A 115,343-nucleotide genomic window follows, 5' to 3' on the forward strand; every position below is an offset into this window, starting at 1 on the left:
TAGATAAATGGGTCGAACTCCGCCCCGGAGAGGTGCATCACACACAGTATAAACAGCACCACCGCACACACATACGACCCGACGTGCAGTACCGCAGCCCCGGTGTTTTCGTCCTCTGCCAGCGCTTTTATCCTGGGCAGCAGCGGCAGCGAAAAGACGCATCCAGCGGTCACAGCCAGCAGGTTCATCGGGGTGAGCATGGCCCGCAGAAGGCTTGCGCCCTCTAGGGTAAAGTGAAATCCTGCCGCCATATTTATGAAAATATCCCCCGCCTGGGCAAGGGTTTCCGCCCGGAAAAGCACAAATCCCAGCAGTACCACCAGCAAGGTCAGCGGCCTCCAGAGGGTCCGACGAAGCTTTCCGGGAGGCGGCAGCAGACCCTCCAGGATGATAAACGCCCCATGCCAGAGGCCCCAGAGCACGAAGTTCCAGCTTGCCCCGTGCCATAGGCCAGTGCAGAAAAATACCAGGCACTTGTTTAGCTGTGTGCGCGCCTTCCCTTTACGGTTGCCGCCAAGAGGGATATAGAGATAGTCCCGAAACCAGGTGGACAGTGAGATATGCCACCGCCGCCAGAACTCCTGGATGGAGCCGCTGGCGAATGGGTAATTGAAATTCTCCTGAAAGCTGAAGCCGAACATCTTCCCCAGGCCGATAGCCATGTCACTATAGCCGGAGAAATCAAAATAGATTTGTAGGCAGTAGCAGAGAGCGCCAAGCCATGCGGAGCGGATGTCAAGGGCGCTGCCCGCCCCGAAAGCCAAGTCAGCCATGCGTCCCACAGTGTTGGCAATGAGCAGCTTTTTCGAGAGGCCCACAATAAACCGCCGTATGCCCTGAGCCGTAAGAGTTAGATTTGTCTCGCGGCTGTCAATTTGCAGGCTAACGTCATGGTACTTCACAATGGGCCCGGCTATGAGCTGTGGAAAAAAAGATATGTACAGCGCCAGCTTTAGCAGGCTGCAGCTTATGAGCGTGCGGTCGCGGTAGCAGTCTATTACATATGAGAGCCCCTGGAAGGTAAAGAACGAGATTCCCACAGGCAGCGCTATCTCCGGCACCGGAAGCGACATACCAAGGCCGTTTAGTGTTGTAACCGCGAAGCCAGCGTATTTGAACACGCATAAGAGACCCAAGTTTACCGCCACAGTCCCCGCTAGCACTGCCTTCTGCCAGGCCCTGCCTTCCCTTTGCAGCAGCAGTCCGCATAGGTAGTTCACCACCACAGAGGCCAAAAGCAGCAGTACATAGACCGGCTCGCCAAAGGCATAAAACACCAGGCTCAGTAGGGTCAGGAGTGCGTTTTTTGCCGTATTGGAGGCTTTCCCCCGGCCTGGAATAATGCGGTATATTAGAAATGTTACAGGCAAAAACGCAAAGAGAAACGCGGGAGAGCTGAATACCATGGCTTAGCCCACGTCCTGAACAGTTTCCACGCCGTCTGCACGGTAGGTGTATACGGTGAAGCTGCCGTAGTATAGTATACCATCCTCACCGTCACCCAGGCAGCTGGAGCCGTATTCACTGCTGTTGGGGTAGCCGAAAACGGCATAGAAGGCGTTGATGTCCCTGCCGATATAGGCATAGGGGTCAGGGGCCGGCTCGGGGGTGGGCTCCGGAGTTGGTTCCGGGGTTGGAGCCTGGGTAGGCGCGGGAGGCTGTGTTGGGTCGGGAGCTTTGGTTGGGTCTGGAGCCTCCTCCTGAGTGGCCTGTGGCTCCGGCGTATCAGCAGGAGCTGCAGTCGGGGCCGTGGTAGGCGTTGGAGCCGCCGTCGCCTTAGGGCTGGGATTGGCCTTCTTAGGCGTGGGAGAGGCCTCTGGTGTGGCAGTTGGGGCCGCACTGGGCGATGGCGACGGAGACGGTCCGGCAGCCGAGCCCTCCCCGCCGCAGGCGGCAAGGCTCAGGGCCAGGGTAAGAGTAACGGCCCCCAAAACGATGGATCCAAGTTTATTCATTTGTCTATACCTCTTTCAAGATTATTTCTTTATAATATTCTTCACCCGATAACGCCTTGCAGCTGTAAACTCGCTGTATTTTCTCATAAACAGGTTTTCCCTGGGCCAAACTTTCTGCTGCTGTGGGTCGCATATGTAAATTTGACCGTCCAGATTTATTTCCACCCAGCCATGGAGCACAAAGCCCCGGCCCTGGACATTCACCTGACCGGAGATACCTGTGGCCTGGAAGCCCATCTTCCTGGCAAGGTAGGTGCATAACCCTGCGTAGCGGTAGCAGTTGCCCTTGCGGTTCCTCAGCATTTCCAGAGCCATAGTGTCCTCCCAGCCGGTCTGACCGTCCTGGGCACCAACGCCAAGGTAGCTGCCCGCCCGGTAGGGCCATTTCGACAGCTCGTTATAGAGGCGCTTAAAGTTGTTGAGGTTGCTGTCGCCATCCTTGGTGTAGGTCTTCACCATAGCTGTGAGCTGTTTATCTAAAGTGGCATTGCCGGTGGTGTAGCGTCCGTTATTGTCAAATTTTAACACGCCGTCTGTCTTATTGCGAACCCAGTGCCCGGAGCTGTCCACCTGATAGAGCTCACCGCCGATAAGGTAATTGCCCGGCTTGTGCTCGGCTTTAGGAACAGTGTAGTCCATCCAGCCGCCGTCCTCATGGTGGATATGCTCCAAAGCGGCCTCCATTATCTGCCCGTAGGCCCAGTGGGAGTAGGACAGGTCCAGAAATACCAGGGCATAGCCGTCGGACTTTAGCTTTTCAATGTCCGGCTCACGGCCAAGAGCCTTGTTCACCACAGTGATGGCCTCTGCTCTGGTGATATAACTATTGGGACGGAAGGTACCGTCGGGGGAGCCGGATATCCAGCCCTTAGCGGCGGCATAGTTTATAGCGGGCGCGTCCCAGCCGTTTTGATTCACGTCCGGGAAGTTGGCGGCAGGTATCTCCTCCCCTTTCGTATCAAAGAACTGTGTAAGTATCTGCACAAACTCATTGCGCTTAATGGGCTTATCCGGGCGGAATGTGCCGTCCCCGGAGCCGTTTATTACGCCCATCTCCGCAAGGGCCAGCACCTGCTTACCGTACCAGGCGGTCTCCTTCACATCGGGGAAGGTCTTGGAGCCTGTGAGCTCCGGCTCGTATTCAAGAAGGCTGTACATTATCTGGGCAGCCTCGGCGCGGGTCAGCTGACCGCCCGGACGGACAAGGTCGCCCTTGCCTTTAATATAGACACGGTGCTCTGTCATCTCGAGGCCGGGGAATTCGGGTTTCTCCGGGTCATCGGGGTCTTCTGTATCATCAGGGGTCTCTGTGTCGTCCGGATTCTCTATATCATCAGGATTTTCCGTGTCATCTGGAGTCTCTGTGCCATCAGGATTTTCTGTATCGTCAGGGATTTCCGTGTCGCCAGGGGTCTCTGTACCGTCTGGATTTTCTGTGTCATCAGGTGTATCCGCATCGTCCGGATTTTCCATATTGTCAGAGTTTTCTGTGTCGTCAGGAACGTCTTGATTATCATTATTATCCTGTACCTGAGTGTAGTCTGTAGAAGGCGTACTGCTGTCAGCAGCCTGGGCCGCGACCGGGATTACTGTGGACAAAATACCGGCCGCAAGCAGAGCGGCAAGAAACTTTTTCATGTTTTCATCTTTCCTTCCTGGATAGTTTTGGGTGTTCTATCATAATACAAACATTTCATAAAGTGTACCTTTTGATAGGACTTATGGTTACAGGAAAAATATGGAAAAAATCTCGCAGAAATCTTTATGAAGTATTGAATTTCGAGCCGGTTTGTGCTAAAATAATTAAATATGTGGGGGCTATCAAAAGGTACAGTTTTTGATAGCCCCCACTTTGGCTTTAGTTTATATTTGTAGTAAAGAGAAGAGAGTGGGAATAATTCCCACTCTCTTCTCTTTACATCAATCCTGCCAGGTCAAACTCACTGATTCCCAAATCATCCTCCGCTTCCCTTGGCACTTGACTCAGCCTCGCCTGGGCAGAGTTCAGCAGGGCCTGTACCTTGGCAATCTCTGCTTCGTCGCACCATCCCTTTTCCAGTCCTGCCTTACAGTCGGACATATCCTTCTGCAGCATGGCGATTACCTGCCTTACATCGTTCTGGCACTTAGCCGCTGCAATCTGCCGGGCACGCTTATGTTCATTGACCGCCACCTTGCCCCCACGGCTCTCAGAAACCTCATCGTCTTCCTCCTCAGCGGGCTCGGCCTGCGCTGCCTTCTCCCGCTCTGCCGCCAGGCGGCCTTCCTCGGATATTTCAATACTGTCGACTTTGGAAATAGGCTTCCACGCTTCGGGCAGTCCCACATTTTTAATCAATTTTTCTGTCGCAAGCTGTATAGATTTTCCCTTTGCCCTGATTGAATTATTTCTGCGGTCAATCAGCCGCTCTTTCGCCGCCTGCTGCTCTTTGGCCTTCTTTTCAGCGTTCTCTTTCGCAATTTTTCCATCCGGGTCATTTGTACCGGACATAATGACTGTGATTTCGCCGTTGCCGTCAAACTGATAGCTGATATTTGTCACTGTTCCAAGGCAATTTGTTTTTACTGAAGAAACACATTCCGGGATAGCCGCCAGGTTTTCCTCTAAAAAGGTGGCTTTCTCCGGGTCATGGGCGCATTTCTCCAGGAAAGACGGTGATACCGAAACTGATGTTGGAATGCCGCTAATTGAAGCAGAAGAATTAAAGTAACTGAATTTTTCCTTCAGTGCCTGCGCATGGTCTGCTCCCATACTTTTAGCAGCCATCCCCTGATACCCATAGCTGTTATTTACTGATGAAATTGCCATAATATTCCCTCCAAATTATTCAATATTTTGAAGTATCACCGTAACGGTAAATACCTGCTTCTCAAATCCGGCCTCCAGCCCGCCCATATACTTCTCTGCAACCCGCCGCACATTGGCAAGGCCAATTCCGTGCATAGCCGCGTCCTCTTTCGTTGTGACAGGCAGTCCGTCCGGTCCGAATATCACCTCTCCGGCAAAAGGATTTTTTACCTCTATCAAAAAGAACCTGCCCTTGCGCCTTACAGTCAGCGAAATAAAGCGCCCTCCTTTATCAACTTTTTCGCAGGCCTCCAAAGCGTTTCTCAGCAGATTCTGCAGGACAATCCCTATGTCAAAGGCGTCGTAGCCAGCCGCAGGATAGTAAAACTCCGTCTGAAAGCGAACCCCCAAGTCCTGGCTCTGCCGCCGGGCATCGCTGATAATCACGTCAGTGACCGGGTTGCCTGTTTGAAGCGGCACCTCAAAGTCCCGGATACTGCCGTCGACTTTTGCGATGTAATCTGCAAGGCTGTCGTATGCCCCTGTGCTTGCCAGCCCTTTGAGATTGGTCAGATGTCCGCGCATTTCGTGCTTCAAGCCGCGCACCTGGGCGTAAAACCGCTCCATTTCCCTTATGCGTTCCCGGATGGCCTCTGTCTGCCGGCGCTCCACAAATAAGGTTTCTCTCTCCTCCCGCAAAGTGTCCATGCGCTGCTGGATAGAAACGGTCAGGCAGGCTCCACAATAGAACAGCAGGGCCAGCGCCGGTACCACCCCAAGGAATGCTGGGTGCCGCTCGTAGAGCTCCAGTAAAATTCCGTCCTTGACCTCAATCAGCAGGTTGGAAATCACCTGACCGAACAGGACGCCTGCCGCCGGGATGACACTGAGATAGCACAGCTCACGCCAGTTTAGGGCAGGCCTGCGCTTTTTTATCAGGCCCTGAAGGAAGTTAAGCATTGCTGCCAGCACAATCCCATGGGATAAAATCAGTATGGTAAGTAAAAGTGCTGAGCGGAGATAAACAGCCTCCGGAGGCTCAATAGGTTGGGGAAAGAGTCGTTCCGCCACAAAATACAAGCTCTCCACCGTCAGGGCGCTGGCGATTTTGGTATTCCAGAACAGCAGACCCAACAAAAAGGATATGGCTCTTTTTAGCTCCAAAAACCGTGAGGCGGCAACCATCAGCGTTAGCACAATTAGTGAAAATGTCCCCTGTGGCGCGGGCAGGCAGTCCCATAGCAATGATATGAGCAGGTGACCTGCAAACACCCCTGCTGCCTTCCATTTCCGGCGCTCCCCTAAAAATGGGTGCAGAAACAGGGCCAGGCAGACGGCATAAAGCAGCTCCACGCCGATGGGAAAGAGCATGTTAAACACCTGGAACCCAGCCTCGCTCATAGCCCTACCCCCTTTTTCAGAAAGCGCAGGTATGCCTTGACGAATTCCTGGTACTTATATTTGGAAATTAAAAGTTTTGCCCCATTTGTCAGCGCTACTTCCGTTTTGGTGTAGCCCGCAACATAGGAGAGATTTACCAGATACCCCTTGTGTACGCGGAAAAAATGTCCCTGGAGCTCCAGCTCCAAATCGCCGATTTTTACGTAGCTGGCAAACTCGCCGTCTGTCAAGTGGAGTATAACCTTGTGGTTGCTGCTCTCGATATAATAGATATCGTCCAAAGAAATTGTTTTGGTTGTGTTTGCAAATTGAAGTGTGAGGGCCGGTTTCTCTTTGGCAGATTCAATCCGCGCGACAGCCCGCGCAAAAACCTTGGCAAACTTCTCCTCGTCCACCGGCTTCAGCAGGTACTGGAACGCGTCCACATCAAAGGCGTCGAAAACATAGTGCTCGTAGCCGGTCACAAAGATTATGATTGGCTGCTGCCCTGTCCATTTTTCCCTGATTCTTTCTGCAAGGTCCATACCGTCTGGGCTGCCGGGAGCCAGCTCTATATCTAAAAGCAGCAGGTCGGTTTCCCGGGGGTCCGCTAAAAAAGCCGTAGCAGAGCTATGCTCCACGACTTCGCACAAATAAGGCTGTGCCTGTATTAAGGACAAAAGATATGCGCGGGTTTCGGATTCGTCATCACAAATTACAATTCTTATCATACTTAGCCTTCCTCTATTTTCTTATCGGTTTCAACTGCATATAAATGAAGCCGCCCGGCGCAACCGGACGGTTTGACAGCGCAAGTGGGATATCTGCACCAGCAACAAGTCTTGTATACACTCGGCGCTCTGGCTGAACATCCAGCTCATTAGAGCGGCTATAATTTCTGCTCTAAAATTCATTTCTCCTCAACCGCCGAAAGGCCCGATATAAAATTCAAACAATATAATCAAAAAAACAGTAAGATATTGCTAGCTTCTCCCGCAGGCTCTTTGCTATAATCTTTAAAAGGCCAGCGCCAAAAAAATATAAGGAAAACCGCCGTCGCGCTTAAAATGCGGCAGGCTGTCGAATCATGAAAGGAAAGTGAAAAGCCATGGAGCATCAGGAATTATTGCAGGAAATCAGCACGTTTTTGCAGAAGGGCACAGCCCAAAGGTCAAGGAGCTTGTGCAGGAGGCCATCGACAGCGGCCTGCCGCCCAAGAGCATCCTGGAGGAGGGCCTTTTAGCCGGTATGGGCATTATCGGTGAAAAGTTCAAGAATAATGAGGTCTTTGTCCCGGAGGTGCTTATTGCTGCCCGGGCCATGAACGGCGGGGTCGAAGTGCTCAAGCCCCACCTAATGGAAGCAGGAGTTGAGACCAAGGGTGTGGTGGTTATAGGCACTGTCAAGGGCGACCTCCATGATATCGGCAAAAATCTTGCGAAGCTGATGATGGAGGGCAAGGGCTGGAGGTAATAGACCTTGGCATTGACATGGCACCAGAACAGTTTGTCGCTGCCGCAAAAGAGCATAACTCCGATATTATCTCCTGCTCTGCCCTGCTTACCACCACCATGGGCGAGATGAAAAATGTGGTGGATCTGGTGAAAGCAAATTCGGAGCTCTCGGGAAGGGTAAAGGTCATGATAGGCGGTGCGCCGGTAACAGAGGCCTTCTGCAGGAAGTAAAGAAGCGTATAGCGGCCCTCTTATGAAATAGCAATGCCAGGCATACTGAAACTCCGCTGCCTGCCAAGGCCATGGGAATCAGGGCCTCTACTTTGCTGTCAGGAAAAGTGTGATTCCCGCTTCTCCTTCCGATACGCCGCAGGCGGCACATTATAATACCTCTTAAACAGCCTGCAAAAATAATTGTAGTCGCTGTAGCTCACCTGAGCCGCCACGTCCGCAAGGGAGAGCTCTGTCTCCAGGAGGAGTTCGCTTGCCTTTTCCATTCGCAGCTTCAGAAGGTAGCCTGTTATGGTGCAGCCGGTGAATTTTTAAAAACCTCACAGAGATATGAGGGCGTCAGGTAAAACTCCCGGGCGATACGGTTTAAAGTGACCGGCTCTGAGTAGTGCTGGTACAGGTACTCCTTTATATCCGAGACCGTGGTGGGTATCTGCCCGAAGTCCTCCCCCTCAGGCTGGTCTGTGCTGAGAAGCTGGGTGAGATAGTCGAAAAGCTCCGCAATATTTGAGAATTTTGAGGAGATGTCGTCGTACAGGAACTTCTCCAGGTTCAGGCCCTGTACCTTTGAGTCCAGCTTCTTGCTGGGGATGACCGAATAGGTGAGCTGTGAAATGAGCATCAGCACCGAGGCCGGATTCCCTTGTGCCTTCCACTGGTCGGCAAGGCGGGATATCTCCCAGCGGAGCTTTTCGCTGTCCTTCTCTTCATAGAGCTTTTGCAGCGTGCCCAACCACCGGGCGACTTCCGTGAGGTTTGGGGGTGTATATAGGTAGCAGTCAGAGCGCTTTTGGAGCCTTGCGCAGCACAGCGCGCAGTTTGCCTGCCGGAACATGTTGTGGTACTCCCTGAGGGAATCCCCCACAAGGCTCACCCCCGACGGGATGCCCTCTCTTTGGCAGTATTTTTTCAGCGCCTCAAGATTGCACGGCTCGCTGCCGTCCCGCGAGACCACCATATAGAGTACCCTCCCGCCGTAGACGCTCACCGCCCGCGAGGTCACGGCCCCCTCGAAGGCCGGTAAGGGGCCGGGTGCGCCGTCGTCAGAGAGTATAAGCTGGTACGCCTTCCCTGCCTCAGCCGCCGTCTCCCTGCCCCGCCAGGCGTGCTGGAAGAATGCCTCATAGTTCATGGGGTCGATGGGAATGGCTATCTCCCTTTGCTCCCGCTCCTCAAGGGTGTGCTTTACCTGCCTGAGTGCCGCCACCAGCTCCTGGGTCTTCAATGGCTTTAGCAGATAACCGTAGGCCCCGTGGTTTATGGCCTTCTGGGACACGGAGAAGTCGCTGTAGCCGCTGAGGATTATAAATTCCGTAGGTATACCCTCTTCCCTAATCATATCCATCAGTACCCCGCCGCTTAGCTTCGGCATATGGATGTCCAAAAGGAGCAAATCCGGCTCCAGGGCGCGGATGTTCTGCAGGGCCAGCTCAGGGTCCGTGAACTGCCCTGCAACGGTAAAACCCTGCTCCTCCCAGTCCAGCATTTCGGCAAGGCCGCGTACTATCCACTCCTCGTCGTCCAGTATCATAACGGTGTGAAGCTTCATTCTGTCGTCTCCTTTCCCTCTGGCGGCAGCCAGATTTTTACGCAGGTATAGTATCCGTACCGCGACTGCAGCTCCATGCGGCTCCTGCCCTTATACTCCAGCTTCAGCCTCTGGCTGATGTTTATAAGCCCCACTCCAGCATAGGCCTCGGCGTGCTGCGCGGGCTCGTCCAGGTATTCTTGGAGCTGCTGGTTCAGCTCCGCCGCCTTTGCCGGAGGAATGCCCAGCCCGTTGTCGGCTACCAGGATACAGGTCTCGCCGTTATCCTCTGCGGACGCGCGTATAAGCAGCCTGCATGGCCCGTCCTTCTCCTCAAATCCATGCTTGATGGAGTTTTCCAGAAGGGGCTGCAGGACCATCTTCTGCATACGCAGCTCCCGGCATTCGCCGGGTACGGAAACCTTCAGGGAGTACCTGTTGGAGGCCCGCTGGGAGATGATGTTAAAGTAGTTCTCGGCGTGGGCCAGCTCCTGGCTCAGGCTCACTACAGAGGCGTCGCTGATGGAATAGCGGAATAAATCAGCCATGGAGGTGCAGATGCTCTCGATATACGGCACCTTATAGACCCGGGCCATGGAGGATATGCACTCCAGGGTGTTATACAGGAAATGGGGGTTTATCTGGCTGCGGTAATATTGGAGCTGGGCCTGGTTTTTCAGCAGCGACGTCTGGTACAATGCCCGCTGGGTCTCCTTTTGATTTTGCTCCATTTCCTCGATTTTGTCAAGCATATCGTTAATGCTGTCTGCCAGCAGCCCCATCTCCTCCACCTGCACAGGCCCAATGCGGGTATTGCTCTCCCGGGTCAGGTCGATTTCCTGAATCCGTCCGAGAAGCTGCTTTAAGGGTGAAGTAAGCTGCCTTGTGCCTGCAACCAGCATAAGGGTCTGCACCAGTATACAGGTTAAAAGAAAAAGAAATATCACTTTCTTAATGGGTATAAGGTCCCTTGAGAAGACCGCCTCCGGCGCGATAATGTCCACGCTCCAGAGGGTGCCCTCCAGCTTGCGGCGGTAGGTGAGGGAGGTTACGCCGTTAAATTTAATTGAGCTCCCGCCGTAGGGTATCTCCGAAAGGGCCGCTTCGTCCTCCAAGGGGCTGCTGGTAAACACCATATCGTCCCCCTCGGTGAGAATAATCCTGGCGTTCTGCACACTTAAGCCCTCCATCAGGAGGTTTGTCAGATTTTCAAGCTTCAGAAGCATAAGACATGTAGCTGCAGGATATGCCGAGAAGTCCCCCTCTATGAGAGAGTATACCGGGGACACATAGAGAAAATAGGGCGTGTGCCTGTCCGTAGGAGAGGAGGTGTTATAGATTACCTTTGAGAAAAAGCTCTCCTTGCCCAGCTCCTGAGGGCTGAAGCCCTGCTCCTTTACAACTGCCTGCAAAAAGGCAGCGTGCTCGCCGGTGCTTTGGATTAAGTTGCCCTTCAGGTTTACAAAGGCAATCTCGCAAAGACCTGGGGAGAAAGAGATTATGCTGGACAGAAGGTCCGTAGCAGCGCGCTGGGCCTCGGCCCGGGAATAGGTGTTGCTCTCAAAGAGAAAAACCTGCACGCTGCGGGAATAGGCTGCAAGGGAGGCGGTGCGCTGTAGCTCGTTGAGGTATGCCGATACGCTCTGCTCGGCCTTCGCGGAGAGGCCCTCAAAGTATTCAAGGGACCTGTTCTGGCTGAGCATGTCCGTGAGCCGGTAAAAGACTATGCCGAAAAGGATTATCATTATCATTGAGATAAGCGTCAGCCGGTTTAGAATCGTCCGCAGGGTCCTTTTTTTCATTCTCATCCCTCCAAAATCACAGAGCCGCATACAGCAGAAACAGCCGTCCGGTAAAACCGGGCAGCCATTTCCGCGCTATTTACTTTTTTTACTTTCCGAACTCGGCATTTATCTCGTCCAGCACCACGTTTACCTGGGGCATTTTCTCCTCAACCCAGGCTCTCCAGTTGGCCTCGATGTCGCCGTCCATGACGATGAGCTTTGCGAACTCCTCGCCGTACTTATACTTGGTCTTCTCGTAGTTGGGGGATGTGAAGAAGTTCAAATCCCAGTCGATGGGCACCACTGTACCCTGGTCACAGCCGTCCCTCTGCTTGCCTGCAAAGCGCTCGTCCACTATCTCCATAATGTCCTTGTCAAGGCCCGGGTCAACCAGGCCGAAGCCATCGGGGAGGATGGAGAGGTTATTGTACAGCGGGTTAAGAGAGGGATAGATGGTGTCGAGGTTTACAAAGTTGCCGTCCTCGCCCTTTTCGCGGAGGATGGTGATGTCGCCGTTATCATCCCTGGACCAGTCCTTGCCCTCAAAGCCCATGCGGATAAGGTTCTGCCCCTCGTCGGAAGCGGAGTACTCCAGCAAATCCATCAGGCGCTCAAACTTCTTGTCGTCCATAGTGGGTGAGAATATAGAGGCTGTCCAGTAGTTGGAGATTTCCTTTGCGTGGAATTTGCCGTCGTCGCCCACGATGTACGCCATGTGCAGGTCGGTCTTGGGGTCACCGCCGGCGTTCTCGGCGTAGCGCTCAGAGGTGAGCTTCAGGCTGCGGCCAAAGCCCTGGTAGTAGGTGGCGCCTGCAATGCCGGAATAGTAGTGGGTGACCTCCTCCTGATTCTTCAGAGCGAAGAAGTCGGCATTGATAAGGCCCTCGCGGTATGCCTCGGAGTAGAGCTTCAGACCCTCAAGGGTGCTCTCCTCGGCAGCGCCCCAGATATACTTGCCGCTCTCATCCTTGTGGAAGTCGGCGTACTCTGCATTATAGGGGCTAATAAAGAGGGCCGCCAAGTTGTCCGGGCTCATGTCTATGGGCAGGGTCTTGCCGTTGCCCACAGGGTCGGCCTCTTTAATAAGGCGGGCATACTCCATAATCTCCTTGGGGGAATACTTCTCCTTCACCTCGAAGCCCACGTCCCTTGCCCAGTCCTGGCGTATCCAGAGGTTGGTATGGGAGACCAGTGGGTCGGTGGGCATGTCAAGGTAGATTACCCTTGGAATCATGTAGGCGCCGCCCACCTTCTCCTCTAGGGAGTCGGCAATGCCGGTGTTCTTATAGACCTTTGCCATGTTGGGCCAGCGCTCCTTCCAGCCGTCGGGAAGCTTGCGGATAAGACCCTGATCGGTGTAGTTCATGTAGTCGCCGTAGTTGAAGTCCCACATTACAAAGTCGGGCATGTCGCCGGAGTTTATCCAAATGCGGTTTTTCTCGCCCCAGTTGTCCCAGGTGAGGGCTATGGGCTCCCACTCGATGTTGAACTTCTCCTGGAAATGCTTTGAGAGCTCGTCGGCGTTGTAGTCAACGCCCTCCACCATTGCGACGGCGGCACAGGAGATAGTCAGCTTCTCGCTGTAATCCGGGGTATCGCCGGTTTCGGGCTCAGAGCTCTCAGTGGTCTCAGAGGCTTCTGAAGACTCCGGCTTGGACTCGGTCTTGGATTCGCCCGGCGTGGAGCTGCTGCCGCCAGAGCCGCCGCAGGCCCCAAGGCTTAGCACCAGAGCCAACACTAATATGGCTGCGGTTAGTTTTCGTGCCAGTTTCATAGTTCTTTCCTCCTGAATAGAATTTGTATTGGGCCAACGGAATTATCCGTTTGCTCCGAAGCTTATTGTGCCCGGATAACCGGGACTTAGGTTTTAATGGCTCCCACAAGCACTCCCTTGACGAAATATTTCTGCAGAAATGGGTATACCACCATTATGGGGGCCATTGTCACTACCACCGCCGCCATCTTCATGCCGGTGGCAAACCGGGTCATGCTCTCGCTTGCCGCCGAGGAGCCCCCGAGAACCGAGGAGTCTATCATCTGGGCGTCTATCACTATGGAGCGCAGCACCAGCTGCAATGGGGTCTTCTCCATGTCCCGGATGAATATCATGGCGTTAAACCATTCGTTCCACCTGTCCACTGCGTAGAACAGCGTGATGGTGGCGAGAATCGGCGTTGAGAGGGGCAGTATTATACGGAAAAGTATGGCCCACTCATTGGCGCCGTCTATCTTCGCAGACTCTGTGAGCTCCTTTGGCAGGGACAAAAAGTAGTTCCTCATAATAATTAGATAGAAGGTGTTAATGCCCGAGGCCATGACCACCGACCATATGGAGTTTGTCAGGGCCAGTGACTTTATCAGCAGATAGAGAGGTATAATGCCGCCGGAGAAGAACATAGTGAACAGCGCGTAGAGCATGAATATCTTCTTCCCGGGGAAGTCGGCCTTGGAGAGGGCATAGGCCGTGCAGACCGTCAGGAGCATATTCACCGGCAGGCCCAGCAGCAGGATTGTGAGGGTGGTGCGGTAGCCTATCCATATGCGGCCGTCCGCGAACAGGGCCCTGTACGAGTCAAAGGTGGGCTCTGCTGGAAAGAGCACGAAGGGCGAGCGGACGTACTCCCCTTCAGAGGTTATGCTGATGACTAGCACGTTGAAGAAGGGTACGATGATTATAATGGCGAACAGGGTCAGCAGCGTGTATGAGACGATAAGCGTACCGTCCACCTTCTTCTCCCCGACAATGGAGGAGACGGGTTCCTTTATCTTTTTCTTCATAATGGTGACCTCCTCAGGCAAACAGTCCGTTTTCACCGACCAGCTTTGAGACGCGGTCGCAGGAAATCAGGAAAATAAAGTTTATAACGGATTTGAACAGGGATATGGCTGTGGAGAAGGAGAAGTCAGCCGAGGACTGGAAGGTTATCCGGTAGATGTAGGTATCGAGAATGTCCGAGACGTCCCGCACGGCGGGGTTGCTGAGATTGAATATCTGGTCAAACCCGGCGTTCATGATACCTCCCACGGCGAGAATAAACATTACGACGATGGTTGGTTTTATACAGGGCAGGGTGATATACACCATCTTCATCAGCCGCCCGGCTCCATCTATGTCAGCGGCCTCATACTGCTCGGTGTCTATGCCCGATATAGCCGCCATATAGATAATGGCGCTCCACCCTGCCCCCTTCCAGTTTTCGGTAATATAGAGCATGGGCCGGAATATCTTCTCATCTCCCAGGAAGTTTATGGGCTCCATACCTAGTGCGCTTAACATGGCGTTTACTGTGCCGTTATTGCCAAGTAGGTTCAGCATAATGCTCGCCACGATTACCCACGAGAGGAAGTGCGGAAAGGTGTAGATAGTCTGCAGCACCTTCTTGTACCGCTGGCTCCGTATCTCGTTTATCAGCAGGGCAAGGATTATTGGTACCGGGAACTGGAACAGTATACGGCAAAAGCTGATTACCACCGTATTGCCCAGCGCCCGGAAGAAATCCGGGTCCCGAAATACAAACTCATAGTTCTGCAGGCCTATCCATGGGCTCATCCATATGCCAAGGTTTGCCTTATAGGTCTTGAAGGCCAGGCTCAGGCCGCCCATTGGCATATAACAGAATATAGTGTACCATATCAGGCCCGGAAGAAGCAGTACGTATACCTGCCAGTTCAGCAGTATCCTCTTCCAAAGGCTAGTTTTCTTTGGCACAGACGAGGCTGTGCGTTGTTTCTTCATTGTCATTAAAGTAACCCCTCCTTTTTACTATGCTTATATTTTACCAGACCCCACGACTAGATGTATAGCACATTTTTATTAAAAAGTTTCACTATTTTCAAGTGAGTTAAACAGTTATTATCATACAAACTTAAAATCGTGAAAGTAAAGCCTGAAAAAATGCTTTTCACTCCTGCCCGTCTACTATATAATGAAAGCGTATGGGGCCTGGGCCCCGATTACTGAAAGGAGCGGTAGTATGGATATGGAACAAAGACAACTGCCGGTATATCTGCTGACTTATGACCACGGAGGCTATATCCTCTGGGGTGAACACTTCAAGGAGAGGTTGGACAGCGCCATAGAGTGGCTGGAGAAGTATCCCTCCTTTAAGCTCGGCCTTGACAACGAGGCCTTTGCCTACGACCAGTACGCCGAGACCCAGCCGGAGATGGTGGAGTTTCTAAGGGAGAAGCTTAGGGAGTTTGCCGGTAGGCTTGCCATCGGCTCATCCACCTACGGGCAGCCGCTGTCTGTTTTCGTCAACGAGGAGTCCAACGTGCGGCAGCTCACCTATGCCATCCGCGCAAATCTCCGGCACTTCTCCCAGACCCCCAGTGTCTACGCCATCAGCGAGCACGCCCTGCACAGCCAGATTCCCCAGCTTATCCGGCTGTGCGGCTATGAGGGGGCAGTGATGCGCACCCACTTTATGATGTACGGCTATAACCCCACCTATCCGGCTGGCTACGGTACCTGGGTGGGCGTGGACGGCACAAGAGTGCCCACAGTGCCTACATATGACGGCCAGGGGGCCGAGTTCGGGATAACCACCTATGACAACTGGGTGCTCACCCGCTGGCCCGACCAGACAGACAGGTCTCTGGAGGATTTTGTAGAAAAGTTCCCGGACATTTATCCCCTGCTGGCCTCCCGGTACGACGACATTGTGCTGCGCTGTGAGGGGCTGACTAAACATGTAGAGGAGCGCAGGGAGCAGTATAAATGGATACTGCTGGAGGAGATACCCGAGCTCTTCGGCGAGCCACAGATGGACTTCGCCCCCGGAGCTAACGAGTTTGTGGTGCGTATGCCCTGGGGCTACTGCGGAAACCATATATTCAACCGCTGCCGCCAGGGGGAGCTGGGCGTGCTTACAGCGGAGAGGCTGAATACCTGGACAGTGCTTGCAGGGGGAGAGTCCCGGCAGGAGTTGCTTGAGGAGAGCTGGAAGAAGCTCCTTGTCACCCAGCACCACGACATACAGATATGCGGCCTGCTGGATGACGAGAGGAAATTCCTCACCCGCTCCCTGGAGGCCTCAAATGCTGTTACAGAGGAGTCCCTTGAGTATCTTTCAAGACAGTTTGCCACCGGGGACGGCAAATATGTAATGGTGTACAACCCCCTCTCCTATACTGTCTGTCATGAGGTGGAGTACCAGGTTTCCTACCCCAGAGGAAAGGGCGGGACAGGATTCTCGGTATGGTTTGGAGATAAGGAGGTCCAGTGTGAATACAACGCCCTGGACTATAAGGAGAACAGGATAAGCCGGGCACGGCTGCGGTTTGCCGCAGAGGTCCCGGGCCAGTCCATACGCTGCTATAGGATATCGGCTGAGCCCGGTGAGCTCTCGGAAGAAACCCGGCTCTCAGCCCTGACCGGCACGGTACTGGAGGCTTCACCCTACACCTTAGAACTGGATGAATACGGTATCCGCTCTCTTAAAAATGAAGATACCTATTATTTTAAGAATGGACAGGGCGCGCTCTTTGCCGGAGTGGTAGACGGAAAGGCTGAGGTCTCAAAAGGGATATGGAGTGCTGTCAGGCGCGGAAGCAGCGTTGAGGCCGAGTATATGGGGACAATAGGCACCGTTGGCATACACTTTACTATGTGCTTCTCCGGGGAGCTCATCAAGTGCCGGGTAAGGTTCAGCCACCATGGAGAGACGATAGGCTCCACAGAGCGTGCGGAGGAGTTTAAGGCCAATCTCAACGGCTTTGTCCATGAGGACAAGCTCCGCTTCCTAATACCCATGAAGATGAACGGCGCAAAGGGTGTTCGGGACCTGCCCTTCCTTATTGAGGAGACAGAGGACCGCTATATCCAGGGAAACTACTGGACGGCCTGCGGGGACGGCAGGCTTGGCGTGGCCTGCTTTAATAAGGGGGCCATGTGTATGGTAAAAGAGGAGGATGGGATTTCCATTCCTCTGGAATATGCCAACACCTATGTGTGGGGCTCCCGGATGCTGTACGGCGAGACGGAGCATGAGTTTGCCATCCTGCCCTATACCGGCAGCTGGGCTGAGCAGGATTTGCACCGGAAGGCGCTGGCCTATGAGTATCCCCTTGGTATACACCCGGTGGCCTCCGGCCAGAATGGGCCATGGAAGGATGAGGTTACCTTCCTAAAGGTAGACGGCAGGGAAAATATCCTGCTCAGTGCATTGTACCCGGAGGATGGGGCGGTTATTGCCAGGGTATATGAAGCCGGCGGTAAGGAGGGTACTGTATCCCTCTACTCAGACTTTGCGGAAATAGACGGAGAGGTTGACCTGCTGGGAGGAGATATTTGCACTTCCGATGGAACGCTCACTGTGGGCGCACACAAAATACACAGCTTAAGGCTGAAAAAAGGAGCTGATAAAAATGGCTGACCCCTTTCGTATGGACGGCAAGACCGCGCTGATTACCGGCGCTGGCCGGGGTATCGGAAAAGCGATTTCAAAGGCTTTTGCCGGGCAGGGTGCTGAGCTGCTTCTCACCTCACGCAATGAGGAGAAGCTGCGCCTTGCCGCACGGGAGTTGACCACAGAGGGAGCAAAGTGCCGGTACTTCCCGGCAGACCTTAGCTGCATGGAGGATATTGAGAAGCTGATAGGCTGGATAAACGGCATAGACAGGATAGACTGCTATGTGAACAACGCCGCCTTTACAGATTTTTCCTACCCCACCCAAACAGGCGCTGAGACAATAGCCTCCCTGTTCCATACCAACTACCGGGCCTCGGTGCTGCTGGCCCAGGCCGCGGCAAAGCATATGACTGCAAAGGATATAAAGGGCTGTATGCTCTTTGTCACCTCCATAAATGCCATATCTGCCCTACCCAGCCAGGCGTTCTATTCCAGCACAAAGGCCGCGCTTGAGTCCATCATGAAGTCCTTCGCGGCTGAGCTTGCGCCCTATGGAATCAGAGTAAATTCCATTGCCCCCGGCGCGATAATGACCGACATGAACTCCCACTTCACTCCTGAGAAGGTTACGGAGCTCAGCGCCAAAATACCACTTGGGTGCATAGGCGAGCCGGAGGATATAGGAGATGCGGCGGTGTTTCTCTGCTCCGACGCAGCAAGGTACGTCACCGGCACAACCCTTGTGGCCGACGGCGGTTATTTACTTAGAAGATAGGCGAGGTAGATGATATGAAATTAGCAATGGCGTATTTTTATCCCGGGCATGAGGAGAAAATACCGCTCTCCCAGCAGCTTGGAGTAGACAGGGCGGTTATAAATGTCTGCAGTCAAAAAACACCCCTGCCTGATGGCGGGGGATGGGATTTTGCTCCATTTAAGAGCAAGGTTGAGAGCTTTTTGCAGGCGGGTATCAAGCCTGAGGTGGTAGAGGGGCCTACACCCCTTGAGAGGACGAAGCTGGGACTCTCTGGCAGGGACGAAGAAATCAAAGTGTTCTGTAAGCTTTTAGAGGTCATGGACAGCCTGGACATCCGCACGGTATGCTATAACTGGATGCCTGTTATCGGATGGTTCCGCTCCCGGAAGAACATTCCCGCCCGTGGGGGCGCTACAGTTACCGGGTACTGCCATAAGGACGTGGAGGGGGAGCCTCTGACCGAGTTCGGGGAGGTGACTCAAAAGCAGCTTTGGGAAAACCTGGAGTATTTCCTGAAAGCCGTTGTGCCCGAGGCCGAGAGGCACGGCATACGTTTGGCCGTGCACCCCGACGACCCGCCGGTGCCGGCTATACGCGGGATATCCCGCATTCTGATTTCCCCGGAGGCCCTGAAAAAGGTCACGGAGCTGGTTCCAAGCGAGTATAACGGTATCACCTTCTGCCAGGGCTCCATTGGTGCTGAGGGGGCCGATGTGCCAAAGACGCTTTCTGAATTTGCACAGAAGAAAAAGATTTTCTTTGCCCACTTCCGGGATATCCGTGGCACAGCTGAGGACTTCCGGGAGACCTTTCACGAGGACGGGCAGACGGACATGTACAAATGTATGAAATTATACTATGGGTATGGGCTTGACTGCTGTATCCGCCCGGACCATGTGCCCACAATGCTTGGTGAGGAGTGCAGCCAGCCGGGGTACTCTGTACTGGGAAACCTGTTCGCCGTTGGATACATGAAGGGCCTGATGGAGGCCGCGCAAAAAGAGATTGGAGGATTTTAACATGACTAAAGAGGTAATGGACTCAATTCGTGAAAAACTTATGCAGGCGTATTCTGCCGACCTGTATGATGTGCTTGATAAGATGGGCTATCCCAACCAGTGCCTGGATTTGAGCATTTCTCCCCTAAGCCCGGACTGGAAAGCGGCGGGGCCCGCCTTCACCATCTGGGGCATAAGGGAGCCCCGGTTTGACGGAGATTTACCGAGGCCGGATTTTGACAATCACGCGCTATTTGACAGGATTTACCCCGGCTGTATCGTGGCAATAAACGCGGAGAAGGACCAGATTGTCGGGCACTGGGGCGAGATGATGAGCTACGGCGCGAGGGCCGCCGGAGCTGTGGGAGCGGTTATCGACGGCGGCACCCGGGATAAGCCCGGGATACTGGACATTGAGAATTGGAGCTGCTTTGCCCGTTACACCTCGCCCATCGAGTCAAAAAGCCGGTGGCGTCCCCGGGAGGTGGAAATCCCCATTTACATGACCGGCACCCTGACAAGCTCAGTGCTTGTACGCCCTGGAGACTGGCTTTTCGGAGACGTGGACGGCGTTATCGTCATCCCAATAGAGATACTTGAGGAGGCAGCGGAGAAGGTAAGCGAGCTTGCCCACCTTGAGAGGCTGTCAAGGGAGGCTTTCCGTGAGGGCAAGACCTTTAGGGAGGTCTATGACATGTACCGGCGCGCATAAGGGCGGCGTTTTGCGAAAGGAGAAGGCTATGAAAGGTATACAGGTACAGGACAGAGGCAGGGCCGCCCTGGTGGAGCTGCCCTGCCCGGAGCATAGAGAGGGGTATGCCATTGTCAGAGTGATGGCGGCAGGTATCTGCGGCACGGACGTCTCTACATTCCGGGGCACAAACGTAAACGTGTCCTCCTATCCTATTATCATAGGCCACGAGACCGCCGGGATAGTGGAAGAAGTTGGAGAGAACCCATACGGCATTAAGCCAGGGGACCACGTGGTGCTTGACCCATATTTATACTGCGGCAGGTGCTACCCCTGCTCTCAGGGAAAGACCAACTGCTGCGAGACCCTTCATTGCCTGGGCGTCCACTGCGACGGCTCAATGTGCGAGTATTTTTCCCATCCTGTAAATATGCTCCGCAAAATACCGGAGGATATGCCCTGGGAGCGGGCTCCCCTTGCAGAGCCCCTGGTAATTAGTATCCACGGACTGCATACCTGCGGGCTGAAAGCCGGAGAGCATATTGTTATTATTGGCGCAGGGGCCATTGGCCTTTTGGCGGCTATGGGGGCCCTGGCATACGGAGCCGTGCCCATCCTCACGGACGTGGTGGACGGCAGACTGGAAACCGCCAAATCGCTGGGGATTCCCTATACAGTGAATCCCCAGAAGGATGACGCGGTTGAGCGCATAATGGAGCTCACCAATGGGCGGGGCGCGGAGTGCTGTATGGAGGCCTCGGGCTCTGACGCAGGGGTGCAAAGCGCCATCAGCTATGCGGCATATACAGGACGTATAGCTCTTACAGGCTGGCCCAAGCACGAGATTTCCCTGCTCACAAACCTTATCACTAAAAAGGAGCTGCATATCAGGGGCTCCCGGAATGGGGCGGGGGAATTTGAGGAGGCCATACAGCTGATTTACTCCGGAAGAGTGCCGGCCGAAAGGATAATTTCCAAGGTCGTGCCGTATCCCCAGCTCCCCCATATGCTGGGTGAACTCAGCCAGCGCCCAGGAGATTATCTGAAGGTCGTGGGACTGTTTGACAGGGAGGAATGAATAATGACACACCAGCTATTTGATATTGATGGCAGAAAAGCGATAGTCACCGGCGCTACCAGGGGACTGGGCTGGGGCATGGCAGAGGGGTTGATGGAGTCCGGCGCAGAGGTCGTAATCTGGGGAAGCTCAGAGAAGGTACATGATGTAGCGGAGGAGTTCCGGGAAAGGGGCTTTACCTGTCATGGCGTGGCGGCAGACCTGAGCGACCGCAAGAGCCTGAACGCCGGATTTGTAAAGTCCATGGAACTTTTGGGAGGCAAAATCGACATCTTAGTAAACTGTGCGGGTATCCAGCGCCGCCACCCCAGCGAGGAGTTCCCCATGTCCGACTGGGACAAGGTGCTTGAGGTAAACCTGACAGCTCCCTTTGAATTGTGCCAGCTGGCAGGGCGGGAAATGCTGAAAGCCGGCTATGGGAAAATCATAAATATTGCCTCCATGCAGTCGTTTTTCGGGGGCTTCACCATCCCCGCCTACGCCTCGGCAAAGGGAGGTATCGCGCTGTTGACAAAGGCCCTGTGCAACGAGTGGGCAGGACGTGGAATAAACGTCAACGCAATCGCGCCGGGATATATGGCTACGGAGATGAATCGTGCCCTCTTGGACCCGGCAAACCCCCGGTACAAGGAAATTACTGACCGTATCCCCGCCCACCGCTGGGGGCGTGCACTGGGCGAGGACATGAAGGGTGCCTGTATCTTTCTTGCAAGCCATGCTTCCGATTATCTTAACGGAGCGGTTATTCCTGTAGACGGCGGCTATGCCAGTAAGTAGCGGACCTTAATAAACTCTCTGATGTCTTCGGCAGTAACATTAAAAGTCCGTATTCTTTGCGTTACATTTCTCCTGCCGCCGTTTTTTTAAGTATTTAGAAAGAGTCTAACCTGGTAAGCTTTATTAAAAACACATCATTCTCATTTTCCATAATATCCAGCAGCATACATTCGTCCCCCTCGCTGATATCCAGCAGGTTAACCTGTAGCGGGGAATCACCTGCAAACATATTAAGCAGCTCCGCCTGCCGCTTGCTCAGGCTGTTCGGACGGCCCATCCTCATGTACATAGTGTATGGGTCATTTTTCTGGCAGCCAGTGCAGTACACCTGCAAAAGGTACTGTCCAGGCTCCACTCCTGCCGCCGTTACCTGCAGCCTGCCCGCCGGACGGGCCGGGTGCTCCAGGCAGTAATACTTTTTATTTTCCATATCCTGCCGCACTATGTCGTTCCAGGTCAATATCTGTATTCCCTGGCTGTCCTTACAGGCAGTGCCATCCTGTCCGCCTACTTCAAGCCGTTTATCTCCCAGCTGCGACAGATAGCGGTAGGCAAAGTAGGCGGGCTTCCGTATGCCCTGAAGGTTGATTAGCCCGAACCCGCCGTGAAAGGCACCGGTCGGCGGGCCGTCCTCTTCAAATACGTCGGACACCTCACAGTATGAGATAGAGTTCACCATTCCCTCAACCGTATGCAGCCGCGACAGCAGATAGGACGCCGCGTGATAGGAATCCCGCAGAGGGTCCCAATAGTCGTATGCCAGCCCCCACTCCGTAAAATGTATCTCAAGCTCGGGCCGCGGCGAATTTTCTACCGCCGCCTTTACCGCCCTCACCGCCTGCTCCAGTCCACTCGGGTCATAGCATATGCCCAGGGGCCATGAAGGGCCTGGGTCCCAAACCGGTATACCCGGTATATTCCCGGGCTCTGGCTCCTCACGGAAGCTTTTGACCGAATAGTTATGGGCTGAAATGAAATCCAGAGGCACCTTTCTTTCTGTGCAGTGCTGTATCAGCCGCTCTATCCAGCTGATATCCCCGGCTACCGCAGGGCCACCAACGCGGTAGCCTTCCGACACCCTCTTGACCGCCCTGGCAGTCACCTCATAGAGCCTCAGGTAGTCCTCCATGGTCCCGGTGAAAAACGGCGGGTTATCCGGCTCGTTCCAGACTTCAAAATACCATCCCGCCACCTCTTCCCTGCCATAGCGCCCGGTAAAATGGCTGACCGTCTCATATATTAGGTCCCCGCTTTACTTTACTTAAGGATAATCCTTCGGGGAACTGCCGCAAATGACACATTCCCCATAGTTTCTATATTTCAATCAATCTTCCCGACAAAACGGTAATAAATCTCAATATCCCATACTTTCTTACCATTCTCGTCCTTCCTCCACTGATGGACTGCGATTTTCTCAATCAGTTCATTCAAAAGAGGAGCGGTAAGCTCGTCAATGGCACTGTATTTCTGGATTAAGTCTATCCACTGTTTTGCATCGTCCGTTTCCGCTTTGGCATCCTCAAGCCTTGCGGATACGGTCTTCATTGTTTCATCAAGCTGTTGCTGCTCCGTGCGGTATTTGACGGACAGCATGGAATAGTTTTCTTCGTCAAGAAGCCCTTTTACCCTGTCCTCGTACATCTTCGCAAAGAGGTTGTTTAATTCCTGCCTGCGTTTCTGCGCCCTTTTCAGCTCTTTTTCGTCACGGGCATTCTCTGTCCTCCGCTGTTTCTCACTGCTCTGCAGCAGCCGTTCCAGAATGGCGTCCTCATTCTCCTTTACCGCCATCAGCCAGTACTGTAACCTTCCGAGAACAAAAGCATAGAGCAGGTTGTAAGTGATGAAATGCAGGGAACACGCTTCTTTCCCATGTGCGGAATACTGCGTGCAGCGGTAATATAAATAAGGTTTAACGCCATTGGAATAAATGACAAACTGAACAAAGGCAATGCTTTAGATGCAGTCTGCACAAGTTCTGTATCGCTGTTGAAAATACAAATAACAAGTTTATCAAAGAAAAACAACGCACTGTAAATTAAGGCAGACAAAACTAAGTTGATGATAATTCCACAACGGAAAAGCCAATTTATTTCTCCAGTATCCTTTTTACCATAGCTGTTCCCCCAAAGTGGCTGTAAGCCTTGTGCAACACCCGAAAGAATTGCATTCGCAAGGGAATAAATAAAACTCAATACACTGAAAGTTGATACGCCAATATCTCCAACAAGGCTTGCTAACATAATGTTGTAGCATAATGCCGTTACGGGAGTTGTAAGTTGTGAAATTGCTTCAGGAACACCACGCTTACAAATTTTCTTAACAAGTGTTACCTCCAATTTTATTAAATTCAGTTTCAAGCGTCCTTTTTTGTTCCAAAAATGTGACAGCAGAACAAGTACAGAAAATACCTGTCCTAATCCCGATGCAACTGCTGCACCAATTATTCCCATTCCAAACGGGAAAATAAAAAGCCAATCTAAAAATATGTTTGCAATCGCACCAACACACATCCCAATGAAAGAGAGAGTCGGAGAACCGTCATTCCTCACAAATACAGATAGACAGGTACTCATGAGCATCGGAATAGAAAATGCTGAATAATAAAGCAGATAGTCCGCCGCCATTTTTCTCATTTCATCACTTAACTTGCTTGCTCCACTTATATCCACAATTTGTTGTGAGAACACCATACCAACAATCATTAATAAAACAGACATAGCAAGTGTTAATGTAATTGCTGTCATAAACGCTTGATTTGCCCCCTTTTTATCCTCTCTCCCCATTCGTATTGCAACTACAGTTGCACCACCCATTGGAAACATAGCGGCAATGGCTACAACAAAAGTGATAAACGGCACTGCAATATTTACTGCACCTAAAGCCGCCGAACCAACACCTTGACCGACAAAAATTCCATCAACAACATTGTAAAGATAGGTTACAAATAAGCCTCCCATAGCAGGGAAAATGTAACCGCATAAAGATTTTACTTTTGCATTCATAAAATACCTCCATACAGGAAATGGGACAAAGCACGTTTATGCTTCATCCCATCTAAATAAACAAAAAGTGGGATAAAGCCCAATAGGTCTTATCCCACTTCAACAATCTTATTTGATTGCAAGTCCTCTGACAAGCACATCTATTATAACATATTTTTATCAAAAGTCAAATCCCAAATCTGCTGTTTTCACTTAGAAAAAATAAGCTCCTCGTTCACAATCTCCCTCGCACAAGCCCTTATGTTATTGAGTCGCCCTGTCCATTCTAAGGCGTTTTCTTCCTTTAAGCGTTCCGTTATGCCCTGTGCCTGTTTCATACCCTCTATGAGCCTTTCAAAGCGTTCCTGAGCCTGCTTGTCGATGTTGGCAAGGTAAGCGTTCAGCCCGCCGCTTGTGAGAAGATTGGTGTATGTAGCCCTGCGGTACTGCTTCAGATAGTCCAGATGCCGCTGTCCCCATATGCCTATCGGCTGTTGTTCCTCAGCGAGTAATTTCAAGTCTGGAGTAAGATACCCGTTTTCTTCATGGTATGTGCCGCCTAACTGTTCAAATATTGATTTCATATGCAAAAACTCCTTTTCTGTGTGTTTTGGCTTCTGCGGGGTATCTGCAAGCAATGTATCAGCAGGCTGTATGTATATGTTATCTTTAAGTTAAGTAATCCCCCCATTTTTCATAGGAGGTCGGCGGGGTCACGTTGGCCCTCTCCCAATACACCGTTGTGCTGCCGCTGGCAAGGGCCTCCGGCATAAAATCAAACACCACAAACGGGCGGATATCGTTCTCAAGCAGGAAGTCATATACCTCGTCTAAATACTGCCAGCTGTACACTGCCCTGCCCTCAGCGTCCTCTCGGTACACCCCCATATCATCCTGAAAGATACCGTGAAAGCGCAGGTACTCAAATCCGCATTCCCTCACCGCCTGCACAAGATGCTTCTGGTGCCCGCTCCTCAGCAGCAGTCCTGCGCGCGCAGCGCTTATACAGCGCAGGGCAGTCCTGCTGTTTTCCCCTATAATTTTTTTCGCGTCTACTGTTATACGGCGAATCTTCTCCATGTTACACACCACCACTTGTTTTTCGTTTTCTTTTAAGATGAAAACCGGCCGCCCTGTGGCGGCCGGTTTCAAAACTCTACTTTAAGCCCAATGCCTCCCTGGTGTCGGAAATCACTCCAGACAGTTCCTCCTCCTGCTCCTTTCCAACCTTCAGCCAATATTCATATATCTCGTCTATATGGAACGCTTCAAGTCCTGCTATATACTCATCCTGCCGCCGCTCAAATTCCTCATCGCTTTCAGCCAGAATACAGCGGAACAGGTTTTTGAACTCATAGCTCTGTAAATTGGCGTCAAGAGTCTGCAATTCAGCGGGCAGGCTGCCCAGGTTATACACTGTCATATCAATATTGCCGCCTGGAGAAAGGGCGTCGTACATCTCAGGCATGGTGTCATAGCCATAGTGCTCCAGCATGTCCCGGTGGACGCCGCGCATCTTTTTCTCCAGAGCCTGGGGCGAGGAACTCCACAGGTCCAGTGCCACGCCTGTTGAGGGCTCTATAGTGCCATACCCATAGCCCACGAATTTATCCAGGATATTGATACCCTCTGTTTTCTGCAGCTCCGGGTCGCTGCGGTCCAACGCCAGATATTCCTCGGTAGGTGTGGGTACTCCGTCTTCAATAGTCCAGTGCTTCCCCTCTTTTCCGTCATAGATTACCCTGGCGTTCTCATAGGATGATACCCAGTCCAGCAGCGCCACCGCCTTTTCCGGGTACTTGCACCCGGCAGAGACTCCGTAGTTGAACTGGCCCGCGATATAATAGCGGTACAGTGTAAACTTGTCGGTGTCGTCCTTCATCGGCGGCAGGCAGGTGAAGCCCTTCCCGGTCTCCCCTATGCTGTCAAAATAATCGTGCGCGCTCTGGATATCCCAGCCGGTATTTATATACAGATACCGCCCCGTGCCCAGCTTGCTGCAATACTGGTCCTGCTTTTGGGTAAAGGAGTCCGGGTCCAGAATGCCCATCTGGTTTGCCTTGTTAAACCATCTGACTGCCCGCCAGAAGGGTCCCTCCTTATCTGTCTGCGCGTTGCTCTCAATAATCTTGCCTGTTGAAATGTCGGAATACAGTATTCTGTCCCCGGGTGTTAGGCAGGTATACCCCTCGGCATAGGGCAGGTTGTATGTGATATGCCAGTCCCCCCAGCCCTGTGAATCGCCAAACCAGCTGCCCACAGCGTAGACCTTCTCCCCGTCTGCGTTTACACTTTCCAGGTCCTGCATCTGCTTTAGAACCTCAAGAAGGTCTGTGTCGTAATCGTTGATTTCCGGATAGCCAAGCTCCGCGTACAGGTCCCAGCGTATAAACTGTCCGGCGATGGGCTGCAGGCCCGCGTCATAGGTGCCCCTCTGCATACCTATGGCGTATACTTTACCGTCAGGGCTCAGGGTGGTGCGCTTGAGCTCAAGGCTCACCTGAGCCAGCGGGTCCGCCGCCATGTTTGGAGCGTAGTCCGCAAGGTAATCATCCAGCGCCAGTATCTGCCCCCCCCTGGACCATCTGTCCGATGTACCGCAGGGTGTCCGTCTCAGGTATGAAGAATATGTCCGGCAGGTCGTTGCTGGCAATCATAGCCGGAAGCTGCTGCTGGGCATCCTGCTCGCTGGTGGGTATCAGGTCCACAATGACCCCCACCTCTTCCTCGATAATCCTCGCTATCTCGTTGTCCATCGGGCCGGTGCCGTATGGATTGACCGAGCAGGACATCACCTTCAGCGTCACAGGCTCCTCTCCGTCTGCGGCCCCCTGGTCCTCGGGCCCACTCTCTTTTGCTGTGCCCTCAGTCCCGCTGCCGGAGCTTCCGCCTGCGGATGAACTGCTCTCCCCATTGGGAGCGCCCGCACAGGCTGCCGCTGTAAGCAGGATAAGCAGACATAGGGCAATAGCCGCCAGCTTCTTATACTGTCTTTGACCGTTCATTTTCCTACCTCCTAAATTTTATTCATCCGCCCGCCCAGTTCCAGGGCCGCTCAGCCCTTCACCGACCCGAGCATGATTCCTTTGACAAAAAACCGCTGCATAAACGGATACACCAGCAGTATTGGCATAACGGTAATACAGGTCATGGTAAGGCGCACCGCCATTGGCTCTATGCGCACCTTCCCTGTAATCGCCTCAGACATGGAGCTGGACTGCATCATCCGATATAACAGGTATTGCAGTGTCTGCAAATTTGCGTCCGTCACCAGGAACATATTGTCCGACCAGGCGTTCCACTGCCATACGGCCCCGAACACTGCCACACACGCCAGGACCGGCTTGCACACCGGCAGGATGATTTTAAAGAATACCGTAAGAGTGCCCGCCCCGTCCAGAGCCGCCGACTCCTCCAGGGATGGCGGCAGCGACTCTACGTAGGTCTTTATCAGCACCACATAGAATGCGGAAACAGCCCCGGGCAGCACATACAGAAGGAAATTATTCTTCAGCTCCAGCCGCACCATCAGCACGTACCAGGGTATCAGCCCGCTGGTAAAATACATTGTAGCCACTATCATGCGGTATATCCACTTTCGCATGGGCAGGTCCTTTACCGTCACCATATAGCCGATAAATCCGCAAAACAGCAGGTTTAAGACCGTGCCCACCACCGTCCTCGCCACCGACACCCAAATACCCGTTAGAATAAGGGGTGTTTGAAACACGTATGCAAAGTTTTCCAGAGTTACGCCGGGCGGGAAAAAGTATACTCCCTTTGTCACCTCCTCCGCTGCGCTAAAGCTGTTGATTACCACAAAGTACAGCGGATATATCCATACCACCGCCAGCAAAAACAGGAACACATATATGATTCCCCTGGAAACCGCGCCCGTCTTGTTCCGAATCATTCACTCTCACTTCCTCTCAGAAAATACTCTCGCCGCGTACCTTTTTTGATACGGTATTGGCTGCCGTCAGCAAAGCAATACTGATAATGGACTTGAACATCCCCATCGCTGTGGCGTAGGAATACTGGGAATTGATTATACCCATGCGATAGATGTATGTATCAAATACCTCAAGCCTGTCAATAACCATCGGGTTTTGGAACACGTAATACTGCTCAAACCCATTGCTGAGGATGTTCGCCACCGCCATAAGGAACAGCACAAAGAAGGTAGGCAGTATCCCAGGTATGGTAACATGCATAACTTTTCTCAGCTCACCTGCGCCATCCACTGCGGCAGCGTCATAAAGGGCCTGGTCAATTCCTGCGATAGCCGCCATATAGATAATAGCGTCCCAGCCCGCCTGCTTCCATATGCTTATAGCCGTCTGCATTCCCCAGGCAATATCCTCGTTTCCCAGCAGGTTCACAGTCTCGCCGCCGCCGAAAAACGCCAGCGCACGGTTTAACATTCCCCCTTCAGAGGAGAAAAAGATAAAGAATATGGCGTAAATCAGCACCCATGAGATAAAGTTTGGGATAGAGGACGCTGTTTGAATGAACTTACCGTACCGGGCGCTGCGCACCTGTGAAATCAGGATAGCCAGAAGCACAGGCGCCGCCATCGACGCGATTTTCAGCAGGCTGAGCATCAAGGTATTGCGGATAACTATGGGAAAATCGCTTATGCCTGAAAATAGGTATTCAAAATATTTCAGGCCCGCGAAGTTCATCTGGCTCAGAGCAAGGCCCGGAGCATAGTCCACAAAGGCATATACCCAGCCCAAAAGCGGAACGTAATGAAACAGGAGCACCAGGCATACAAAGGGCAGTACCAGAAGCGTCAGTTTTATCTGCCGGGCTCTCCTGCCGCTCCACCTTCCGAGTGCAGGCGGTCCCGGGGCTTTTTTCATTATTTTCGTGAGCAATGCTATCTCCTCCCTCTAAACTGTCAGTTTTACTGTATTTATTATACATAAATCTAAACAAAGCTTCAAATACAATAAATTTAGAATCATATAAAAAATATATGGAACTTGGAAAAGCGCCGCGATTTCTCGCGGCGCCCTTTTTGGCCTTACTGGTACGGCTATTAGATTTTCCCTCCTACGCCTCGTCAGAGACGTGGAACATCATCCGGTATTCTGAGGGATATTGCCCGGTGATTTTTTTGAAGGTATTGGAAAAATAGTTTGCGCTTCCAAAGCCCACTTTTTTCGCTATCTCATGGGACCTTAGGGACGTAGTGCGCAGCAGCTCCTGCGCCCCTTCTATCCTCACCCGGCACAGGTACTCAGAGAACATCTCCCCCACCTCGCTTTTGAAAAGCTGTCCCAGATACGCCGCGTTCATCCTGTACTTCTGCGCCAGGGTCTTTAGTGATATTTCCTCGCTATAGTGCGTGCGGATATAGCTTACCACGGCTGCCACAACCGGGTTTTTGTCCCGGTAAAAGCTCTGCCGCCAGCCTGCCACCATCTCTACGCACTCCTCCAGCCGCGCAAGCAGCTGCTCCATATCCACCAAGCTGAATATCTCCTTCAGGTATCCGGCAAACAGCTGCTTGCGTCCGCCTTCAAAATCCTTTGACATCCGCAGCAGAATCTCACCTGCAAGTATATGAATTGTCTCCGGCGCCGCTGAGAGTGAAATGCCGCCGAATGTGTCTCTCAAAAACGCCTTTGCCCCAGATACATCCCCTGCCTGGATGAAATTGTCCAGCTGCTTAAAGTCTGTCTCCACAGCGGAGCCGTCCATCTCATGCCTGATATGCTCCTCAAAAACCACCGAGTCCGGCGGAAGCACCAGGCGGTACTCCAGAAGCTTCTCCGCCTCCCGGAACCCCTCAGCCGCCCCCTCCCAGCCGCGCCTTGGGGCTGCAACCGCCACAAAAACCTTCAGCCGTAGCGCCCGGCTCAAAGCCTCCTGGCACCTTTTTACCTGCCTGTCAAGCTGGGCCATATTACCTGCTTCTCCGTCCCAGCAGAAAAGCAGCACCCCCTGCCCCTGCCAATTCACAAAGGCAATAAGGTTTTCCATCCCGGCCTCCTGGAGCACACTATAAATCCCGGCTGAATCCCCTCTGTGTTTAGATGGCGCTGGCTGCAGTATCGCCGCCTGATACCATTCCATATCTATCGGGAAACCGAGAAACTCGGCCCTCGCTGCTAGCTCCTCCTCAGAAATTGTACCACTGACCCAGCGGGATAATATATTATTGCGCAGAAGCTGATAGCTCTCCTGTACTGAGGCTTGCTGTCTTCGCTCATTGTCCAGCTTCTGCGTCAGGTGCCGCAGCGTCTCTTCAAGCTCGCTCTCCTCAATGGGCTTCAGCAAATAGTTTTCAATGCCGTACTGGGAGGCCTCCTTAACGTACTGGAAGTCGTCATACCCGCTTAGTATAATTGTCTTTATGTGCATCCCCAGCTCCCGGAGATTCCGCAGAAGCTCAAGCCCGCTCATGCCCTGCATACGTATGTCAGTTATGAGAATATCGGTCTCCTTTTTCCTAAGCAGCTCCAGCGCCTGCTCGCCGCTTTCGGCCTTGTCTGTAATCTCTATTCCGAATTCTTCCCATGGTATGACCTTCTCAAACCCCTTTAATATCAGCGGTTCGTCATCAACTACCATCGCCGTATACATTCCTCTGCAGCTCCTCTCCCGACAGCCTCTGGATTCGCATATCCACTCTTGTACCGATACCCTCCCTGCTCTGTATCTCAAGCCCATAGGGTTCCTTATAAATCATCCGTATCCTGTTCTGCACGTTATGCAGCCCGATTTTCTCATACGCCGCCCTGTCCGACCGGTCCAGGCTCTCCCTTAGCTGTGCAAGCTCCTCTTTCGCCATGCCGTTTCCGTTGTCGGTAATCGAGACTATTATCGCCTCCCCTTCGCACCGGCCCTCTATCAGGATATGATTCTCCTTTCGGGACCAGTCAAACCCGTGCACAACCGAGTTCTCGATTATCGGCTGTATCAGGTGCCTCAGCACCGCGCAGTCCAGAATGTCCGGGTCTATCCGGTACTCCACCTTCATTCTCCCCTGATAGCGGATATTCAATAGGGACAGATAGGTTTTGCAGTAGTCAAGCTCCTCCCTGAGCGTAACCACCGAACTGCCCTTAAAGCCCTGGCGGAACAGCTTCGCCAGAATTTTAATCATCTCCGCAGTTTCCTTGTCCTGAAGGTCCACCGCGCTCATGCGGATAGTCTCAAGTGTATTGTACAGGAAGTGGGGATTTATTTGGGCCTGCAGGGCGTATATCTCCGCGGTCTTCTGCCTTAGCTCCGCATTAGTACGGTCCAAATGTGCCTGATACTCCCGCTGGATGTACTTCTGCAGCTGCTCGCTCATTAAGTTCAGGTTTACGGCAATCTGCTTTATCTCATCGTCCGCCCCCAGTACCTCTGCCCTTGCTGTCAGGTCTCCTTTTGAGATTTCAGCCAGGGTATTATTGATGGAAAGAATGCGCCCAAACAGCCGCCTGGTGCTTATATATCTCAAAAGCAGAATGAGGCATACGCACAGGCAGCATGCGGCACCCACCAACAGATTTAGGCTGTTGGCATAACGGCTGAGTTCCCTGTCTGAGATAAAGCTTACCACATGAAAGCCGAACTCCGAGTTTGAGACAATATTTACAATCTGGTTACCGGCCCTTTGTGTCCCGGTGCGAAACCGGTCTATCTTGTCCAGCTCCCCGCTGTAGGAACCGTCATACCTGTCGGTGGAATCAAAGATAATCTGTTCGTCCCTGCTTAAAATCAAAATGTCCCCCAGCAGATACGGACTAAACTGATTATATGCGCTTTTTATCATCCCCGGGTTGTACACCGCAGCCAAAATCCCGCTGTATCTGGAGGTATCTTCTGCCTTGCGTATATAGTCATAGATAACGTACATCTCCGGTGAGCTCCCGCCGCTTTCCAGCTCGCCTGCAGACAGGAACCTAACCCGGCGCTCATTGATATTTTCCGTCTTGTTTTCCGAAATTTCAGCCGCGATACGCCCATAATAGTCCGTCCCATACCCCCGGCGGGACACATTCAATATCTGCTCCGATGGACTTATCAGCAGTATATCGCTGATGTCAGTGTCAATAGGCAGGGCATTCTCCGTCAGGTAGGCGTCCAGTTCCCGGCGTATATCCAGCTCCTCAGAAAAGGCCAGTCCGTCGTCCGGACTGCGGCCGAAGAGCTCCTCTACGGCGCTGACCGCCGGTTCTCCCTCCGGCCCGCCTTTTACTGTACCCAGATACAGGCCGCTGAGTATCTTTTTGAAGTTCCTGTTCTGCTGGTTAAATCTGGCGTTGATGGTCTCAAGGACCTGCATATTGTGGTATATGGCCTGGTCCGTCAGCGAGTCCTTGACCGCCTTTGCTATAAGCGCCGCCATAACGCTAATCATTATTACAATAATGACCGAATATATAGTCATCAACCGCAAAAAGAACCTGTTTCCTATTTTCTCCCTGTACAAGGCAAATAGTCCCTTCATAGCCCCTCCTGACCGCCGGACGGCTCTGTGCGCCGGGCCAATGCTTACCCGAACACCACCTTCTCCAGCAAGCTCTCCCCTCCAGCTCCAACCAACCGTACCACTGTCTCCCCGGCGGCCTTCAGCTCCACCGGCCCGCTCCCGGCCCCAACCGTGCCAAGACTTCGCCCGTCCTGCAGAACCTCCACCTTCCCCAAGGCCCCTTCAGCAAACACTACCTCTACGGTGCTTCCCTGTACGGCGTTATAGAGAGTGTACTCCGCGTATTCTCCGGCTCTAAGGCTAAGTGTAAATGCGTCCCAGCAGCAGTCAAAGCCGAAGCGCTTTTCTGGCATTGTCTTTGGCTCTACTATCCTCATTCCCGAGCCCCTGCGGTACCCGCTGAGAGCGTCGGTCTTTTCAGTGCCAAGGCAGCCGCCCTCGTCAAAGTCCGTGGCCCTCACAGAGCAGCCCGGCTCCCTACGGACGCTGGCGCTGACTTCCGGGCGCTCGTCGCAATGCTCTATCTTCATATTCTCCAGGTATTCATTAAACATATCCACAGCTTCCCTATAAGCCGGGCGCTCCCCGCCGCTTGTATAGGCGGTAAATTTGTCCCAGCCCCCGGGCTTTCTCACCGAATAGGGGGAGTTCGTGCAGTCCATCTTCTTCCAGGGCCAAACATTGTACCCAACCCCCAGCTTTGCCCCCAGTGGATAGAGCGCGGCAAACCACTCCGGCGTGTTCTCCCCGCTCTCTCCGAGCCAGAGGGGTTTGTTCCAGCGCTCGGCAAGCTTCAGGAACTCCCTGTATGCGCCAATATCCGGCATCACGGCATATCGGTGGAAGTGTATCACCATATTGCTGTCATAATCCTCACAGAATACCGCCGGGTCAGTGGACCAGCTGCTGCCCTCGATGGAGAGCATATGCCGCCTGTCATGCCTGCGTATCTCTTTGATAGCCGCAATGTAAAACTCACGGAGCTTTGGCAGGAGATACTGGCAAGGCTTTCTGCCGTCGTCCGGGCGCAGGGGCTCGTTCAGGATGTCGTAGCCGCCCACTATCCAGCGGTCCTTATACTTCTCTGAGAGCTCTCCCCACAGGGCGATTGCCTTGTCCCAGCTGTCCCTATCGGTAAAGAGCCGTGGGAAGTCGTCCACGCAGTCGTCGATATTGGCACCGGTCTGGCCCCCGGGAGCGCCGTGCAAATCCAGAAAGGCGTATATCCTGGCCTCCTCGCACCAGTCCAGCAGGCGGTCAATGAGCCTAAACCCATCCTCCTTAAAGTGCACCCCCGGCTCGTCCTCCATGAGCACCCGCCAGCCGATGGGCACCCGCACGGAGTTATATCCAAGCTCCGCCATACGCAGAATATCCTCCCTGCGCACATAATTCTCCCGGAATTTAGGCCAGAACCCGGCAGCATACTCACTCCCCGCCAGCTCCCGCACAATCTCCTCAAGCCTTCTGGGGCGGTCGCCTCTTGGCCCTGCCTTCCACATGTACCCCTCCGGCAGCAGCCAGTTCCCCAGCCCCCAGCCGGACAGGATTATGGGCTCATCCTTCTCGTTGACTATTTCCCGGCCCCGCGCGCGCAAATAACCGCTGACCCGCTCTCTGGAAAGTTTTTCTCTGGTAGTCATGATTACTCCTCCTTTATAATTGCTTATGGTATAACTATAGCTCTTATTACTTGTTGTAGCAACTGGTAATTATTCACAAATATTTCGGTGTGTTTTTGAGCAGTTCATCAGGGCCCACAATATTGACAACCCTCTTTTTACCTGCTATAGTAAGTATAACTATAAACTTAAAAAGGAGATTCCCATGCAACTATCAAAAGACTGGATAAAGGACCTTATAATCTACCAGATATATCCCCGCAGCTTCTGTGATTCTAACGGCGACGGAATAGGCGACCTGCCGGGCATTCTCTCAAGGCTGGACCACCTGTCGGACCTTGGGGTGAACGCCCTGTGGCTCTCGCCGGTGTACCGCTCCCCAAACGACGATAACGGCTACGATATCTCCGGCTATCAGGAGATAATGGAGGAGTTCGGCTCCATGGAGGACTGGGACAGGCTGCGGGACGCCTGCCATGAGCGTGGTATCCGCATTATTATGGATATGGTCGTAAACCATTCCTCGGACGAACACCCATGGTTTACAGAGTCCCGCTCCTCAAGGGATAACCCAAAAAGCGAATACTATATCTGGCGTGACCCTGTGGACGGGCACGAGCCCAATAACTGGGCCTCCTGCTTCGGGGGCAGCGCCTGGGAGTTCGTGCCGGAGCGCGGCCAGTACTATTTCCACTATTTTTCTAAAAAGCAGCCTGACCTGAACTGGGCCTGCCCGGAACTCCGGGAGGAGATATACTCCATGATGAACTGGTGGGTGGCTAAGGGAGTTGAGGGCTTTAGGGTGGACGCTATCAGCTATCTGGACAAGCCCCAGGATTTCCCCGACTCAAAGCTTCCCCCGCGCCCGGACGGCTACTCCTTCCCTGACTGCCTGACCTGCCGCCCCGGCACCCATGGCCATATCCGGGAGATGAACAGGCGGGTATATTCCCCCGGGAACGTGATGACCGTGGGCGAGGTATCGGCCCCCACAGTGGAGGAGCTGGCAAACTATGTGCGCACAGAGCGGGAGGAGTTCGACATGGCTATCCCCTTTGTGCCGCCTATTGAGGAGATAAATACCTGGTCTCCGGAGAAGCTGAAGCATGATGCCTGGGAGAGCTATCGAATTATGCCGGAGGACGGCTGGTGGGCAAGGTTCCTCTCTAACCACGACAAGCCGCGGCAGGTGTCCCTCTACGGCGACGACGGTGAATACTGGGAGGCCTCCGCAAAGCTTCTGGCTATGTTTATCCACACCCTACCCGGCACTCCCTTCATATATCAGGGTGAGGAGATAGGCATGACAAATGTGAGCTTCCCCTCCATTGAGGACTACGACGACCCCAGCACCCGGGACCAGTACCATCAGTACATACTCTCCGGCATGGACCCCTCCAAAGCCCTATCCCTTGTCAGGCTTGAGAGCCGGGACAATGCTCGCACGCCAATGCAGTGGGATTCCTCCGAAAATGCCGGGTTTACCACTGGAAAGCCCTGGCTGAAGGTAAACCCCAACGCCTCAAAAATAAATGTGGAGGCCCAAAGACAGGACCCCCACTCAATATATAGCTTCTATAAAAATCTTATTGCCCTCCGCAAAACCTGCCCGGCTTTGTCCAGGGGCAACCTCTGCTTCCTTGACACCGGCTGCCCTGAGCTCATCGGCCTCACCCGCAGCTATGAGGGCAAGGGCCTTTTGGTCTTCCTGAACTTCTCTAAAGAGGGGCATACGATACCCTCTAGGCTGCTGGAGAATGCCGGAGCTGTCCTCATGTCCTCCTATGACAAGAAGGGCAGCTACCAGGGAGAGAACCTGCGGCCCTATGAGGCGGTCATTTTTAAGATGAAAGATTAGAGCTTCTGCTTTTTGGAGGTGCTGTCTGAGAGGGGGTAAACCGGCGTGACCGCCCCTTTCGGGCAGACCTCCTTGCATTTTCCGCAGCGTATGCACTCCACGCTGTTTATATCCTTCGTCACCTCCACCCCCATGGGGCAGCTCTCCTCGCACTTTTTGCAGCCTATACATTTGCTCTTATCCAGCTTCATCTGATAGAAGCCGAAGCGGTTAAAAAGGGAGTAGAACGCCCCCAGCGGGCAGAGGTACCGGCAGAATGCCCTTGGGATAAACACACACGCCGCAATAATCACCACCAGTACCAGGGCCTTCCAGCTAAACAGCGCTCCTACTAAAGCCCGCAGCGAAGGGTTTGTCAGCAGCAGCGGCACGCCTCCGCCCAGGGTGCCCGCCGGACAGATGTACTTGCAGAAGTACGGCGGGTTCACCCCGGTATCATTCACAGCGAAGGCCGGGAGCAGAATCACCGTCACCAGCAGGACTATGTATTTGAGCCATCGCAGCGGGCGGTCGATTTTCCTTGTCACCTTAAGCTTTGGCACTGGTACCTTATGGAGTAAATCCTGCAAAAGCCCAAAGGGGCACAGCAGCCCGCACGCGAGCCTGCCCAGCACCACCCCGAACAGCATTAAGAGGCCCAGCACATAAAACGGGAACCTATGTCCCGCGCTGCCCAGCGCCGCCTGTAATGAGCCGATTGGACAGGCACCAAGGGCCCCGGGGCAGGAGTAGCAGTTCAGCACCGGCACACATACGGCCTTGGTGCCGCCGGTGAATATCCTCCCCTTGGCAAAGCCTATGGCGTAGCCGTTGACCAGCACAGCCGAAACCAGCTGCACCCTGCGCTGGAAGCTGAGCCTATGCTTTTTCAGCCTATCCCTATACATTCCAGGCATATCATCACCGCCTTCTGTAACACATCTACATGCTCCCGCCGCAAGATGCCCACCGCTATAAAGAGTACCCCCAGGGCCAGCAGGCCATACCGCGCTGCCAGGACCCTTTTACTTTTCAAGGCTAATCTCCGCCTTTCCCAGCTTCTTCAGGGCGCTGTTAATAGCGGACAGGTACGCGCCCTCCAGGTCCTGCTGCATTCCAAGTATCCCTTCCCCTATCTGTTCGCCGTCCGGGCCGATAAAGATAGTTATAGGTATAGCCTGCGCCACCTTCAGCATTTCCTTAAAGCTGTCGTCGCCGTCTACCAGGGTGATTCCCTCGTAGCCTGCGTAGTTAAGAATCTCCTTTGCCGTCTCCTCGTTGCCCTCTGCGTCCACACAGACGGTGATAAGCTGTACATTGTCCGGCAGGGCCTTCTCGAAGGCCGCCAAGTCGGGCATTTCCGCAATACAGGGGGAGCAGAAGGTGCCCCAGAAGTTTATAACAGTCAAGTCCTTTTTCCCCATATCCTTGCCGCTGAAGCTGCCGCCGTCCAGGGTGCTGGCGGTAAATGAGCCAAACTCTCCGCTCCCGGAACAGCCGGTAAGCGCCACAATAAGCAGGACGCTTAAAATGGCTAAAAATATGCGCTTGTTTTTCATGCTAAGTACCTCTTTTCTAAGTTATCGGGGGCGTCCCCTGTCTATTATTATACACATTATCGTGAAAATAGCAAGCTGTATGTAAGCGAGAGGCCCCGGCTGCCCGGGGCTTCTCTTTTAGTTAAGGCCTTTTGGGGAGCTGGGCAGGTCGCCCAGGTTATTGCTCTCGTCACCGTCGGGCAGTGAGCGCAGGTACTCGCTGCCGTTGCGGCTGGCTATGGCTACCCCACGGATTCCCCCCTGCTTGGCGAGGGCCACTCCCTCCCGCTTTGAGAGCACCCTACCGTCGGATAGCTGATACCCGGCTATCTTGCCGTTTTTGCGCACCAGCTGGGTGATGGACTTGGCGTCCTTATTCGGCACAGGGTTCATGATGTTGATATTTGCCGGCAGGTTTCCAATTCTGCCGTCTGCTTTGAGTGGCATACTAATCCTTCCTTTCAGTTCTGTATGGATACACTCATATTTTGATGCTTTGTGCGGGCAAATATGCGAAATTAGACAAGTGAAAAAACCTTTTAAAATAATTCTTTATTGAAATTAAATATTGCAAAAGCATGTGGTATAGTATATAATATTGAATATCTTTGCATTTTTTGTAAGGTGGGGTCTCTATGGTCTCAAAAACATACAGCATGGGCGCCTTCGGCCTGGAGGCCTTTCCAGTGGAGGTGGAGACCGACCTTTCCCAGGGGCTCCCGGCCTTTGAGGTGGTGGGCCTGCCGGACGCCGCGGTGAAGGAGTCCAGGGACCGGGTGCGGGCCGCAATGAAAAACTGCGGCTTCGACTTCCCGATTGGGCGCATTATAATGAACCTGGCCCCCGCCGACAAGCGCAAGGAGGGCCCAATATATGACCTTCCCCTGCTGCTGTCCCTATTAAAAGCCTCGGGACAGCTGGCCTGCGACACTGACGGCGCGGTATTTTTAGGCGAGCTCTCCCTTTCCGGGGAGGTGCGGCGCATATATGGGGTACTGGCTATGGCTGTGAAGGCAAAGGAGGCCGGGTTTACCGAGCTCTTCGTGCCCGCCGCCAACGCCCGGGAGGGCTCGGTTATACAGGGCCTGCGGGTATACCCGGTGGAGAATGTGCGGCAGCTGGTGGACCATCTCACAGGCCGGAAGCCCATCTCCCCCACGGAGCCCGCCGCCCAGGAGCGCTCCACAGACGCCATGTTGGACTTTGCCGATGTGCGCGGACAGTACGAAGTAAAGCGCGCCCTGGAGATAGCTGCCAGCGGAGGCCACAGCGTCATTATGGTGGGCACCCCCGGCTCCGGCAAAAGCATGATGGCTAAGCGCATACCTTCTATCCTCCCGGAGATGACCTTTAGCGAGGCTCTTGAGTCCACCATGGTGCACTCCATAGCGGGCAAACTCCCCGAGGGCAGCGCGCTACTGGGCTCCAGGCCCTTCAGGGCCCCGCACCACACTATCTCGGCGGCAGGGCTCTCCGGCGGGGGCAGCTCTCCAAAGCCCGGTGAGATTTCCCTTGCCCATAACGGCGTGTTATTCCTGGACGAGCTGCCGGAGTTTACCCGACCCGCCATGGAGATACTCCGCCAACCCATGGAGGATGGGGAAGTCACCATCTCAAGGGTGGGCGGCAATGCCACCTTCCCCTGCAGGTTCATGCTGGTAGCCGCCATGAATCCCTGTCCCTGCGGCTACCACGGCCACCCCACCAGGCCCTGCACCTGCTCGCCAAGGGCTGTGGAACGGTATCAGTCCAGGATATCCGGTCCCCTTTTAGAGCGCATTGACCTGCATATACAGGTGCTGCCTGTGGAATTTCAGCAGCTCTCGGGGAAAAACACCGGGGAGTCCTCGGCTCAGATACGCCAGCGGGTAAACAGGGCCCGGCAGCTCCAGGTGGAGCGCTACGCGGACCTTGGGTACGCCTGTAACGCTGACATCCCCTCCTCCCAGCTGGAGGAAATCTGCATGGCTACCCATGATGCCTACAGCCTGCTGGAGTCGGCCTTCCAGCGCTTCGGCTTCTCAGCCAGGAGCTATACCCGGGTGCTTCGGGTCGCCAGGACCATTGCCGATTTGGAGGGCAGCGAGACCGTCCAGGACGACCACGTGGCGGAGGCCATACAGTATCGCACCCTGGATAGAAAGCCGTAGGTTTCCAATGACTTATGAAAAAGTAATCCCCGGCATATTCAAATCCCGGCCCAACCGGTTTATCGCCCATGTGGAGACGGCTGAGGGCCTGGAGGTCTGCCATGTGAAGAATACCGGCCGCTGCCGTGAGCTGCTGGTTGAAGGAGCCAGGGTGTATCTCTCTGAGAGCGGCAATCCGGCGCGAAAGACACGGTTCGACCTGGTCGCCGTCGAAAAGGGTCACCTGCTCATAAATATGGACAGCCAAGCCCCCAATAAAGTGGCTGCCGAGTACATGCCCGACCTCCTTCCCGGTCTCACTCTTCTGCGCCCGGAGACGAAGTTCGGCAGCTCACGGTTTGACTTTTACGCCGAGGCCGCCGGGGAAAAGTGGTTTGTAGAGGTAAAGGGCGTTACCCTGGAGCGCGGCGGGCTGACATTGTTCCCGGACGCCCCTACTTTAAGGGGTGCTAAGCACCTTCGGGAGCTCTGCGGCTGTATAAAGGAGGGGTACCGGGCCTGCGCGCTGTTTGTGGTGCAGATGTCCGGCGTGCGGGGCTTCACCCCTAACTTTGAGACGGACCCGGAGTTTGCAAAGGCCCTTATTGAGGCGGGAAACTCCGGCGTCAGACTGGAGGCTGTGGACTGCTTTGTAACCCCTGAAAGCCTCAGTATTCGGCATAAACTGCCAATATTACTGCATTTTGAAAAAAATCTTCAACAAAATTGAAATATATTTTCAAAAACCGTTTTTAATTCTCTAAACGTAATTGACTTTTCAAAGCATTGCATTTATACTACATATAAGCTACACAGAACATTGAGTTCGTATCATTTATTATTAATCTGGGAGGTTCCCACCATGAACACCGAACATCCGCGATATTTCAGGCTCACCAAGTCCGAAAACGAGATTATGGAGCTGATGTGGAAAGAGGGGCATCCGCTCTCGCGCTCGGAAATCATTGAGTTGACCCCCGAACGCACCTGGAAGCCGTCATCAATCCATATTCTTCTGAACTCCATGCTGGAGAAAAATGCCATCGAGGTGGCAGGCTTTGTCCAGAGCACCAAGAACTACGCGCGCACCTTCACCCCCTGCGTGTCCTCAGACACCTATGCCATAATGCAGATAAAGAACAGCCCTGCGTTCTCCCAGAACTCCGTGCCCTCCCTTGTGACGGCGCTGGTGGAGGACGTGACGGAGCTTGATATCCTTGGGCAGCTTGAGGACATAATCAAGGCCAGGCGGAAGGAATTGTAAGTCATGCAAGTACAATACGTGATATGAAAAAGCGGGTGGGGTTTTCCCTCCCGCTTTTCCGCTTTCGCAGAGCTCAGCGCCTGAGCATGAGCTCGTCTATGAGCCTGCGCATATCGGCCTCGCTGTGGATTTCCTTCTGGCGCTCCTCCAGGGCTGACCTAACCTCCTCGGGCAGGTCGTGATAGCCCGGATAATCCACAGGCAGGAGCCCTGCCATCATGCCGCTTCCGGGATAGCCTATAAACGAGCTGTTCCCCAACTGATACGGAAACATAAAATCACCCCCAGGCCTAGTATGCGCAGGCCGGAGGTGATTTTAACGCGGCAAATTCTGTATTGAAAAAGGCTTATTTTATTTTCCTGGCTATAATCCGCTCATAGGCGTGCTCATGGTGGATATCCCCTGGATGGGTGTCCTTAAAAGTCCCCTCCAGGTGGTGCACTATCTCCCAGCCCTCGTACTTTGCCGGGAGCTCGCCCACATCAAAAAGGCTGTGGGTAAATGGGGCGTTGTCAGGCGTGGCAGGCAGCCGGTTTGTGAAGACTCCCACGGCGTTATAGCCGCCGGGCTTCGTGTGCTCCTGCATTCTCCTTATAAAGCCGTCACGGACTTCCTTCTCTGGTAGGTGAAGCACGCCATGAGACAGTATCACGTCATAATCCTTTTCAAACTCAAAAGAGCCCAAATCCTGGCAGAAGAAATTGACTTGCACCCCAAGGCCCCGTGCAATCTCACGCGCCTTGGCTATACCGTTTTCCGATATATCAAAGGCGTCCACAGTATGCCCAAGCTTTGCCAGGAATACTGAGTTCCTGCCTTCACCGCAGCCCACGTCCAGAACCAGTGAATTCGGCGGGAAGATAGAGTAATACTCGTTCACGTCTACAGTGGGGCCTTTGGAAAAAGTAGCAACACCACTATCGCTGTAGGTCTTCTCCCAAAACGGTTTCTCCTGCATTCTTAGCCTCCTTAATTTTCAAAGAACTTAGAGTGTATAGCCTCCACCGCCCTGTCGCTGTCGGCCTTGTGCACCAGCACGGAAATCTTTATCTCGCTTGTGGAAATCATCTGTATGTTCACGTTGCGGCTGAAAAGCGCCTCGAACATCTCCGCCGCCACGCCGGGGTGGGTCTCCATGCCTGCGCCAACTATGGAGACCTTGGACACGTTGTCGTCGGCAACCAGGCTTGTTGCGCCCAGCTTCTCGGTATACTCCTTTAGGAGCTCTATGGTGTCCTCCATCCTATCCTTTTCAACGGTAAAGCTGATGTCCTTAGTACCGTTGCGGCCTATGGACTGGAGTATTATGTCCACGTTTGTACCCTTTGATGATAGCTTCGAGAAAATCTTATAGGCAAGGCCCGGCTTATCCGGCACGCCGATAATAGATATGCGGGCAATATTGTCGTCCTTCGCCACGCCGCTTAATAGCATTTGTTCCACGCTGTTATCCTCCTTCACGATAGTCCCCTTGGCCCCTGTCAGGCTTGAGAGGACCTCCAGCTCGATATTATATTTTTTCGCCATCTCAACTGAACGGTTATGGAGCACCTGGGCCCCAAGGGTCGCCAGCTCAAGCATCTCATCATAGGTGATGGAATTGAGCTTCTTTGCCCCGGGTATCTTCCTGGGGTCGGCAGTGTACACGCCGTCCACGTCGGTGTATATCTGGCAGAGGTCCGCGTGCATGGCGGCAGCCATAGCCACGGCACTGGTGTCCGAGCCGCCCCGCCCCAGGGTCGTCATGTCGCCGTAACGGTTCACCCCCTGGAAGCCTGTTATCACCACAATGCGGCGCTTGTCGAGCTCCTTCTTCACCCTTGAGGTGTCTATCTTTTTAATGCGTGCATTGCCATAATCCGAGGTGGTGTCAAAGCCGGCCTGCCAGCCCAGCAGGGACACTACCGGATAGCCCATACGCTCGATAGCCATGGCTAAAAGCGAAGCCGAAATCTGCTCGCCCGAGGAGAGCAGCATATCCATTTCCCGCTTGGAAGGCCGCTGGTTTACCTCAGCCGCCTTGGCGATAAGGTCGTCGGTGGTATCCCCCTGGGCCGAGACCACCACCAGCACATCGTTGCCGCCCTTATAAGCGGTGGTGACGATATTCGCCACATTGTCAATGCGCTTGGCGTCCCGTACAGAGGACCCGCCGAATTTCTGTACAATTAAAGCCATATACAACCCCTCATTGCTTTGGTTATTGTTTTAGCGTATTATAGCGCTAAAAGAAATATCTGTCAATACAGGCCGGATAATTCCGGCAATTTATACATTCGTATGCAAAAACCCTGGAAATCTTGCGTTCAGGTTTTACTCCGGGCTCACTCTATAACCACCTTGGCCCCCTCCTGGTCGGCCTGCAAAATCTCCACCCGCCAGCCGGTTATGCCCTTATCCTCCAGATGTGATATGCAGTTCCTGCCAAAATCAGCGGCATTCTCCGTCTCCACCATAGCGATTATGGTTGGTCCCGCGCCGCTGACATAGGTACCTAGACTCCCCAGCTCGTAGCTCATGCGGAACACATTGTCGTAATTCTCAATAAGCCCCGAGCGGTATGGCTGGTGTATCCTGTCCTGGACCGCCACTCTCAGGTTATGGAGCTCCCCTGAGAATAGTGATGCCGTCATGAGCCCAGAGCGGGACAGATTGTACACCGCGTCCTCACGGCTGTACTCCTTCGGGAGCGCGGCCCTTGCCTTCTCAGTTTTCAGCTCGAAGGGCGGTATCATCACCGCAAAGCGTATCTTTTCGCTCACGGGGACGCTGACGCTATAGACCCTCTCCCCCTCCATAGCCGAGGCCACCAGTCCTCCTGAGAGGGCGGGGCTGGTATTGTCCGGATGGCCCTCTATCTTTGCCGCAAGGTTTATAAGGTCGGTATGTGACAGTGGGTTGCCCATGAAACGGTTGGCCGCCAGAATCCCGGCAACTATACACGCCGAGCTGCTCCCAAGGCCCCTTGCCATAGGTATGTTGTTCTCCTGGATGATTTTCAGGCCCGGCAGCTTCTTGCCGCAGATATTGTAAAGATGGCTTGCCGCCCAGAAGATAAGGTTGCTCTCGTCCCTGGGCACGTCCAGGCCGTCGGTACAGCTTATGTCAAGGCCGTCATATTCCTCCACCCAGACCCGGTTTTTCATGGTGAGGGCAATACCCAGCGAGTCAAATCCGGAGCCAAGGTTGGCGCTGGTAGCCGGCACATCTATGCGTATCATCTAAATGCCCCCTTAAAAATCCGATATCCTGATGCGGTCCAGGACCCTGACTCCCCCGGCCTCAAGCTTGTCAATGCAGCCCTTAAGCTGTGCCTCGGTTATGTTCTCCACGGAAAGCCCCGCCTCACCGGGGGCCTCCTCCCTGCGCACTATCCTCGCCGCCCCGGGAAGGACCCAGGCGGCCATGGCAAAGGCTTCGTCGGAGGAGCCCTCCCCCTGGACGCGCAGGAAGAAGTCTCCGGTTATGCTCTCAAAGGGCTCGATATAGTCCGGCTTCGCGTCCTCCCAGAACAGGTATTTTCTCGCCTTCATATGCTTCACGCAGTCGATAACATCCGCAACCACCGCGCTTGCAGTGGGCAGCTTCCCCGCGCCCTTGCCGTAGAACACCACATCCCCGGTGGCGTCGCCTCTTACCAGAATGCCGTTGAACACATCGTCCACATTGGCGAGCTGGCTGTCCCGGCTGATGAACATCGGGGCCACCATTATGGCTATGCGCCCATTCTCCAGCATACTCACCTGGCCTATAAGCTTTATCACCCCGCCCCAGGCAGAGGCGTAGGCCACGTCTTCTAAAGTTATCCTGGTAATGCCCTCGGTGTGCACATCCTCCGGGTACACATGGGTGCCGAAGGCGAGGCTTGCCAGTATACATATCTTCCGGCAGGCGTCCGCACCCTCCACGTCCGCAGAGGGGTCCCGCTCGGCATAGCCCAGCTCCTGGGCCAGCTTCAGAGCCTCTTCAAAGCCCATATGCTCCCTTATCATCTTTGTGAGGATAAAGTTCGTGGTGCCGTTCAGAATACCTGCTATCTCGCTGACCTCGTTGGCGGCAAGGCACTGGCTGATGGGCCTTATAATAGGTATGCCGCCGCCCACACTTGCCTCAAAGAGGAAGTTCAGGTTATTCCTCTGGGCCAGGGCCAAAAGCTCCGCACCCTTAGCTGCCACCAGTTCCTTGTTTGACGTCACCACGGATTTTCCGTTCTCAAGACACTGGCGCACAAAGGTATACGCGGGCTCAAGGCCGCCCATGCACTCAACTACTATAGTGACCTCCGGGTCATTTAAAACCGTATTGAAATCTTTTGTAAATCTGCCGGCATAGGGCAGCTCCGGGAACTCCCTCAGGTCCAAAATATGCCTGACCCTTATCTCCTCCTTGGCCCGGCGCGTAATGCTGTCCGTATGGGTCAGAAGCACCTCCAGCACGCCGGAGCCGACAACTCCGTGGCCCAATACTGCAATATCTGCCATTTCATCACTTCCCTAAATATATTCTATAATAGAGCTGTTCCTGCCTTATCCCGGCACATCCGGCGTGTGGTCCTCCGGAGGCTGGTCTGTAGGCTCCTCAGTGGGCTCCTGGGTCGGCGTCTCTGTAGGCTCCTGGGTCGGCTCCTGGGTGGGCTCTGTTGTGGGCTCGTCACTGGGCGTGGGGTTAAAGCTCGGCGGAGGCTCCGGGGTGTCCGCCGGCCCTGTAGATGGGTCCGCACTGGGGTCTGCGCTGGGACTGGCACTCGGCGACACAGAGGGCACTACCGATGGCGCCGCCGACGGCGAGGCCGAAGGGGACGGAGACGGGCCGGTGATATGGTCCGAGCCGCCGTTGCAGGTGCCCGGTGCGTTGCCGGGCTCATACCAGCCTGTTGCCGTGTTGAAGCAGCTGGGCCCAGCCAGCTTGCCGCTGCTGCGGCAGAAGGCGGTGGAATACACGTTATCGCTTAGAATCCAGCTTTTATCTCCCCAGTCGTAGTTCTCATAGAGGTAGTTCATCACCGTCTTCCAGATACGCATGGACATATTTCCGTCCCCCAGCTCCCTGGAGTAGGTGTAGCCGTTCCAGACACCCGCCACACAGAAGGGGGTGCCCCCGACAAAGTACAAGTCGTAGTCGTCGTCGGTAGTGCCGGTCTTGCCAAACACCTTCATGGGCATGTCCGCAAGGTAGCCGCCGGTGGAGTTGGCGTAGTAAATGGGCTTTTCCAGGAGCTTGTTCATTATAGTCGCGCTCTCCTCACGCATTACCCGCTCTCCGTTCTCCATACCCTCCCTATTGTCCAGTATCACGTTGCCGCTGTGGTCCTGTACATAGTAATATGTGACCGGCCTATGGTACACGCCGCCGTTTGCAAATATCTGGTAGCCCGAGGTCATATCGGCTACGGTAACGCCCCAATACTGGGTGCCAAGGGCCATGGCTGAACGGCTGTGGGCGTCCACGTCTGCCGTCAATGTAGAGAAGTGCAGCTTCTCCGTCAGCCACTCGTAGCAGGCCTCAGCAGTGAGCGTAGTGCAGAGCTGGGCGGCGGGGGCGTTCATGGACATCTCAATGGCCTGGTCCACGCACATATAGTCGGTGTACCTGCCGTTCCAGTTGGCAGGCCCGGGCTCGCCGCCTATTCCGTTCCAGTCGGCTAGTGGCTGGTTTTTCAGCAGCGTGCCGTAGGTTATAGTGCCGTTCTCTATACCCAGCGGGTAGGGGCTCACAGTCTTCATGGATGAGCCGCAGGGACGCATGGCCTGGGTAGCGTTGCTGTAGAGCAGCGCGCCCGTGCGCTCATACCTGCTGCCGATAGTCACCAGCACCCGCCCGGTATATGGGTCCATGGCGTAAAAGCCCGTATCAATATCGTCGTCGGCCGGGAGCATATCTAAATTTGTGAGGAACAGGCGCTCTATATCGTTCTGCATTTTATAGTCCATGGCGCAGTAGATGGATAGGCCGCCGTTATACATGACCGTCTCGGCGTACTCCTCGGAGTAGCCGTACTTGTCCATCAGGTCCTCCTTTACCTGGTTGAAGCAGTCGTCAATGTACCAGTTCCACTTGTCCAGGTCCAGCTCGGCGTCGTCCTCCTCCTCGTCAATATCCGCGCCGATAAAGTCCATGCCTGCAAGCTCCTGTATGGCCTGGTTATACTCCGCCCTGGTGATAGGCTGCAGGTGCTCGGTGTCCATCTCCCCGGACTCTGAGAGCTCCAGCATACGGTCCAGCACCAGCTCGGCCTTTTCCTTGCTCTCCTCAGGGAAGATAAGGGGGTTATACTGATAGGGGTTCTGGGTAATGCCCGCTATAAGGGCACACTCAGCCAGGGAGCACTCTGTAATGCTCTTTTCAAAGTAGCACTGGGCGGCGGACTCAACCCCTTGGCAGATACCGCCGTAGTTTACTATATTAAGATAGGCCTCCAGTATCTGGGCCTTTGTGTACTTGTCCTTCTCCATGTTCAAGGCCGTGAATATCTCCGTAACCTTGCGCATAATGCTCACCTGGTTTTCACCGGTGATATTCTTTATCAGCTGCTGTGTCAGGGTGGAGCCGCCGCGCCCGGGTTGCCCGGTCATCAGGTGCAGGACAGCTCCCGCCGTGCCCTTCCAGTCCACGCCCTGGTGCTGGTAGAAGCGGTGGTCCTCTATGCACACCTGGGCCGTCTGCATCTGCAGTGGGATATCCTCAAGGGGCATCCAGACCCTGTTCTCGTTGCGGTACAGCGGCAGGTATTCAGTGGGGTTGCCCGCCTCGTCCATCAGGTATATCTCGCTGGAATAGTTCAGGTTGCCCGCGTTTATATCCGGTGGCTCGGCGTTGCGGAAGCTTAAAATATAGGAGGCCACAGACCAGAACACCAGCAGCCCCGTAATGGCGGCTATCCAGAACACAGTCTTGAATACCTTCCAGACCATGCCGCCCATAGTAGCCACAGTTGCCCCTGCTGATTTTGTGAACTCACCCTCTGTATGCTGGCTGGGCACGCGCATAGAGGTGGTGGTGTACTTGTTGATGTCTTCCTTTCTCATAGGCAGTCCCTCCGTGATAATTTTAGGATTAGTAAAATATGTTAATATTTTGATAGCTTGTCCAAATACTGGCATAAAATGCAGCTTTACGTGGCAGAATAGGCGTATATCAAGCTATTCATAGAAGGAAGGCGACGGATATGACCCACAAAAGCTATAAGACCCTAACGATACTTCTGCTGATAGTCACTGTAATCGCCCTGCTGCTTGCCGCCGTCATGCTCACTCTTGGGCGAAGCTCCGCGGCGGCCTCCGGCAAACCGGAAAGCCCGCCGGAAAAATCTGTTACGTCCTATTATACCCCAAAGCCCTCTCCAAGTCAAGAAAACAGCGAAATCGAAGAAAATACCACCGGCGGCGATTTTCTTGTCACTATTTACCGCGGCGGTATCGGCGTGTTCCAGCCGGGCAAGTCCGTGCCTGTGCTCACAAAGCACACGGAGGTATACCTGCTGCCACAGGAGGACATAGATCTGCTGCGCAAGGGTATCCGGGCAAGGGATTTGTCCCATGCCAAGGAAATCCTTGAGGACTTCGACTGAGCGGCGCTATAATATAGCAGAACAATTTTTTATAACACGGAAAGAACGCCCTGCCGGACCTGCCGGCGGGGCGTTCTCCCTTAGCTTTGGGCTAATCTTACTTCATGCCCTTCTCATAGCTCTCAATCATCTTTTTTACCATCTGGCCTCCCACGGAACCAGCCTGACGGGCGGTGATGTCGCCGTTATAGCCCTGCTTCAGGTTGACGCCAACCTCAGAGGCGGCCTGCATCTTAAACTGCTCCATAGCTTCCTTGGCCTCAGGGACCATTACAGAATTGCTCTTCATGATTCTCGTCTCCTTCAAAAGTGTTTTTTCGCGTTTGCATTAGCTATTGTGGCACAGCTGCCCGCTTTTATTATTGACAATTTTTGCATGGCTGCGAAGGCATTTTTCAAGCTTCCAGAGCCCCCTCAAGCCTCTCCCTCACCTTATCCTGAAAGTACCCGCTGAGCCCGGAGTCAGGCAGCAGCTCCCGCACCCGCGCCTTTGCCGCCTCCAGCTTCCCGCCGTCATACACGTCCATTACACATAAAAGGAAATCCATCTCCTCACCCTTGCCGCACACCTCCAGTACCGTCGGCAGATACCGTTCAATAAAATCCTCATTCCTGAGCCCGGCCGCGGCATTCATAATCTCCCGCCAGCTGGAGAGATTTCCCTCCCTTGGCGGGAACAGCAGCCCCGCTGCTTTATCCCAGTCCACCGCTTCCAAAATAGCCTCATATTCCTGCCGGTGGCCCAGCATGGCCAGATACCTCAGCAGTGAGGTATCGTCCGGACACTCCTCAAAGTCCTTACGGCGCTCAGCCAGTGTCTCCCGGCTCCTGCCGGTATTGTGACATAGCTGGTCCTGCTGAAGCCTCATTGGCAGATACCAGTTATGCTCCAAATCGCCCTCGGTCTTTTCCACAAACTCGTCCGCGATAGATAGGGCACGGTCAAAGGCCTCCCGGCCCTGCTGTATCCACATATGCACCTTTTCGGCCTCCAGCCGCTCCATGTCGCGCTCCAGTTCCCGATGGTCTTCCCCGCCGTTTTTCATTGCCGCCTCAATAGTCAGCAGCTGGGAGTTGATATAGCCCATGGCCTCCCTGAAGGACCTGTCGTCCCGGAGCACCGAGTATTTTAACACCAGGTCCTCTGTGCGCTCCAGGGAGGTCAGGCCAAAGAGCTCGTCAATGCTCACGCCGAAAAACGCGGCTATCCTAGGCAGCAGGCTTATCTCCGGAGAGCCGCTGCCCACCTCCCACCGGGACACGGTCTGCGGGGCCAGATACAGATACTCTGCCAGCTCCGTCTGGGTCACGTCCCTTTCCTTCCTTAATATTGCGATTTTTTCTCCAATAGTCAGCTTCATATACAATGCCCCTTAAAAAATATTTTAATCCCCCGGGTTTACTTAAAGTATAGCATGTGAAAATACCGGAGTCCAGCAAGGCCTCCTTGCATAAATCCCAATGCTCCCTTGATTTGCATTCCCACAGGAAATTTGATAAAATTATCTTATCTATTGAAATATCCCTGCGCAAATGGCGAGTTAATATACAGAGGGCCCTCTTAAACTCTTTTGAAAGGAGAATTGAAATGGACGACATGGAAATTGTCCGGCTGTTCTGGCAGCGGGACGAGGCCGCCATTGCCGAGACAGAGTGCAAGTACGGCAGCTTCTGCCTGGGCGTCGCCATGAGCCTGCTCTCCGACGGCGAGGACGCCAGGGAGTGCGTAAACGAGGCGCTCTATCAGGCCTGGAGCCGGATACCGCCGCAGCGCCCGGAGAAGCTAAGGCCCTGGCTGGGCCGGGTTGTGCGGAATATCGCCGTAAGCCTATGGCGCAAAAACCACCGGCAGAAGCGGTATAACGGGCTTGAGCAGGCCCTAAGCGAGCTGGAGGACTGCGTCCCGGCGGCGGTGGACCTTCAGCAGGATGTAGAGGGCGCGGAGCTGGGCGAGGCCATCAGCCGGTGGCTTGCGGCGCTTGGCAAGGAGGACCGGATATTATTCGTGCGGCGGTACTGGTACGATATCCCCCTTGGTGAGCTGGCAAACGAAATAGGCGTGCCGCCGAAGAAGCTTTCCCAAAGGATGTACCGTCTGAGACAGAATCTCAAGTCATTTCTAGAAAAGGAGGACAGGCCCTATGAAAACTGTGGACAGCTGCGCTCTGTTTGAGGGCATTGGCTATATCGACCCGGAATTTATCCAGGAGGCATACGAGCCTCTGGGCGCAAAGCCCGCTCCGATGGTGCACATAAGTAAGCTTGGCGCGCTGGCGGCTTCACTTGCGGTGGCTACGGCCCTGCTCTTTGGAGCCAACGCCCTATTCCCCGCCTTCGCCGAGAGCCTGCCCATTGTTGGCGAGGCCTTCCGGCAGCTGAACTCACTGGGGGCCAACGCCCCGGGCTATGAGGGTGTAGTGCAGAGCTTGGGAAAGAGCGCAAAAAACGGACAGTACCAGGTTACCGCTACAGAGGCCTACTGCGACGGCGAGTACATCTTCCTCGCCCTGCGGCTGGACCCCCTGGACAGCAAGCTGCTGCAAATGCAGTCCCTTGAGACTGTGGAGCTTGAGGACGCTCCCGGCTGGAGTATTGAAGTGGACGGCAATGCAGGAGGGTTGGTCTACGAGACCCCGGTGTTCACCCGGCGGGGCTATTACTATGAGTGCCCGCCCATGATGATACGCCTGCCCGAGCCTACAGCCAGCGGGACTGTCCGGGTCAGCGCAAGTATCACCTCCCTGTCAGGACGCACCCAGGAGTCCATTGACCAGGGCGGCGAAGGACAGATAGTCTCTCTGGAGCCCCTGGCCCTCAGCTTCGACCTGCCGGTGAGCTCCCAGCACAACATACACCGAGAGCAGGAGGGCGTCTCTGTTGACGGCATATCCCTCACCTCCTGGACCAGCTCGCCCAGCAAGTTTACCGTGACGCTCAGCTACCCCTACTCCACTCCTGATGGTCTGGATGCGGCGGCTGTCACCGACAGCGGCATAGACCTTGGCAGCGACCTGCGGGAAAACGGCGACTTCGGCGACGGACGCTATCAGCCCGGGGACACGGCGGTACAGACCTGCTCGTTCACCGGCGCCCCCGAGGGCACAGGGACCGTCACCGTGACAGTTTTCTCCAACTCGTCCGGCGAGGAGCGGAGGGAGCTTGCCAGGTTCAGGATAGACTTGGAGAACGGAGAGGCAACCGTAGTAGAATAATTTGCAACCACAAACGAAGCGCCCCCTTTTGGGGGCGCTTCTTGATGCAAATCAAAAGGCCGGCAGGTTTCCCCGCCGGCCCAACATATGGCAGATTTAGTTCAGAATAGTAACCTCGGTCTCCTTGTCGAAGACATGCATCTTGTTCAGGTCGAAGGCAATCTTGCACTTGTCGCCGGGCTTCGCAGTGGAGGTGGGCTCCACGCGGGCGGTAACAGCAGTGCCCTCGCAGTTCAGGTACAGGTAGGTCTCAGCGCCCATCAGCTCGGTGACCTCCACCTCACATGTGGTGTGGGCCCCGCCCACCTTCTCGATAAAGTCGGGCTCGTCGTGTACGTCCTCAGGACGGATACCGAAGACAACTTCCTTGCCAACATAGTTGCCGATATCGGTGCCCTCTGCCTTCTTTGCGGGGACGGTGATGGTGCAGGCCCCGAAGGTCAGGGTGTAGTCGCTGCCGTTCTTCGCTACCTTGGCGTCGATGAAGTTCATCTGGGGAGAGCCCATGAAGCCGGCCACGAACTCGTTGACAGGATACTCATACAGGTTCTGGGGCGTGTCCACCTGCTGGATGAAGCCGTCCTTCATAACCACTATGCGGTCGCCCATGGTCATAGCCTCGGTCTGGTCGTGGGTAACGTAGATAAAGGTGGTGCCCAGCTTGATGTGCAGCTTGGAAATCTCGGTCCTCATCTGAGCGCGGAGCTTAGCGTCCAGGTTGGACAGCGGCTCGTCGAGCAGGAAGACCTTGGGGTCACGGACGATGGCGCGGCCCAGGGCCACGCGCTGGCGCTGGCCGCCGGACAGAGCCTTGGGCTTGCGGTCCAGAAGGTGGGCAATGTCCAGGATACGGGCAGCCTCCTCAACGCGGCGCTTAATCTCATCCTTGGGAGTCTTGCGCAGCTTCAGGCCGAAGGCCATGTTGTCATACACGGTCATGTGTGGATACAGGGCGTAGTTCTGGAACACCATGGCTATGTCGCGGTCCTTGGGGGCTATGTCGTTGGAAAGGGTGTCGCCGATGTACAGCTCGCCCTTGCTTATCTCCTCAAGGCCGGCAATCATACGCAGGGTGGTGGACTTGCCGCAGCCGGAGGGTCCAACCAGGATGATAAACTCCTTGTCTTCAATCTCCAGGTTGAAGTCCGTAACAGCCGTTACGCCGCCGGAATAAATCTTATAGATATTTCTTAAACTCAAGCTTGCCATATGTTTTCCTCCTGTCAGGCTCGTGGAGCCCAATTGATTTATATGTATTATATCAGAAAAAAACCGATTTGAATAGTCGTGATATATCCAAAGATTTATCCCCACCTTTAGACGCTTTTACCAAAAAACAATATTCACAAATGAATTATGTGAAATTTGACGAATGGAAAATTCACATCATAATACTTGGGGTCAATCGTAATGGAGCGTACTCTATATTGCGAAATTTCTCCCAGGGAAAAACCCGCGCAGCCGGGTACAGCCCTGGCCTCGCGGGTTTACATTTACCGGCTTTTTCACATTTTCCACAGGGTATTCCACAGCAGACAGTGGAAAACTTCAGTCCGTGGGCCAGGCGTCCTCAGGTACAGCCCCGGCGTCCTCTGCCCCCTCCTCCTGCTGGACCTGGGACACGGCAGAGCTCTCCATTGAAGCGTCGGCGCTCTCCTCAGCGGAGCTCTCCACCTGGCTGCTTTCAACAGCGCTGGAGTTTACATAACTACTGGCACTCTCGGCAGACTGGCTATCCGGGGCCGGAGTTACCTCACCATACCTGGCGCTGTCCTTGGCAAAGCCGTGCATGAAGCCGTCAACCTTGCCGCAGGCCACGTCCCCGCCGATTATCACCTCGCCGTATACCAGCAGCGTGGCATAAACCTCGGTCTCGTCCGGGTAGTTGGTGATAAGGTACTTGTACTGGGTCACCACCTGGCCCGAGTAGGGGGCCAGGTCAAAGCCCTGGGCCTGCTGCATGGCGTTGTAGTTCTTGTACACGTCGTTGAACTCCCGGGGTATCATTACCTCCCGGGTCTCTGCAGGCTCAGGCTCCACCTGCCAGCCGAAGCCGGTGAGATAGGCAAGGCGCTCCTCGCTGGTCCCGCCCTTCACCTGCTGGGGCTCCTTTGTCTCGCCGTCCCCTCCCTGCCAGCGCAGGAAGAGGCAGGCCGCCACCACTGCCAGGGCAAGCACGGCAAAGGCGGCTGCGCGTTTTTTGTTTGCTTTCAAAGATACGAACATAAGCACCGTTCCTCTCTATGGGTTCCTGCTCCATTTGTATGCAGTAAGGAACGGCGGTATACTCAAAGGACGCTATAATCTGTCCATCTAATCTGAAAGTCTATGGGCCCTCTGGAGCAGAGGGTCAGCCAAAACCCCTGACCGGCGTGGGTAATTGGCATACTATAAAAACAGCACTCCCTATCCCCCGATAGCTCCGGGCGCTCCCCCAGAGAGGAAAACTCCGTCTCCAAAAGCCCCTGGGAGAAGCCCCGGCCCGTGAGCTTCATATGGCTCTCCTTGCAGGTCCAGAGCTGAGTCAGAAGGGAGTTATCCCCACCGGTAAGCCCGAGCTCACCGGCGGTGCATATCTTCCCCCTCAGCCCCGGGGAGAACTCCCTCACCCGCTCAAGGTCAAGGCCCACCGGCACGCTATATACAGCGCAGGCTATGAGCCCCCGGCTGTGGCTGATACTGAACTCCGGCCCTCCTTTAAAATAGGGCTTGCCGTGCTCCCCCTTCAGCGCCCGGTCCATCAAGGCGTCGGCGCTTACAGAGGCTTCACAGAGGTCCAGCTCCATGAGTCCAAGCCTAAGCAGGGCCCAGCCGGCGTAGTGCTCCCGGCGAAGGCTCTCCCCGGGGGGCATTGCGGTGATGTATACCATGCTCAGCTTTCAAAGAGATTGTCCCGGGTAATGTTCTTCAGCCACTTGCCCGAGCGGTATCTGTGTATGACCGCGGGCCACTTGACGAACTCGTCCAGGCACAGTATAAAGTACACCCAAAGCACCGGCAGCTTCAGCACAAAGGCCGCAAGGAAGCCCACCGGCACGGCATAAACCCACATAACTATGGCGTCGCAGATAAGCCCAAATCGGCTGTCGCCGCCGGCCCTGAACACCCCCGCTATAAGTGTGGTGTTCACCGCACAGCCCATTATATAGTAGCTGTTTATAAGCAGCATTACACCGAGATACTCTATTGCGGTCTCCGTAAAGTTACCGGCTCCCGCGTACATCATCACAAATGGCCTGGCTATGAGCACTATGACCCCGCCTATGGCCCCCGACAGCACAGTGAGCCAGAGCACCTTCCTGCCGTCGGAGCGTGTCTCCTCCAGCTTCCCCTCCCCCATCTTCTGGCCCAGGAGTATGCCTCCTGCGTTGGCAAGGCCGAAGCAGAGGATTGTGCCGAAGCTGCGCACCACAGCCGCCAGGGAGTTCGCCGCCACAGCGTCCGTGCCCAGGTGCCCGATTATCACCGAGTACATGGAGAAGGCCAGGCCCCACACCACGTCGTTGCCTATGGCGGGCAGCGAGAGCTTCATAAAGTCCGTAAAGAGCAGCTTATTGCGGATAAACATGGTCTTAAAGCGCAGCTTGATATGCTCGGACCTTGCGGAGACCACAAAGCACAGGGCAAGCTCCACAAGCCTCGAGATAGAGGTGGCCAGGGCCACGCCCATCACCCCAAGCTTTGGCGCTCCCAGCCAGCCGAAGATGAACACCGCGTTCAGTATCACGTTTAGCACCACGGCAATGGAGTTGAGCACAGTGCCGATGGTGACCTTGCCCACGCTGCGCAGTATGGCGATATAGACCTCTGTAACGCCCCAGCAGAGATAGCATATGCTGAGTATCCTTATGTACCCGGCCCCAAGGGTTATTAGCTCCTGGTCGTCTGTGAAGACCAGCATCATGTACTCGGGGATGGTAAGGGCCAGGGCCGCCACTATTATAGATACGCCCAGGGAGAAGCGCATGGCTATGCCCTGGACCACTTCTATGGCCCTGTAGTCCTTCTTGCCAAAATACTGGGCGCAGAGCATGGTGGCCCCGGTGCCAAGGCCATAGAACAGCATAAACAGCACATGGGCGTACTGGCTGGCAAGGCTCACCGCCGAGATTGCCGACTGCCCTACAAAGTTGAGCATCACTACGTCCGCCGAGCTCACAAGGGAGCTCAGAAGGTTTTGCAGGACTATTGGTATCACAAGCTTTGCAATCTGACCGTAGAAGGGGTCCTGAAGCCCTCTGAATCTTTTCATCATTATTTCCTCCTGACTTTAGCATGTCACCCAACTATATCACAGTTCAGCCGGGATATCAAGCCCAAGATGAAAAAGATTTTTTCTTGGGCTCTAAGGGTGATTCCTGTTGCAAAAGGGAGCGGCTTATGCTATTATATAGTATATTTTTCAGGGAGGTCGTGACATCATGCCAAAAGCGAACAGAGGCCATCAGGCGGTGGTCGTGCTGGACTTCGGCGGGCAGTATGCCCAGCTCATCGCCCGCCGCGTGCGGGACCGGAAAGTTTACTGCGAGATAAAGCCCTACTGGACCGACCCCGGGGAGCTCTCCGGGTATAAGGGTATCATTTTCACCGGCGGCCCCGGCAGCGTCTACGCCCCGGAAGCCCCCCTCTGCAAGCCGGAGCTCTTTGGCCTTGGGATACCTGTGCTGGGTATCTGCTACGGCGCGCAGGTCATGGCCCAGGTGCTTGGCGGCAGGGTTGGCCCTATGGAGGCCCCGGAGTTCGGGAAGACCCTCACGCGGTTCTCCGGGGAGTCCCCACTCTTTGAGGGCGTACCGGAGAGCGTAGTGTGGATGAGCCATAACGACGGCATTACAGAGGCTCCCCAGGGCTTCGCCCCCAGCGCCTGCTCCGCCCACTGCCCCATAGCCGCCATGGAGGACCGGCAGAGGAAGCTCTACGCCGTGCAGTTCCACCCGGAGGTGGCCCATACTGAGCACGGCGGTAGAATGCTCGAGAATTTCTTATATAATGTATGCGCCTGCTCCGGTGACTGGGAGATGGGCTCCTTTGCAAGGGACACTGTGGAGAGCCTTAGGGAGACTATCGGGGACCGGCGGGTACTCTGCGGGCTCTCCGGCGGCGTGGACTCCTCGGTGGCGGCAATGCTGGTGCACAAGGCTGTGGGCAAAAACCTCACCTGTATTTTTGTGGACCATGGGCTGCTGAGAAAGGACGAGGGGGACCTGGTGGAGCAGGTGTTCAAAAAGGAGTTTGACATGAACATCATAAGGGTCAACGCCGGGGAGCGCTTCCTTACAAAGCTCCAGGGGGTCACGGACCCTGAGCGCAAGCGGAAGATAATCGGCGAGGAGTTTATCCGCGTGTTCGAGGCCGAGGCCGCCAAGCTCGGCAAGGTCGAGCTCCTCTGCCAGGGCACCATCTACCCCGACGTGGTGGAGAGCGGCAGCGGACAGGCTGCAGTGATAAAATCCCACCACAACGTGGGTGGGCTCCCCGAGGATGTGGGCTTCGAGGGGATAGTCGAGCCCCTTAGGGACCTCTTTAAGGACGAGGTCCGCAGGCTAGGCACAGAGCTCGGCATACCGGAGGCCCTTGTCTGGCGGCAGCCCTTCCCCGGCCCCGGCCTTGCCGTGCGCATAATCGGGGAGATAACCCCGGAGCGCGTTGCCACCCTCCAGGAGGCCGACGCAATCTTCCGGGAGGAGGTAGCGAGGGCCGGGCTCGAGAGGGATATCGGGCAGTACTTCGCGGTGCTCACCGGCACCCGCAGCGTCGGGGTCATGGGCGACGGGCGCAGCTACGGCGAGACCGTGGCCCTGAGAGCCGTGAACACCACCGACTTTATGACCGCCGACTGGTATCAAATGCCCTACGAGGTCCTGGGCCGGGCGTCCAACAGGATAGTCAACGAGGTACCGGGAGTGACCAGGGTGGTCTATGATGTGACCAGCAAGCCGCCGGCGACGATTGAGTTCGAATAAGTTGAGAGGTCGAAGAAACCCAGTGTTTATGCGGGTTTGCGGCATTTCAAGAGGTCTTTTGATAACAATTTGATAACGGTTGTATAAGAGCCATTATTCTTGTAATCCAGTGGTTTTAGGGTTAGAGAATGAAAGAGAATGGTTTTTTACAATAACAATCCATATTAAAACGCCCTTAGCTGTGGGTAGCAACTCATAGCTAAGGGCGTTTTGTCGTTTGCCTATTTATTTCCTTCCTAAATATCTGTTTACCTTTTTCTTGTAATTCAGATATTCATCACCGAACGCCAATAACATTGCGTCCTCTTCGTTGTTTACAATCTGCAAATGGAGCGTGAGAATTGCAAAGGCTGAAAATATGAGAAGCACCCAATTAAAAAATACCATTAAAACGCCTAAATACATAAGATCAAAGCCAAGAAAGGCTGGGTTACGGCTTATCTTGAATACTCCTGATGTGACAAGTTCTGTTTTATCTTTCGATACGCCTGCACGCCAACTATCACGCATTGTAAGCATAGCTGTTATAAAAAGTGCGACTCCCAATGCAGAGATAGTTAGTCCTGCAATTCTAACCCACACAGGAGAAATAGACCAGTCTAACACAATGCTTATGACCTCTACGACTACAACGCAGAATGTTGCAATACCCATTGTAATTTCAATATATAGAGGAACGCCTTGCTTTCCCTTTCCGATTTGCGTGGTATGGATTCCTTTTTTCTTTTGCTCTATTTTCTTTGCATAGTAGCAAGCATAGAAAACAAGCAAAATGATAGCAGTCAATATTTGAAAAATAGTCATAGTATTTGTTCCTCGCTGTTTTTACATATCTTTTAGCTTGTCCTTGAATTGCTCGACTAATGTGTCGCTTAATTCCTGCGAGGGAACTTTCGCCCAGATTTGTGTGGTATCGAACTTCGGATAGTGATAACGCCAGTTGTCGTATTCTTCCCTGCTGATTTCCTCGGAAGATAGCTTGTCCGCCTGCTCTTTCCAAGCACAGAGCATTTTTGATAGCTCGGCAGCGTCCTTACCTTTGTCCTTGTTGACTTTCAGACAAACTTCTCCGTCTGCTTCGCTGACGGTAAGACCGTAAATATCTTCAAGGGTAAATAAGGTGTGCATAAGACCGATGTAGCTGTCAATGTCGGGAACATCAAGAGCCTGCGGGGAAACATCAAGCACCTGTGCTAATGCAGCCGTTAAGTCTGCTTTTGGTTTACGAGAGCCAGTTTCGTACTGTGCCAGACGCACATCTGCACTCCGTTCGGGAAAGCCGACAGCCGTGCCAAGATATTTTTGCGTCATACCACGCAAAAGCCTGAAAAAATGTATTCTTTCGCCAATAGCCATAGTATTTACACTCCTTGCTTATGTACTGCAACCAGTATAGCAGATATGTTTAGAAATTGTCAAGAGGAAACGAAACAAAAAAGTTTAATATTTTCTCTAAAACCTCTTGATACAAGCGTATTTGCTTAGTATAATAGAAAACACTAAGCTGATATGCTTAATTAAAACTGAATGACCGTCCGAGTAGGATACTTCGCCACGACCTTTTGATTTGTTCAAGAGTGAGCGAGATAACGCCGCTGAAATGGGGGCAGGAACGATATTCGGGGAGAACGGCAGCTTAAAAATCTAATGAAAGGACTGATGATATGGAAAACAAATTTATTCGTGCCGATGATGTGGCACAGGAACTAAGCGTATCAAAGCCCTATGCCTATAAGCTCATCAGAAAGCTGAATGAGGAACTGAAAGCACAGGGATTTATTACGATTGCGGGGCGTGTAAACCGCCAGTATTTTTATGAAAGGCTCTACGGAGCAGGAAATCCTGCCGCAAAGGTGGGAAATATGGGGAGTGAGGAACACAAGGAAATGCTGTTTTGGACAAAGGAAGAATATAAGAAATTTTCCTATGAAATGATGGACAAACCAGTTTCCTTTTACGCCTTTGAGATGCTCTACTGGTGCGGTATCCGAGAGGGCGAATTATTAGCCTTAACCGCCGCCGATTTCAACTTTGATAAAGAAACGGTCACGATTAACAAATCCTATCAGCGTTTACACGGCGAAGATGTGATTACCACACCGAAAACAAAGAAAAGCAACCGCACGATTAAAATGCCGCATTTTCTCTGTGAGGAAATGCAGGAGTATCTCGGTATGCTCTATGGCTTGAAAAAGAAAGACCGTATCTTTACGGTAACGAAAAGTTATCTTCATCACGAGATGGACAGAGGGGCGGAAGCCGCAGGCGTGAAGCGCATACGGATTCACGATTTACGTCACAGCCATATAAGTTTGCTGATTGATATGGGTTTTTCAGCGGTAGCGATTGCAGACCGTGTAGGACACGAAAGCATTGACATCACTTATCAGTACGCACACCTGTTTCCGTCTAAACAGACGGAAATGGCAAACAGATTGGACGATTTAGGGAAAGGGGATTTTGAAAATGTCGGCTAAGAACAGAGATAACAAAAACCGTTGGAGGAATATCACAGTAGGGCTTCGGGTATCGCCCGAAGAAAATGAACTCATTAACAAGGCAGTTGCTTTATCGGGATTGCCGAAACAGGAATACTGTTACCGCCGCTGTCTGAATCAGGATGTGGTGGTGCAGGGCAATCCGAGAGTATTTAAGGCACTGCACAAGGAACTTGCCGCCGTTCTTACGGAATTGCAAAGGATTGAAGCGGGAAACGACATAAACGATGAACTTCTGAATGTCATTGAACTGATTACTATTATCCTCGGCGGTCTGAAAGGAGAAGATGGGAATGGAGAATAAAAGAGAAATGACTGTTCCGAATGTATCTGTTGGCGCAGATACGGAACAGCCAATTCAAAAATGTACTGACCATAGTATATCCGACTGCGATGAAAATATCAAGAGTTTTGAAGAAATGCAAAGGGAAATGCTGCGGCAGTTATCCCCCTCGTATCTCAAGACAGTATCAATGGCAGCTTTGTATGACACGGTATTTGATATACAGACGCCGCTGATTGATGGTTTGCTCCAAAGGGGAACTTACCTTTTCGTAGGCTCTCCGAAAGTGGGGAAAAGTTTTATGATGGCACAGCTCGCTTACCATATCAGCACAGGAATACCATTGTGGGATTATAAGGTGCGAAAAGCAACGGTGCTTTACTTTGCTCTTGAAGATGATTACCCACGCTTGCAGAAACGATTGTTTCAGATGTTCGGCGCAGAAGAAACAGGCAATCTATATTTTGCAACGGAGTGTAAAACGGTCAATGGCGGTTTAGAAGAACAAATCAGAGGATTTATGCAGGAACATCCCGACACAGGTTTAATAATCATAGATACCTTAAAGCGTGTCCGTGAAGCTGGCGGGGCAGATTACAGTTACGCAAGCGACTATGACATTGTGGCAAGGCTCAAAGCGTTGGCGGACAGTTACAAAGTTACAATGCTTATCGTTCATCATACCCGAAAGCAGAAAGCAGAAGATATATTTGATATGATTTCGGGAACGAATGGACTGATGGGTGCGGCGGACGGCGCATTTGTCCTCAGCAAGGAAAAGAGAACTTCCAATAATGCTACGCTTGATGTGGCGGGCAGGGATCAGCAGGATGTGAAAATTCATCTTGTGAGAGATACCGAGTGTTTGGTGTGGAATTTTGAAAAATCGGAAACGGAGTTGTGGAAAGAACCGCCTGAGCCAATGCTTGAAAAAATTGCAGCTACTCTTTTTTCGGAAAGTAACAGATGGGAGGGAACAGCTTCAGAACTTTGTGAAAGGCTCGGCGTGGATATAAAACCGAATGTGCTTTCACTTAGGCTTAGTATCAACGCAAGCAGACTGTTTCGTGATTATGGTATCCGCTATCAGAACAGCCGCACGCACGATGGCAGAAAGGTTTCGCTTTGGAAAGAAGCCGATGGGGCGGCGTGACAAACGGTGTCAAAGGTGTCAATGTTTTGAGAGCAGTATCGCTGTCAAAAACATTGTCACTATCGTCACACATTGACACGGTTTGAAGTTTAGACGGGGTTGTAAGGGTGTCCTTTTCAAAGGACAGCCCTTACCCCTCGGAGAGCGCAAAACCTGCGTGCAGGTTGCATTTTTGTTGGCGTAGCTGACATAAGTGCTTTTGCGTTACTTTCGCAGAAAGTAACAAAGGCTCACCGCAAGCGGCGAAAAGATAAGAATGGAAAGGAAGTGATTTTATGCAGAGAACGATAAGCGCAATGGTCGGGAAAGGCTCGGTCAATCACAACAGCCGTAAATTCAAAGCGGAGAACATCTCTCTGTTTTGGACTATAAAAAGCAGGAGCGAGCAGAAGAAATTGAACAACTGGAAAGCAAAATCATAGACAAGCAGACCGAGTTTGAAACACTTTCCAAGCGTATTCAAAATTTTGATAAGGGTACAGCTTCGCTTTTGCAAATGCAGAATGTACTGGAGAATGCCCCCGAATATCAGTTACCCGAACCGCAAGGCTTTATGACTGCAAAAAGTTATAAGAGCAAGATTGTCGAGCCGTTAGTTAAGCGGTTGAAATCTCTCATTAAAACACTTATGGTGCGGTGCTTTCAAGCGATTGACGATTACCAAAGGCTCAATCAGACAAACGCCAGTCTATACCGTAGCAATGAACGGATTAAAAGTCAAAACGAGCAACTGACCGCTGATAATAACCGATTGAGGGAAGAAGCCAAAGACTATAAGCTGCTGCGAAAGGTGTTTGGTAGTAAGCAGATTGACAGTCTGTTGGAGCAGGCAAGGCAGTCTAAACAGCGTGGCACACGCTTTAGAAATAAAGAAAACGAAAGGTAGGAACAAACAATGGCAAAGACAATTTTTGAAGAAATGGGCGGCACTTATGTACGGCAAGGGGATTATTTTATCCCCTGCCTTACCTTACCAGCCGAAAAAGAAAACAAGCCTATCGGTGTATGGGGACAGCGGCACAAACGCTATCTACGAGAGCATAAAAGAGCAACCTATACTACCCTGTTCATAAGCGGCAAGCTGAACAGCTATCTTGCCAACATTGACGAACAAGCAGAAGAATTGTTTTCTCGGTTGGTAAAACAGATAGCAGAGCGTGAGGGCGTGACGGAACAGTTAAAAGCGGAAAACCAGATGAAATGGATCGGATTGATGAATAATATCCGAAGCAGGGTGATAGAGGTTGTGAATGCTGAGCTGATTTATGTCTAAGCATCTAAAGAATTGCTCGACGCATCTATATGAGTGTCGGGCAATTCTTACATGGGACTTGAAAAAATCACGATTTTGTGATATTATAAATAAAAATGAACATGCTTGTTGCTATATAGCTCTTTCAGGAGGTGTGGTATGGCTATTAACTATGATAAACTTTTTCATATGATGATCGATAGAAAAATAACCAACATTCAGCTAAAGGATATGGCTGGGGTTAGTGCCAATATTATTACTCGCCTTAAGCGTGATGAGTATATTTCAATAGAAAGTATAGAAAAAATCTGTAAGGCTCTACAATGCGGAGTGGATGATATTTTGGAGTTCGTCGACAAGGAGGGACAACATGAAAATCAATGATTATAACGCAACATTAGATGAAAAAATATCTGAGTTTGACATGTGGGTGACTCCTTCGCTTGGAGAAATAAGAGATACGCCACAATTCAGAATTAATCTTGAGCAGTTGAAAAAAGGATTTGACTACATAGCCGATATTACCGAGAATTTCGCAGATGTTTCACATTGCTCATCATCTGCCTTGGCAGCAAATGTACTGGGGTATTTATCTGGAAAAGATGATGACGCTGCCAAAGAAATACTTGATAATATATGTAATGTTCTTTTGTTGGCTACTGGAAAAACTGATAATAACCTAAAGTGCCAGTTCCCGCTTATGCTTAGAAATCAAATCGGAATAAGTACTTATCCTCAAAAATTGAGTGGAGAAAGATGGAGAGATAAAGATATTCCCCGAGCTTTTTCTATGACAGATGTTACCAAAACAATAGTACAACTTACCGGCAAAGATGATTATAGAATTGTATTTGTCGAAAGCTATTTTCATTTGATTATATCAGATGAAGATTACGCAAAGCAGCTCTGGAGTTTAGGAAATGCTTATGTATCACAAAAAGAATTGGGAAACGCAGATGCTCTTATCAGTTCGATAGTAATCTTTCAGTCTAGAGGATCTATCACTGCTACACAGGGGCATATTCCAGAAACTATATTAAGAAAGTATATGACTGAATGGGGTTTAAGTGCAGGAACAGACTTCAATACACAAGATGTTGAAGTTGGTGAAATTTTGGGTGATTTGCCTGTAGACAATAAACTAAAAAAGAGAAAGTATGATTTTATTGTTCCTTTCCAGTCAAGAAGATCAGGTGCAAAAGTCTTTATACAGAGCCAGTTTTATGCTGGAGATTCTGGAAGTGTATCGCACAAAGTTGTAGATCAAACCGACAGCACTCGAGAAGTGACTTTGCAGAAATACCCAGACGCTGTATTTATAGAGTATCTTGATGGAGCTGGCTATTTTTCCTCTCTGAATGGAGACTTGCGCAAGATGTTGGCGAAACCGACAACAAAGGATTTTATTCAAATCCGCACAGCACCACTTAAATTGCGCAGGGCATTGCAAGGAATTTTGTTCCTCACGCCACTTGAGATTGAGCATGCTGTAATTAGAACATCTGGAAAAGAGGATGAGATTTATCAGCTTTTAAGAGATGAAGGATATACTGATAAAGAAATCAACCGAGCATTTTCGGCTTCCGTAAGCGAGAAAAATATTGTGGCCTACGATGAACACAAGTATGCAATTAGTTCCGACCGGGTAGAAATTGTTCGTAAGTATTGCTTATTGGATATCATTGCAAATTACGGAGCACCTATTTCCGTCGGAAATGAATCAGGATGTCTCTTGGTTGCGGGGTTTGAAACCTCTTGGGGGCTACCACAAAACGAGGCGATTAGAATAGCCCAGGAAGTTTTTCCTGGGCTAGGTAAACTTTGGCATAATGTCCAAGATGCTTTTGATGACATTCAGTGGTTAATTAGTAAAGGGATTGTTATTACAAAATAGGAGGGGCATTATGACTATATCTGAAAAAATCAAACATGCCCTTGATACTGATGGAGTTGCTATTCTTCCGCCTATGGATGTGTTTGAATCTATTGCAATATTAAAAGAAACTGATATATGTGTCAATTGTACTATGCTTGACCCCTGGTACAATAAAGGATTTGGTGGAGAATTGCCTACGAGTGAATATGACGACTTTATCACAAGATTATTAAACCAAACTGGTGAAATAAGCGATTTAATGTATTTGTGGGGGTTCCCTGAAATCATTGGTCCTTATGTTAGATATGCACCAAGCGGGTTTTACATGGCTGCATGGTTGACATGGTATTACAAGAACTGCCCATCAGTTATTAGAGGATGGAGATCAAGTCAAAATGCCTGTTTACAGTTCATGCGTAAAGGCCACAAATTGCATCCTGAACATTTCTTGAACGATGAGCAGAAAGAAAAATTTGAATCTGGAAAAATGCGTTTTGTGCCTGGACCACCAAGCGTAATTGAAGCACCTCTTATTATCGGGTTTGTTGGTAAAAAAGAACGAACTGGTCATCCTTCTCAAAAGCCTGAAGCTGTATTCGATAAACTTCTTTTGATGGCCAATCAAAAAGGAGATATTGTTTTTGATCCTATGGCAGGCTCGGGAACAACTGCAGCTTGTGCCAAGAAGCATGGAATGAAAAGTATTGTCTGTGATATGAACGAAGACTATATTCAAATGATTGAAAAAAGAATGGGCGTTAATAGAATTGTGACTTGATTCGATGTTCGTATCAGAGCTTGGATAGATAACTATAACCACAGATTATCATTATTAAAATTTGAGAGCGGGGCGGGATATGATATGTCAACAGAAAATTTCACAATAACTATTCAGGGAGATAGCGAAGGATATGTAACCTTTGAATGTCCCTATTGTGACTCGGAATTTAAGCTGCAAGCTGGAGAATATCAGAATGACGATGAACCTTTTGAAGAACTGTTTTGCCCATACTGCGGTTTGGCAAAAGAGAAAAATGAATTTCTGTCATCAGATGTAATTGAGCAGGCACAAGCGATAGCTTATAACCATATGGTGGAGGAATTAAATAAGTCATTCAAGAAAATGCAGAGGTCGGTTAATCGCTCAAAGGGCTTGATAAAAATGGATTTTAAGCCATTGAAAAAGGTTGCAACAAAAGAATTGAAGGATAAGGATACCACGGAAACAGAGTTTACTTGTTCATGTTGTGGTCGCAGAGTTAAGGTGCTTTATTGTGCTGGAGCGGCAAAGATATTTTGTCCGTATTGCGGGGTGGATATATGAACAGATTAGAATTAAGAAAACTGAGTTTAGAATTTCGCAGGTTATCAAGTAATCTGCTCAATAGCACTGATGACACGGCAGATATAAATCTTTCTCGTTTCCTCAAATTTATAGATGGAAATGAGTTAATATCAGGATTTATTAAAGATAAAATCTCGGGTGTCGATTATGATTTTAAGAAATGCTACGCCATAGGCTGTTCAGGGTGGGCGGATTTTAATCCGCCTGAAGATGAAGCGTGTCATATTAAGGCACAGTATGATTATCTTTTGTTTATAAACAATGGGGATAAGATAAATGTGCGTGGACAGTCAATGCGATATTGTTGGTCAAGTAGAAAAATAAATGATAATATTCAAAGTTTCCTTGATATGGCGTTTAAACCTCTTATAGATTTCATAAATGACTGTCTTTCGATGGAAATGATTGTTTGTGATGAGGAGGAAAAAACTATGAGTGGAAATACATATATTCAAAATATTGAAACTGTTAATGGTTCGGCAAGCCAACAGAATAGTGGAGTAATAAATACTTACAACACTACAAATGATACAAGTTCTATGATTACTTTGATTGACAAATTGCTTGCATCACTTCCTGAGGTGCAGGGAGTTGACTCGGAAGAAATCGAGAATGTGAAAGATGATTTGGAAATGATTCAGGAGCAGTTGAAAAGCGATGTTCCGAAAAAAAACCGTATAGGAAAGGCTCTTGCAGGAATAAAAAAGTTTGCAGGCGATTTTTCTATGAAACTTGCAGTGACACTTGCCGCTGGAGCAGTTACGGGAACAGATTGGAATATGTTACTGCAACAGGTTGAAAATTTTATTAAATAAAAAAGTTTGAGAAATGCATTTATGATTTAACACGAAACATGTAGCTATTATCCGCAGTTTCAGAGTTAGTGTTATCAATGCCGATAACAAAATGATAACATTAGCTCATATAGGCAGGATAATATGGATACATCAAATAATCAAAAGAACTGAAAACACGACAGAGAATAGTACCTAAACAAAATGCGTTAGGCTTTGTCGAGTTCGAGTAATGATAAATGTCGTATGTCAATAAACAAATCGGAATTTGGAGGAGAGACAAATGGATATCAACTATAAGCAATGCGCTATCAATTGTGTTGGTGGAGACACATTGAAGCAATATAAGAAACAATTTGATGAGTGTAATCAAGATTTTGACTTGTTGTTTTCTAGGGATACAGGCGATAAAGATTTTTATAGAAGAATAATTGAACCAGGACATATTTACGAAACAGGATATCCCAGATGTATATGCTGGCAGAATGATGATAGCAAAGATAAATGTGAGTGTTCAAGACAAGCCATAATCTATTTGTATTCACAGTTACTCCCTAATAGTGAGCTTACAGTCGAAACAATCCAAACAGTTCGAATGGGTGGGGAAAGCTGTAGATTCAGAATTACATTAGGAAAGTAATTATAGATAAATTCCACTTTGTTGATTATAATAGTAGAGAGCAACGAATTGATATTTTCTTGTTTGTGCGTGGCAACATTTTGGCAACAGGAAATCAGTAAGCCAGAATAAATGATGTAATTGAAGTAAAAAGGGGGCGTATATTTGCATAAGGCTTAAACAAGCATAGTTAATAATAACAAAAAACACGCCGAGTTCAAATGATTTGCTGTCGTATGGCAATGTGATTTATTCTGTAAAGGGCATTAACACTTAGCCTACGCCATAGAAAAGTAAGACCTTGCGTCTAACGACGTAGGGTCTCTTATTTTTGTCCTCTATACTATCCTTTTACTGCCTAACACAAGGATTTTAGGAACATTCTGCACTATATCACCATGGAGTAGGGTCAGTCTGGCCTAGGGGCCGGGTGGATAAACTGCTTTGCCCCTTACAGGATAAATCACATTGCCCTACTACAAGCACCACCCTTATCATTCCATTTGTCTGGTGGTTTGCAGATAAAGTCCATATCATAAAAGCCTATACCGATGGCTGTCGGTATAGGCTTTTATATTATCTGATTTCTGGAATTGCTTTCACCCATGGGACACCGGCGTTTTCCAAGTAAATCCAGTTTCACTTGTCACATTCCTCCTTCATATAAAACTGCATACCAAACCACAGAATCTCCCCTCCCCATTGCTTTTATCACCCCGAATAGCTATAATAATATTGTACCACGACGCAAAAGGCAAGGAGGAAATACCAATGAAAAGGCTCCTGATAGTAGAAGACGACGATGCCATCCGCACCGGCCTATGCCGTTCGCTTTCATCTGATACATTAGAAACCGTAAGCGCCGGGAATCTGGCCTCTGCCGGGCGGCATTTAGCAGCAGAACGGTTTGACCTGCTGCTTCTCGACTGCAATCTGCCAGACGGGAACGGCATTGATTTCTGCCGGGAGATTATGCAGAAGACCTCGGTGCCGGTCATATTTCTCACAGTGCGGGACTCAGAGATTGACGAGGTAGCTGCCTTCCGTGCGGGGGCCTGCGATTATGTCAAAAAGCCCTTCTCTCTGATGGTACTCCGGGAGCGCATTGCCGCCCTGCTTGAGCGTACAGAAAAGCGCGCCGATTTATATTTAGACCGGCGGTACCGGTTTGACTTTGCCGCTATGGATTTTTTTGTGGACGGCGAGAGGGTGTATCTGGGCTCTACTGAGTGCAAGCTGCTGGCGGCGCTGGTGAAAAATGCAAGGCAGGTGCTCACCCGGGCGGCGCTGACGGATGCACTGTGGGATGGCGGCGAGGAGCTTAATGAAAATGCCCTGTCCGTTGCAGTAAGCCGGCTGCGGGGGCGACTGGGCGAGAAAAGCATCAGCACTATTTATGGGCTGGGTTATATGTGGGTAGGTGACAGAGAATGACCTTGCTTTTCGCAATGGTATGGCTTGTCCTGACGGCAGCGCTATGCCTTGTAAACAGTTTTTATGTGGGCAGTATTTGGCCCACTGCCTTCTATGGAACACTCGCCTGTCTTCTCGCGGCGGGCTTTGCGCTATATGAGAAAAATCAGCGCAAAAAACTGCTTGCTGATGTGCAAAAGGCATTGGAAGGCAAGGATGATTTTACTGTTACGGAAAAGGAAATCGCGCCCATTGCCCGGCAGCTCCGGCTGAAACGGAATGAGGAGGAGACCCGCGACCGGCGTGTTGCGGAAAGCTACCGCAATCTTGCCGCGCTTGTCTCCGATATTGCCCACCAATGCAAAACGCCTCTGACAGCCGCAAAGATGTACGCCGAGCTGCTGCCGCCGTCCTCTGAATCAGCTGCAATAGTTCAGCAGGCAAATAAGCTGCAGTTCCTTCTGGACGCTTTGGTAAAGCTCTCCCGGTGCGAGGGCGGGCTCATTGAGGAGAATGTGCACCCTGCCAAAGAATCTGTGGAAACTTTGGCGGCCCAGGCAATATCAGCCGTTGTGCCGGAAGCCTGTAGGAAAGGCATTGCTCTCTCCGCAGATATCCCCGACGGTCTCACCGCACTCTTTGACCTGCGCTGGACTTCCGAAGCGCTGGGTACGATTCTGGATAACGCCGTGAAATACTCGCCGGATGGCTCAAAAATCATGGTCGCGGCGCAGCAATACGATACTTACATCAGGCTGGACGTTCTGGACGAAGGCCCCGGAATCCCGGAGGAGGAGCTGCCAGAAATCTGGAAGCGGTTCTACCGCGGCAAAACTACCCGGAATGCTTCCGGCGTTGGAATCGGCCTTACTCTCTGCCGGATGATTGTGCAGGCCCAGAGCGGGCGGGTGCTGTGCCAGAACCGGGAAGGCACGGGGTGTAGGTTCAGCATTTTCCTGCCAGCGGAATAAATTTTGCGATTCTTTCAAAAGTGAAAGATTTCGTTGCGGTCTGGAAAGATTCGTCTGCTATAATGACGGCATTAAAAAGAAAGGAGCGCAATTATGCTCATACAGACGAATCAACTGATAAAAATTTACGGCAGCGGCGAAAACGCCCTCCGTGCCCTGGACGGAGTAAACCTTTCCGTAGAGCGCGGGGAGTTTGTCTCCGTAGTAGGCTCCAGCGGCAGCGGCAAGAGCACCCTTCTGCACCTGCTGGGGGGTATCGACGTCCCTACCGAGGGCACGGTAACTATTGATGGAACGGACCTCTACTCCCTATCCCCCGACCCCCTCACCATCTTCCGGCGGCGCTATATCGGCTTTGTGTTTCAAAGCTACAACCTTATTCCAGGCCTGAATGTCTGGGAAAACATCGTGCTGCCCATAGGCTTGGACAAGCTGAAAGCCGGCCGGGAGGAAATAGAGCAGCTGCTCTCCACCCTTGGAATTTATGAAAAGCGCTACTCCATGCCCTCCCAGCTCTCCGGCGGACAGCAGCAGAGGGTGGCGATAGCCCGGGCCCTTGCCACGAAGCCCCATATTATCCTTGCAGACGAGCCCACCGGGAACCTGGACAGCAAGACCAGCCTGGAGGTCATGCTCCTTTTGGAAAAGCTGAACCGGGAGTTCTCCCAGACGATTTTGATGATTACACATAATGAGGAACTAGCACAGATGACCTCCAGGCGCATACGCATTGAGGACGGGCGTATCGTTTCCGACAGCGGGGAGGTGGCGGGATGATTTTCCGGCTTGCACGCTTGCAGATAAGCTCCCACCGGATGCGCACCGGGTTCGTTGCCGTGGCGGTGGTGCTCACGGCGGTGCTGTACATGACAGTTATCAGCTTCGCCTACTGCGCTCTGGATTCCATACAGCTCTCCAAAATGCTGGCGTCCGGCTCCGATATTCACGCGTTCATTTTTGATATGGGATATTCTATCTCCGGTGAAGCCTTGCGGGAGGAAATTCAAAGCGCCCCCGAGGTTTCGGAGACATTTCTCATGTCCTTTGAGCCTATGCATTGGGTGGAACCGGCGGAGGCGAACAGCGTAGAGCAAGGGTTTGGAATGCTCTTTGTGGACCGGGAGAAGGTACTCCCCCACCTGTTCATGACACTGACCGAGGGCCGGTTCCCCAAAAGGACGGATGAGATTTTGCTCTGCCGGGAGACGTTCCCCACGCTTTCCATTGGCGACCAGGTCAGGTTTTTCATTAAGAGCGTGAAGGTCGAGGAGCCGCTGGAGAGGACCTACACCGTCTCCGGCTTCTACCACAGCGAGGCGGACGTGCCGCCCCCGGCGGTAGCGCTGTATGGAGAGCACGTGGCGGAGGAATTGGAGCTGGGCGTCGTGGTGCAGTTTCACAGCAGCTTCGGAATAGACCGGCGGCTGGACGCAGTCGTGGAGCGGCTGTCCCAGTGGGAGACCCCCGGTGGGGAGCAGCGCACCCAAATCAACTACGCCTTTGTCGCCGCGGATCTGGGCAGCCTCCTCCAGCCGGATATTGTCCTGATGATACTCTTGGTGATAGGGGTGCTGTTCCTTGCGGCGTTTTTGCTCATCTACAACGTCTATTCCATCGCGCTGACCCAGGATATGCGCGCCTTCGGGCTCTTGAAGGTCATCGGCATGACCCATCGGCAGATGAAAAAGCTGACGCTGATGCAGACCGGGCTCATTGCCTGCGGGGCGCTTCCAGTGGGGCTGGCAGCTGGGTATTTTATCGGGTTCAAGCTCCTCTCCCCTATATTTATGAGCATGAGCGGGGAGGTGCTGCCTAACCGGTTCAGCCCGATTATCTCTCTGATCAGCGCCGGACTGACACTGTTTACCCTGTTCTTCTCGGCCCTGCGGCCCCTTGTACGTATCAAGAAAATGACGCCCATACAGTCGATCTCTCCCGAGCCGGATGGCAAAGCTCCCAAAAAGGAAAAGCGCCGGGAGGCTCCCGCCTCTCCCAGAAGCCTGGCTATGGCTGGGCTTCGCCGGAGCTGGGGGCGGATGCTGGTCACTTCCCTTTCGGCGATGGTGTCCGTGCTGCTGTTTATATTAGTGGGTGCGTTCACGGAAATTGACACGATGATTGGCGGAAAACAGTTGGGGATGTTTGACGTGGAGCTGGGGCTGTGGGACGGGGGCCGCAATGGCCTTATCCCCGAAGAGCTGACAGAAATCTCACAATTCGCGGCGGTGGAGCCGGATATCATCGAGAGCCTTGCCAGCTCCGGCAACGTGGAGGAAACCTGGCTTTTGCGCTTCCAGCAGATTGAAGCGGACATCACCCCCGGGCTTGCGGAGGAAATCAGGGACTTTATGGCGGGGTCGGAATATGACTTTGTGCGGAAGGAATACCAGGACATCCTGGACAGCGGCAGCGTAAAAGCCGCCGTGCTCTCCATCCCCGACGCGCTCTGCCGGGAGATTGTGGTGTCCCAGGAGGACAGGCTCAAGCCAGCTTACTATGACGGAGAGGAACTGTACGACGGCAAGCACGTATTGTGCGTTTCCTTGGAAAGGGACGAGCAGGCGGTAGATATGAATCTGCGCCTTTCCTCCGGGGACGCGCTCAGCCTTAGCAGGAATTACAGTGTCATTCACCTGGAACTGCCTTCCGGCATCTGGACGGCGCTGGGGAAAATTATCGGGGGCAGGCTCATGGCGAACCCCGTCGGCGTGGAGGAAATGTTTTTCCTGCTGCCCGAGAGCGTCTTTGAGAGGGAATTCCCGGACGCCCCGGTGTTCAAGGTGCTTGTGAACGCGAAAGATGGCAGGTCAGACGCGCTTCTTAAAGAGACGCAAACCCTGATTGAGGGGCGCGGCGTGGGCTCCGGGGACACAAGGTTCGAGTATCTTGTGGGAGGCAGACTCACCGACATGATAGAATTGCAGGAAAGGCTCGGGGCCATCCAGCTTACCGGCTACAGCCTTTGCGGCATCATCTTCCTTATCGGGCTGATGAACATGGTGAACAGCGCCCTCACCTCCACGGTGCTGCGGCGGCGTGAGTTCGCTATGCTGGAGACGGTGGGCATGACCCGCTCACAGCTCCGTTTGATGCTGATATATGAAAACAGCGTGGGCGGCGTTTTCGGGCTGGCGGCTTTTGTGGCAGGGTCAGCGCTGACAAGCGGGTTGCTGACCAAAGTATCCGGCGTGAAAATCTCCGCAATTTCTTTGCCGGCGGCAGGGAGCCTGCTCCTGCTGTTTGTAGTAGGCGCTGTGGCGGCGGAGCTTTCCTATCGCATTGTGACAAAGGCGTCGCTGTCGGAGCGGGTGAAGTGGGAGGAATAGGGGGTATCAAAAGCCTCCCCAGCGGCAGTCACTGGATATAGTGCCTTTTAGGAAAATTTATTGACAATAAAACACATATATGCTAAAATATTCATGCTATCAGCAGCGTATTGACCGCATTTTTCAAGAGAGAAGGTGAATTTATTGGCAGGGCAGGTTTACAACATGATTCAGCAGGTCATTACCCAGAAGGGTAAGGGCAATCTTGTCATTGAAAACTCTGTGCGCACAAAGATGTATCTCAAGGGAATCGCCGTGGATAAATACACTGCGGCCTCTCCTGACGACCCGGCAATCATACTGAAGGTACGCGAGGTTGCCAAAGAGTTTGGAATTTCGGTTTAAGCAATATAAAATACTTTTGAAAGGCGGGAAGAAATTTGGCAGTTAAGACAGTTTTAATTAAAGGAACAGACAGCCAGGATATGGCTCGTCAGGCTTCTGAAGCTCTGGCGGGCTTTCAGCCGAAGCTGCTGCTATTTTTTGCGTCCAGCATATACGTACATCCCGAGGCGGCGCTGAAGGAGGCTTTCCCCGGCGCTGAGATTATCGGCTCCACCTCCCACAGCGAATACTGCAATTCGGACTTCACCGACGGCGCTGTGAGCATTATGGCTATGGACAGCGGGAGCGTTGAGGACGTCTGTGTACGCGTTGTGGAGAACATAAGCTCCGACCCGGACCTGAGAGGCGTTCTTGAAGAAATGCACGGCTTTTTCGGCGGCGTGGACCAGGTCCTTGCCAACTACGAGAGCTATGTGGGCCTTGTGATGTTTGAATCCAGCGCAAAGTCCGAGGAGATATTCATGGACCGCCTGGGCACTGTAACCGACCTGCTCTTTGTGGGCGGCTCCTCCTCTGCTGCGGACAGCGGCGAATCCCTGGTCTATGCCAACGGCAAGAGCTACAGCGGCGCGGCTGTGCTGGCGGTGCTCAAGACCGTGAACGGTTACGACGTACTCAAGACCCAGAGCGCCCATATCCTGTCCGAGCGCAAGCTACTGGTTACCAAGTCCGATATGCGCAACCGCATACTCTACGAGTTTGACGGACGTCCCTGCGGCGAGGTCTACGCCGAGGTCCTTGGCGTGCCCCTGGAGAAGATTCAGGATTACTTTGTGAGCAACCCCCTGGGCGTTGTGGCGGACACCGAGATTTTCGTGCGCACCTTCAACCAGATACAGGACGGCGGCATTACCCTGCACTGCGGCCTGCCTGAGGGTACTGAAATTAACGTCCTGGAAATCGGCAACATTGTTGAGGACACCAAGAAGGCCCTGGACGACGCTATCACCTACGAACCTGCCGGCCTCATCAACTTCAACTGCCTGTACCGCACCCTGGAGATGCAGAAGGAGAATCTTGTCGGCCCCTACTGCGAACTCTTCGGGCGTTACCCCAGTATCGGCTTCTCCACCAACGGAGAGGCGTTCTTCGGGCATATCAACGAGACGTCTACTGTTTTGGTTATAAAGTAAGCAGCTTTAAGACAACAAAAAACAGAGGGTAGCTTTTTGGCTTCCCTCTGTTTTTGTGTGTGAATCCCCCCTAAAAGCGGGAAGTATGGACTTCTTCCCTAAAGTGACATTGGATGTTTGACACTACATTGCAATCACGGACCCTATGATTATAAAGATAGATATAAGAAAGTATATCCATGTAAAAAACCTGAAATATTTTGACACTCTGTGGCAGTATTATAAGTGAACCGCGCGGAGGACTTCTTTACCTCATGAAGAAAGGAGAATCCCATATGGATATAAGTCAGACGGCTGGGAAAGAGCTGAGCGGCCAACAGTACGAACCCCATGCCGCCCCCCTTACTATGGATGAAGTGGTAACTGTGTATTCCCGCACAGTGTACGCCATTGCCTTGGCTAAAACCGGCACCCGGGAGGATGCTGAAGATGTCTTCCAGGAGATCTTTTTGAGCTATGTGCGCAAGCGCCCCAAATTTGAGGATGAGCGGCAGGGCCGGGTGTGGTTTTCCCGGGCGACGGTCTACTGCTGCAAGATGCTGTGGCGTACCAAAAAACGTCACGAGACTCTCCCCATGGAAGCTGCCGAAGGGATAGAATTCACATCTGGTGAGGACAGAGAGCTCCTGATGGAATTAAGGAACCTGCCGAAAAAACATCGGGAGGTCTTGGAACTCATCTACTTCGGCGGACTTTCCACTGGAGAAGCTGCTAAAGTGCTGGGGTGCTCACCGAATGCCGTGCGCATCCGTCTGAGCCGGGCCAGAACTGCTCTGGAAAAACGACTGAAATAGAAAGGAGTACAGTATGAATATAGAAAATTCTGCTCAAAGGATACTAAGCGCCAATTCGCCCAGCCCCGAACTGCTGGAAAGCACATTGGAGCTAATGCGGGAAACCAGCTGGGCTGAGCTGGAGCAGGCCCCCCTTTGCCAAAAGAAAAAGCATGTCGGCCTGAGAAGGCTCTCCTTCTCCGTCAGCGCCGTGGCAGTTGTTATGGTCTTGCTTATCGGCACCAACGCCCTCTTCCCCGCCTTTGCCGAGAGCCTGCCCTTTATCGGCGGGGTGTTTGAAGCCTTCAAACGCGGTGCGGTCTCGGACAACATGAGGGACGCCCAGAACAGCCTGAACAATTACGCCGTGCCCGCCGGAGAGAACACCGTCCAAGTACCTGCCGGCGGACTGGGGCAGAGCCCTGTCAACATAAGTGTTGACCAGGTCTACTACGACGGCGTGTTCGTCTACGCGGGGCTCATCATGGAAGTGGACGGATGCTCGGATACCGTGTACAGCAATAATTGGGGCAAATACTATAATGTTCTTTTGAATGGCGACCCCCAGGTGCAGTGGGACGAGGAAACTGGTGACCATGCGTCGGCCGAGGGCTTTGCCGAGACCACCGCCAGCGGCTGGTGGCAGAAGGTGGAAGACGGAAAGTACATCTCCCAGCGGGGCTTTCGGGTGCCAGAAAAATATCAGAATTTAGATTGCCTGGACGTTACACTTTGCAGCCAGGGCATTGAGGACGGCGCCGCCGGCCCGACCCGCATGATAAATAACACACCCTTCCAGCTCAGCTTTGCGGTGGAGAAAAACGAAGCTGTCGTGCAAAATATTAGTGGGCCGTTGGAGATAAACGGCGTCACATTCTTGTCCGCAGAGGCAAGCCCCGCAGGTTCCATCTTTTCCTTTGAGGTGTCCGGCCGGTACAACAACCCTCTCCGTGTTATCCGCTTCGACGACGGCAGGGGCCTTGGGGATGCAGGCGCCGGTAAGACGGCAGAATTAGCCGGTGGCGGCGAGCGTCAGACCTGGTTCATGGGCGGCCTGCAGCCGGACGAGGACCGTAAGGTGGTGCTGGGCCTGCTGGACAAGAATGATACCGGGGAGTATATATCGGTGTTCGTTCTGGACTTCCAGAAGGGCACAGTGGAAGCCGGTACGCCTGAGGATATCAAGGAGCCGCCCTATGCCAGATATGTCTGCGGCGCTGAAAATGTCGAGAGCCTGACCGATGGTCTGCTGGTATCCGACTTTGAATACGGCGAGGCGAAAAACTGCCTTTGGCTGCTGACCGGCTCTGACTATCAGGAGCTGACTGTTGAGCTCTGGCAGGACGGCCAATGGGTAGGCAGCGCCGTTACCCAAAATGACAAACTTCACTGGAGCCATGAGCCGCACTATATGGAATATGTCCATCAGAATGACGGCAGCTGGACGGTAGAGTGGGTGACTGATATTCCTTTGAACCAGTATATGCTAAGCTTTGACCGGCTGCAGGGCCTTGACACGGAGCGTCCCGCTTTGATAAAGGTTATTGACCGGGATATCGGTGAGGTGCTTTTGGAACAGGATATAGAATGGAACCAGCCGCGGCATAATGACCCGGGAATCATCCATCCGGAGGTTGAGGACGACATCACTAAAGAGAGCTCGTATGATGCGGTGAGCTCTCAGGCTGGGTGAGATATGCAGAAAGATGAAATTTAGGCATTAAACGAAAGCAAAGGGCGGTTATCGGCGATTTTTAGCTGATAATCGTTCTTTTTCCATAAGAATATACACACTATCACCCGGCGGAGCAGACTAGGTTTAGGTCTGCCAAAAGCTACGCTGCAGGACAAAAAGGGTTATAGGACAATAAGCCTAACTTCAATCTCCCATATGCCGGAATACACTCCGCAGTCACACCATTTGCGGGAACCACAGGATACTTGCTGATAACTTTTTTGCCATTCTATAGCTCTCCTGAATGTTTGATATATTACTTGATTACCTGATAAAAATTTGTTTCGCGGTTATCCCTCCTTTCCTTTGGCGGGCTCGCTCCTGCGGGCCAGCAGTCCCAGGGCTGTCCAGAAGAACGGCGCGGTGATGCACATGCTGAGCCCAAAGAAGGCCTGCGCGCAGTAGCCTATAATACCAGCGCCAAGGGCCAATGTAGTGCCGTCTACCGGGGCGGAGGCAGTCCACCGCCTGGCCAGCAGTACCAGCAGCCATATGTAAGCTCCCAGCGCGAGTATACCCTGGTGATACCAGATATTGAGATATTCGTTATGGGCAGTGTCTATCCTTGCCACTAACATAATGCCCAGCTCCGCGTTATAGCGCCTGAACGGTTCCAGCCCGCCGCTTATCATGGTATCGGGGCCAAAGCCCAGCAGCGGACGGGTAACGGCCTTGGCAGCCGTTTCTTTCCATATATGTATACGTCCGCTGCCAAAGGAACTGTCCAGGTCTCCGTGCAGTATATTGTGGACTTCGTGCAGCATTCCCGCGGGCGGGTCGACAATATATACTGTCAGCAGCGCCGCCAGCAGCAGGACTGTCATGACCCCTGCGCATATAAGCCGCGCCCGCTTCTTCTTAAAGGTCATTGGCAGGGCCAGCAGAAGGCCTGCCCCAATACCCACAAGGCCTGCCATAACGGACATTCTGATAAGGACATAGGCTGACAGAGCAAGGGGAGCCAGGAGTATAAGGCGCTTCGCCCCGTTCATATACGCCATGCTATATGTCAGGATGGGTACTGCAAGGCAGTAAAACGCCGCCAGCAGGTCAGTGTTCCCCACTGTGCCCAAATATTCTCCGCTATATGACTTCCCTGCGTCAAAATAGCTGTATCCAGTTGGGTACAGCCCAAAGGGGTTATACCCGGTCAGCTGTACGATACAAAGCAGGCTCTCCAGCGTTACCGCTGCGACCAGTACCCATAGGAGCACCCGGTCTGCCTCGCCATAGGCCGCAACCAACAGAAAACACAACACATACAGGCTGATGGAAAATGCCCCTTCATACCTGCTGGCTCCAAGAACGGTCTCCGGCCAATATGGTGACGCGGCCGCAGATATCCAGGTAATGGCCAGATACAGCAGGGCAGTCCGCTGAGGCCAGGAAAGTTTTTTCAGCAGAGCCGCCGGTGAGAAGGATTGTCTGGTTTTAGCTACAGCAAAGCCTGCTGCAGCCATAGAGACGGCATATGTGCAGGATAATATGGAAAATGCGCGGAACTTTGACATGGTTATATCCATATACCCATTTGTCCCTGTGAAGAACAGGAACACTGACATCAACAAAATAATATATGCCTGAGTAATAGCTTTCCGAGGATTCACAGACTTAGGTTTCAACTGTATCCCTTCATTTCATGTGTACCTATTAAAAGTCTATATATCTTTTCATATTTTACCGCAAGACGTTCAAAATAGCAATGCTCTTTTGGCTATATATCTGTGAAAAAATCACTAAAGCTCTGGGGCTCGCTTAGCAAGAGGCGGCATTAAAAAAAGGTACACTTTATTACACCTTTTCAGAGTTAAGGTAATTCTCTTTTTGTTCCATTTGCTATACGGTATTACCGTAACCGCTTATAAAATGTCGCCGCACTCATATTGCACAATTCCAGCACTTGACTGAAGTTAAGTGCTTTGTTTTGCCACTGAAGCACAATTTTCTCGAAATCCTCCGGCACCGGCTTCTCCGGCCTACTGAAGCACATACCCCGCGCTTTAGCCGCTGCAATTCCTTGTTCCTGGCGTTTCTTAATATTGACCCTCGCATTTTCGGATACAGTCGTCGGGCTTCAGCTTTTTTACCATCTGTCCTCGTTCTGGCCGGTGCTGGACACCCGGATATATCCGTAGATTTTCATTCGCTCACATCCCTCCTAAATGCGTGTTATGTCATTATAAGCCAAAACCTGAAACAGCGGCAATTTGCCCATGTTTCAGGTTTGAATATCCCATGTGTTAAAAATGTAAGCCGCGGATTTACATTTTGCACATCTGTTTTCAGAGGTCATATCGTTGAGGGCGAAAGAGCGGTATGTTTGGTACAGGTTCAGCCTGTGAATACGATAAATGCAGCTATCGGAACGTCATGCTGATTATGATACAGTATCACTTTCATGATGTCGGACTTTTGTACTTAGAAGAAAGAGTTTCAGCGAAGTGTGGAAAAAGGGCGCTTGTATATAAATGGTTTCTGATACAGTCTACGGGAACTATCCCAGCCGGCGCCCAGAGAGGCATGTCAGCCGCAAAAACCGGGTGTTCTCTGAATTACCCCGCAGGCAATTTTGGTGCCTGCATTGCCGGAGGGCTGTGTGGTGAAATCATCTGGGCGGTCATGGAGGATAACCACTTTTCCGATGATATCCTCGACCAGAAAGCGGTCGGTCAAAAATGCGGATACTGCAAGGCCGTTATTCCCGAACAGCGGCGGCAGGTCTCCCGCATGGTAGGGGTGCTCGCAATCCTTTGGGTTGTAATGTGACATGGCGTTTGGGAACGGTTCATCCCCGCTGCCGCCGCAGTCGGTTCCCTGGTGAATGTGGAACCCGAAAATTCTTTCCTGGCAGGGCTGGTGGGAATGAGGAAGTCCGCTGACTTCGGCATAGACAATCACCCCTTCGTTTGTCTGGTAAAAACGCACCCAGCCGGATATGCCGGGAAAGCTCCCGCTGCCGGTTATGCTGGCCTGGGCCTGCGGTCTGCCGCACAGCGCGGGGAGAAGGTGGACATTGGGCAAATTCATGTACAGTGCTCCTTTACCGAAATGCTTTATATGGCATCTTATGCGGATAAGGGGCAAGGTGTTATGGGAATGTGTCCCAGATTGGGACGCAAAAATAAAGCACAAGCGGCGTTGGCCCTAATCTTCTGCCTTCAGTAAGTTAACAACACAGATGATATGCAAAAGGCCCCCGCACCACCCGGTGCAGGGGCCAAAACTATGTACAAAATTATTACTTGCGCTTACTTCAAAAGCTCCTCTGGTGACTTCTCAATCATCGGGCTCTCCAGCTTCTCCTTCCACAGCACCGGCGCAGTCCAGCGGATGGCATTTTCGATAATCCTGATTATTATAGGATTATGATAGGAGGGGAAAGTCTCGTGGCCCGGCTGGAAATAGAAAATTTTGCCGTTGCCCCTGGTCCAGGTGGCACCGCTCCTGAAGAGCTCGCCGCCACGATACCAGTTGGCGAAAATAAGGTCGTCGGGCTTGGGAATGTCGAAGCCCTCGCAGTAGACCTCCTCCTGCTCCAGCTCGAAGTATTCCGGTACGCCTTTGGCGATTGGGTGGGTGGGACAGAGGTTATAAACCCTGGTGAAGTCCACCTCCCGCCACTTCAGGTTGCCGCTGGTGCCAAGCAGGTAGCGGAATGGCTTTGAAAGGTGGGCCGAGTGCAGGGCTACAAATCCCATGCCCCGCTGAACCCGGGCAACTACCTTAAAGGCCAGCTCGTCAGGCACGGCGTGATGGGCCATATGCCCCCACCAGACCAGCACGTCTGTCTTATCCAGCAGCTCGTCGGGCAGGCCGTACTCAGGGTCGTAGAGGGTGGTATAGGTGACATTCATGTCGCCATTCTTTGAGAGGTGCTCGGAGAGGGTCTTCAGCAGGCCGTTAGGGTAGGCTTTAGCTACCCCGGCAGAGGATTTCTCAAGGAAGCCCGCCATCTTGTCGCGGAACTCCTCGGGCATTCCGGGGTCGATAAACTCAGGCCGGAGCTCGCCCTTTTCCTCCAGCGCCTCGTACCAAACAGTTACATTTATCATTGGAAATCAGTCCTTTCTTACTAAGAATTATACACTATCCAAAGATGAAATGCAACAGTTTTTTATAATAACATTCAATTTTATACTATAAACCATGAGTATAAAAAGACTCAAGCAGCATATCCTGTACAACCCCACTGAGTAAAGGCCAGGCTCATGCCCTGCGGCGAACTTTAGGAAAATATTTTAAATTATGTGAAAAAGATAAATTATTAGCCCATAAATAACACTGGAGGTCACGCCAAAGACCAGCACCGGGCCGGAGACGGTGAACAGCTTGGAGCCAAGGCCGGTGATGAAGCCCTCGCTTTTGAACTCCATAGCCGGGGACACCATAGAGTTGGCAAACCCTGTAATCGGCACCAGCATACCTGCACCGGCGTGCTTGGAGAGGTCGTCGTACCAGCCCAGGGTCGTGAGGGTTGCGGAGATTAGGATAAGGCTGACAGACACGGCGGTCCGGGCCTGAGGGAGCTCAAGGCCAAGATTTTGATATAAGTTGACTAAAATTTGTCCCACAGTACAGATAAAGCCACCAACTAAAAAGGCCCAGATACAGTCCTTCACCACCGGCGACGGCGGCGACGCGGCCTTGACTGCCTTAGCGTATTCCTGCGGCTTCGCGGTTTTCATAGACGGACCACCCTTTCTGAAATCAGTTAAAAAGTTAATCATAGCATGGTCCTTAGGCGGGGCAAATATGCGTCCATGGTGGAAATTGAATTTTTTTGAAAAAAGGGCTTGCTTTTTCAGGTAGCCTGGTGTATAATAAAGAAGTTCCGGGCGCTTAGCTCAGCTGGCTAGAGCACCTGCTTGACGTGCAGGGGGTCAGCGGTTCAAGTCCGTTAGCGCCCACCAGCTATTCGCGTACCCATATCGTGGGTGCGCGATATTTTTTGCCTATATTTAGACTAAGAGTATCAAATGAAACCAAAACAGGAGGAGAATATGTCAAATACACTGCACTACGTCTCTCCCATAGGAGAATTGCTGCTTGCCGAAAGGGACGGTGCACTATCTGGGCTTTGGATAGAGGGGCAGAAATATTTCCCACAACCCCTTCTGGACTGCCCCCGGGAGGATACGGCCTCTCCCCTGTTGAGGGAGGCCGCAGGCTGGCTTGACTGCTATTTTGCCGGGGAGCGTCCCCCTGTGAGTGGGCTATCCCTTGCGCCCCAGGGCAGCGGCTTCAGGCAGGAGGTCTGGAAACTGCTCTTGGAGATACCCTATGGGCAGACCACGACCTATGGGGAGCTCTCCCGGAAGCTGGCGGCGCGTATGGGCCTACCGCATATGTCCCCCCAGGCGGTGGGCGGCGCTGTTGGTCATAACCCCATCTCTATTATTATACCCTGCCACCGGGTGCTGGGCTGGGACGGCAGGCTTACAGGCTATGCGGGAGGGCTTGAGAGAAAGCGCTGGCTGCTGGAGCACGAGGGCGTACATATTGGCTGACTACCTGTGCCCCCTGCCCTCCTTATACTGCTGGGGGGTACAGCCAAACTCCTTCTTAAAGAGCTTTGCGAAGTATGAGAAATTGGTATACCCCACCTTCTCTGCGGCGGCATGGACGGAACAGGAGGTTATGTCAAACATGCGCCTGCAATAGAGCAGCTTCTCCCTGGTGATGAAGGACACCAGGGAGATTCCCATGGCCTGCTTGAAAAGGTGGGAGAGGTATTCCGGGGAGAGGCCGAACCTGCGGGCCAGCATACCCCTGTCCATGTCCTCCTCCACATGGGACTGGATATACGCCGCCACCCGCTGGCAGATATTCTCCCTAGCCCCCCTCTCCAGCCTTTCGCCCAGCAGCTCCAGCAACTTACGCACCCGCCCGGCGTAGTCCTCCAGGAAGAAGCTCTCCCTCATAAGCAGCTGGTTCTGGGCCTGCTCACCCAGCAGCTCGCCGCTGTCTATGCCCTGCTTTTCCATAAAGCGCAGGAGCGTACGGATTAGGGACTGGGAATACAGGAATACCTCGTTGGCGCTGACTATCCTCCTCTCCAGCAGCCCCTCCAGGTACTCCCCGGCCTCCTCCCTCAGCTTTTGGAGCCTGCCGTTTTCCAGCAGAATCATCCAGTCCTCCTCCCTTATGGATTGTTCCGTCTTCGGGGGGCGGGGGCCCTCTGAGGGGAAAATCACCTGGCTTATGCAGGTAAAGGCCTCCCGGCTCTTTTGGGTTAGTCTTTTGCATATTCCGTTGAGCTCCCAAAACAGGGCGGACTCTCCTACATAGCAGCACATTGGCATTTCAAGCAGGCTATTGCTGTTTTTCAGCAGCTTTTTCAGCCTGCACTCGTAGAAGTCCTCATTTGGCCTTTGGGCCGAGGACGGGAAAGCCACAAAGCAGGTGCTCTCGTTTACAAAGCAGAAGAAGGGCGTCAGGGAGAAGTCGAACAGCACATCCGACAGGATATTTATGAGCACAGTCTTTTTCACAGAGTCCGCGCCGTTTTTCACCGTGCTCGGCCTGAATGAGAAACGGAACAGCAGCGGAGTCATACGGGTATCGGGGGTCAGGGGGAAGTGTATCTCCTGCATTTTCCGGGAGAGGCTCTCCCGGCTCCCGAAGGCCCCGTCCTGGATGAAGTCGGTGAAGAAATGCTCCCATATCCCCTGCTCGTTGCTCCTGTACAGGTCGGCGCTGGCCTTGCGCCTTACAGCCTCCACCGCCTTATGCAGGCTCCCCTCAAGCTGCTCGGGCATAACAGGCTTTAGGAGATAGTCTGAGCAGGAGAGCTGCAGTGCAGTTTGTGCATAGGTAAAATTTGGGTGGCAGGTGGTGATGATAACCTCCGGCGAGAGGCCCTGCTCCCGCACCCACTTCAGCAGGTCCAGTCCCGAGCCCCGGGGCATTTCTATGTCGCAGAGCATTATGTCTATCCGGCGGTTCTGCAGGATATTCTGGGCCATCTCCATGCTGAAGGCCACGGACACATCGGAAAACTCCAGGCTGCTCCGGCTGAGGAGCGCCAGTATATACTCGGTCTCAAGCACCTCGTCATCGATTATAAGCAGCCCGCAGGCCTCCCCCACGCTCATGATATCTCCTCCCCTTCCCCTTTCGGGATGTAAATTTCTATATGGGCCCCGGGCAGGACCCCACCGTTTTTAAAGCTGACACCGGCCCCATCGCCGTAGACAAATCGCAGGCGCTGCTGGGCGTTGGCAATGCCTATACATACATGCCCGTCGGTAGCCCTCAGCTTCTCCCCCTTTTGCAGGGCCGAGAGCACCCCGCTGCTAAACCCCGGCCCGCTGTCCTCAAGCACCAGCCTATAGCCTCCCTCGCCGGCCCGCTCCCCTTTTAGCAGAAGCTCCAGCCTGTCGTATACGCCGGTGGCATATTTTATGCTGTTCTCCGCAAAGGTCAAAAGGAAAAGAGGCGGTATCTGCAGGCAGAGCAGCTCATCGGGCAAGTCCACCTTAAACCCGAAGCCCAGCGGGTACTTCCGCTTCTGTATCAGGAAGAAGTTTTCAATATGCTTTATCTCGTCCTTCAGCATAACAGTCTGCTCGTTGCTGCGCAGAAGGTAGCGGAAATACTCAATTAGCTGCAGGACGGCCTGGGATATCCCCTCCAGGTCTCCAAGCTGCGCCAGTATATGAATCTGGTTTAAGCTGTTCAGATAGAAATGGGGCTTCACCTGGAGCTGGTAGAAATTCGATTCTGTCTTCTCCCTTAAGAGCTTCTCCTCATATACGTCGTTTTTCAGTATGGTTATCTGCCTTACCATCTCGTTAAAGGCACAGCGCATGTCCTCGGTCTCTCGGTACGGGAAGGAGCCCTCTATCTGCGTCTGAAAGTCCCCCTGCTGCACAAGCCTCATGCCCTGCTGGATATCGTGGAAGGGCCTTGTAAAGTTAAAGCTTATGCGGCCTATGAGCAGCGGCATACAGAGGAGTATTATCACCGAGAGCAGCAGCGCCAGCAGCATTGGAACTCCCATAGCGGACAGCAGGGGAAAGCTCCCATAGGCAAAGCACACCCTGATATCAGAGTCCCCCACAGGCTGGGAAAGCATATAAAGCCCCTTCGGGGCCTCCTCCCTAAGAGCGGCCCTGCCGTCAGCTTCCACTGCGGCGCATAGCTCCCGGTCCGTGAAAAACAGCCCGGAGTTTTTCAGTATTTCCGCGGACTCGTCCAGCACCATCCCCGCCAGCTCGTCCAGGGTCACTGCCCCTCCCACGTAAAGCCCCCCTGCCCGCCGCCACATGAAGACGTAGACGCTGCCGCCCACCTCCCTCATATGCCACCCGGCCTTTATATACTCCTCCCCGGCAAAGACCTTTGGGATATAGTCGCAGAGCTCCACCCGCTGTAATCCCGCAAGCTCCGGGGAATTCAGCAGAAGGTAGCCCTCTTGCGGGGAGTATAGGAACAGGGCGTCCCCGGTGTTCGTCGCCGCGGTATGGCTTTTCATCGCCGTCAGGACCGCCTGCTTTGAGAGGTAGTCGCTGAGGTCTGTTGTACCCTTCTGGATAACGAGGATGTCCTGCAGGTGGTTTGTGATAATGTCCTTCACGCTCTTCTCCGTCTCAGAGAGCACGTCGTTTATGGAAATGGCCTGTATCTTCAGGGCGGACCGCACGCTCTCCTCTGCTCTAAGCGACGCTGTCTTGGAGCTGAAAATATTCACCGCAATCAGCAGAATAATGAGCGGCGCCACCACCACCGACACGCTCCTCACCATACCGGCCCGCATTGTCTCCTTCATATCAGCTTACCTCCCCAGCCAGCGGCCCAGGATACGCTCCGAGGCCCCGCTTTAATATTAAACAAGATAGAGCCTTTCACGTAACCTGTGCAAAGCTCTATCTTGCAGTCCCATTGGCTAATAGGTTAGAAATCTATGGCGTGCTTTTCAGCAGAGGACCTGTATATGGCGTCGAGTATCTCCGTGACTACAATGGCCTGCTCGGGCTTTACCACCAGCTCGTTCTTCCCAAGCAGAGCGCCAAGCCACGCCTCGCTCTCCCTGTCGGCCGCTATGCCGAAGCCCCCCAGCAGGTCCTGTCCAGGGCGGTAGGTGTCGGTCTTCGGCAGAATCATCGTCTGGCTGTTCTGCATGACGGTGTTTATGCGCAGGCCGTCGTTCATGTCCGAGCCCGCCTTTGTGCCGCAGAGGGTTATCTTCGCCTGGCGGCTGTCGTCGATGTTCAGCGCCCAGGAGGACTGCAGGAAGATGGAGGCGCCGTTCTCCATGACGATATAGCCGAAGGCCGAGTCTTCCACGTCGTAGGTTGTATTGTCCCAGCTCCCGCCGCCGTTGCCCTGGTTGTCCGGAGACAAAAGCCGCCCCAGCTTCTCATAGGAGGCCCCCAGGACCGTGCGGGGCTTATAGCAGTCCATGCACCAGAGGGCAAGGTCCAGGGAGTGGGTTCCGATGTCGATAAGTGGGCCGCCCCCCTGCTTTGACTTGTCGGTGAACACGCCCCAGGTGGGCACCCCGCGGCGGCGCAGCGCGTAGGCCTTGGCAAAGTATATCTCCCCCAGGTTCCCCTCGTCGCAGTACCTTTTGAGGAACAGGCTGTCGTCCCTGAAGCGGTTCTGATAGCCTATTGTCAGCAGCTTCCCGGACTTATGGTAGGCGTCAAGCATACGGCGGGCATCTGCGGGAGTAGCGGCCATGGGCTTTTCGCACATAACGTGCTTTCCGGCGTTCAGGGCCGCGCAGGTTATCTCACAGTGGGACACGTTGGGGGTGAGCACATGGACCTCGTCAACCTCGTCCACATTGAGCAGGTCGTGGTAGTCGGTGAAGACCTTCGCCGACGGAACTCCATAGTCCCTTTTGGCCTTCTCTGCCCGCTCCGGGACCAAATCGCAGAAGGCGATGAGCTCGCACTGGTCCGAAAGCTTTGCCAAGGCCGGGAAATGCTTCCCGTTGGCAATGCCGCCGCAGCCTATAACTCCGATTTGAATTTTACCGTTTTTCATTTTGAAACACTCCTTCTATGATGATGGATAAGAAACAGCGCACTTACTAGGGCAAACGCCGCAAGGTTCACTCCCCCCAGCAGCAGAAACGCCCCATTGTATGAGGAGAGCATGTCGTAGAGCCTGCCTGTCAGCAGGACTCCAAGGGCTATCCCCGCAGTCTGGAAGGCCATGCAGAGGGACAGCGCCCGCGCCGCCGATTTATTGAAAAAATGTGAGGATAAAAGCGGCAGTACCAGCGCCAGGGGCACACAGCCGAAGGCAAAGAAAAGCTCAAAGGCGGGCAGGCAGTCTGTAAAAAACACCAGGGTTAGTATTGCCAGAATAAACCCAATATGCGAGCAGGCCGCCACTGGGTAGGGCCCGAACCTGTCTGATACCACGCCCAGAAGTATTTTCACAAACAGCGAGCACAGGCAGATAACCGACAGGACTGTGGAGGCACCCTTGGCGCTGACGCCGTACTCCGACAGGTGGGCGGCTATGGACAGATACGTTGGCTGGATTGAGGCCCCTGTGAGAAAGGAGTATACGAGCAGAAGGGCCAGCAGCCCCCTGCCGTTTATCCTCTGGCTCTCGGGCCTGTCCTCCTTGCCTGCCTGCTTATTTTCCCGCACGGTCAGCAGACAGGGCACAGCTGCCAGGACCATCAGCCCCGCCGAGCACATGGCGGCTGTGCGCCAGCCGTACGCGTCCATCAACATACCGGCCAGCGGAATGAGGGCCGCGCCCCCTATCCCGCTGCCTGAGAGCACTATCCCAAAGGCCGAGCCCTGGCGGTCTGGGTACCAGCTCTTTATAACGGCGGTGATTGGCACAGAGCCCAGGAGCACCAGCCCCGCCCCTAGAAATGCCGCGCCCAGGTATAGGGTGGTGGCAGAGCTTACCCTGGAGTAGATTAGAAAGGCCGCCGTCTCGCTGAGAAGCCCCAGGGCAAAAATCCCTCTCAGGGGCACCCGCCTCATTAACAAGGGAAAGAGCATATATACCAGCATGTTTACAAGGTAAATTACAGTGACTGAGAAAGAGTAGCCGGTGCGGGAAATGCCCAGGTCATTGCAGATTGGCGCGGTGTAGAGGCTGTTTGTCCCCGCCCCCACGCCCACGGCGACCAGCTCGCACAGAAAGCAGCCTGCCGCCGCTGAAAACCCCTTTTTCATCAGAACTCTATCCCGCTAAAGCGCCTGAAGTTCTCAAAGCTCCTGCGCACGCTGTCGAGCTGGGGCATACTGGCGTGGTCCTGCTCCAGAAGGATGTATTCGGCGTCCGTGCATTCCAGGGCCGTGTCGATTATCCTCTGGATGTCCATAATGCCGTCCCCTATTTCCGTGAAGTCCTTCTCATAGTTTACAGACTGGCATATCTCCATAAACCTGTCCCTTGAGACCCCCTTTGTACCGGCAAGCTCCAGCAGGTTGATATGGTCCTCCCGGCCCTTGGCGTAGTCCTTCTGGTGTATGGCCTTGCAGCGCTTTCCCTGCTGCCGAAGCACGTCGCAGGGGTCCACGCCCGCCCGCATTGCCCAGTAGGTATCCAGCTCAAAGCCCACGTAGTCGGGGTCGGTGTTTTCCAGGACCATATCTACTACAGTCTTGCCGTCGAACTTCTGGAACTCGTGAAAATGGTTGTGGAAAAGATAATACAGCCCGGCCTCATGGCATTTTTTGCCCCAGCGGTTGATGTTCTCGCAGCAGCGCAGCACGTCGTCCTTTGTCTCGTACCATACCACAGGGAGCACCAGCCCCTTGGCCCCTATTTCCACGTGGTACTCGATGAGCTTGTCTATATTTTCATCTGTGTATGGGTTTACCGTGTTTGTGACGGCCTCCAGCCCCAGCTCCTCCAAAAGCTTTTTGAAATCCCTAGCGCTCATGCCGAAGCCGGTGCCGAAGTCATTAAGCGCGTTATGGTTTGAAAGCTCCAGCCGCCTGTAGCCGATATCAGCCAGGGCCCTGATGGTGGCCTCCACGCTTTTTGCCATCTCCTCCCGGACGGAGAAGAGCTGTATTCCTAATTTCAGTGACATATGTTTTTCCTCCTCTATTATTACCCCTTTACGGCCCCAAGGGTAATGCCCTTGACAAAGCTGTTCTGTACAAAGGGGTAGACTATCAGTATCGGCAGAAGGCCCACCACGCTTATTGCCATGCGCACGGATGTGGACGGTATCTTCGACACGGACTCGCTGATATTGCCCATTGTGGCGGCGTTATTGCTCAGGTACTGTATATCCTGAAGCATTCGGTTTAAGAGCGCCTGTATAGTATAATACTCTGTTTTGGTCGTAATGTAAATAAAGCCGTTATACCAGTCGTTCCAGTAGTTTATGGCGGTGAGCATAAGTACCGTGGCGATTATCGGCTTGCTCATTGGCACAATTACCTGCACCAGTATCCTGTACTCACCCGCGCCGTCCACCTTCGCGGCCTCGATTATCGCCTTTGGGATAGAGGTGGTGAAGAAGCTCTTCATCAGCAGGACGTAGTAGGCCCCAAGGAGCAGGCGTGGCACTATCACTGCCCAGACAGTATTTTTCAGGTGCAGGGTGTTGGTATAAATAAGGTAGGTGGGCACCAGGCCGCCGTTAAACAGCATGGTGAAGAACACCAGGAACCCCAGCACCTTCCTGCCCAGCAGGTCGTCCCTGGAGAGGGGGTACGCCAGCATGGTGGTGAGCACAATGCTCACTGCCGTCCCCACCACGGTGACGAAGAAGGTGACAAAGTAGGACGTGAATATCTGCCCCCCATGGCGGAACAGGTACTCATAGGCCTCGAAGCTGAAGGCCTTGGGCCAGAAGCCGTAGCCCTCCCGTATCAGGGTGGAGTTCTCCTCAAAGGAGGACATCAGCAGCAGTACGAGGGGGATTATGCAAAACAGCGCGAATATCAGCAGCACTATATGGCTGAATACCTGGAAGCGCTTTTCTTCTTTTGTCTTCATATTATCCCTCCTGTCAGAACAGCGCGCTCTCGGGGTCTGCCCTGCGTATCACAAGGTTTGAGACCGAGACCAGCACAAGGCCGACAATAGACTGGTAGAATCCCGCCGCCGAGGACATGCCGATATTGCCTATCTGGATAAGGCTGCGGTATACGTAGGTGTCGATAACATTCGTGGTCGGGAACAGGGCCCCGGAATTCATGGGCACCTGGTAGAACAGGCCGAAATCCGCGTAAAATATCCGCCCTATAGCCAGCAGGATAAGCATGATGGTGACCGACTTTATCATGGGCAGGGTAATGCTGAAAATCTGCCGCACCTTCCCCGCGCCCTCAAGGGCCGCCGCCTCGTAATACTGCCTGTCTATGCCGATGATAGCCGACAGGTAAATAATACAGTTATAGCCCACGTTTTTCCATATATACACAAGGGTTATAATAACCGGCCAGTATTTTGGCTCGTTATACCAGGATATATCGTCTATGCCCAATAGGGGCAGAATGCTCTTATTTATAAAGCCGGAGTCGGCGCTTAAAAAGCCGTAGACAATATAGCCCGCGATAACGGTGGAGATTAAGAAGGGCAGAAGTATCACGCTCTGGTAGAGCTTCCTTGCCCCCACGGAGAATAGCTCGCTTAAAAGAATCGCTATAAAAATGGAGAGCACCGTATTGAGAACTATGAAGGCTCCGTTATACAGCAGCGTATTCCTGGTTATCACCAGCGCGTCCTTTGTGGCGAAGAGATACTTGAAATTCTGGAAACCGATAAAGTCGCTGCCGAAAATGCCCTTGCGGGCGTCGTACTGCTTGAAGGCCACTATAAGGCCCGCCATTGGCATATAGTTATTGACGAACAGGTATATAAACCCGGGTATCATCATGGTGTAAAGCGGTATCCCAAATTTTAGGCGCCGCCATACCGAGCCTGCCTTCTTCTTTTCACTAGCAGCTAATGTATTCAACAATTCACACCCCTTTGAAACTCTAATTTACAAAACTTCCGTTTATATAGTTAACGCAGTTCAAGTGTGTTTACTATAGCACGGCGAGCCGCCGGGATATGACGGCTCGCGCGGTGCTATAGCTTCTGCTTATCAAGAAACTCCGTTTGCTTCGGCCCACTCGTCAAGCTGCCTCTGCTTTTCCTCTATTATCTTGCCTATCCCCGCGCTCTCCATCTCGGAAAGCATCTGGGACAGTGTGGCCTCAGTGTCCACAAGGCCGCTCTCAAGGCCAATCTTATACTGGTCGTATACACCCTGTACGGCGGCTATCTCGGTAAGCACGCTGTCGCTGTTGAATGTGAAGCCAAAGGCCTTGGACTTGTCGGCCCCATCGTTGAAGGCCTTCAGTTCCTTGTAAAGGTTCAGGTCGTCCCCTTCCCATACGTGCGTGATAAACTGGTTGCCGAATATCCATCCGGCGCTGGGGTTATACCCGGACTCCGCACCGTTGAGGGCTGCCGCGGCGGTGATATGTCCGTCGTCGGTCATGTCATAATGGGTGCCCTCAATACCCCAGGCCAGCAGGTTCATAATGTCCGGGTTGGTGTACTGCTCATTCAGGTACTCCATGGCCCGCTCCGGGCTCTCGGCTGAGTAGGGTATGCCCCACATGAAGCTCTGGGGAACAGAGGTGTAGGTGGCGTCACCCAGGACCGTGAGCGTAACAACGGGAGTGCCGCATATCTTTGACTCCTGGTTGTCCGCGCCGGGCTTATATCGGTTATTATAGGCGAAGGCCCGCCCGGCCTTTACCTGAGAGGGGCCCCCCTCGGTTACGGCGGCTATGTCCGCGCTGATGTATCCAGCCTCGAACCATTTCCTGGCGTGGAGGCAATACTCCTTATATTCCTCTGTGGCGAAGGCGTTCACAACTGTCAGGTCGTCAAGGCCGAAGTTCCGCAGCACCGCGAAGCCGTCTGTAAGCGGGTCGAAGCTCATGCCCAGGGTGCCGTAGATGGAGCTGCCGGAGTTGCTGGTGATTATCTGGACGTCAGGATGGTTCTCATGGACCTTTGCGAACAGGCCGTCAAGGTCGTCGATGGTCTTGATATCCTCCTTCTTATAGCCCGCTTCTTCCATATAGTCCTGGCGGACTACCAGGCCACCGTGACCGATAGCCAGGTCGCGGTTGGTGGTGATACCGTAGAGCTTGCCGTCCAGCTTGCCTGCGTCTATAAAGCTCTGGCCCACCGCTTCAATAATGCCCTGGCCGTACTCCTGGATAAGGTCGGTAAGGTCGGTCATCTGGTTCGCAGAATAGTAGGCGTTGAAGCTGTTGGAGCGGATAACGAAGCAGTCCAGCTTCTCGGCGCTTGCCAGCATAAGCTGCATTTGCTGCTGGTAGTTGCCCATGGAGATAGGCATAAGCTCGATGGTATCGTTGAGCTTCTCCTGGGTTATCTTGTTAATCTCTGCCTCAATGAGCTTATTGTCCTGGGGCACGCCGTTAATAAGCGGATAGGCCACCACAAGGTTCATGGGCTCATTGCCGGAGGACTCCTCTTCACCGGAGCTCTCCGGTGAGCTCTCAGGCGTGCTGCTCTCTGCTTCAGAGCTGCCGGAGGAGGACGGAGTGCTCTCTGTCTCCTTGGAGGAGCTCTCCTCCTTGCCGCCACAGGCCGCGAACAGCGCAAGTATCAGCGCAGCGGCAAGCATAACGGAAATCAGTCTTCGTTTCATGCTTTTTCCTCTTTTCATTATTTTTCCCCGGTTTGTCTAGGGTGCCCTAATTTTAGCGCATTTTCTGCCCTTTTGTCTCAAAAAAAAGAAATGTCAATATGCAAAAAATATTAAAAAAAGAAAAAACCGTCTTTTTTAAAGACGGTTTTCATGTGTATGGGTCATGTCTGCTCTCAGCTCTCCCCCAGCATCATCGACATCTCCATATAAGCCCGGTGGACCTCCCTATCCAGTGCACTTTCGTTCTCTGCAAGATACTTGCTTTTGTCAAACAGGTCGACCAGCTTCTCGTCCAGCTCTGTGCGGAAGCGGGCATATGAGATATTGTCCCTGAGGTTGCACAGCTCATCAAAGTTTGACTTTGCAAGATACCATTTCTGCCAGCCATTAGTCCCATAATCTCCATACTTAACTACTTGGGTGCGCTTTTGCATAGCTTCCTCGTGCGTTGGGATGGCCTGGTTATATGTCAGGTTTGCATATATGGGGGAGCACTGGCAGTCCAAGCTCAAAAGGTAGTCCAGGACAAAAAAGGCGTCGTCAGGGCGCTTTGTATTAATGTTGATTGCCGCGAAAGAGGTTATAGTTGCGCAATACCCTCCCTGGGTAGAGTAGAGCGGAAAAAATGTTAAATGCTCTTTTTTATCTATTCCTGCAAACATTGCCTTGTACATGTCATCATCATCTGTGAAAAAATTAAACTCTACCTTTAAATCACTATGGTAATAGCTTGGCATATTTTCAGAATCATAGTTTGCCCTGCAGTCTTCCAAATCGCCTAAAATTTTTATGACTTCCTTCAAATCTTCCTCAGAAAAAGCAAGGGTTTCTGTGTCGTAATCTGCCAATGCCGGGAAGACTGAGGCTAACCTATCGGCATCCATCAAATATCTTCCGTATTCCGTAGTTAGTTCTGATGAAAACAGAGATACCGGGTTATCGCTTTTCGCAATATCAAAAAAGGTGAGGGTTTCTGAGGGCTCATGCTCCAATTCGGCTTTGCGGAAAACTGTCAGCGGCATTGAATACGTGAGAGGGAGCGTCAGCTGGCCTTCTTCTCCCTTTCCGGCTTCCATTATGACAGGCGTAAGCTTATCCCACTCCATAAACTGCGCCTTTTCAATGTATTCATCTAATGGTAGGAAAGTCCGTCTGGACATGACCTGGTCGGGGTATTTAAATACCGGGTCCTCGTAATCGGGTTCGCAAACTGTAATAAAAACATCGGGGCCGTTGCCGGCCATTATTTCTGTTCTGACTCGGGTTAAATCATTATCTCTAAGTGCATAGTTTGGGCCGTTACTACCATTGTTATAATCAAAATATATACAATCGAAGATAATATCCCTCGGCCCGTCCGCTTTTATAATTTCATTCTTAAAATCTTTTAAATTCCTGTCACGGGTAGCCTCGGTATGCGGGGGCCAGGAAGGAAAATCTATAAGAATTCGCAATGAGCCTTCGTCTGCCTGGAGAGTTTCCTCGGCAGACGAAGGCTGGGAAATATTTATATCTGACTTACTGCACGCCGTGATTCCGGCTATACTTATGATAAGTACGAGTAAAAGGACACATTTCTTTTTCATTTGGTTTCCCCTCCCAGATAAATGTATAAAGTACCATGGCCCCGGCGCAGCCGGGGTCTCAGTCCCCAACACCTTTAGCTCTCCGCAAGCAGCATTTCCATTAAAACGTACTGCTCATGCGCCTTTTTTTCCAGCTCCTTATCGTCCCTGCTTGCCCTGACCTCCTTAATACACATATCAAGCGGCCCAGGGAACTTAGCGATATTTATCTGCTTTTGTGCCTCATAAATCTGCTTAAAGTTTGTCTCGTTCATTTTCCAGGCGCTAGATGAGGGCGTGCTTTCGTTTCCTGTATCCACATATACAGGCAAGCCCTCCATACGGTCCTGAAAAATCGGGCTCGTCTGCTGGACTCCTGCACTCAGTAAGTAGTCGATTATCCTAAACGCCTCGTCAGGGTAGCGGGTATTGCGGTTGATGGCGGCGAAGGTTGTGATGTTCGCTGTTATTCCGCCGGAGAGATTGTATGCGGGTATAATAGTATACTCCTGGTCTTTTTCCAGAGATATATCGGCAAAGGATAAATTTTGCAAGTCGATTATGGGCATGGGAGGCCGTTCCTCCATAGCCATCTTCTCCGGGATGCTCCTGCATGCTGCAATTTGTTTAGCCATCAGCGTCTTCAACTCATCCTCCGAAAAGGCCGGGATATCCTTATCGTAATCAGCAAGGCTTCCGATGATGTCCCCCATGTCTGCAAAGCATGCTGACACCCGGATGTTAAGGTCCTGGTCCCCTATCATTTCCTCCCAAGCCATGGGAAGCTGGTTTTCCGGCGTATAGGTATTGTCAAAAAATGTGGCATTAAAGGTGTACGTCAATGGGAGTATCTGCTGTCCCTCGCTATTCTTACCGGCAGCCATTACCACTGGCTGTAATTTATCCCACTCCATATACTCAGCTTTCTCAATGTAGTCGTCAAGCTGCATGAATATGTGATTTGACATGGCCTTTACAGGGAAATTGAAGAACGGCGTATCATCTATACTGGCTCTTTGCGCACATATAAATAAATCCGGACCCTTTCCTGCCATGATTTCCGTGCGTATACGGGTAAGCGCGGTACTGCGTTCAACTCCGTTTTCCGGTATGCTCTCTGTCAAGACCATAAAATCCTGCTCGTATCCTGACAGACCTGCCAAAGATTTTTGCAGTTCATCGGACCCCATCCGCCTGTGAATGGGCAAATCCATCAATACGGTAATTACTTTCCTGCCGAACTTTTCTTCCATTTGCTCTGCTGTGGCTTGTGTATCCTGACTACCTTGGCTTGATGGGCTGACAGTTTTCCGCCCGCACCCAAAGAAAGATATCAATATCAAAAAAATGAACGATAACACAAGAACCCTGCGCAAATTACTCTCTACTGTTTTTGTCATATTATATCACCTCGTAAAGTATTTTCTATCTCCCTTTTATTGTAATCATATCACATATAGGTTTATATATCAAGCGTATATTGTAAAAATCTCACGTTTTTTGTGATTAATCTTCAAAAAACTTAGAGCTCAAATACAACCAAGGTTTGCCATCTCCAATAACGCACAACAAAAGGGCACTCCTACCAGGAGAGCCCTTTGCAGTCTCAGTTATTTACCCCGCAGATATCCTTCACAGCCTCCCCGGCCATTATCATCCCCATCACCGGCGGCACGAAGGACACGCTTCCGGGCACAGGCTTCTCCCCTGCCCCGGCGGGTACGGCTATAGGCGGCTCGGTGGAGTAGGCCACTTTCAGTCGCTCTACCCCGCGCTTTTTTAGCTCCCGGCGCATGACCCTGGCAAGGGGGCATACGGAGGTCTCGTAGATGTCCGCCACCCGAAAGGCTGTGGGGTCCAGCTTGTTCCCTGCGCCCATGGCGCTGATTGTGGGTATGCCCAGCTTATAGGCGCGCTGAATAATGGCGAGCTTGCCGGTCACCATGTCTATACAGTCTAAAATATAGTCAAATCCTGTAAAATCTAACTGTTCTTCGGTGTCGGGGGTATAAACAAGCTCATGCAGCTCAAGCTCAAGCTCCGGGTTAATGGCGTGAAGACGCTTTGCCGCGGCCTCTACCTTGGGCATACCCACGGTCTCGGCTACAGCGAAAATTTGGCGGTTTAGGTTGGACACTGAATAGGCGTCCTTATCCACCAGAGCCATTGCCCCCACTCCGCAGCGAGCCAAGGCTTCCGCGGCGCTGCCTCCCACACCTCCAAGGCCGAATACAGCTATCCGGGCGGCTTTAAGCTTATGGAGGGCCCCGTCGCCCAGGAGCAGCCCCTGCCTCTCAAAGGGAGTCTCCACTCTCAGCCCTTCTTGCGCACAAAGGCCTTCTTGGGCATCTTGCATATGGGGCAGCTCCAGTCGGCGGGGAGCTCCTCGAAGCCGAAGTTGGGGTCCTTATACTCGTAGCCGCAGACGGAGCATACAAAGCGCTCGCCGGTTATCCTCTCGGCCTGCTGACCGGAAAGGTAGGTCGGGGCCTTTGTGGGAGATATGCCGCCTAGCTTCTCAACATAATACTGGTATGTCATGGGCTTATAGGCCTCGAACTTCCCGGCGGTCTCTATGCCCCCGGCTATGTCGCTCCCGGCTACTATCTCAGCCACAAACAGCACCTGCCCGCCTACGGGCAGCTTCGCCTTGACCTGGCAGAGGAACCAGCAGCAGGTGTTCTCCTTTATAACCGGCACGCCCTCCATGAGGACCTTATGCCGGATATTCTCCAGCTTCCCCCCGTGCCTGCCGCTTGTAAAGCCCAGGGCCCCTATGACAGTGGCCGGGGTGCTCTCGGACAGCACGGAGATGGTGAACACGCCGCTCTCCTCTATGCACTGGCAGCTATAGTTTTCGGTATTTACAGACAGGGCTATAAGCGGCGGCGCGCCAGGGGAGGTCTTTGTAACCTGCATTACGGTGTTCACAATGCAGGCGCTTGGGCCGTTTTTGTCCTTGACCCCGATGGCGTACATGCCGTAGGTTATATTGCCTAATACTAGTGGTTTCATGGCTTTACCTCGTTTTGCCTGGTTTATTGGGTTTATTTACTGATAGAGAGGGTATTTCTTACAGATATCCTCCACCATGCCCCGGAGCTTCCCTATATTGCCCTCGAAATCATCCTCCATAGCGATTGCTATGCACTGGGCAACCTGGTCCATATCGTCCTCCCTAAGCCCTCTGGTGGTGACGGCGGGGGTGCCGAGCCTCAGGCCGCTGGTGACGAAGGGGCTGCGCTGTTCGCCGGGGACGGTATTCTTGTTGGCGGTGATGAACACCTCGTCCAGCCTTCTCTCCAGCTCCTTGCCTGTGAGCTCCAGGCCAGACAAATCCACCAGCATAAGGTGGTTGTCCGTGCCACCCGACACCAGCTTCACGCCCCGCTTTATGAGGCCCCCGGCAAGGGCTGCAGCGTTCTCCACCACCTGCCGGCCGTACTCCTTAAACTCCGGCTTCAGGGCTTCACCTAAGCATACGGCCTTGGCAGCGATAATATGCATAAGCGGGCCGCCCTGGGTGCCGGGGAATATGGCCTTGTCGATGGCCTTGGCGTACTCCTCCCGGCAGAGGATAAGGCCGCCCCTTGGCCCGCGCAGGGTCTTATGGGTGGTAGTCGTCACTACATCGGCGTAGGGCACCGGGTTCTGGTGGCAGCCTGCCGCCACAAGGCCCGCGATATGGGCCATGTCCACCATGAGCTTTGCCCCGCAGGCGTCAGCTATCTCGCGGAACTTCCCGAAGTCTATGGCCCTGGCATAGGCGCTGGCCCCGGCGACTATGAGCTTTGGCTTCTCCTTCATGGCAAGGTCCATCACCTTGTCGTAATTTATGCGCCCGGTGTCCGGCTCCACGCCATAGGCAACAAAGTTATAGAGCGCCCCGGACATATTTACCGGCGAGCCGTGGGACAGGTGCCCTCCTTCGGAGAGGTTCATGCCCAGCACCGTGTCCCCGGGCTGCAGGAAGGCGAAGTAGACTGCAAGGTTCGCCTGGGCCCCGGAGTGGGGCTGGACGTTGGCGTGCTCGGCCCCGAACAGGCTGCAGGCCCTGTCCCTGGCGATATCCTCGGCGATATCCACGCACTGGCAGCCGCCGTAGTACCTGTGGGCGGGATACCCCTCGGCGTACTTGTTCGTCAGCACCGTGCCCATAGCCGCCATAACCGCAGGGGATACGATATTTTCCGAGGCGATAAGCTCAAGGTTCCGGCGCTGGCGTGAAAGCTCCTTTGACATGGCGTCAGCTATCTCCGGGTCGGTCTGTGATACAAAGCCGATGGCGTCCATTAAATCATTGTACATTTTAAGTTCCCTCCAATAAATTATTTATATTATGTTACTCCTGGCGCTCCCCATGGAAAATGCCCTCCGTGAGGTTTACGAACATATCAGGCTCCTTCAGTGTGCGGGCCTCGCCGTTCCACCAGCCGGTTATCCAGTTGGCCGCGGCGGTGAGCTTTTTGCCGTCTTTCATTATATATGTTATGGTTACATCCGGGCCCACCTCTCTGGAGTTCTCGGGGACCTGGGTAAAGGGCTGGTAGTTTAGGGAGTTTATGAGCTTTACCGCCAGCTCTATCTTCTCAGGGTCCGTATAGTCCGCAGTCTCCCCCTGGGCCCAGCTTACTGTGACCCTCTCAACGTCCCTGGGGTTTGGGGCCCCGAAAACAGGCATACCGTTTTTCATCACAAACAGCACCGTGACTATCACGCAGGTGAGTATCACCCCCGCCCCGGTGCGCAGGATATTCTCCTTCTTCATGGCTGCTTACCCTTTAGCTCAGCTATCCTGTCCAGCAGCCTGTGGGCAGCCTCATCTTTTGTAAGCATGGGCAGCTCCTCCTCCCCCTCCCGGGTGATAAGGGTGAGGACGTTGGTATCGACACCAAAGCCCGCCCCCTCCTGCCGGAGAGAGTTTGCGGCTACTATATCCAGATTCTTCTTTATGAGCTTCTTCCTGCTGTTCTCAACAAGGTTTTCAGTCTCCATGCTGAAGCCGCAGAGTATCTGGCCGGGGGCTTTATGCTCCCCAAGGTACGCTAAAATATCGTCTGTGCGAAGGAGCTCAAGATTTAATCCCTCCCCCGCCCCTTTCTTTATCTTGCCCCCGGCGGTCCGGGCCGGGCGGTAGTCGGCTACAGCGGCGGCTTTTATAATAACGTCCTGCCCTTCTGAGCAGCTCGTTACGGCCTCAAACATCTCCCGGGCGGTCACAACGCCGACAGTCTCAACATATGGAGGCTTTTTCAGCGCTGTCGGACCGCTCACCAGGGTCACCTCCGCCCCGCGCCGGGCAGCGGCTTTGGCTATGGCGTAGCCCATCCTGCCGGAGGAATGGTTGGTAAGGTAGCGCACAGGGTCCAGCGCCTCCTGGGTAGGTCCTGCGGTTACAAGTATATGCAGGCCCTTCAAATCCTTTTCATACGCTATGGCCTGGTCCACCGCCTCAAGCAGGTCCTCGGGCTCGGGCATTTTCCCCCTGCCCACCGCGCCACAGGCCAAATGTCCGCTGGCGGGCTCTATGACCTCCCAGCCGTACCTTCGCAGGATGTTCAGGTTGTCCTGGGTCACAGGGTTATCGTACATGCGGGTGTTCATGGCAGGAGCTATAAGCTTTATGCAGTCGCAGGCCAGGATAGTGGTGGAGAGCATATCGTCGGCTATGCCGTGGGCGGCCTTGGCTATTATATTTGCCGTGGCGGGCGCGACTATCAGCAGGTCCGCTTTATCCGCCAGGGCAACGTGCTCCACATGGCTCTGGAAATTGCGGTCGAAGGTGTCCACCATGGCCCTGTTATGGGTCAGGGACTCGAAGGTGTGCGGGCCGATAAACTCGGTGGCGTTCTTTGTGAGCACCACCTCCACGTTATAGCCGCGCTGGGTGAGCTTGCTTGCAAGGGCCGCCGACTTATAGCAGGCTATGCCGCCTGTCACGCCCAGCACTACCGTCTTCTTTTTCATGTAAAACTCCTCCAATACTGGCTGTTTTTGCATTTATATCCAAATTATAACAAATTCCTGGGGCAATGTAAAGCATGAACACAATATTTTGGAAGTATCTTGTATAAAAGCTTGCAAAATCACCTGTGAACGGTTATAATATACAGACCCGGGAGAGGTTATCCGGCCCGTACCTATAATTGGACGGGACCGGAAAGGTATCTCAGTCCGGGAATAATATTAATTCGCTGCACCGCTTCGGCGGGCGGCAGGAGGTAATTTTTATGACAAACGCAAATAGTCCTCAGAAACATGCAGCCGGGATACAGGAGATGGTGCTAACCGCCCTGTTCACGGCCCTTCTGCTCCTTATGGGATTCACCCCCCTGGGGCTCATCGACCTGCCTTTTATTAAGGCCACCACCCTGCATATCCCGGTAATAATCGGGTCTATCCTGCTGGGGCCTTTTAGGGGGGCTTTCCTTGGCGGCGTATTCGGGGTGCTGAGCGTATGGAAAAGCACCATCGCTCCCAGCGCTCTGAGCTTCGCCTTTTCGCCCTTCATCCCCCTGCCAGGTGAGAGCCACGGCAGCGCCTGGGCGCTGGTGATAGCTATTATACCCCGCGTACTGGTCGGGGTTGTGCCGTGGTTTGTGGTGAGGCTCTTTGAGCTGATTCCTGCTAACAGGCTGGCTGTGAAGAGTGCCGGCAGCGTTGCCGCCGCAGTAATAGGCTCGGCTGTGAACACCGGACTTGTTATGGGGCTTATGGGCCTGACGCTGGGCGGCTCCTTCGCGGCGGTGAAGGGTATCGGCGGGGACGAGGTATGGGCCGGAATACTGGCTATAGTCTTTGCAAACGGCGTGCCCGAGGCCATTGCCGCCGCAGTTATCGTCCCGGTGATAGTGCTGGCCCTTACAAATGTCCTGCCTGCCGCGGTGGATTCGGCGGGCAGCAGGAAAGGAAGTCAATAATCATGATACTCACTATAGACATTGGAAATACCAACACTGTGCTGGGCTGCTGGAAGGGCGATAAGCTCTGTATCACCCTTAGGATGCACACGGACCGGGACCGCACCGCCGACGAGTACAGCCTGCTTATAGGCGGCCTGCTCCGTGACAGAGGGGCCGAGCCCAGGGAAATATCCGGTGGGATACTCTCAAGCGTTGTACCGGAGCTGCGCAAGGTGATAAAGGACGCCATGGCGCTGCTCACCGGCAGGACGTTCCTGTGCGTAGGGGCGGGGCTGAAGACCGGGCTTGACATCCGCATGGACAATCCGGCCCAGCTGGGGGCCGACCTGGTTGTGGACGCTGTGGCGGCACTTGCCAAGTATAAGCCGCCGCTTGTGATATTTGACATGGGCACGGCCACTACAATGTCTGTTATAGACGAGAACGGCGCCTATAGGGGCGGCATGATAATCCCGGGACTGCGGCTCTCGGTGGACGCCCTCAGCGCCAGGGCCGCCCAGCTGCCCTATATACATTTGGGCCCCCCGGAGCGGTTTATCGGCAGCAATACCATTGACTGTATGCAGTCCGGGGCCGTGTACGGCAGCGCCCTTATGATAGACGGACTTATCGCCCGGACAGCCGAGGAGCTGGGCAGGCCCGTGACGGCGGTAGCCACAGGCGGGCTCATGGCCCTTATACATGAGTTTTGCCGGTCCGGCCTGCACTATGACGCGGACCTGATGCTGGAGGGGCTCTATATCCTCTATAAGAAAAACACCAAGTAAAAGCGCAGGGGGCACTCTAGGGTGCCCCCTGTCTCGGTCACTGCCCGGACTGGGCGGAGCTGCCGAGCGCGTTCTTACAGTACTGCTCCAGCTCCTCCTTGGTGCAGAGCTTTGCGCCGCTCTCGACTATCTGGGACTTGAGGGCCTGGGGCATGGAGTCAAAGTAGGCGCGCGCCTGCATGTCCATGGCCCCAATATTACTGGGGTTATTTGCCGGGTTCTGCATATTATCTCTCCTTTTTGGGTGAACTTTATGGCCTTACTTGAGTTTTCCCTGGGATTCGGGATTTCATTCGAGTATATTCCCGGGGAAAACTTTTCCATGATGCCCGGCAGATGTTGTAGTTTTTGAAAATATATGTTAGAATGTGTAGAAGACGGAGTATTATGACAGAGGAAGGTGGTCGCAAATGACTAGAAGGGAAGCACGGGAGCAGGCCTTCTGCCTGCTGTTCCAGGGGACCGTTTCCGGGGACCCGGTTGACGATATTTTAAGAGCCGCCCACGAAGCCAGGGACCTGGTGCCGGACTCCTTTACAGAGGGGCTATGCTACGGCGTTGAGGAGCATATGGGGGATATCGACAGCATGATTGAGGGGAGCCTGAAGGGCTGGAATATCAGGCGGGTATCAAAGGTGGCTTTAACGCTGCTGAGGCTCTCGGTTTACGAGATGGCATATGAAAAGGATATACCCATCAGCGTATCTATAAACGAGGCCGTGGAGCTCTCCAAAACCTACGGCGGCGAGGGGGACCCAGCCTATATCAACGGCGTGCTGGGCTCTGTGGCGAAAAAGCACTGCCACGGGCCGGAGGAGGGTACGTGAGCACTCTTGGGCTGGACACCAGCAACTATACTACGTCGGCGGCAAAGTATGACGGCTCCAGGGTCACTGACAACCGCCGCAGGCTGCTGCCTGTTCCAGAGGGGGCCAAGGGGCTTCGACAGAGCGACGCGGTGTTCCACCATACCCGCCAGCTCCCGGACATAGCCTCCCCCCTGCTGCCTGACCCGGAGCTCTCTGCCATAGGCGTATCCGTAAGCCCCACCGGGGCCGAGGGGTCGTATATGCCCTGCTTCCTCACAGGGAAGGGCATGGCAGCGGTGCTGGGGGCTGCGTTAAATGTGCCGGTCTATGAGTTTTCCCACCAGCAGGGACATATTGCGGCGGCGCTGTACTCTGGAGGCAGGCTTGAGCTGCTTGAGGAAAAGTTCCTTGCCTTCCATGTGTCCGGCGGGACTACCGAGGCGCTGCTGGTGTCACCGGGAGGCTCCCGGGGGCCAAAAGCCGTGGCTGTAGCCGGGAGCCTTGACTTAAAGGCCGGGCAGGCTGTGGACCGGGTGGGGCTGGCTCTGGGGCTGAAATTCCCATGCGGGCCGGAGCTGGAGAAGCTGGCCCTTGCCTGCCCCGGGGAGATGAAGATAAGGCCGGTAATGCGGGGGGCAGACTGCTCCCTGTCCGGTATTGAAAACCGGTGTCTGGATATGATAAAGAAGGGGCACCCAAAAGAGGAGGTCGCCCGGTACTGTTTAGAGTATATAACGGCGGCACTTGAGGGGATGTGCTCGGCGCTGCTCTCTGAATACGGTGAGCTGCCGGTGGTGTTCTCGGGCGGGGTTTGCTCGGACAGCATACTCCGGGACAGGCTAACCGAACGCTTCGGGGCGGTATTTTCAGAGCCGGAGTTTTCGGCGGACAACGCCGCCGGTATAGCCATACTGGCTTATATTTCACATAGGTGTTTTGCCGGGAGGTCAGCATGAATACACTTACCGTCACCCAGGTAAACCGTTTCCTCAAGTCCCTTGTGGACGGAGACGGACGGCTGAGAGACATTTATATTGCCGGGGAGATTTCCGACTTCTCCCGCAGCGCCCGGACCGGGCACCTGTTCTTCTCACTGAAGGACGAAAGCTCCTCCATAAAGGCCGTGATGTTCGCGGGAGCGGCCAGGAATTTGAAGTTCATGCCCGGAGACGGCATGAGGGTGATAATCCGTGGGCAGGTCACTGTTTATGACGCCACAGGCCAGTGCCAGCTCTACGCCCAGGATATCCAGCCCGACGGCGTCGGGGCTCTTGCCGCGGCCTATGAGCAGCTCAAGGAGCGCCTTGCCGCCGAGGGCCTGTTTGACAGGGAGTGCAAGCGGCCTATCCCGGTTTGTCCGTCGAGAATAGGTGTCGTCACCTCCCCCTCAGGCGCGGCCCTGCAGGACATCCTGCGGATAGTCGGCAGGCGCTGGTCCATATGTGAGGTGGTGGTCTGCGGGGCGCAGGTACAGGGGGGCGCGGCTCCGGCCCAGCTTGTGGCAGCGCTCAATACACTGAACCTGCTGAATGCCTGCGAAGTGATAATAATAGGCCGGGGCGGCGGGTCCATGGAGGACCTGTGGAGCTTTAACGACGAGCGGTTGTGCAGGGCTGTGGCGGCCTCAAAAATACCTGTTGTCTCCGCTGTGGGCCATGAGACGGACTTCACCCTCTGCGACTTTGCCGCCGACAAGCGGGCTTCCACCCCATCTGTAGCCGCGGAGCTCTGCACCCCAGACACACCCGGGCTGCTGGACAGCCTAAGGTCATATAACAGCTACTTTATCCAGAAAGCCGCGGGAACGGTGGAGTATTACAGGCAGAGCCTGGACCTGCTCACAAAGAGCCCTCCCCTCTCGGACCGCGGGGCCTATTTGAGGCTGCGCCGGGAGAAGGTGGATGAACTGACCGTAAAGCTTGAGGATTTGATAAAGCGCAGGCTTGACGGCTATAGGACCGGGCTGGCGCTGGCGGCTGGGAAGCTGGATGTGCTCAGCCCGCTGAAGGCGCTGTCAAGAGGGTATGCTGTGGTGTACCATGAGGGGAAGGCCGTGAGGGACTTGGCACAGCTCGAAGAGGGCGAGGAAGTGCTGATACAGGTCGAAAAGGGCAAGAGGGCGGCGAAGCTGCTTTAAAATTTGACCATCCACCTTATTAACTCTGGATTTAAGTTATTTATATATTATATTTTAAATTAGTTTAGTTGAAAGGAAGTAGACTATGCCCGCAAAGAAGCTGAAATTTGAGGACGCCATGGGGAGGCTGCAGGAGATAGTCTCCCGGCTTGAGAGCGGCGAGGCCCCATTAGAGGAGGCCATGGCCCTGTTTGAGGAGGGGGCGAAGCTCTCGGCCCTGTGCTATAACACCCTGGACCGGGCCCAGCTGAAGGTCACGGAGCTGGCGGCGCTGCCGCCGGAGGAGGAAGATAATGATTGAGGTTTACCGGGAAGCTATAGAGAAGGCCCTGGAGTTGGCGCTGCCCGCCCCCGAAGAGGGGGACCCGGCGGCTGTTGTTACAGAGGCCATGAGGTACAGCCTGCTGTGCGGCGGGAAAAGAGTCAGGCCGGCGCTGGTGCTGGCGTTCTGTGAGCTCTGCGGAGGCGACTGGCATATGTCCATGCCCTTTGCCTGCGCCATAGAGCTGGTGCACACCTACTCCCTTATACACGACGACCTGCCCTGTATGGACAACGACGATATGCGCCGGGGGCGTCCCACCTGCCATAAGGTCTACGGCGAGGCCATGGCCCTGCTTGCCGGTGACGGCCTGCTCACAAAGGCCTTTGAGTGCGCGCTGGAGTTTGATAAGCCCGAGCTTGCCGCCCTGGGAGCCCGGGAGCTCTCAAGGCTTGCCGGACACGGCGGGATGGTGGGAGGCCAGTGCATAGACCTGTCCTCCGGCGGGAGAGAGGTATCGCCGGAGCTCCTTGAAGTCATGGACCGGGGCAAGACCGTGGCGCTTATAGAGGCCGCCTGCCGGATGGGCTGCATTGCTGCGGGCAGGTGTGAAAAGGAGTTGATTTTTGCGGCGAAGTATGCCATGGGTATCGGCATGGCGTTCCAGATTCGGGACGACATACTGGACGTGCTGGGGGACGCAAAGAAGCTCGGCAAGAACACCGGCATGGACAGCGCCCGGGATAAGCGGAACTATGTCAGTCTTTTGGGGGTTGAGCGGGCCCAGGAGCTGGTAGAGAAATACACCGCCGTGGCCATTGAAGCCCTGGAAAGCTTCCCCGGGGACAGCTTATTTTTAAGGAGCTTCGCCCTGGACCTTGCCGGGCGGGAGAGCTGATGCGGGCGCTGAAGCACATAATCCCCCCTGGCTGGGAGGGCTCGACGGTGAAGGGCTTCGCCAGGGGCTGCCTTGGGCTCTCCGTCCGGGCGCTGGCAGGGCAGAAGTTTGAGGGGGGAATTCTTGTAAACGGCGAAGGCTGCCGGGTGACAAGGGAGCTTAGAGCCGGGGACAAGCTCTGCATTATGGTGCCGGAGGAGCCCATGTGCTACCCGCCGTCGGAGCTGCCATTGGATGTGCTGTATGAGGACGAGGATTTCCTCATACTGAACAAGCCGCCTGGAATGCCTGTGCACCCCTCCCCCGGGCATGATTCGGACAGTGTGCTCAACGCTGTGTCCTGGTACTACCGGCACACCGGGCAGTCCCATAGGGTGCGGCCCTTATACAGGCTCGATAAGGACACCTCGGGGGCTCTTACGCTGGCTAAGCACAGGATAGCTGCTGGTGCTGTAACTGAAAAAGAGTATCTAGCGGTGTGTGAGGGGGAGCTCACAGGGGCCGGGAGTATTTCGGAGCCCATCGGGCTGCAGGAGGGCAGCAAGATTATAAGGGCCTGTGGGGAGGGCCAGCCCGCTCTTACCCGCTTCCGGGCTTTGGGGAGCCGGGAGGAGTACACGCTTTTGAGGCTTCGGCTGGAGACAGGCCGCACCCACCAGATAAGGGTGCATATGTCTGCCTTCGGCAATCCCCTTGCAGGGGACGACCTGTACGGCGGAGACAGAAAACGTATTAAAAGACAGGCACTGCACTGCGTCCATTTGAAAGTAGGCTGCAGGGCCGTGGGGATGGATATGGAGTTTACCGCTCCCGTCCCCGAAGACATGCGGGGGGCATTCCCCCTGCTGCCGTGGCCCGCCATATGAAAGTGAGGCACTTAATGGATATCGTTGCACTGAACGCTCAGAACAGGAAGGATATCAACAGGGCCAACCAGCCCTTTACGGTCATCGGCAAGCTGAAGCCCTCCCTTTGTGACGGAAAGTGGAGCTGCACCGAGGAGCTTTTCCCTGTGCCGCGCACCAAGTCTTACGCCGACGAGGAGGACTACTTTTATGACAGCTGCATAGGCAGCAAGGACCGCCGGGCCTATCTTGCCTATGAGGAAGGCCAGTGCGTTGGACAGGTCGTGCTGCATAAGGACTGGAACGGCTACGCACTTATTGAGGACATCTGCGTGGCCCGGGACTATAGGGGGCGGGGCATTGGCAGCGCGCTTATAGAGCGGGCTGTGGAGTGGGCCCGGAGCAAGGGCCTGCAGGGGCTTGCCCTTGAGACCCAGGACAATAACCTATTGGCCTGCCGGTTCTATATGAAGCTGGGCTTTTGTATCGGCGGGGTGAACACCCTGTTTTACAGGAACTTCCGCCAGCCCTACCGGGACGAGATTGCTATATACTGGTATCTCTTATTTTAGTAAAAATATTTACCAGATTATTACCAAGGAGGCTTATGCTATGCCCGCATGTCTGACCCATAACCTGTTCGCAATGGACGTTCTTGCCCGCCTTCAGGAGCCGAAGTTGGATGTCTGCGCCTACTCCTGGGGGGCCCAGGGGCCTGATTTCCTCTTCTGCCACAGGTACTTTAAAACTATGAGGAACAAGACGCTGAAAACCCTGCAGGAATACGGCTCCGCCCTTCACAAATCCCCGCCGTCGAAGACACTTGAAGCCATGAGGAATTTTATCAGGAAACACGATAACCCCATATACCGCTCCTATGTGCTGGGCTTTATCTGCCACTACTCCCTGGATTCAACGGCCCACCCCTATGTGAACGCCCGGGCCAGGGAACTTGCCGGGGCCAGGGAATATGAGAACGAGGGCACCATGCACGGTGAAATCGAGGCCTCCCTCGACACTATCGTGCTGAGGTGGAAGACAGGGAAGCTGCCCGGAGAGGTGCATTTGAAGAATATGTTCCCAAAAAACGAGGGGGTGCAGCGGATGATTGCAAAGCTCTACCGCGACGTGCTTTTCGAGGTGTACAATCAGGCGGTCCCCGAGGAGTCCCTGTATCAGGCTACAAAGGACGCCCACCTTCTCTTTGCCGCCTGCAACGACCGCACCGGACTGAAAAGGAATATCTTCAACCTGATTGAGAAGGGAAAGCCACACCATATCACCTCCCACCTTGTGCCCCTAACCGAGGACCCTGAGCCGGACTTTGCCAACACCTCGCACGCCCAGTGGCTCCATGAGGGTGAGGCCCATACAGAGGATTTCTTTGAGCTTTATGAAAGCGCTCTGGAGCTTGCGGCAACTCTCTGCGTGGGCATTGACAGCGTTGACTTTGCCGGAGCCACCGGGGAGCGCCCCTTCGGCTGACGGCGTTTTTTGCAGGATTCCCTATCTTTTCCGTCACCGCTCACTTGACAAACAGCCCTACTGGTGGTATAGTATGGATATCACTGCACAATATTTGAATTTTTCTGGTAAGCAAGCTGCACCCCTTCAAATCTGTTTGAGCGGGTGCGGTACTGTTATATGTACATATCTGCCTGGATTTTTTCAGAATGGGGAAATATAGTATGCTTAGTATCGACAAAGTCTTCCACGCCTCGGTGGTGCTGAAAAATATTGTGCGCACCACCGCCATCGTGCCCACAGAGGGCATAACAGACGGCTGCGAGCTGTTCTTAAAGCCTGAAAACCTTCAGAAGACCGGCTCCTTCAAGCTGCGTGGCTCCGGCTATAAGATATCCATGCTCTCTGAGGAGGAGAAGAAAAGAGGGGTCATCGCCTGCTCGGCGGGAAACCACGCCCAGGGCGTGGCTCTGGCAGCTACAAAGAGCGGGGTCAGCTCCATAATCTGCCTGCCGGACAGCGCGCCTATATCAAAGATAGAGGCCACAAAGAGGTACGGCGCCCAGGTCTGCCTGGTGGAGGGCGTGTATGACGACGCGTATAAGCGGGCCCTAGAGCTCAAGGAGGAGCGCGGCTATACCTTCGTTCACCCATTTGACGACGAGGACGTTATCGCTGGGCAGGGCACCATCGGCCTTGAGATAGTCCAGGAGATGAACGACGTTGACGCGGTGATAGTGCCAATAGGCGGCGGTGGGCTCATCTCCGGCGTGGCCTTCGCTATCAAGTCCCTGAATCCAAATATAAAGGTCTACGGCGTACAGGCGGCCGGGGCCCCCAGCATGTTCAACTCCGTGCACGAGGGCTCCGTCGGGAGCCTTGACAGCGTATCGACTATTGCCGACGGCATAGCCGTAAAACAGCCCGGTGAGCATACCTTCGGGCTGGTGCAGAAGTATGTGGACGATATAGCCCTGGTGACCGAGGACGAAATTGCCGCCGCGATACTGACCCTTATTGAGAAGCAGAAGATGGTGGCCGAGGGAGCGGGAGCCGTGAGCGTTGCCGCCGCCATGTTTAACAAGTTCCCCATAGCCGGTAAGCGGGTGGTGAGCATTATCTCCGGCGGCAATATAGATGTGACCATACTCTCAAGAGTCATAGAGCGGGGCCTGATGAAGTCCGGGCGGTCAAGCTCCCTTGTTATAGAGCTTATAGACAAGCCCGGGCAGCTTCAGACGGTCTCGCGGATAATCGCCGACTGCGGCGGCAATGTGACCTCTGTGCAGTATGAGCGGGCCGGGGAGATTGAGAGCATTAACGGCTGCTATCTGAAGCTAGGGATGGAGACGAGGAACTACGACCATGTGCGGATGATTGCAGAGGCCCTGACGGATAACGGGTTTAAGCTTATTGAGGCGAAATGAGGTTTATGCCTATGGAGAAGCAAATAAAATACAGCCCCTACCGCCTCTGCACCGCAGTATTCGCCCTATGCCTGACTGTAAGAGCTATAGAATACTTTCTTTTGCAAACCGACAGGACAGCCGTTGGGGAAAACTTCATCCACAAGGTATTCGGAATAATCCTGCTGGCGGTGGTACTGAAGTCCACAGGCCTCGGATGGGTCGGCATCGGCTTTAAGGGGCGGGGCGCTGCAGCCGGCATTCTGAAGGGCCTGCTGCTGGGAAGCGTATGCTTTGCCGCCGCCTATGGGCTGGAACTGGCAGTATTTGCCCTGAAAGGAGCTCCCGCACATTTGGAGCTGTATGTCAGCGGTTTTTCCCTGACCGGGCCGCTGGCGGGGAGCACCGGGCTGATTCCACTGGCATTGTGCCTGCTGTTCAACATCATCAACGTGTGGATGGAGGAGGGCGTTTTCCGCGGGCTGTTCATCAGGGTACTCCTTGAAGCCGGTGGATTCATGAGGGCAAACCTCATCGCATCGGCCCTGTTCGGCGTATGGCACGTGGTAATGCCCATAAGAAGCTGTGTATACGGCGAGATGACCTTACCCCAGGCGGCTTTGATGAGCGCCGGATATATACTGCTTGCCGGGATAATGGGCGTAAAATGGGGGCTTCTCTACCGTATGACCGGCAGCCTGTGGGCAGGGCTTGGGGACCATCTGCTGAACAACACCGTCGCCACAAATATGCTGCATGTAGTCTCCCAAAGCGGCGCGGACGAGCTGCAGATTGTCCGTGTCTTTGCGGCCCAGCTTGTCTCATTCCTTATAGTGCTGGCCCTATACCGCCGTAAAAACAGGAATTCATGCCTGACACAGAATAATATCTAGGAGGAAAAAGTTATGAATAAACTGGCAAGAAGGCTTATAGCCATAACCGCCGGGGCCGTCACCGGCACCGTACTGTACCACCTGACTAAAAACCGCGCGGCGGTACCGGCAGACCCCACCGCTCTAAAAAACAGCGGCACAAGGACCATTGAAACTGAGCGGCTGATACTCAGGAGGTTTCGGATTGAGGACGCCGAGGCCATGTATAAAAACTGGGCCAGCGACCCGGAGGTCACGAAATTCCTCACCTGGCCTACCCATCTGGATGTTGACATGAGCGAGGACATTCTGACAGACTGGGATTCCCGCTATGACGAGGGGGACTACTATAACTGGGCCATCGAGCTTAAAGAATACGGCGAGCCCATCGGCAGTATCAGCGTCGTGCAGCAGGACAGCCGGGCCAGAAGAGCCCATATCGGCTACTGCCTGGGGCGGGCCTGGTGGCGCCAGGGTATCATGAGCGAGGCCTTGGCGGCGGTTATCAGCTACCTTTTCAGCGAGGGGTATCTGCGTATCGAATCCAGGCATAATGTGAAAAACCCCCACTCCGGGGATGTGATGAAGAAGTGCGGCATGACCTATGAGGGCACCTTCAGGGGCTACGAGTGGGACAACTCCGGCATTGGGGACGCGGCCTTTTACTCAATCCTGAAGGAGGACTATAAGGGCTATAAAAAGGGAGGTGACGGCCAGTGAGGCTCTCAGGAGCGGATATAATTGTCAGAACCATTATTGAGCAGGGTACAAAGACCGTCTTCGGGTATCCGGGCGGGCAAATAATCAATGTGTATGACTCGCTGTATAAGTACCAGGATGAGCTCAGGCATGTGCTCTGCGCCCACGAGCAGGGCGCGGCCCATGCCGCGGACGGCTATGCCAGGGCCACAGGTGAGGTGGGCGTTGTGATAGCTACCTCCGGGCCGGGGGCCACTAACCTGGTCACCGGCATAGCCACCGCCTATCTGGACTCGGTGCCCTTAGTGGCTATCACCGGCAACGTGCCCAGCTATCAGCTTGGCACGGACAGCTTCCAGGAGATTGACATTACCGGCATTACCCTGCCCATTACCAAGCATAACTATGTGGTGGGCAGCGCCGAGGAGCTGGCCGACACTATCCGGGAGGCCTATAAGCTGGCCCTGTCCGACCGGCCCGGGCCGGTATTGGTGGACGTGCCGAAGGATATACAGATTGCCCAGTGTGAGTATGAGCCTCTCTCCCCTGTCTGCGCAGATCAGAAGAAGCCTGCTAAGGATGTGCGCATTGAGCAGGCGGCGGCGTGCATAAACCTTTCCCATATGCCCTATGTGTACTTCGGCGGCGGGCTCATAAACTCCGACGCGGAGGAGGAGCTTCTGGATCTGGCTGAGAAGATAGACGCCCCCATCGGCTGCTCGTTTATGGGTATCTCCGGGGTGCCCACAGACCACCCCAGGTTTTTGGGAATGCAGGGTATGCATGGGCACTATGCCTCTTCAATGGCTATGCACCAGGCTGACTGCATTATAGCCCTGGGCGTGCGCTTTAACGACAGGGTGACAGGCAATCGTGAGAGATTTGCCACCAGGTCGCAGATTGTACATATAGACATAGACGGCGCTGAGCTCTCTAAGAATGTGTCCCCAGCCCACGCGCTGAGGGGCGACCTGAAGCTCACCCTGCAAAAGCTCCTGCCCCTTCTGGAGCCAAAGGAGCACCCCAAGTGGCAGAGCGCTATAGACCAGCTGAAAAATGACGAGCGCTGGTCTATGGACCGCAGGGATGGCATGACCCCGAGAAACGTGCTGCTGGCTCTAAACCGCTATACTGGCGGGAAGCTGCCGGTAGCCACAGATGTGGGCCAGCACCAGATGTGGGCGGCCCAGACCTGCGTGTTCAGCGAGAAGCGCCGGTTTATCTCCAGCGGCGGCCTTGGCACCATGGGCTTCGGCATGGGCGCTGCCATGGGCGCACAGCTAGCTACCGGACAGCGCACGGTGCTGGTGACCGGGGACGGCAGCTTCGGGATGTGCCTGAATGAGCTGGCTACGGCGGTGCATGAGCGTATACCCCTGGTGATACTGCTCCTTAATAACGGCGTGCTGGGCATGGTGCGGCAGTGGCAGACGCTGTTCTTTGACAAGCACTACTCAAACACGGTGCTGGACAGGGCCACGGACTTTGTGGCGCTCTCCAAAGCCTTCGGCGCGGACGGCGTCAGGGTGACGGACCTGGACGGACTTGACTCGGCACTTAGCACCGCCTTTAAAAGCGACGGACCCTATCTTATTGAGTGCATTATAGACAAGGACGAGTTTGTTCTCCCCATGCTCCCCCCTGGCGGCAGCATGGACGACATTATCACAAAGGTGGGTGGCTGATATGAATAGCTTTACTTTGGCTGTGCTGGTGCGAAACCAGTTCGGCGTGCTAAACCGGGTGACGAGCATGTTCCGGCGCAGGCGGTTCAATATCACCAGCCTGAGTGTCAGCGTCACAGAGTCGGACGTTAAGTCCCGGATAACCATAACCGCCGACGGCGGGGGCCGGGAAAAGGACCAACTTATCGACCAGCTCTATAAGCTCCCGGTGGTGGTGTCCATTGCGGAGATAAAGGCAGAGGACTGCGTTTTAGCGGAGCTGCTGCTTTTGAAGGTCCAGAACAAGCCCGAGCTTAGAAGCGACATACACGCTGCGGCAGAGGCCTTCGGGGCGAAGATAGTGGACTATACCAGGGACTCGGTGGTGCTGCAGATGGTGGGCAACGCTCGGAACATCGACGCGTTTATCGAGGTCATGCAGGATTATACGGTGCTGGAGATTTGCCGGACCGGTGTAATCTCCCTGGAGCGCGGGGCTATGACTATTGAGAAGAAAGCGGAGATTTACTGATGGCTGTCACCCTTGAGCCGCTGACTGCAGCCAACCTGGACGAGGCCCGGAACATACGGAGAGAGGATGTCAGCGAGGAGTTTGTTGACGGCATAGACACTCTCTGGGAGCTGACGGAGTATGGCACGGAGCACGGCTGCACCGGGCGCACGTTCCTCATCAGGCATGACGGGAGATGTGCGGGCGTGCTGCTTTTGGGCGAGGCCTTACCCTGGGATACGGACCCGCCGGAGATGAAGGAAAGGCCCTTCTACCGGCTTATGGGCTTTGTTGTAGACCGGGAATACCGAGGCCGTGGTATAGGCTCGGCGGCGCTGGAGATGGCTGTCCGGGAGGTGTACCGCGAGTTCGGGGAGCGGCCTATAGCCCTGGGGGTACATAGGGACAATGCCGGAGCCGAGAGGTTCTATCTTCGGCACGGCTTTCAAAAGACCTCCTGTATGGAGGGGAACGACTGCTACTTTCTCAGATATATCCGGTAAAAATACCGCAAGGTATCAATTATATAAAAGATTTTGAAAAGAGGTAATTTACTATGGCAAGGATTTTCTATCAGCAGGACTGCGATTTGCAGAGGCTCAGCGGCAAGACCGTGGCTATCATCGGCTACGGCTCCCAGGGCCACGCCCATGCCCTGAACCTGAAGGACAGCGGTGTTGACGTTATCGTGGGTCTGTATGAGGGCTCCAAGAGCTGGCAGAAGGCCGAGGCTCAGGGCCTCAAGGTCATGACCTCTGCTGAGGCCGCTAAAAACGCCGATATCATCATGATACTTATTAACGACGAGAAGCAGGCGAAGCTCTATAAGGAGAGCATTGAGCCCAATCTCACCGAGGGCAAGACCCTGGCCTTCGCCCACGGCTTTAACATCCACTTCGGCTGCATAAAGCCCTCCAAGAATGTGAATGTCATTATGATAGCCCCCAAGGGCCCGGGCCATACTGTCAGGAGCGAGTACCAGGCGGGCAAGGGCGTACCCTGCCTTATCGCCGTGGAGCAGGACGCCACAGGTGACGCCTGGGATATCGGCCTTGCCTACG

General features: G+C 53.4%; 114 protein-coding genes, 1 tRNA gene and 1 pseudogene (2 of these 116 cut by a window edge). 54 read left to right on the forward strand and 62 right to left on the reverse strand.

All coding sequences use genetic code 11. The features are described from left to right. The 6 genes from D5270_RS09440 to D5270_RS09465 form a co-directional block, all read right to left on the reverse strand. Positions 1–1,406, reverse strand: partial view of an MBOAT family O-acyltransferase gene (locus tag D5270_RS09440; RefSeq protein WP_166543871.1) — the 5' portion only. Its footprint begins 13 nt before the window's first position; 1,406 of the gene's 1,419 nt are visible here — the first part of the coding sequence; it begins with the start codon at positions 1,404–1,406; the stop codon falls past the left edge of the window. 3 nt (positions 1,407–1,409) lie between these two features. Beyond that, entirely contained in the window at positions 1,410–1,955 is a 546-nt protein-coding gene (locus D5270_RS09445; RefSeq protein WP_166543872.1) for a hypothetical protein, read from the reverse strand. 21 nt (positions 1,956–1,976) lie between these two features. Further along, positions 1,977–3,593, reverse strand: coding sequence for an S-layer homology domain-containing protein (locus D5270_RS09450; protein ID WP_166543873.1), 1,617 nt, complete (start codon positions 3,591–3,593; stop codon positions 1,977–1,979). Positions 3,594–3,870: 277 nt separating this feature from the next. Further along, complete coding sequence (locus D5270_RS09455; protein ID WP_166543874.1) at positions 3,871–4,764, reverse strand: hypothetical protein; 894 nt, start codon at positions 4,762–4,764, stop codon at positions 3,871–3,873. Positions 4,765–4,779: 15 nt separating this feature from the next. Beyond that, a complete protein-coding gene (locus D5270_RS09460; RefSeq protein WP_166543875.1) occupies positions 4,780–6,144 on the reverse strand; it encodes an ATP-binding protein in 1,365 nt (454 codons plus the stop codon). Then, complete coding sequence (locus D5270_RS09465) at positions 6,141–6,854, reverse strand: LytR/AlgR family response regulator transcription factor (RefSeq protein ID WP_166543876.1); 714 nt, start codon at positions 6,852–6,854, stop codon at positions 6,141–6,143. Before D5270_RS09465 ends, D5270_RS09460 begins: the two co-directional genes overlap by 4 nt. A 367-nt stretch (positions 6,855–7,221) precedes the next feature. Here D5270_RS09465 and D5270_RS16755 point away from each other — a divergent pair, with 367 nt between their 5' ends. Continuing rightward, positions 7,222–7,596, forward strand: a complete 375-nt coding sequence (locus tag D5270_RS16755) for a B12-binding domain-containing protein (protein WP_330587453.1) — start codon at positions 7,222–7,224, stop codon at positions 7,594–7,596. 17 nt (positions 7,597–7,613) lie between these two features. Further along, positions 7,614–7,808: a cobalamin B12-binding domain-containing protein gene (locus D5270_RS16760; RefSeq protein ID WP_243150309.1), complete on the forward strand. Its 195-nt coding sequence runs from the start codon at positions 7,614–7,616 to the stop codon at positions 7,806–7,808. 98 nt (positions 7,809–7,906) lie between these two features. Here the strand turns inward: D5270_RS16760 and D5270_RS09475 are convergent, their stop codons facing one another. From D5270_RS09475 to D5270_RS09500, 6 genes are all read right to left on the reverse strand, one after another. Next, positions 7,907–8,074, reverse strand: coding sequence for a helix-turn-helix domain-containing protein (locus D5270_RS09475; protein ID WP_166543877.1), 168 nt, complete (start codon positions 8,072–8,074; stop codon positions 7,907–7,909). Positions 8,075–8,097: 23 nt separating this feature from the next. Next, complete coding sequence (locus D5270_RS09480) at positions 8,098–9,357, reverse strand: response regulator transcription factor (protein ID WP_166543878.1); 1,260 nt, start codon at positions 9,355–9,357, stop codon at positions 8,098–8,100. Then, on the reverse strand, positions 9,354–11,138 hold the full coding sequence (locus tag D5270_RS09485; protein ID WP_166543879.1) for a sensor histidine kinase: 1,785 nt from the start codon (positions 11,136–11,138) through the stop codon (positions 9,354–9,356). Before D5270_RS09485 ends, D5270_RS09480 begins: the two co-directional genes overlap by 4 nt. A gap of 88 nt (positions 11,139–11,226) precedes the next feature. After that, entirely contained in the window at positions 11,227–12,894 is a 1,668-nt protein-coding gene (locus tag D5270_RS09490; protein WP_166543880.1) for an ABC transporter substrate-binding protein, read from the reverse strand. A gap of 86 nt (positions 12,895–12,980) precedes the next feature. Next, positions 12,981–13,898: a carbohydrate ABC transporter permease gene (locus D5270_RS09495; protein ID WP_166543881.1), complete on the reverse strand. Its 918-nt coding sequence runs from the start codon at positions 13,896–13,898 to the stop codon at positions 12,981–12,983. A gap of 13 nt (positions 13,899–13,911) precedes the next feature. Beyond that, the gene (locus D5270_RS09500) at positions 13,912–14,862 is read right to left on the reverse strand and encodes an ABC transporter permease (protein ID WP_166543882.1); all 951 of its coding nucleotides are present in this window, start codon (positions 14,860–14,862) and stop codon (positions 13,912–13,914) included. A gap of 238 nt (positions 14,863–15,100) precedes the next feature. On the opposite strand from D5270_RS09500, the gene D5270_RS09505 reads away from it, so the two are divergent. The 6 genes from D5270_RS09505 to D5270_RS09530 are packed head-to-tail and all read left to right on the forward strand — an operon-like array spanning position 15,101 to position 21,774. Continuing rightward, the gene (locus D5270_RS09505; protein WP_166543883.1) at positions 15,101–17,497 is read left to right on the forward strand and encodes a hypothetical protein; all 2,397 of its coding nucleotides are present in this window, start codon (positions 15,101–15,103) and stop codon (positions 17,495–17,497) included. Continuing rightward, the gene (locus tag D5270_RS09510) at positions 17,490–18,248 is read left to right on the forward strand and encodes an SDR family NAD(P)-dependent oxidoreductase (protein WP_166543884.1); all 759 of its coding nucleotides are present in this window, start codon (positions 17,490–17,492) and stop codon (positions 18,246–18,248) included. Before D5270_RS09505 ends, D5270_RS09510 begins: the two co-directional genes overlap by 8 nt. 26 nt (positions 18,249–18,274) lie before the next feature. After that, complete coding sequence (locus D5270_RS09515; RefSeq protein WP_243150310.1) at positions 18,275–19,249, forward strand: mannonate dehydratase; 975 nt, start codon at positions 18,275–18,277, stop codon at positions 19,247–19,249. Between the two features lies 1 nt (position 19,250). After that, on the forward strand, positions 19,251–19,940 hold the full coding sequence (locus D5270_RS09520; protein ID WP_166543886.1) for an RraA family protein: 690 nt from the start codon (positions 19,251–19,253) through the stop codon (positions 19,938–19,940). A 28-nt stretch (positions 19,941–19,968) separates the two neighbouring features. Beyond that, entirely contained in the window at positions 19,969–20,997 is a 1,029-nt protein-coding gene (locus D5270_RS09525; RefSeq protein WP_166543887.1) for a zinc-dependent alcohol dehydrogenase, read from the forward strand. Positions 20,998–21,000: 3 nt separating this feature from the next. Then, positions 21,001–21,774: an SDR family NAD(P)-dependent oxidoreductase gene (locus D5270_RS09530; protein ID WP_166543888.1), complete on the forward strand. Its 774-nt coding sequence runs from the start codon at positions 21,001–21,003 to the stop codon at positions 21,772–21,774. A 94-nt stretch (positions 21,775–21,868) separates the two neighbouring features. Here D5270_RS09530 and D5270_RS09535 read toward each other — a convergent pair whose 3' ends face one another. The 12 genes from D5270_RS09535 to D5270_RS09590 all read right to left on the reverse strand — a co-directional run bounded on the left by D5270_RS09535 (position 21,869) and on the right by D5270_RS09590 (position 34,832). Further along, a complete protein-coding gene (locus D5270_RS09535) occupies positions 21,869–23,014 on the reverse strand; it encodes a GH39 family glycosyl hydrolase (RefSeq protein ID WP_330587465.1) in 1,146 nt (381 codons plus the stop codon). Positions 23,015–23,094: 80 nt separating this feature from the next. Beyond that, positions 23,095–23,562 carry a DUF4368 domain-containing protein gene (locus tag D5270_RS09540; RefSeq protein WP_166543890.1) on the reverse strand — a complete coding sequence of 156 codons (468 nt, stop codon included), beginning with the start codon at positions 23,560–23,562 and terminating at the stop codon, positions 23,095–23,097. Then, on the reverse strand, positions 23,562–24,776 hold the full coding sequence (locus D5270_RS09545) for an MATE family efflux transporter (RefSeq protein WP_166543891.1): 1,215 nt from the start codon (positions 24,774–24,776) through the stop codon (positions 23,562–23,564). Before D5270_RS09545 ends, D5270_RS09540 begins: the two co-directional genes overlap by 1 nt. Before the next feature lie 188 nt (positions 24,777–24,964). Beyond that, the gene (locus tag D5270_RS09550) at positions 24,965–25,339 is read right to left on the reverse strand and encodes a TnpV protein (RefSeq protein ID WP_166543892.1); all 375 of its coding nucleotides are present in this window, start codon (positions 25,337–25,339) and stop codon (positions 24,965–24,967) included. A gap of 85 nt (positions 25,340–25,424) precedes the next feature. Continuing rightward, a complete protein-coding gene (locus D5270_RS09555) occupies positions 25,425–25,835 on the reverse strand; it encodes a GH39 family glycosyl hydrolase (protein ID WP_166543893.1) in 411 nt (136 codons plus the stop codon). 76 nt (positions 25,836–25,911) lie between these two features. Continuing rightward, complete coding sequence (locus D5270_RS09560) at positions 25,912–27,279, reverse strand: hypothetical protein (protein WP_243150311.1); 1,368 nt, start codon at positions 27,277–27,279, stop codon at positions 25,912–25,914. A gap of 25 nt (positions 27,280–27,304) precedes the next feature. Beyond that, positions 27,305–27,760 carry a hypothetical protein gene (locus D5270_RS09565; protein WP_166543895.1) on the reverse strand — a complete coding sequence of 152 codons (456 nt, stop codon included), beginning with the start codon at positions 27,758–27,760 and terminating at the stop codon, positions 27,305–27,307. A 50-nt stretch (positions 27,761–27,810) separates the two neighbouring features. Beyond that, a complete protein-coding gene (locus tag D5270_RS09570; protein WP_166543896.1) occupies positions 27,811–28,668 on the reverse strand; it encodes a carbohydrate ABC transporter permease in 858 nt (285 codons plus the stop codon). 16 nt (positions 28,669–28,684) lie between these two features. Then, a complete protein-coding gene (locus D5270_RS09575; protein WP_166543897.1) occupies positions 28,685–29,620 on the reverse strand; it encodes an ABC transporter permease in 936 nt (311 codons plus the stop codon). 193 nt (positions 29,621–29,813) lie between these two features. After that, complete coding sequence (locus D5270_RS09580) at positions 29,814–31,349, reverse strand: response regulator transcription factor (RefSeq protein ID WP_166543898.1); 1,536 nt, start codon at positions 31,347–31,349, stop codon at positions 29,814–29,816. Beyond that, entirely contained in the window at positions 31,327–33,147 is a 1,821-nt protein-coding gene (locus D5270_RS09585; protein WP_166543899.1) for a sensor histidine kinase, read from the reverse strand. The genes D5270_RS09580 and D5270_RS09585 overlap by 23 nt, the downstream gene beginning before the upstream one ends. Positions 33,148–33,251: 104 nt before the next feature. Then, complete coding sequence (locus tag D5270_RS09590) at positions 33,252–34,832, reverse strand: glycoside hydrolase family 5 protein (RefSeq protein ID WP_166543900.1); 1,581 nt, start codon at positions 34,830–34,832, stop codon at positions 33,252–33,254. Positions 34,833–35,016: 184 nt separating this feature from the next. Here D5270_RS09590 and D5270_RS09595 point away from each other — a divergent pair, with 184 nt between their 5' ends. Continuing rightward, entirely contained in the window at positions 35,017–36,669 is a 1,653-nt protein-coding gene (locus tag D5270_RS09595; RefSeq protein WP_166543901.1) for an alpha-glucosidase, read from the forward strand. On the opposite strand, the gene D5270_RS09600 is transcribed toward D5270_RS09595, so the two are convergent. The 4 genes from D5270_RS09600 to D5270_RS09615 form a co-directional block, all read right to left on the reverse strand. Then, on the reverse strand, positions 36,666–37,565 hold the full coding sequence (locus tag D5270_RS09600; protein ID WP_166543902.1) for a 4Fe-4S binding protein: 900 nt from the start codon (positions 37,563–37,565) through the stop codon (positions 36,666–36,668). The genes D5270_RS09595 and D5270_RS09600 overlap by 4 nt on opposite strands. Next, complete coding sequence (locus D5270_RS09605; RefSeq protein ID WP_166543903.1) at positions 37,538–37,684, reverse strand: CD1871A family CXXC motif-containing protein; 147 nt, start codon at positions 37,682–37,684, stop codon at positions 37,538–37,540. The genes D5270_RS09600 and D5270_RS09605 overlap by 28 nt, the downstream gene beginning before the upstream one ends. Further along, the gene (locus tag D5270_RS09610) at positions 37,674–38,207 is read right to left on the reverse strand and encodes a TlpA family protein disulfide reductase (protein WP_166543904.1); all 534 of its coding nucleotides are present in this window, start codon (positions 38,205–38,207) and stop codon (positions 37,674–37,676) included. The genes D5270_RS09605 and D5270_RS09610 overlap by 11 nt, the downstream gene beginning before the upstream one ends. A 117-nt stretch (positions 38,208–38,324) precedes the next feature. Beyond that, positions 38,325–38,633, reverse strand: a complete 309-nt coding sequence (locus D5270_RS09615) for a DUF3892 domain-containing protein (RefSeq protein ID WP_166543905.1) — start codon at positions 38,631–38,633, stop codon at positions 38,325–38,327. Positions 38,634–38,821: 188 nt separating this feature from the next. Here D5270_RS09615 and D5270_RS09620 point away from each other — a divergent pair, with 188 nt between their 5' ends. The 3 genes from D5270_RS09620 (at position 38,822) to D5270_RS09630 (ending at position 41,579) form a co-directional block, all read left to right on the forward strand. Continuing rightward, complete coding sequence (locus tag D5270_RS09620; RefSeq protein WP_166543906.1) at positions 38,822–40,336, forward strand: YifB family Mg chelatase-like AAA ATPase; 1,515 nt, start codon at positions 38,822–38,824, stop codon at positions 40,334–40,336. A 7-nt stretch (positions 40,337–40,343) separates the two neighbouring features. Then, positions 40,344–41,045, forward strand: coding sequence for a DNA/RNA nuclease SfsA (gene sfsA, locus D5270_RS09625; RefSeq protein WP_166543907.1), 702 nt, complete (start codon positions 40,344–40,346; stop codon positions 41,043–41,045). Positions 41,046–41,177: 132 nt separating this feature from the next. After that, positions 41,178–41,579, forward strand: coding sequence for a BlaI/MecI/CopY family transcriptional regulator (locus tag D5270_RS09630; protein ID WP_166543908.1), 402 nt, complete (start codon positions 41,178–41,180; stop codon positions 41,577–41,579). A 73-nt stretch (positions 41,580–41,652) separates the two neighbouring features. Here the strand turns inward: D5270_RS09630 and D5270_RS09635 are convergent, their stop codons facing one another. The 6 genes from D5270_RS09635 to D5270_RS09660 all read right to left on the reverse strand — a co-directional run bounded on the left by D5270_RS09635 (position 41,653) and on the right by D5270_RS09660 (position 48,605). Beyond that, entirely contained in the window at positions 41,653–41,853 is a 201-nt protein-coding gene (locus D5270_RS09635) for a hypothetical protein (RefSeq protein ID WP_166543909.1), read from the reverse strand. 73 nt (positions 41,854–41,926) lie between these two features. Further along, positions 41,927–42,538: a class I SAM-dependent methyltransferase gene (locus tag D5270_RS09640; RefSeq protein WP_166543910.1), complete on the reverse strand. Its 612-nt coding sequence runs from the start codon at positions 42,536–42,538 to the stop codon at positions 41,927–41,929. Positions 42,539–42,549: 11 nt separating this feature from the next. Next, positions 42,550–43,758, reverse strand: coding sequence for an aspartate kinase (locus D5270_RS09645; RefSeq protein WP_166543911.1), 1,209 nt, complete (start codon positions 43,756–43,758; stop codon positions 42,550–42,552). Between the two features lie 146 nt (positions 43,759–43,904). Continuing rightward, a complete protein-coding gene (thrB, locus tag D5270_RS09650) occupies positions 43,905–44,801 on the reverse strand; it encodes a homoserine kinase (protein ID WP_161473954.1) in 897 nt (298 codons plus the stop codon). Between the two features lie 12 nt (positions 44,802–44,813). Beyond that, positions 44,814–46,061: a homoserine dehydrogenase gene (locus D5270_RS09655; RefSeq protein ID WP_166543912.1), complete on the reverse strand. Its 1,248-nt coding sequence runs from the start codon at positions 46,059–46,061 to the stop codon at positions 44,814–44,816. A gap of 45 nt (positions 46,062–46,106) precedes the next feature. Beyond that, positions 46,107–48,605 carry a transglycosylase domain-containing protein gene (locus D5270_RS09660; RefSeq protein ID WP_166543913.1) on the reverse strand — a complete coding sequence of 833 codons (2,499 nt, stop codon included), beginning with the start codon at positions 48,603–48,605 and terminating at the stop codon, positions 46,107–46,109. 140 nt (positions 48,606–48,745) lie between these two features. On the opposite strand from D5270_RS09660, the gene D5270_RS09665 reads away from it, so the two are divergent. After that, on the forward strand, positions 48,746–49,147 hold the full coding sequence (locus D5270_RS09665; RefSeq protein WP_166543914.1) for a hypothetical protein: 402 nt from the start codon (positions 48,746–48,748) through the stop codon (positions 49,145–49,147). A gap of 97 nt (positions 49,148–49,244) precedes the next feature. Here D5270_RS09665 and D5270_RS09670 read toward each other — a convergent pair whose 3' ends face one another. Further along, the gene (locus D5270_RS09670; protein WP_161473958.1) at positions 49,245–49,436 is read right to left on the reverse strand and encodes an alpha/beta-type small acid-soluble spore protein; all 192 of its coding nucleotides are present in this window, start codon (positions 49,434–49,436) and stop codon (positions 49,245–49,247) included. Between the two features lie 106 nt (positions 49,437–49,542). Further along, positions 49,543–50,508, reverse strand: a complete 966-nt coding sequence (locus D5270_RS09675) for a helix-turn-helix transcriptional regulator (protein ID WP_166543915.1) — start codon at positions 50,506–50,508, stop codon at positions 49,543–49,545. A 227-nt stretch (positions 50,509–50,735) separates the two neighbouring features. On the opposite strand from D5270_RS09675, the gene D5270_RS09680 reads away from it, so the two are divergent. Both D5270_RS09680 and D5270_RS09685 read left to right on the forward strand, forming a co-directional pair. Then, positions 50,736–51,320, forward strand: a complete 585-nt coding sequence (locus tag D5270_RS09680; protein ID WP_166543916.1) for an RNA polymerase sigma factor — start codon at positions 50,736–50,738, stop codon at positions 51,318–51,320. Further along, positions 51,289–52,359, forward strand: coding sequence for a DUF4179 domain-containing protein (locus D5270_RS09685; protein WP_166543917.1), 1,071 nt, complete (start codon positions 51,289–51,291; stop codon positions 52,357–52,359). Before D5270_RS09680 ends, D5270_RS09685 begins: the two co-directional genes overlap by 32 nt. A 96-nt stretch (positions 52,360–52,455) precedes the next feature. Here D5270_RS09685 and D5270_RS09690 read toward each other — a convergent pair whose 3' ends face one another. From D5270_RS09690 to D5270_RS09705, 4 genes are all read right to left on the reverse strand, one after another. After that, on the reverse strand, positions 52,456–53,568 hold the full coding sequence (locus D5270_RS09690; protein WP_161473962.1) for an ABC transporter ATP-binding protein: 1,113 nt from the start codon (positions 53,566–53,568) through the stop codon (positions 52,456–52,458). Between the two features lie 339 nt (positions 53,569–53,907). Then, entirely contained in the window at positions 53,908–54,573 is a 666-nt protein-coding gene (locus D5270_RS09695; protein ID WP_166543918.1) for a DUF4830 domain-containing protein, read from the reverse strand. Positions 54,574–54,647: 74 nt separating this feature from the next. Further along, positions 54,648–55,229 (reverse strand): 4'-phosphopantetheinyl transferase family protein, encoded by a 582-nt coding sequence (locus tag D5270_RS09700; RefSeq protein WP_166543919.1) that lies wholly within the window; start codon positions 55,227–55,229, stop codon positions 54,648–54,650. A 2-nt stretch (positions 55,230–55,231) separates the two neighbouring features. Further along, positions 55,232–56,611 carry an MATE family efflux transporter gene (locus D5270_RS09705; RefSeq protein ID WP_161473975.1) on the reverse strand — a complete coding sequence of 460 codons (1,380 nt, stop codon included), beginning with the start codon at positions 56,609–56,611 and terminating at the stop codon, positions 55,232–55,234. A 169-nt stretch (positions 56,612–56,780) separates the two neighbouring features. Between D5270_RS09705 and guaA the strand changes: the two genes are divergently transcribed. Further along, positions 56,781–58,322 (forward strand): glutamine-hydrolyzing GMP synthase, encoded by a 1,542-nt coding sequence (gene guaA / locus D5270_RS09710; RefSeq protein ID WP_166543920.1) that lies wholly within the window; start codon positions 56,781–56,783, stop codon positions 58,320–58,322. 225 nt (positions 58,323–58,547) lie between these two features. Here guaA and D5270_RS09715 read toward each other — a convergent pair whose 3' ends face one another. Continuing rightward, positions 58,548–59,126: a methyltransferase family protein gene (locus D5270_RS09715; protein ID WP_166543921.1), complete on the reverse strand. Its 579-nt coding sequence runs from the start codon at positions 59,124–59,126 to the stop codon at positions 58,548–58,550. Between the two features lie 21 nt (positions 59,127–59,147). Beyond that, on the reverse strand, positions 59,148–59,678 hold the full coding sequence (locus tag D5270_RS09720) for a helix-turn-helix domain-containing protein (RefSeq protein WP_166543922.1): 531 nt from the start codon (positions 59,676–59,678) through the stop codon (positions 59,148–59,150). A gap of 362 nt (positions 59,679–60,040) precedes the next feature. Between D5270_RS09720 and D5270_RS09725 the strand changes: the two are divergent. From D5270_RS09725 to D5270_RS09815, 19 genes and pseudogenes are all read left to right on the forward strand, one after another. Beyond that, a pseudogene (locus D5270_RS09725) lies at positions 60,041–60,799 on the forward strand (site-specific integrase); the annotation flags it as partial. Further along, complete coding sequence (locus D5270_RS09730; protein ID WP_166543923.1) at positions 60,789–61,124, forward strand: plasmid mobilization protein; 336 nt, start codon at positions 60,789–60,791, stop codon at positions 61,122–61,124. The pseudogene D5270_RS09725 and the gene D5270_RS09730, both read left to right, overlap by 11 nt. After that, positions 61,114–62,256, forward strand: a complete 1,143-nt coding sequence (locus tag D5270_RS09735; RefSeq protein ID WP_166543924.1) for an AAA family ATPase — start codon at positions 61,114–61,116, stop codon at positions 62,254–62,256. Before D5270_RS09730 ends, D5270_RS09735 begins: the two co-directional genes overlap by 11 nt. 361 nt (positions 62,257–62,617) lie before the next feature. Beyond that, the gene (locus D5270_RS09740; RefSeq protein ID WP_207709349.1) at positions 62,618–63,142 is read left to right on the forward strand and encodes a hypothetical protein; all 525 of its coding nucleotides are present in this window, start codon (positions 62,618–62,620) and stop codon (positions 63,140–63,142) included. Between the two features lie 9 nt (positions 63,143–63,151). Next, positions 63,152–63,529 (forward strand): TnpV protein, encoded by a 378-nt coding sequence (locus tag D5270_RS09745; RefSeq protein WP_166543925.1) that lies wholly within the window; start codon positions 63,152–63,154, stop codon positions 63,527–63,529. Between the two features lie 138 nt (positions 63,530–63,667). Next, the gene (locus D5270_RS09750; protein ID WP_166543926.1) at positions 63,668–63,892 is read left to right on the forward strand and encodes a helix-turn-helix domain-containing protein; all 225 of its coding nucleotides are present in this window, start codon (positions 63,668–63,670) and stop codon (positions 63,890–63,892) included. Then, the gene (locus tag D5270_RS09755) at positions 63,879–65,402 is read left to right on the forward strand and encodes a hypothetical protein (protein WP_166543927.1); all 1,524 of its coding nucleotides are present in this window, start codon (positions 63,879–63,881) and stop codon (positions 65,400–65,402) included. Before D5270_RS09750 ends, D5270_RS09755 begins: the two co-directional genes overlap by 14 nt. A 10-nt stretch (positions 65,403–65,412) precedes the next feature. Further along, positions 65,413–66,162, forward strand: coding sequence for a DNA-methyltransferase (locus D5270_RS09760; protein WP_166543928.1), 750 nt, complete (start codon positions 65,413–65,415; stop codon positions 66,160–66,162). A gap of 84 nt (positions 66,163–66,246) precedes the next feature. After that, the gene (locus D5270_RS09765) at positions 66,247–66,708 is read left to right on the forward strand and encodes a hypothetical protein (protein ID WP_166543929.1); all 462 of its coding nucleotides are present in this window, start codon (positions 66,247–66,249) and stop codon (positions 66,706–66,708) included. Further along, positions 66,705–67,544 (forward strand): hypothetical protein, encoded by an 840-nt coding sequence (locus tag D5270_RS09770; RefSeq protein WP_166543930.1) that lies wholly within the window; start codon positions 66,705–66,707, stop codon positions 67,542–67,544. Before D5270_RS09765 ends, D5270_RS09770 begins: the two co-directional genes overlap by 4 nt. 262 nt (positions 67,545–67,806) lie before the next feature. Beyond that, complete coding sequence (locus tag D5270_RS09775; RefSeq protein WP_166543931.1) at positions 67,807–68,163, forward strand: hypothetical protein; 357 nt, start codon at positions 67,807–67,809, stop codon at positions 68,161–68,163. Between the two features lie 750 nt (positions 68,164–68,913). Then, on the forward strand, positions 68,914–69,576 hold the full coding sequence (locus tag D5270_RS09780) for a response regulator transcription factor (RefSeq protein WP_166543932.1): 663 nt from the start codon (positions 68,914–68,916) through the stop codon (positions 69,574–69,576). Further along, positions 69,573–70,526: a sensor histidine kinase gene (locus tag D5270_RS09785; RefSeq protein WP_166543933.1), complete on the forward strand. Its 954-nt coding sequence runs from the start codon at positions 69,573–69,575 to the stop codon at positions 70,524–70,526. The genes D5270_RS09780 and D5270_RS09785 overlap by 4 nt, the downstream gene beginning before the upstream one ends. Before the next feature lie 90 nt (positions 70,527–70,616). After that, positions 70,617–71,303, forward strand: a complete 687-nt coding sequence (locus D5270_RS09790) for an ABC transporter ATP-binding protein (RefSeq protein ID WP_166544040.1) — start codon at positions 70,617–70,619, stop codon at positions 71,301–71,303. Continuing rightward, on the forward strand, positions 71,300–73,852 hold the full coding sequence (locus D5270_RS09795) for an ABC transporter permease (RefSeq protein WP_166543934.1): 2,553 nt from the start codon (positions 71,300–71,302) through the stop codon (positions 73,850–73,852). Before D5270_RS09790 ends, D5270_RS09795 begins: the two co-directional genes overlap by 4 nt. Before the next feature lie 165 nt (positions 73,853–74,017). Then, positions 74,018–74,197 carry a hypothetical protein gene (locus D5270_RS09800; RefSeq protein WP_166543935.1) on the forward strand — a complete coding sequence of 60 codons (180 nt, stop codon included), beginning with the start codon at positions 74,018–74,020 and terminating at the stop codon, positions 74,195–74,197. 35 nt (positions 74,198–74,232) lie between these two features. Further along, positions 74,233–75,330: an FIST signal transduction protein gene (locus D5270_RS09805; RefSeq protein WP_166543936.1), complete on the forward strand. Its 1,098-nt coding sequence runs from the start codon at positions 74,233–74,235 to the stop codon at positions 75,328–75,330. Positions 75,331–75,605: 275 nt separating this feature from the next. After that, the gene (locus D5270_RS09810) at positions 75,606–76,124 is read left to right on the forward strand and encodes an RNA polymerase sigma factor (protein WP_166543937.1); all 519 of its coding nucleotides are present in this window, start codon (positions 75,606–75,608) and stop codon (positions 76,122–76,124) included. Positions 76,125–76,137: 13 nt separating this feature from the next. Further along, on the forward strand, positions 76,138–77,796 hold the full coding sequence (locus tag D5270_RS09815; RefSeq protein WP_166543938.1) for a hypothetical protein: 1,659 nt from the start codon (positions 76,138–76,140) through the stop codon (positions 77,794–77,796). A gap of 332 nt (positions 77,797–78,128) precedes the next feature. Here the strand turns inward: D5270_RS09815 and D5270_RS09820 are convergent, their stop codons facing one another. From D5270_RS09820 to spoVAC, 4 genes are all read right to left on the reverse strand, one after another. Further along, complete coding sequence (locus D5270_RS09820; protein ID WP_166543939.1) at positions 78,129–79,400, reverse strand: O-antigen ligase family protein; 1,272 nt, start codon at positions 79,398–79,400, stop codon at positions 78,129–78,131. Positions 79,401–80,361: 961 nt separating this feature from the next. Further along, a complete protein-coding gene (locus tag D5270_RS09825; protein ID WP_166543940.1) occupies positions 80,362–80,865 on the reverse strand; it encodes a superoxide dismutase family protein in 504 nt (167 codons plus the stop codon). A gap of 221 nt (positions 80,866–81,086) precedes the next feature. Next, positions 81,087–81,890, reverse strand: coding sequence for a ThuA domain-containing protein (locus D5270_RS09830; RefSeq protein WP_243150312.1), 804 nt, complete (start codon positions 81,888–81,890; stop codon positions 81,087–81,089). 186 nt (positions 81,891–82,076) lie between these two features. After that, positions 82,077–82,523 (reverse strand): stage V sporulation protein AC, encoded by a 447-nt coding sequence (gene spoVAC, locus D5270_RS09835; protein WP_166543941.1) that lies wholly within the window; start codon positions 82,521–82,523, stop codon positions 82,077–82,079. A gap of 148 nt (positions 82,524–82,671) precedes the next feature. On the opposite strand from spoVAC, the gene D5270_RS09840 reads away from it, so the two are divergent. Then, positions 82,672–82,748, forward strand: a tRNA-Val gene (locus tag D5270_RS09840). A gap of 90 nt (positions 82,749–82,838) precedes the next feature. Beyond that, positions 82,839–83,345: a methylated-DNA--[protein]-cysteine S-methyltransferase gene (locus D5270_RS09845; RefSeq protein ID WP_166543942.1), complete on the forward strand. Its 507-nt coding sequence runs from the start codon at positions 82,839–82,841 to the stop codon at positions 83,343–83,345. On the opposite strand, the gene D5270_RS09850 is transcribed toward D5270_RS09845, so the two are convergent. From D5270_RS09850 to coaBC, 15 genes are all read right to left on the reverse strand, one after another. Further along, the gene (locus tag D5270_RS09850) at positions 83,346–84,932 is read right to left on the reverse strand and encodes a response regulator transcription factor (RefSeq protein ID WP_166543943.1); all 1,587 of its coding nucleotides are present in this window, start codon (positions 84,930–84,932) and stop codon (positions 83,346–83,348) included. It lies immediately after the preceding gene. Beyond that, the gene (locus tag D5270_RS09855) at positions 84,929–86,608 is read right to left on the reverse strand and encodes a sensor histidine kinase (protein WP_166543944.1); all 1,680 of its coding nucleotides are present in this window, start codon (positions 86,606–86,608) and stop codon (positions 84,929–84,931) included. Before D5270_RS09855 ends, D5270_RS09850 begins: the two co-directional genes overlap by 4 nt. 125 nt (positions 86,609–86,733) lie before the next feature. Further along, positions 86,734–87,831 (reverse strand): Gfo/Idh/MocA family protein, encoded by a 1,098-nt coding sequence (locus D5270_RS09860; protein WP_166543945.1) that lies wholly within the window; start codon positions 87,829–87,831, stop codon positions 86,734–86,736. Further along, positions 87,828–88,991 (reverse strand): MFS transporter, encoded by a 1,164-nt coding sequence (locus tag D5270_RS09865; RefSeq protein ID WP_166543946.1) that lies wholly within the window; start codon positions 88,989–88,991, stop codon positions 87,828–87,830. The genes D5270_RS09860 and D5270_RS09865 overlap by 4 nt, the downstream gene beginning before the upstream one ends. Then, positions 88,991–89,857: a sugar phosphate isomerase/epimerase family protein gene (locus tag D5270_RS09870; protein WP_161473808.1), complete on the reverse strand. Its 867-nt coding sequence runs from the start codon at positions 89,855–89,857 to the stop codon at positions 88,991–88,993. Before D5270_RS09870 ends, D5270_RS09865 begins: the two co-directional genes overlap by 1 nt. A 20-nt stretch (positions 89,858–89,877) precedes the next feature. Beyond that, complete coding sequence (locus D5270_RS09875; RefSeq protein WP_166543947.1) at positions 89,878–90,774, reverse strand: carbohydrate ABC transporter permease; 897 nt, start codon at positions 90,772–90,774, stop codon at positions 89,878–89,880. 13 nt (positions 90,775–90,787) lie between these two features. Next, entirely contained in the window at positions 90,788–91,738 is a 951-nt protein-coding gene (locus D5270_RS09880) for an ABC transporter permease (RefSeq protein ID WP_442858599.1), read from the reverse strand. 132 nt (positions 91,739–91,870) lie between these two features. Continuing rightward, positions 91,871–93,460 (reverse strand): ABC transporter substrate-binding protein, encoded by a 1,590-nt coding sequence (locus tag D5270_RS09885; RefSeq protein ID WP_166543948.1) that lies wholly within the window; start codon positions 93,458–93,460, stop codon positions 91,871–91,873. A 173-nt stretch (positions 93,461–93,633) separates the two neighbouring features. Beyond that, positions 93,634–95,046: a hypothetical protein gene (locus D5270_RS09890; RefSeq protein WP_166543949.1), complete on the reverse strand. Its 1,413-nt coding sequence runs from the start codon at positions 95,044–95,046 to the stop codon at positions 93,634–93,636. A 74-nt stretch (positions 95,047–95,120) separates the two neighbouring features. Next, positions 95,121–96,239, reverse strand: coding sequence for an extracellular solute-binding protein (locus tag D5270_RS09895; RefSeq protein ID WP_207709351.1), 1,119 nt, complete (start codon positions 96,237–96,239; stop codon positions 95,121–95,123). Between the two features lie 392 nt (positions 96,240–96,631). Further along, on the reverse strand, positions 96,632–97,336 hold the full coding sequence (locus D5270_RS09900) for a tRNA threonylcarbamoyladenosine dehydratase (RefSeq protein WP_330587457.1): 705 nt from the start codon (positions 97,334–97,336) through the stop codon (positions 96,632–96,634). Positions 97,337–97,338: 2 nt separating this feature from the next. Beyond that, the gene (locus D5270_RS09905) at positions 97,339–98,040 is read right to left on the reverse strand and encodes a flavin reductase (protein WP_166543952.1); all 702 of its coding nucleotides are present in this window, start codon (positions 98,038–98,040) and stop codon (positions 97,339–97,341) included. A 36-nt stretch (positions 98,041–98,076) separates the two neighbouring features. Continuing rightward, positions 98,077–99,333, reverse strand: coding sequence for a serine hydroxymethyltransferase (glyA, locus tag D5270_RS09910; RefSeq protein WP_166543953.1), 1,257 nt, complete (start codon positions 99,331–99,333; stop codon positions 98,077–98,079). Between the two features lie 34 nt (positions 99,334–99,367). Beyond that, entirely contained in the window at positions 99,368–99,793 is a 426-nt protein-coding gene (locus D5270_RS09915) for a hypothetical protein (RefSeq protein ID WP_166543954.1), read from the reverse strand. Next, a complete protein-coding gene (gene coaBC, locus D5270_RS09920; protein WP_166543955.1) occupies positions 99,790–100,992 on the reverse strand; it encodes a bifunctional phosphopantothenoylcysteine decarboxylase/phosphopantothenate--cysteine ligase CoaBC in 1,203 nt (400 codons plus the stop codon). The genes D5270_RS09915 and coaBC overlap by 4 nt, the downstream gene beginning before the upstream one ends. Positions 100,993–101,255: 263 nt before the next feature. On the opposite strand from coaBC, the gene D5270_RS09925 reads away from it, so the two are divergent. Together D5270_RS09925 and D5270_RS09930 are read left to right on the forward strand one after the other, a co-directional pair. Beyond that, on the forward strand, positions 101,256–101,945 hold the full coding sequence (locus D5270_RS09925; RefSeq protein WP_166543956.1) for an ECF transporter S component: 690 nt from the start codon (positions 101,256–101,258) through the stop codon (positions 101,943–101,945). A 2-nt stretch (positions 101,946–101,947) separates the two neighbouring features. Continuing rightward, positions 101,948–102,715 (forward strand): type III pantothenate kinase, encoded by a 768-nt coding sequence (locus tag D5270_RS09930; protein WP_166543957.1) that lies wholly within the window; start codon positions 101,948–101,950, stop codon positions 102,713–102,715. A 37-nt stretch (positions 102,716–102,752) separates the two neighbouring features. Here D5270_RS09930 and D5270_RS09935 read toward each other — a convergent pair whose 3' ends face one another. Next, positions 102,753–102,941, reverse strand: a complete 189-nt coding sequence (locus D5270_RS09935; protein ID WP_166543958.1) for a hypothetical protein — start codon at positions 102,939–102,941, stop codon at positions 102,753–102,755. Between the two features lie 184 nt (positions 102,942–103,125). Between D5270_RS09935 and nusB the strand changes: the two genes are divergently transcribed. The 15 genes from nusB to ilvC all read left to right on the forward strand — a co-directional run. Further along, positions 103,126–103,542 carry a transcription antitermination factor NusB gene (nusB, locus tag D5270_RS09940; RefSeq protein WP_166543959.1) on the forward strand — a complete coding sequence of 139 codons (417 nt, stop codon included), beginning with the start codon at positions 103,126–103,128 and terminating at the stop codon, positions 103,540–103,542. Next, positions 103,539–104,480: a peptidase M22 gene (locus D5270_RS09945; protein ID WP_166543960.1), complete on the forward strand. Its 942-nt coding sequence runs from the start codon at positions 103,539–103,541 to the stop codon at positions 104,478–104,480. Before nusB ends, D5270_RS09945 begins: the two co-directional genes overlap by 4 nt. Beyond that, positions 104,477–105,661, forward strand: a complete 1,185-nt coding sequence (gene xseA / locus D5270_RS09950; protein WP_166543961.1) for an exodeoxyribonuclease VII large subunit — start codon at positions 104,477–104,479, stop codon at positions 105,659–105,661. Before D5270_RS09945 ends, xseA begins: the two co-directional genes overlap by 4 nt. A gap of 85 nt (positions 105,662–105,746) precedes the next feature. Further along, entirely contained in the window at positions 105,747–105,962 is a 216-nt protein-coding gene (xseB, locus tag D5270_RS09955) for an exodeoxyribonuclease VII small subunit (RefSeq protein WP_166543962.1), read from the forward strand. Further along, positions 105,955–106,821, forward strand: coding sequence for a polyprenyl synthetase family protein (locus D5270_RS09960; RefSeq protein WP_166543963.1), 867 nt, complete (start codon positions 105,955–105,957; stop codon positions 106,819–106,821). The genes xseB and D5270_RS09960 overlap by 8 nt, the downstream gene beginning before the upstream one ends. Continuing rightward, a complete protein-coding gene (locus tag D5270_RS09965) occupies positions 106,821–107,687 on the forward strand; it encodes an RluA family pseudouridine synthase (protein WP_166543964.1) in 867 nt (288 codons plus the stop codon). The genes D5270_RS09960 and D5270_RS09965 overlap by 1 nt, the downstream gene beginning before the upstream one ends. A 14-nt stretch (positions 107,688–107,701) precedes the next feature. Further along, entirely contained in the window at positions 107,702–108,238 is a 537-nt protein-coding gene (locus tag D5270_RS09970; RefSeq protein ID WP_166543965.1) for a GNAT family N-acetyltransferase, read from the forward strand. A 40-nt stretch (positions 108,239–108,278) separates the two neighbouring features. Then, entirely contained in the window at positions 108,279–109,151 is an 873-nt protein-coding gene (locus D5270_RS09975) for a zinc dependent phospholipase C family protein (RefSeq protein WP_166543966.1), read from the forward strand. A 203-nt stretch (positions 109,152–109,354) separates the two neighbouring features. Beyond that, the gene (gene ilvA / locus D5270_RS09980) at positions 109,355–110,557 is read left to right on the forward strand and encodes a threonine ammonia-lyase (RefSeq protein ID WP_166543967.1); all 1,203 of its coding nucleotides are present in this window, start codon (positions 109,355–109,357) and stop codon (positions 110,555–110,557) included. Positions 110,558–110,568: 11 nt separating this feature from the next. After that, positions 110,569–111,429, forward strand: coding sequence for a CPBP family intramembrane glutamic endopeptidase (locus D5270_RS09985; RefSeq protein WP_166543968.1), 861 nt, complete (start codon positions 110,569–110,571; stop codon positions 111,427–111,429). Positions 111,430–111,441: 12 nt separating this feature from the next. Next, positions 111,442–112,128 carry a GNAT family N-acetyltransferase gene (locus D5270_RS09990; protein ID WP_166543969.1) on the forward strand — a complete coding sequence of 229 codons (687 nt, stop codon included), beginning with the start codon at positions 111,442–111,444 and terminating at the stop codon, positions 112,126–112,128. Then, on the forward strand, positions 112,125–113,792 hold the full coding sequence (gene ilvB, locus D5270_RS09995) for a biosynthetic-type acetolactate synthase large subunit (protein ID WP_166543970.1): 1,668 nt from the start codon (positions 112,125–112,127) through the stop codon (positions 113,790–113,792). Before D5270_RS09990 ends, ilvB begins: the two co-directional genes overlap by 4 nt. 1 nt (position 113,793) lies before the next feature. Next, positions 113,794–114,303, forward strand: a complete 510-nt coding sequence (gene ilvN, locus D5270_RS10000; RefSeq protein WP_166543971.1) for an acetolactate synthase small subunit — start codon at positions 113,794–113,796, stop codon at positions 114,301–114,303. Beyond that, on the forward strand, positions 114,303–114,785 hold the full coding sequence (locus tag D5270_RS10005) for a GNAT family N-acetyltransferase (protein ID WP_166543972.1): 483 nt from the start codon (positions 114,303–114,305) through the stop codon (positions 114,783–114,785). Before ilvN ends, D5270_RS10005 begins: the two co-directional genes overlap by 1 nt. 53 nt (positions 114,786–114,838) lie before the next feature. Continuing rightward, a protein-coding gene (ilvC, locus tag D5270_RS10010; protein WP_166543973.1) for a ketol-acid reductoisomerase crosses the window boundary here: on the forward strand, positions 114,839–115,343 show its 5' end (the start). The gene runs 512 nt beyond the window's last position; 505 of the gene's 1,017 nt are visible here — the first part of the coding sequence; its start codon is at positions 114,839–114,841; the stop codon falls past the right edge of the window.

It is taken from the genome of Acutalibacter sp. 1XD8-36 (genome assembly GCF_009917525.1).
In the GTDB taxonomy this organism is placed as follows: domain Bacteria; phylum Bacillota; class Clostridia; order Oscillospirales; family Acutalibacteraceae; genus Acutalibacter.

Coding starts and splice junctions, on each gene's coding strand:
- D5270_RS09445 (WP_166543872.1), bottom strand. CDS start 1,955: ATGAATAAACTTGGATCCATCGTTTTGGGGGCCGTTACTCTTACCCTG.
- D5270_RS09450 (WP_166543873.1), bottom strand. CDS start 3,593: ATGAAAAAGTTTCTTGCCGCTCTGCTTGCGGCCGGTATTTTGTCCACA.
- D5270_RS09455 (WP_166543874.1), bottom strand. CDS start 4,764: ATGGCAATTTCATCAGTAAATAACAGCTATGGGTATCAGGGGATGGCT.
- D5270_RS09460 (WP_166543875.1), bottom strand. CDS start 6,144: ATGAGCGAGGCTGGGTTCCAGGTGTTTAACATGCTCTTTCCCATCGGC.
- D5270_RS09465 (WP_166543876.1), bottom strand. CDS start 6,854: ATGATAAGAATTGTAATTTGTGATGACGAATCCGAAACCCGCGCATAT.
- D5270_RS16760 (WP_243150309.1), top strand. CDS start 7,614: ATGGCACCAGAACAGTTTGTCGCTGCCGCAAAAGAGCATAACTCCGAT.
- D5270_RS09475 (WP_166543877.1), bottom strand. CDS start 8,074: ATGGAAAAGGCAAGCGAACTCCTCCTGGAGACAGAGCTCTCCCTTGCG.
- D5270_RS09480 (WP_166543878.1), bottom strand. CDS start 9,357: ATGAAGCTTCACACCGTTATGATACTGGACGACGAGGAGTGGATAGTA.
- D5270_RS09485 (WP_166543879.1), bottom strand. CDS start 11,138: ATGAAAAAAAGGACCCTGCGGACGATTCTAAACCGGCTGACGCTTATC.
- D5270_RS09490 (WP_166543880.1), bottom strand. CDS start 12,894: ATGAAACTGGCACGAAAACTAACCGCAGCCATATTAGTGTTGGCTCTG.
- D5270_RS09495 (WP_166543881.1), bottom strand. CDS start 13,898: ATGAAGAAAAAGATAAAGGAACCCGTCTCCTCCATTGTCGGGGAGAAG.
- D5270_RS09500 (WP_166543882.1), bottom strand. CDS start 14,862: ATGACAATGAAGAAACAACGCACAGCCTCGTCTGTGCCAAAGAAAACT.
- D5270_RS09505 (WP_166543883.1), top strand. CDS start 15,101: ATGGAACAAAGACAACTGCCGGTATATCTGCTGACTTATGACCACGGA.
- D5270_RS09510 (WP_166543884.1), top strand. CDS start 17,490: ATGGCTGACCCCTTTCGTATGGACGGCAAGACCGCGCTGATTACCGGC.
- D5270_RS09515 (WP_243150310.1), top strand. CDS start 18,275: ATGGCGTATTTTTATCCCGGGCATGAGGAGAAAATACCGCTCTCCCAG.
- D5270_RS09520 (WP_166543886.1), top strand. CDS start 19,251: ATGACTAAAGAGGTAATGGACTCAATTCGTGAAAAACTTATGCAGGCG.
- D5270_RS09525 (WP_166543887.1), top strand. CDS start 19,969: ATGAAAGGTATACAGGTACAGGACAGAGGCAGGGCCGCCCTGGTGGAG.
- D5270_RS09530 (WP_166543888.1), top strand. CDS start 21,001: ATGACACACCAGCTATTTGATATTGATGGCAGAAAAGCGATAGTCACC.
- D5270_RS09540 (WP_166543890.1), bottom strand. CDS start 23,562: ATGGCGGTAAAGGAGAATGAGGACGCCATTCTGGAACGGCTGCTGCAG.
- D5270_RS09545 (WP_166543891.1), bottom strand. CDS start 24,776: ATGAATGCAAAAGTAAAATCTTTATGCGGTTACATTTTCCCTGCTATG.
- D5270_RS09550 (WP_166543892.1), bottom strand. CDS start 25,339: ATGAAATCAATATTTGAACAGTTAGGCGGCACATACCATGAAGAAAAC.
- D5270_RS09555 (WP_166543893.1), bottom strand. CDS start 25,835: ATGGAGAAGATTCGCCGTATAACAGTAGACGCGAAAAAAATTATAGGG.
- D5270_RS09560 (WP_243150311.1), bottom strand. CDS start 27,279: ATGGCGGCGGACCCGCTGGCTCAGGTGAGCCTTGAGCTCAAGCGCACC.
- D5270_RS09565 (WP_166543895.1), bottom strand. CDS start 27,760: ATGAACGGTCAAAGACAGTATAAGAAGCTGGCGGCTATTGCCCTATGT.
- D5270_RS09570 (WP_166543896.1), bottom strand. CDS start 28,668: ATGATTCGGAACAAGACGGGCGCGGTTTCCAGGGGAATCATATATGTG.
- D5270_RS09575 (WP_166543897.1), bottom strand. CDS start 29,620: ATGAAAAAAGCCCCGGGACCGCCTGCACTCGGAAGGTGGAGCGGCAGG.
- D5270_RS09580 (WP_166543898.1), bottom strand. CDS start 31,349: ATGTATACGGCGATGGTAGTTGATGACGAACCGCTGATATTAAAGGGG.
- D5270_RS09585 (WP_166543899.1), bottom strand. CDS start 33,147: ATGACTATATATTCGGTCATTATTGTAATAATGATTAGCGTTATGGCG.
- D5270_RS09590 (WP_166543900.1), bottom strand. CDS start 34,832: ATGACTACCAGAGAAAAACTTTCCAGAGAGCGGGTCAGCGGTTATTTG.
- D5270_RS09595 (WP_166543901.1), top strand. CDS start 35,017: ATGCAACTATCAAAAGACTGGATAAAGGACCTTATAATCTACCAGATA.
- D5270_RS09600 (WP_166543902.1), bottom strand. CDS start 37,565: ATGCCTGGAATGTATAGGGATAGGCTGAAAAAGCATAGGCTCAGCTTC.
- D5270_RS09610 (WP_166543904.1), bottom strand. CDS start 38,207: ATGAAAAACAAGCGCATATTTTTAGCCATTTTAAGCGTCCTGCTTATT.
- D5270_RS09615 (WP_166543905.1), bottom strand. CDS start 38,633: ATGCCACTCAAAGCAGACGGCAGAATTGGAAACCTGCCGGCAAATATC.
- D5270_RS09620 (WP_166543906.1), top strand. CDS start 38,822: ATGGTCTCAAAAACATACAGCATGGGCGCCTTCGGCCTGGAGGCCTTT.
- sfsA (WP_166543907.1), top strand. CDS start 40,344: ATGACTTATGAAAAAGTAATCCCCGGCATATTCAAATCCCGGCCCAAC.
- D5270_RS09630 (WP_166543908.1), top strand. CDS start 41,178: ATGAACACCGAACATCCGCGATATTTCAGGCTCACCAAGTCCGAAAAC.
- D5270_RS09635 (WP_166543909.1), bottom strand. CDS start 41,853: ATGTTTCCGTATCAGTTGGGGAACAGCTCGTTTATAGGCTATCCCGGA.
- D5270_RS09640 (WP_166543910.1), bottom strand. CDS start 42,538: ATGCAGGAGAAACCGTTTTGGGAGAAGACCTACAGCGATAGTGGTGTT.
- D5270_RS09645 (WP_166543911.1), bottom strand. CDS start 43,758: ATGGCTTTAATTGTACAGAAATTCGGCGGGTCCTCTGTACGGGACGCC.
- thrB (WP_161473954.1), bottom strand. CDS start 44,801: ATGATACGCATAGATGTGCCGGCTACCAGCGCCAACCTTGGCTCCGGA.
- D5270_RS09655 (WP_166543912.1), bottom strand. CDS start 46,061: ATGGCAGATATTGCAGTATTGGGCCACGGAGTTGTCGGCTCCGGCGTG.
- D5270_RS09660 (WP_166543913.1), bottom strand. CDS start 48,605: ATGAGAAAGGAAGACATCAACAAGTACACCACCACCTCTATGCGCGTG.
- D5270_RS09665 (WP_166543914.1), top strand. CDS start 48,746: ATGACCCACAAAAGCTATAAGACCCTAACGATACTTCTGCTGATAGTC.
- D5270_RS09670 (WP_161473958.1), bottom strand. CDS start 49,436: ATGAAGAGCAATTCTGTAATGGTCCCTGAGGCCAAGGAAGCTATGGAG.
- D5270_RS09675 (WP_166543915.1), bottom strand. CDS start 50,508: ATGAAGCTGACTATTGGAGAAAAAATCGCAATATTAAGGAAGGAAAGG.
- D5270_RS09680 (WP_166543916.1), top strand. CDS start 50,736: ATGGACGACATGGAAATTGTCCGGCTGTTCTGGCAGCGGGACGAGGCC.
- D5270_RS09685 (WP_166543917.1), top strand. CDS start 51,289: ATGAAAACTGTGGACAGCTGCGCTCTGTTTGAGGGCATTGGCTATATC.
- D5270_RS09690 (WP_161473962.1), bottom strand. CDS start 53,568: ATGGCAAGCTTGAGTTTAAGAAATATCTATAAGATTTATTCCGGCGGC.
- D5270_RS09700 (WP_166543919.1), bottom strand. CDS start 55,229: ATGGTATACATCACCGCAATGCCCCCCGGGGAGAGCCTTCGCCGGGAG.
- D5270_RS09705 (WP_161473975.1), bottom strand. CDS start 56,611: ATGAAAAGATTCAGAGGGCTTCAGGACCCCTTCTACGGTCAGATTGCA.
- guaA (WP_166543920.1), top strand. CDS start 56,781: ATGCCAAAAGCGAACAGAGGCCATCAGGCGGTGGTCGTGCTGGACTTC.
- D5270_RS09715 (WP_166543921.1), bottom strand. CDS start 59,126: ATGACTATTTTTCAAATATTGACTGCTATCATTTTGCTTGTTTTCTAT.
- D5270_RS09720 (WP_166543922.1), bottom strand. CDS start 59,678: ATGGCTATTGGCGAAAGAATACATTTTTTCAGGCTTTTGCGTGGTATG.
- D5270_RS09730 (WP_166543923.1), top strand. CDS start 60,789: ATGTCGGCTAAGAACAGAGATAACAAAAACCGTTGGAGGAATATCACA.
- D5270_RS09735 (WP_166543924.1), top strand. CDS start 61,114: ATGGAGAATAAAAGAGAAATGACTGTTCCGAATGTATCTGTTGGCGCA.
- D5270_RS09745 (WP_166543925.1), top strand. CDS start 63,152: ATGGCAAAGACAATTTTTGAAGAAATGGGCGGCACTTATGTACGGCAA.
- D5270_RS09750 (WP_166543926.1), top strand. CDS start 63,668: ATGGCTATTAACTATGATAAACTTTTTCATATGATGATCGATAGAAAA.
- D5270_RS09755 (WP_166543927.1), top strand. CDS start 63,879: ATGAAAATCAATGATTATAACGCAACATTAGATGAAAAAATATCTGAG.
- D5270_RS09760 (WP_166543928.1), top strand. CDS start 65,413: ATGACTATATCTGAAAAAATCAAACATGCCCTTGATACTGATGGAGTT.
- D5270_RS09765 (WP_166543929.1), top strand. CDS start 66,247: ATGTCAACAGAAAATTTCACAATAACTATTCAGGGAGATAGCGAAGGA.
- D5270_RS09770 (WP_166543930.1), top strand. CDS start 66,705: ATGAACAGATTAGAATTAAGAAAACTGAGTTTAGAATTTCGCAGGTTA.
- D5270_RS09775 (WP_166543931.1), top strand. CDS start 67,807: ATGGATATCAACTATAAGCAATGCGCTATCAATTGTGTTGGTGGAGAC.
- D5270_RS09780 (WP_166543932.1), top strand. CDS start 68,914: ATGAAAAGGCTCCTGATAGTAGAAGACGACGATGCCATCCGCACCGGC.
- D5270_RS09785 (WP_166543933.1), top strand. CDS start 69,573: ATGACCTTGCTTTTCGCAATGGTATGGCTTGTCCTGACGGCAGCGCTA.
- D5270_RS09795 (WP_166543934.1), top strand. CDS start 71,300: ATGATTTTCCGGCTTGCACGCTTGCAGATAAGCTCCCACCGGATGCGC.
- D5270_RS09800 (WP_166543935.1), top strand. CDS start 74,018: ATGATTCAGCAGGTCATTACCCAGAAGGGTAAGGGCAATCTTGTCATT.
- D5270_RS09810 (WP_166543937.1), top strand. CDS start 75,606: ATGGATATAAGTCAGACGGCTGGGAAAGAGCTGAGCGGCCAACAGTAC.
- D5270_RS09815 (WP_166543938.1), top strand. CDS start 76,138: ATGAATATAGAAAATTCTGCTCAAAGGATACTAAGCGCCAATTCGCCC.
- D5270_RS09820 (WP_166543939.1), bottom strand. CDS start 79,400: ATGTCAGTGTTCCTGTTCTTCACAGGGACAAATGGGTATATGGATATA.
- D5270_RS09825 (WP_166543940.1), bottom strand. CDS start 80,865: ATGAATTTGCCCAATGTCCACCTTCTCCCCGCGCTGTGCGGCAGACCG.
- D5270_RS09830 (WP_243150312.1), bottom strand. CDS start 81,890: ATGATAAATGTAACTGTTTGGTACGAGGCGCTGGAGGAAAAGGGCGAG.
- spoVAC (WP_166543941.1), bottom strand. CDS start 82,523: ATGAAAACCGCGAAGCCGCAGGAATACGCTAAGGCAGTCAAGGCCGCG.
- D5270_RS09845 (WP_166543942.1), top strand. CDS start 82,839: ATGTCAAATACACTGCACTACGTCTCTCCCATAGGAGAATTGCTGCTT.
- D5270_RS09850 (WP_166543943.1), bottom strand. CDS start 84,932: ATGAGCGTGGGGGAGGCCTGCGGGCTGCTTATAATCGATGACGAGGTG.
- D5270_RS09855 (WP_166543944.1), bottom strand. CDS start 86,608: ATGAAGGAGACAATGCGGGCCGGTATGGTGAGGAGCGTGTCGGTGGTG.
- D5270_RS09860 (WP_166543945.1), bottom strand. CDS start 87,831: ATGAAAAACGGTAAAATTCAAATCGGAGTTATAGGCTGCGGCGGCATT.
- D5270_RS09865 (WP_166543946.1), bottom strand. CDS start 88,991: ATGAAAAAGGGGTTTTCAGCGGCGGCAGGCTGCTTTCTGTGCGAGCTG.
- D5270_RS09870 (WP_161473808.1), bottom strand. CDS start 89,857: ATGTCACTGAAATTAGGAATACAGCTCTTCTCCGTCCGGGAGGAGATG.
- D5270_RS09875 (WP_166543947.1), bottom strand. CDS start 90,774: ATGAAGACAAAAGAAGAAAAGCGCTTCCAGGTATTCAGCCATATAGTG.
- D5270_RS09885 (WP_166543948.1), bottom strand. CDS start 93,460: ATGAAACGAAGACTGATTTCCGTTATGCTTGCCGCTGCGCTGATACTT.
- D5270_RS09890 (WP_166543949.1), bottom strand. CDS start 95,046: ATGAAAAAGAAATGTGTCCTTTTACTCGTACTTATCATAAGTATAGCC.
- D5270_RS09895 (WP_207709351.1), bottom strand. CDS start 96,239: ATGGATTTGCCCATTCACAGGCGGATGGGGTCCGATGAACTGCAAAAA.
- D5270_RS09905 (WP_166543952.1), bottom strand. CDS start 98,040: ATGAAACCACTAGTATTAGGCAATATAACCTACGGCATGTACGCCATC.
- glyA (WP_166543953.1), bottom strand. CDS start 99,333: ATGTACAATGATTTAATGGACGCCATCGGCTTTGTATCACAGACCGAC.
- D5270_RS09915 (WP_166543954.1), bottom strand. CDS start 99,793: ATGAAGAAGGAGAATATCCTGCGCACCGGGGCGGGGGTGATACTCACC.
- coaBC (WP_166543955.1), bottom strand. CDS start 100,992: ATGAAAAAGAAGACGGTAGTGCTGGGCGTGACAGGCGGCATAGCCTGC.
- D5270_RS09925 (WP_166543956.1), top strand. CDS start 101,256: ATGACAAACGCAAATAGTCCTCAGAAACATGCAGCCGGGATACAGGAG.
- D5270_RS09930 (WP_166543957.1), top strand. CDS start 101,948: ATGATACTCACTATAGACATTGGAAATACCAACACTGTGCTGGGCTGC.
- D5270_RS09935 (WP_166543958.1), bottom strand. CDS start 102,941: ATGCAGAACCCGGCAAATAACCCCAGTAATATTGGGGCCATGGACATG.
- nusB (WP_166543959.1), top strand. CDS start 103,126: ATGACTAGAAGGGAAGCACGGGAGCAGGCCTTCTGCCTGCTGTTCCAG.
- xseA (WP_166543961.1), top strand. CDS start 104,477: ATGAATACACTTACCGTCACCCAGGTAAACCGTTTCCTCAAGTCCCTT.
- xseB (WP_166543962.1), top strand. CDS start 105,747: ATGCCCGCAAAGAAGCTGAAATTTGAGGACGCCATGGGGAGGCTGCAG.
- D5270_RS09960 (WP_166543963.1), top strand. CDS start 105,955: ATGATTGAGGTTTACCGGGAAGCTATAGAGAAGGCCCTGGAGTTGGCG.
- D5270_RS09965 (WP_166543964.1), top strand. CDS start 106,821: ATGCGGGCGCTGAAGCACATAATCCCCCCTGGCTGGGAGGGCTCGACG.
- D5270_RS09970 (WP_166543965.1), top strand. CDS start 107,702: ATGGATATCGTTGCACTGAACGCTCAGAACAGGAAGGATATCAACAGG.
- D5270_RS09975 (WP_166543966.1), top strand. CDS start 108,279: ATGCCCGCATGTCTGACCCATAACCTGTTCGCAATGGACGTTCTTGCC.
- ilvA (WP_166543967.1), top strand. CDS start 109,355: ATGCTTAGTATCGACAAAGTCTTCCACGCCTCGGTGGTGCTGAAAAAT.
- D5270_RS09985 (WP_166543968.1), top strand. CDS start 110,569: ATGGAGAAGCAAATAAAATACAGCCCCTACCGCCTCTGCACCGCAGTA.
- D5270_RS09990 (WP_166543969.1), top strand. CDS start 111,442: ATGAATAAACTGGCAAGAAGGCTTATAGCCATAACCGCCGGGGCCGTC.
- ilvN (WP_166543971.1), top strand. CDS start 113,794: ATGAATAGCTTTACTTTGGCTGTGCTGGTGCGAAACCAGTTCGGCGTG.
- D5270_RS10005 (WP_166543972.1), top strand. CDS start 114,303: ATGGCTGTCACCCTTGAGCCGCTGACTGCAGCCAACCTGGACGAGGCC.